The sequence below is a fragment of the Ligilactobacillus salitolerans genome (genome assembly GCF_003864415.1).
GTDB classification, from domain to species: Bacteria; Bacillota; Bacilli; order Lactobacillales; family Lactobacillaceae; genus Ligilactobacillus; species Ligilactobacillus salitolerans.
In genome coordinates this window covers 1-88,026 of the sequence record NZ_BFFP01000006.1, presented here as the reverse complement: position 1 = coordinate 88,026, position 88,026 = coordinate 1, and the positions used below count along the sequence as shown (strand labels likewise).

Sequence of the window (88,026 nt, the reverse complement as noted above, 5' to 3'; positions counted from 1 at the left end):
AATAACAAACGTCGTCAAGAAACACTAAACGGCATGACCCCAACAGAATATCGGAATAATGCCGTTCAGAAAATCGCATAGGTTTTAATTATTTGAGCTGTCTACTTGACACATAGTAGCCCCGTATGATCCTAGTGCGTATTTTTTGTTAGAGTCAAATGACAAATGGCTCACTTTACGCACAGCTGACCATCCTCTCTGGTTACAAAATGCGCAGCAGTTACAATTTGACTTTGGCAATCCGGCTGACTTGCTCCACTTGCCCCAAAAATTGACTGAATCTCTGCGGTCTGAACGAAAAGCATTTTTCTCATTACCAACTAGTGAATTATGTCTCCTCAAATTTTTGCTTGAGCTCGAAAAAAAAGGCTTAATTTGTGCTCTTAGTTTACCTTCGGCAATAGCTAAGGCACATAAAAGTTTGAGCTTTGATTTAAATTCAGATTTTTTAGCAGCACCATTGTATCTTGGTAAGAGAAATAACCTCAACCAGCTTCTATTGCCTGTTAATGACCCAGAATTTCAAAAGGCATTGGCAATTTTATATGGCAGAAATTTTTTCTTTTCACAATTTAATGGTCATCATCTCCTCAAATTATTACCAACCGTCCAGTGGATCTTACCGATCTTGACTCAAAAACTCTCGGAAACTCTGGACTGGCAAAGCTATCTCAGCCAAAAATTAGCTGCTCCGGCCTTACTCGATCAACTCTGATCAGCACATGCCCCCAGCTAAAAACAACGAGACAAATAAAGCAATCTCTTGCAAAAGATGCACCTGCACTACCAAATTTCGGGCTTGCTTCAAACAATCCATTGATCACAAAAAAGCGCGTTACCACAATATATTTGTATGATACAAGTATATTGAGATAACGCGTTTTTACTGCCTATTCGAACTCTTCGTACTCGTTGGGATCTTGTCCATCGATCCTGCCGTCAGGTCGATCAAGTTGATTAATTGCCTTGATTTCTTCTGTAGTTAGTTCAAAGTCAAAAACATCCAAATTTGCCCTTTGATGCTCCAAATTAGTTGATTTCGGCAAAGGTATGATCCCTCTTTGCAAGTGCCATCTTAAAATAATCTGACCAACATTTTTGCCGTATTTTTCAGCCAGTTTTTTAACAATGGGCTCACTCAATGCCGAATTGCCGCGTCCCAGCGGACTCCAAGCTTCGGTCACGATTCCCCGCTTAGCATCTTCTTTTACACGACTTGTGTTGATCCAATAAGGGTGGATCTCGATCTGATTAACTGCCGGTGTCACTCCAGTTGCAGTAATAATTCGATCCAAGTGCTCAGGCTCAAAGTTAGAAACACCGATCGACTTGATCAAGCCTAATTTTTGTGCTGTCACCAGTGCCTGCCAAGCTTCAACATACAGCCCTCTTTTTGGCAACGGCCAATGGATCAAATACAAATCAAAGTAATCTAAGCTCATCCGGGCCAAAGATTCTTTGATTGCACCTAAAGCATCATCATAATGATGGTACTTACCGGGAAGCTTAGACGAAATAAATAACTGGTCGCGCGGTACGTCGGAATTCCGGACAGCCTGGCCGACAATACCTTCGTTATCATAGTTAGTCGCGCTATCAATTGAACGGTAGCCATCCTTAATAGCTGAAATAATTTGATGGTAACCTTGACCTCCCCGAAGCTGGTAAGTTCCTAAGCCTACTTGAGGGATCTTATAACCGTCATTCAAAACTGTTTCTTGTGCTTGCATCCTAGCATTCCTCCTCTTACTTTTTTTAGTATAACGCAATTCTCTGTTAATTTATTGTAATTTGTTTCTTGTAACCAAAACAGCTTTGATATTATAATTTTGGTAAGTACTGCAAAGCTACACTAACTAATGTTGCAGCTAACAAACTTAAAAAAGGGAGAAACTTGTATATGACAATTTGCTATGAACTTGCTAAAAAAAAGGATTTACCCACGATCGTTGCAATTTACAACCAGACAATTTCTCTTCAGACTGTAACAGCTGACCTGCACCCCGTTACAGTAGCCGAACGCACAGCCTGGTTTGATAGTTTTACTGCTGATAAATACCCGCTCTGGGTTATTAAGTCTGACCAAGAAATCATTGGCTGGCTTGATTTATCCCCTTTTTACGGCAGAGAAGCATATCAACATACAGCAGAGATCAGCATTTACCTTGACCAAAAAGCTCGTGGTCAACATATTGGCAGTCAGGCGTTGAAATTTGCAGAAACACAACTAAAAGCGCTGGACTTAGAAAATGTTGTGGCTTTTATTTTTAAGCAAAACGAACCTAGCATCCGCCTTTTTACCAAAAGCAACTTTTCCCAATGGGGATTATTACCTCAAGTTGCAGAGATCGAGGGTAAATTACTCGATTTAGTAATCATGGGAAAACACTTCAGCTAAAAAAATGTCCTGCTAAACAAAAATTTAGCAGGACATTTTTTTAATTTACTTTAAACGAAATTTCAGCAACCTTATCCGCAATCGGATGTGCCGCAGTCAATTGTGCAACTTGGGTCCTGACCTCTGCCAATTTCTCCGGGTGGTCGTGTTCACTGATCGTCTCTACGATCAGACGAGCAACCTGACGACAGTCTTCTTCATTGAACCCGCGTGTCGTAATGGCGGCGGTTCCTAATCTGATACCTGAAGTCTTAAAAGGACTTAATTTTTCAGCTGGGATCGCCTCTTTATTTGTTGTGATCGAAACGCTATCTAAAAGCTCCTGGGCTTGTTTGCCATTTAGATCAGTTCGTGAAAGATCCAAAGTCATTAAGTGGTTGTCTGTTCCGCCTGAAACAACACGCACTTGATCATAATGCGAAAATTCGTCTGCCATTGCTTTGGCGTTAGAGATCACTTGACCTGCATATTGCTTAAACTCAGGCTGTAAATCTTCGAAAAGTGCTGCAGCCTTTCCTGCGATCACATGCTCCAAGGGACCGCCCTGTGAGCCGGGAAAAACAGCAGAATTGATCTTTTTAGCATATTCCTGTTTAGCCAAGATCAATCCTCCACGCGGTCCGCGCAAAGTTTTATGGGTCGTGGTCGTTACAACATCAGCAAATGGGACTGGACTTGGATGATACCCAGCTGCTACCAAACCGGCAATGTGTGCCATATCGACCATTAAGTATGCACCAACAGCGTCTGCGATCTCCCGGAACTTCTTCCAGTCGATGATACGACTGTAGGCTGAAGCCCCAGCAACGATCAAATTGGGTTTGACTTCTTGTGCAATTTTTAAAATTTGTTCATAGTCTAATAACTCAGTCTCTGGATTCAGCCCATAGGTAAAGGACTGGTAGAGTTTACCGCTAAAATTAACCGCAGCACCATGTGATAGGTGCCCGCCTGCATTCAAGTCCATGCCTAGGATCTTGTCACCTGGTTTTAATAGAGCAGCATAAACCTCTTGATTTGCCTGAGAACCTGAATGCGGCTGGACATTCGCATAGTCAGCTCCGAAAAGCTCCTTAGCTCTTTCTATAGCCAAATTTTCAACGATGTCGATATATTCATTACCGCCGTAGTACCTTTTGCCTGGATAACCTTCGGAATACTTGTTAGTCAAAATAGAACCTTGTGCAGCCCGAACTGCAGGAGAAACAATATTTTCAGACGCAATTAACTCAATATTATTTTCTTGCCGGGTCTGTTCATCAGAAATTGCTTGCCATAACGCTGGATCCAATTGTTGATAGTTCAACTAAACATCGCTCCCTTGAACTTACAGATTTTATTCTTATCTTACCAGAGATAGTTTGAAATTGATACTTCGACTTTAGATTTTAGCGAGAAAAAAACAGGAAGACTCTTCCTGCTTTCTCATTTTCTATCTTAAAAGAAATGGCGCATGATATCCTTGATCGGCGGCAATTTCGGCATTTTTTTATATTTAGCTAAGAACTGTGTCCCAAACTTAGTATAGCCTTTTGCTTCATCAAGCACGATTTGACCCGGCAAGGGAGCATCATCAGCAACATAAGCGTTGATCAAAACTGGCTTATCTTTACTCTGAGCGGCTTTCTTCAGTGCACTAGCCAGCTCTTGTTTATTTGTAACTGTGATCCCGATCCCGCCGGCTGCCTCGGCAAATTTGGCATAATCCATGTCTGCCAGATCGATCGCGTAATTCAACTGCCCAGCAGACTGCTGCTCGTAGCCAATAAAGGCGAGTTTTTCATTGTTGAGCACAATGTTGATCAATGGCATCCGATACTTAACCGCAGTCACAAAGTCTTCCATGACCATTGCAAAAGCACCATCGCCATTAATGGAGATCACCTGCCGCTCAGGATATACCTGGCAGGCAGCAATAGCTGCAGGCAGAGCGCAACCCATAGTTCCCAGCCAAGAAGAGATCGTGTAACTTTGCCTTGGCCCAACCGGCAAGTAACGAGCACTCCAAGATGTCGCCGTTCCAACATCTATTGCAAATACTGCATCTTTAGCGGCAATATTTTTAATTTCATTGAAAAGCACTTCCGGTGCTAAGGGTGAACCTTTCAACTCGGTCTTAGCCTTGACCCAGCCATTCCAAGTTGCCATTGCAGCCTGACTGTCCTTTAAGAATTTACCGTCCGTTGGCTGCAGGCTGCTGTTTAAAATTTCTTCAACCACAGCACCAGCATCACCTTGGATCGCAATATCAGCTGGATAACGTTTATTTAAATGGCTTGCCTCTAGATTGATCTGAATGCTTTTAACTCGACCAGGTTTTGGCAGGTAAGCTGTATATGGATAATTGGTCCCGATCAGCAGCAAGAGGTCGGCATTCTGCATAGCTCGATAAGCGGCCTTGGTCCCCAGCTTTCCAACTTGTCCCAGTGAATTTGGATGATCATCCGGAATGATCCCCTTGGCAGGTAAAGTCTGAATAAATGGCAACTTGTAATACTCAACAAACTTCTGCATAGTCTGACTTGCATGTTTGATCCCTGTACCAAACAAAACGACTGGTGCCTTGGCTCGATTTAACAAATCAACAGCTGCAGCTACTTTATCAGCGGGAACAGTTGGAATGGTCGTCTGGAATGGGACTGCACTTGGCTGAAATGCTGCAGCAACCTTTTGTTGTGGAATGTCATCAGGAATTGTCAAAACAGCAACACCGTGTTTGGAATAAGCCGTCTGAATGGCTTCATCAACGATTTCTGCCAGGTGGTCAACTGAGGTGATCGACCGGTTGTAAACAGCGACATCTTCAAAAAGGTGCGGAGTATTCACCTCTTGAAAATACCCCGTATTCAGCAGATGCGAATCGACTTGTCCTAACAAGGCTAAGACCGGTGCATGATCCATCTTAGCATCATAAAGGCCATTCAGCATATGGATCGCCCCTGGTCCGCCAATTGATAAACAAACAGCCAATTTATCCGTTAGTTTTGCTTCAGCGGCAGCAGCGAGTGCGCCAACCTCTTCATGGCGAACCTGAATAAACTTAACTTTATCCGCCTGTCTTCTGATCCCATCAACAGTAGTATCGATCGAATCGCCTGGTATCCCGTAAACATGGTCTACACCCCAGGCCGTTAACACATCTACTATTCTATCCGCACCATTCTTCATTTTCGGTCTCTCCCTTATCACCAATTCTACTTTTGACAATGTCAAAAATAACTAGCATCTTTGGACATTGAGCAAAAATTAGCTTAATTCTCTCTTTTTAGCTTTGTGAAATAAATTGTTCAAAATCAAGTGTAGCGCATTAAACTTATTTTTTCAAAGTATTATCACAATTTTTTTAAACTTTGCCTCAGAATATGGCCACAATTCTATCTTGTTCATTTTACTGTATGTGAATTCACAATCTTAGCGTATATAGGGCCAGTATAATTATTGATCAAGGTTAAGTATTCACTGCTGCGCAAAGATTGACCGACTGCAACTAAGAAATCATAGGTTACTCCTAATTCAACGATTTTAAAGCCGGCTAATTGAAAACCATTTTTGCGGTAAAAAGAGAGACGCTTTTTGCGAGCCTCAAAATCACTATATGAACGTTCTACTTCTTCAATCAGTAAACAAACCCGGTTGTTGGCATATTTTTCTTTGATCAGCTTCAGCGTTTGACTGCCGTATCCGGTTCCGCGAAACTCGGGACTGATTGCTAAGAAACCCACGTAAGTTAAATCTTTTTCAGTCATGCAATAAGTAAAACCAATCCATTTAGCTTGATCGTAAATGCTCCAAAATTTTGCATTTTTGTCATTTAAGTGAGCTCTCAAAAGCTCAGCTGGATATAATTCATCGGCTGGAAAGGCCTGCTGATATAAAGCATCAACTTGACTAAAATCTTTCTGCTTTGGATCTGTTTCAATTAATTTTAAGTCCATTTTTTTGTTCTCCTCACTTTTTTCTTTCGGGTCAAAATAAATAGCACAATGCATTTTCACATCATGCTATCAGACGTTATTGTCTAAAATACTCTACCTTGATAGGTACCTAGTGTGATATGACGAAAGTCAAACTCAGCTAATTCTGAAAGTTTAATGATCCGTGTCACACCATAGGCGATCATCAGGTTCAACGGTTTGGTATCTTCATCAGGAATCACAACAACGACCGGTTTATTCATTGTTGCCAAAGCCCCGCATTCATAAGCGATGCCATCATCGATCTGACTTGGATTATACAGCATGATCCCGATGTCAGAACTTTGAATACCAGCAATATCTGATCTAAAAGTCTGCACTTGCCACTCAATATCCCCCATTACTTCGGGGTGCTCAGTAACATTGAGATCTTTGTACTGGAAGTCTAACGGATAATGTGAAAATTTACGACTAACAGTTGGGTTGCTTTCAATTGCTTTTAAACCAGCATTCATCAGCGCAACTTGTTCGTCATTAAACCAGGAACAGCCGATATAAGCTTTAACAGGTGAAACCTCTGGATCATTATTTAGTGGTTGGGCATGATTAGAAACAGTCATTTTAATTTCCTCGCAATTATTCTATTTTTTCAGTACTTAATATCAGTTTAAAGAAAGAATCTGCAAAAATCAAATGGAGTTGATCTTTTGTATACAAATAAGACCTGTCAACTTTCGCCAACAAGTCTTATCAATTTACTATTTTTTAAACCGATCAAAAAATGAAGCATCACCGGTTGGTTTTTCACCTGACGCAGCTGCAAAGGCGTGCAAAGCTTCCTTTTGTTTCTTATTAAGCTTAGATGGTGTCACAACCTTAACGGTCACTTTCTGGTCACCATTACCTTTACCGCGCAAGCGCGGTGCACCCTTACCCCGTAGTTTAAAGGTCGTGTCAGTTTGCGTGCCCGCGGGAATAGTTAATGTCACTTTACCGTGAACTGTCTTTACTTCGATCTCATCTCCCAGTGCAGCCTGAGTAAACGAAATATTTTGATTCAAGTAAATATCGGCACCTTTACGTGTATAAATTTTGCTTGGCGCAACATAAAAGACAATATAAAGGTCGCCATAGGGGCCGCCATTTTGTCCAGCTTCACCTTGTCCTTGGAGACGCATCTGGTTGCCATCTTCGACACCTGCAGGTACTGTCACCTCAACCGCGTGTTTTTCTTCCACATGACCGCGGCCATGACAAACTGGACATTTATCTTTGATTTCTTTACCGGTACCGCCACACTGGTCACATTGCTGCTGAGTCATTACTCGACCCAATGGAGTCTGCCGTTCAACTTGAACAAAGCCGCGGCCGCCGCACTTCGAACATGTCTGCGGGCGGCTGTTGCCTTTGGCACCATCACCGCCGCAAGCCTTGCATTGTGCTTCACGCGTATAGTCGATCGTGGACTTTTTGCCAAAAATAGCTTCTTCGAAAGTCAACTGCATCTCATATTGCAAGTCACGGCCTTGAGTCGGAGCATTTGGCTGTTGCCGTGCGCGTCCACCCCCAAAGAAGGAACCAAATATATCATCAAATCCGCCGAAGTCACCGAAACCGCCTTGACCAAAGCCGCCGCCGTTGCCGCCAAAGCCGCCTTGCGGTCCAGTTGAACCATACTGATCATATTGGGCTTTCTTTTGTTCGTCACCTAGGATCTCGTAGGCTTCATTGACTTCTTTAAACTTCTGTTCTGCACCAGGATCTTTATTTAGATCAGGGTGGTATTTCTTAGATAATTTCCGGTATGCTTTCTTAATTTCATCCGCAGAAGCGTCTCTGGAAACTCCAAGCACTTCATATGGATCTCTTTGCTCAGCCATATCCGTCCTCCAAATCGATTCGTCTTACATCCTTCAAGCTTATCACATCTGTTTTTAAATAAAAAGTCAAAGTCCATCTTGGACTCTGACTTTTCAATAACGATCAACTAATTATTTTTTGTCGTCAGGATCGACTTCTTTAAAATCGCCATTGACTGTCCCATCATCATCAGAAGATGAATCCGTATTAGCTGAATCTCCGCCTTGCGCTTGCTGTGCTTCTTGCGCTTGTTGATAGAGTTTGACAGACATATCCTGAACTAACTTCGTCAAGTCGTCTTTCTTAGTCTTCATTTCTTCAACATTGTTTTCTTCTTGTGCTTTCTTCAAAGCTTCAAGAGCATCTTTGATCTTGCTTGTTTCATCTTCACTAACAGCTTGATTATCTTTGACTTCATCCAAAGTCTTTTGCGTCTGGAAGATCAACTGATCGACTTCATTCTTCAAGTCAACTTCGTCTTTGCGTTTCTTATCGTTTTCTTCGTTAGCCTTAGCTTCATTGACCATCCGATCGATTTCTTCATCTGATAGACCAGAAGAACTCTTGATCGTGATTTTTTGTTCCTTGTTAGTACCCAAGTCCTTAGCAGAAACGTTAACGATCCCGTTCTTATCGATATCAAATGAAACTTGGATCTGCGGAACACCACGAGGAGCAGCAGGAATATCTGCCAATTGGAAACGGCCTAAAGTCTTGTTGTCAGCAGCCATTGGACGTTCACCTTGCAAGACATGGATGTCTACAGCTGGCTGGTTATCAGCAGCCGTTGAGAAAACTTGTGACTTAGATGTTGGGATCGTAGTATTGCGATCGATCAATTTAGTGAAGACCCCACCCATGGTTTCAATTCCCAATGATAATGGAGTAACATCCAACAAGACAACATCCTTAACATCACCAGTGATCACACCAGCTTGGATAGCAGCACCCAAAGCAACGGCTTCATCAGGGTTAACTGATTCATTAGGCTTATGTCCAGTTTCTTTTTCAACTAACTCTTTAACTGCAGGAATCCGAGTTGAACCGCCAACTAAGATCACTTCGTCAAGGTCGCCATTAGATAAACCAGCATCGGATAAAGCATTTTGCACTGGAACACGAGTTTTTTCAACTAAGTCGGAAGTTAATTCGTTAAACTTAGCGCGTGTCAAAGTTGTTTCCAAATGCAATGGGCCAGCGTCACCGGCAGTGATAAATGGCAGTGAGATCTGTGCTGAACTAATACCAGACAAGTCTTTCTTAGCCTTTTCAGCAGCATCTTTCAAACGTTGCATAGCCATCTTGTCATTTGACAAATCAATACCATTTTCCTGTTTAAAGTTATCAACTAACCATTCGATGATTTTGTTGTCAAAATCATCACCACCCAAGTGAGTATCCCCATTGGTTGAAAGCACTTGGAAAACGCCATCGCCTAATTCGAGGATCGAAACATCGAATGTCCCGCCGCCCAAATCGTAAACCATGATTTTTTCATCTTTATCAGTTTTATCCAAGCCGTAAGCTAAAGCAGCAGCTGTCGGCTCGTTGACGATTCGTTCAACTTTCAAACCTGCGATCTTACCAGCGTCTTTAGTTGCTTGGCGCTGAGAATCATTGAAGTAAGCAGGAACAGTGATCACAGCTTGTGACACTGATTCGCCCAAGTAGGACTCTGCATATTCTTTGATGTGCTGCAAAATCATTGCAGAAATTTCTTGTGGTGTATAGCTCTTATCAGCTACTGAAACTTTATAGTTAGCTTCTCCCATGTGACTCTTGATCGAAGAGACAGTATCTGGGTTAGTAATTGCCTGACGCTTAGCAACTTCACCGACCTGAGTTTCACCGTTCTTAAAAGAAACTACGGATGGTGTAGTCCGGTTACCTTCTGGATTAGTAATAATTTTTGCATCTTTACCTTCAAGAACAGCAACTGCAGAGTTTGTTGTCCCTAAATCAATACCAATAACTTTTGACATACAATTCTACCTCTCTTAAAAATTTATTTTTAATAGTGTTTAACGTTTTTTACTGGGCAACAACGACCATTGCCGGTCTTAGAACGCGATCTTTTAACAAGTAACCTTCTTGGAAAACTTGAACGACCGTTTCCGGTTCTTGTCCTTCTTCAACGGGCACAGTCTTAATTGCCTGATGGAACTTCGGATCAAACTTCTGACCCAAAGCCTCGATCTGCGTGACATCATTACTGGAAAGAGCCTGCCGAATATCTTTGGCAACCATTTCCACGCCCTTTTTCAACTGCTTCGAGCTTTCATCAGCAACATCGATCTCTAAGGCACGAGATAAATTATCAATAGCTGGTAAGATAGCCTGAGCCAAGGATTGGCCCGCATATTTAAGCAGGCGCTCCTGCTCTTTTTTATAGCGAGTCTGCGTGTTGGCGATTTCCGCTTCGGCACGCAAGTATTTATCCTCAGTTTCATCAACCTTCTGCTCTAATTCTTCGATCTTCGCCTGTGCTTCTTTCAGTGCATCTTTTTGAGCAGCTTTTTTAGAAGATTTCTTCTGCTTATTTTCTTTTTTGTTCTCGTCTGTTTGAACAGACGCTGTCTTTGGTTCAGTCTGTTTTTCCTGCTCTTTTTTTTCTTCTGCAGCCAAATCCACACCCCTTTTCTTAATCATTGAAGTTGCGATAATAACTGCTTAACCGCCGAGATAGTTCCATACTGAAAGCATCCATTAATCCTAAGACCTTTGAATACTGCATATTCGTTGGCCCTAAGATCGCGATCAAACCTTCACCATTATTACCGTCAAAATATTTAGCTGAGATCACGCTGTAATCGCTGAGTAAATTATCGGCCAACTCGTCACCGATCAGCACTGCAATATCTTGACGTTCTTGCCCTAAAAGATCACTGAAAGCTGTTCCATGATCAACTAAGCTATAAATCGACTTGACCTGTTCGATATTATCGCCCGTTAGGTAATTGAGCAAGTTTTTCTTACCATCAACGAAAACCTGCTGGTGGACAGCACGCGACAAAACATTGTCAAAAACATCGATCAAACCAAGTGAACCGCGCAGGTAATTCAGCAGTTTAGGCGCATTGAGCCGCAGCTGAGAGTTGATCTGTGTTAACGGCATTCCTACAACTTTGTCATTGATCAAACGGACAACTGCTTCCAGCTGGTCTCCGTGGATCCCTGCTGGCAAAGTTACAATTTGACTTTCAACTGTCCCATCATTGGTCACCATAATTAACATCACTTGTGATGTACCTAGGGGCACCAATCTGAATCCTTCCAACTTGATGTCTTTTGAACCAGGTTTCAAGGAAATGGCAGTATAGTCAGTCATCTCTGACAATAACTTAGCTGACGTTGCAATGATCTCGTCGACCTTAGAAAAGTTGCTCGACAAAACCGCTCGAATATTCGCTAGTGCTTGATGTTTGAGCTTGGTCGGTTTAACAATATTATCAATGTAATACCGGTAGCCGCTTAAAGACGGAACGCGTCCAGAACTAGAATGTTCCTTCATAATATACCCGGCTTGTTCTAAAACAGCCATCTCATTACGAATCGTTGCCGAACTGACATGCATCGGCAGTTGTTCTTGTAGTTTTTTCGAACCAATTGGCTGGCCGACACTCGCATAGTCCTGGATGATCGTCTCTAAAATCAGCAATTGCCTTTGTGTGAGCATCACGATCACCTCTTTTTAGCACTTAACACCCGTGAGTGCTAAGTCAACTAATAATATACACGACATTCACACAAACGTCAAGGAAAGTCAGTGTTTTTTCAAACCGAAATTTAGATCTATTTACGCAAACTTTCGCATGGGGTGACCGCTAATAAAAGTTCCCGCGATTGCGATTCATCTTTTTTCATTTGGTCCACAAGCGCTTGGGCTCCAGTAAATTTAAATGACGGTCTTAAGTACTCAAACCACTGGACTCGCGCAACTTGTCCATATAGATCTTGATGAACGTCAAATAAATTGATCTCCACGGTTACTTCTTGTTGCGGCCCAAAGGTTTCATTATGACTAACGGATGCCATACCATCAAACCAGGCTGTCCCTATCTGAACTTTAACGGCGTAAACACCGAGCGCGGGCAATTTTTGCTGCGCATCTGTTTCTACATTGATCGTCGGGAAACCAAGTTTCCTTCCCCGTGCCTGCCCGTGCACGATCGGCCCTGTTGTCTCAAAAGGATAGCCTAATAGCAAGTTGGTCTCGCTAATTTTTCCTTGGTCCAGCAAATGCTTGATTTGGGTGGTCCCAACTTTGACGGCATCTTCTGTTAGTTCTGGAACTTCAAAAACCTCAAAACGCCCCTGTGCATAATCTGGCAGTGTCTTCATGTTAGCAATCTCCGGTTTACCATAAGTGAAATCAAAGCCGGCAACTGCTCCAATCGCGTGCAAAGCAATAATGTATTTATCGACAAATTCTTGCGGGAGCATGGGAACTAATTTTTCATTAAATTCCACGACATATGCCAAATCAGCCCCAAGCTGTTCAAATAAAGCCAGCTTACGTTTAGTTGTTGTCAGGTAGCGTATTTTCAGGGGATCTAGACCTTGGTAGGCGATTTTGGGAAAGCGATCAAAAGTCATCACTGCTAACTTAGCATTTTTTTCTTGCGCCACTTTCTTAGCTGCCCGAATAACCCGCTGATGTCCTCGGTGAACTCCATCAAAAAAGCCCAATGCCAGGATGACCGGACCTGGTTCGATCAGCTGGTGATCATATGGTTCTGATAAATTAATAACCTTCATTTCCAACCTCCTCTCAAGTTAAATCAATCATTTGCTCAGGCTGATACCTATTTTTTTCTGAATTAAAATAGTACAGACACCTTGCGCGTCCATCATAAAACAACACAAGCTTGGGTGCTGTGAGATCAGTAAGCTTCATTTCAGCCAGTTCCAAAAAACCGCCATTTTGCACTCTTTTCCACTCGGAAATAGATAATTGATAACTGGCAAATTTTTCTAAGGCATGGCTGACCGGACTCAAAGCCTGCTCCAACTGTTCTTGGTCTAAGCTGCTAAGAGTCTGCAGGTCAAGTGTATCTTCCAGACTAAACCCTCCGCTTTTTAACCTAGTCAAATCGGACATCACAGCGGGAACCCCTAACTTTTTACCCAGATCGACTGCGAGAGTGCGAACGTAAGTCCCTTTCTGACAGCCAACTTCAAAGAAGATTTTCTGTTCTTGTTTTACGGTATCATAGACTGCAGGTTTGATTTGCTTAAAGTAATCAACCGTGATTTGTCTTTTGGGCCGAACGACCGGCTCATTGTGACGGGCATAATCATACAAACGTCGCCCGTTGACCTTAATAGCAGAATACATCGGCGGGATCTGGATCAACGTACCAGTTAATTCTTGCATCGCAGAATCGATTGCTTGCGCAGAAAACGACTTTTTTAAGGGTGCTTTTTCGATAATTTCCCCCTCTAGGTCCTCTGTTTGCGTTGCGTACCCTAAAGTGATCTCGCCGCGGTAAACCTTGCCGGAATCCATCAGATAGTTGACAACTTTCGTTGCTTTTCCAATACAGATCGGTAAAACTCCATCAACGTTAGGATCAAGTGTCCCCGAATGACCAACTTTTCCGGTTTTAAAAATTTTCCGACATTTAAAGACTGCATCATTGCTAGTCATTCCCCGCTCTTTATATAACGGTAAAATCCCGTCCATCTCTATCTTCCTCCAATTTAAATTTCAACAGCCCCATGCCGTCTTGCTGCTCAAAAATTTGCCAATAATCTGAAAAAAGCCGCTACAAAACATTGTTTTGCAGCGGCTCCAGTCTTAACAACTGAACTTAAATGTTTGGCCGGCTTGGGTCATCTGATACCAGACAACCTGGATTAAGGCCATAGTTTACTGTTCTTCCTGGTGCAGCTTACGCAATAATTCGTCGATATGTTCGCCATACCGTTCAGATTTATCCTGTTCAAAATGAATTTCAGGCGTGACATAAATGCTTAACCTCTGCCCTAATTCATGTCTGATCAGTCCGGTTGCTTTTTTCAGACCTGCAGCAGTTTTTTCCTGATCTGAGGCCAGATCGGAGAGAATGCTGTAATAGATCTTTGCTTGCTGCAAATCACCAGTGACATCCACACCTGTGATCGTAACGCCCGAAACACGGGGATCACGCACACGTTTTTGTAAGATGTCATTTACTTCGCGTTGAATTTCTTGTGCCAAACGGCCAATTCGGATTTGTTGCGCCATTATTATCCTCCCTTAACTGTCTTTGCAGATCAAACTGCATTGAAAATTATTTGACCGGTACTTCCTCCATAACATACGCTTCAACTTGATCCCCGACCTTGATGTCATTATACTTCTCGATCATCAAGCCGCATTCATAACCTGACTTGACTTCCTTCACATCGTCTTTAAAGCGTTTCAAACTAGCCAGCTTACCTTCATAGATCACGATGCCATCACGGATCACTCGAACGCCGCTGTCTCTTTGAATGTAACCATTCAAGACATAACCGCCACCGATCGTACCAAGCTTAGATACTTTGTAAGTTTCACGGATCTCAACTTGCCCAGTAATTTTTTCTTCGTACTCTGGTTCAAGCATACCTTTCATGGCTGTTTCGATCTCATCGATCGCCTTGTAGATCACGTTATGCAGTCGAATATCGACCTTGTCAGTTTCTGCTTGTGCTCTCGCGCGTGGTGTCGGACGAACATTGAACCCAACGATGATCGCATTGGAAGCTTCGGCCAGGGTCACATCGCTTTCGTTGATCGCGCCAACGGCCTCGTGAATAATGTTAACACGTACGCCTTCAACATCGATCTTCTTAAAGCTTTGTGCCAAAGCTTCAACAGAACCCTGAACATCAGCTTTAATGATCACGTTAACTTCCTTAAGTTCACCGTCTTTTAAGGTATCAAACAAGTTATCAAGGGTCACATGCGTTGTCTGGTGACGTTCACGCAAGACAGCTTGTTCTGCACGTTTTTCACCTGCAGCACGTGCCGTTTTTTCGTCATCAAAGGTCACAAAACGATCGCCAGAGTCTGGAACATCACTCAGACCAGTAATTTCAACTGGAGTTGCAGGTGTTGCTTCCTTGATCCGTTTTCCGCGGGCATTAGTCATAGTCCGAACACGGCCAAAAGTATTACCCACAACGATTGGATCACCGGTATGCAAAGTCCCTTGTTGAACCAACAGTGATGCAACCGGCCCTTTGCCTTTATCCAAGCGGGCTTCAATAACAGAACCAGCACCGTGCTGGTCTGGGTTAGCTTTTAACTCCAGCATTTCAGATTCCAGTAAGATCATATCAAGCAGTTCATCGATGTTTTTGCCGAACTTAGCAGAGATTTCAACAAAAATCGTGTCGCCGCCCCAACTTTCAGGGATCAACTGATATTCTGTCAATTGTTCCATCACATGGTTCGGATTAGCACCTGGTTTATCGATTTTATTAACTGCAACAATGATCGGCACTTCGGCTGCTTTCGCATGGTTGATCGCCTCAATTGTCTGCGGCATCACACCGTCATCAGCAGCAACTACTAAAACTGTGATATCAGTAATGTCAGCACCACGCGCGCGCATGTTAGTAAAGGCAGCATGTCCTGGTGTGTCAAGGAAGGTGATCATTTTGTCACCATGCTGCAATTGATAGGCCCCGATATGCTGGGTGATACCGCCGGCTTCTCCTTCAGTAATGTGGGAGTTGCGCAGTTTATCCAACAGTGTTGTTTTACCATGATCAACGTGTCCCATGATCGTAACAACTGGTGGTCTATCAGCCAAATTATCTTGGTTTTTCTGTTCATCTTCGAAGAATTTATCGATGTCAGAAACATCAACCTCGACTTTTTCTTCAGCATTGATCCCGTAATCAGTTGCTAATAGTTCGATCGTGTCCTTATCTAGGGATTGGTTTTGGTTGACCATTACACCCATCATAAAGAGTTTTTTAATGATCTCAGCTGGTTCACGGTGGATCTTCTTAGCAATGTCAGCGACATTCATCCCAACCGTGTAAACCAAAGTTTCTGGCAACGGCTTGTTTTTCCGTTGTGAAACCGGATTATGCTTGATGTTGACGTTGCGGTTGTTGCGATTGTTTCGACGATTTTTCTTCTTAAAGTTGCGATTCCGATTATTTCCGTTATTCATAGAATTGTTTCCAAAGCTATTATTACCGCGGCCATTTTTTTTCTGGTCGAAGCGGCTGCTTGGATTATTGCTCCCGTTGTTATTCGTCTTTTGCTGTGGACGACCATTAGCAGTGGACGTATTTTTACGTGTATTGTCACGTCTTTCATTTCTTACAGGCTGTTTCTTCCCGTTGGCTGTCTGATGCTCGTTATGCTGACCAGACTTATTAGCATGTTGTTGTGCACTATTGTTGGCACTCTTTTTCTGGGAATTTGCTGGTTTGTGAGCAGCAGTTTTAGGTGCCGCTTTTTTAGGTGCTGTTTTTTTAGGCTGGTAAAATTCACGGATCTGTCGTTCTTCATTTTCACCTAAAACAGACATGTGATTGCCGACAGTAAATCCTTTGTCTTCAGCCACTTTGATCACATCTTTGCTGCTGACCTTTAGTTCTTTTGCTAACTCATAAATTCGTTTCTTGCTCATACCATCAACCTCCGATTAGATTTTACGGAGCAACCGTCCGACGCTCATGAACTAAACGGTCCCCCGTTAGATCTGCCTAAGTCGATAGCAACTCAAGCAACTTGCGTCCGAATCCCTTGTCTGTCACCGCAACGACGCTTCTTTTCTGCCCGATCGCAGAACTTAATTCAAGCGCGCTTAATTCTTGCGACAAACTTACATTGTAGCTCCGACACTTATCACTAAATTTTTTGCGAGTGTTAGCCGCGCTATCATTGGCCACAAAGACCAGCACGGCCTTTTGCGCTCGTATTTGTTTTAAAACCATATCCGACCCTGCAGTTAATTTTCGTGCTCGTTGTGCAAGTCCCAATAAATTTAAAACTTTTTGTCTATTTTCCATTGCCAAATAATTCCATCCGTGCCACTTGATGATCGACATAAGCATATAATTCATCATAAAAAGATGGTTCGATCTTAATACCAAAAGCCGAGTCAAATGTTTTTTGGTCACGGGCTGTTGAAGCAGCGTCCACGTCTAAGCGGATATAGGCGCCGCGACCTTGTTTCTTGCCAGTTGGATCAATGCTGACTTCATTTTCTTTATTCTTCACGATCCGGACTAACTCTTTTTTAGGGAACATTTCACCAGATACAATATCCTTGCGCATTGGAATCTTTCTTTTGCCCATGCTAGATCACCTCGAAATTAGTTTTCACTCTCTGTGTCTGCCTGATCGTCTGAATCAGTTGAATCTGGTTGAACATCAGCTGTTTGTGCTGGATCAGCCGGTTTGTTTTCAGGTGCCGGTTCCACTGCGGCTTGGGCATCTGCTTTTTGAATATCTGACTCAGATTTAATATCGATCTTATACCCTGTCAAGCGTGCAGCTAAGCGAACATTTTGGCCGCGTTTACCGATGGCCAATGAAAGCTGATCGTCTGGAACTACAACCGTGCAGACATGTTCATTCTCAGTTGCAAAACGAACTTCCAAAACATCTGCGGGATTCAAGGCATTAGAAATAAATTCTGCCGGGTCTTCTTCCCACTGCACGATATCCATGTTTTCGCCCTTCAGCTCGTTAACGATCGTTTGCACACGTTCGCCTCTAGGACCAACACAGGTCCCAACAGGGTCAACATTACTATCGTTCGACCGGACTGCAACTTTGGCACGATCACCCGCTTCACGGGCGATCGAGACAATTTCGACAGTTCCATCATAAATTTCAGGGATCTCTTGTTCAAACAAACGTTTTAACAAATCGGCATGCGAACGGCTCACATAAACTTGTGGTCCTTTTGAAGTATTTTCGACTTTGTAAATGTAAACTTTGATCCGGTCATGCGATTTATATTCTTCGCCGGCAATCTGATCTTGGCGTGAAAGCAAAGCCTCAACTTTACCAAGATTAACGTAGATATAGCGGTTATCCCGTCGTTCCACTTCACCCGTTACGATTTCATTTTCATACTGAATATACTGGTTATAGATAATATTATGTTCTTCTTCACGTACCCGCTGCATGATGACCTGCTTTGCAGTTTGAGCAGCGATCCGGCCAAAGTCTTTTGGTGTAACTTCAAAACGGATCGTATCACCGATCTCATAGGCTTTATTGATCTCGAGTGCATCTTTTAAACTAACTTCCAGCCGAGAATCAAAGACCTCATTGACAACTTCTTTAACAGCATAAACGTGAATACTGCCGTGAGTCTGATCAAAATCGACCTCAACGTTTTGTGCTTGACCGTAGTTGCGTTTATAGGCAGAAACAAGCGCATTTTCTAATGCATCGACAACAATTTCCTTCTTAACACCCTTTTCCCTCTCTAAAGAATCTAGGGCTTCAAGTAGTTCCTTACTCATTTTATTTTACTCCTTGTTTACAACATTATTTAAAATTCGATTGCTAAACGGGCTTGCGCGATTTTACTGCGTGGGATCGTCACCTGCTTGAGACGTGTTTTGTCCCGGTATTCCAAGGTGATCTCATCTGAAGTCAAACCAATTAAATGGCCTTCATAATCCTTACTGCCTGCCACTTTTTCATAGAGACTGATAAAAACATTAGCATTTTGCGCGACAGCATTCTCATAGTCCTGCTCTTTTTTCAGAGGTCTTTCAGCTCCAGGAGAGGAAACCTCTAAATAATAAGCCTGTTGTATCGGATCAGGGTCACAAGCATCCAACTTTTCACTTAACTCATCACTGACTAAGGCACATTCATCGATCGTAATACCGCCTGGTTTATCAATGTATGCACGCAAGTACCAACTCTTACCCTCTTTAACAAACTCAAGATCTACCAATTCAAAATGATGTTTCTGCAAGATCGGTGTTGCCAAATCTGTAACTGTTTCAACGACACTGCTCATCCTTCACCCTCCTTGCTGTTAATTTCTCTGCAAATCATCTGTCTGCACATTTCCAATAAAAAGAGTGAGCATCTCTGCCCACTCTCTGCGAGTTATCAAGTTACTAGTATCATCCTAGCATAAGCGTAATTAAAAAGCAAATCAATCAGCTTCAGCTCGCCTTTGAACAGCTGAATAGGCTGTGCTTTTTTGCTCTTTAGAATAGGTCTTCGAATAAACTCAACTGATTTTCATCAGGCAAATCATCAAGAACATGGTTTTCTGTCATATATTCGATCAAGGTATTTGAAACCTTGCCACGTTTAGACAGATCCTCTTTTGACAGAAATTCTTGTTCTTCGCGGGCCGCAACGATTTGTTTAGCAGCGTTTAGGCCGAGACCCGGAATTGCTGAAAATGGTGCCAGCAATGTATCGTTATCCACGATCAGCCAGTCCGCAGCATCCGAGCGTTGCAGATCTACCATTTTAAATTTAAATCCGCGTTCCAGCATTTCATTGGCTAATTCCAGCACAGTCAACAAATTCTTTTCCTTAGTGGAAGCATCATTGCCTTTGGAATTGATTTCTTGCATGGCTGATTTGACAGATTCTTTACCATGGACCATCGATACCAAGTCAAAATCATCCGCCCTGACCGAAAAATATGCTGCATAGTAAATTAGCGGTAAATAAACTTTGAAATACGCAATTCGCAAGGCCATCAACACATAGGCAGCCGCATGCGCTTTAGGAAACATATACTTGATTTTTAGGCAGGCACCTATATACCATTCAGGTACATCTGCTTGACGCATCTGTTCTTGCCAATCATCAGGGATCCCCCGCCCTTTACGCACATGTTCCATGATCTTAAAGGCTAAATCGGATTCAACCCCCATGTGGATCAGATCCATCATAATATCATCACGACAACCAATGACTTCTGGCATCGTTACGGTTTTATTCTGGATCAATTCCTCGGCGTTGCCTAACCAAACATCAGTCCCATGCGACAAACCTGAGATCTTCAGCAATTCCGCGAATGTCTGTGGATGTGTTTCCTCTAACATTCCCCGGACAAAGCGCGTCCCAAATTCCGGGATACCTAATGTGCCGGTTTTTGACTGGATCTGTTCATCTGTGACCCCAAGGATCTCTGTCCCGGAAAAAAGTGCCATGACCCCTGGATCGTCAGTCGGGATAGTTTTAGGTTCGATTCCCGATAGATCTTGCAGCATTCTGATCATCGTAGGATCATCATGCCCTAAAATATCGAGCTTCAAAATATTATCATGGATCGAATGAAAATCAAAATGGGTCGTTTTCCAAGTTGCAGTGACATCATCAGCTGGATACTGGATCGGCGTAAAGTCGTAAATATCCATATAATCCGGCACAACCAAGATCCCAGCAGGATGCTGCCCGGTAGTGCGCTTAACGCCCGTCGCACCTTTGGCTAAACGATCGATCTCAGCTGCCCTGATACTTTGTTCCGTGTCTCGTTCATAGGCTTTGACATAACCATAAGCCGTTTTATCGGCGACAGTCCCGATCGTTCCGGCTCGATACACATTTTTCTCACCAAACAATACCTTAGTGTAATTGTGGGCGATCGGCTGATAATCTCCCGAAAAGTTCAAATCGATATCGGGGACCTTATTTCCCTTGAACCCCAGGAAAGTTTCAAAGGGGATCTCTTGTCCGTCTTTAACTAGGGTCGTTCCGCATTCCGGACAATCTTTGTCAGGCAGATCAAAACCCGAACCATATTCACCGTTAGTAAAAAACTGATTCCATTTGCATTTAGGACACCGATAATGCGGCGGAAGCGGGTTAACCTCAGTGATCCCAGACATCGTAGCAACCAAACTGGATCCGACTGACCCACGTGAGCCAACCAGGTAGCCATCTTTATTTGATTTATATACCAGCTTTTGCGAAATAAGATAAATAACTGAAAAACCATTGCCGATAATGGACTTTAATTCCTTTTTCAAGCGTTCATCGACAACTTGCGGCAATTCAGCGCCATAAAGTTCATGCGCCTTATTCATCGTCAGATTTTCGATGTCTTCTTCTGCTCCCGGCATTTTAGGAGTATAGAGCTTGTCTTTAACTGGAGAGATTTCATCACACATCTCTACGATTTGAGCAGGAGCTTGAACCACGATCTCCTGCGCAGTTTCAGGGCCAAGAAAAGCGAACTCATTCAGCATTTCATCAGTTGTTCTAAAATGAGCATCAGGCAGTTGCCGCAAACGATTCAGCGGATTTGCTCCACCCTGAGAGTGAACCAAGATCTTGCGGTAAATCGCATCCTCTTTATTCATATAATGCACATCACCCGTTGCTGCAACAGGCAGCTGGAGCTCATGTCCTAATTGCACCATATTATGAATAATTTCTTCTAGGTTAGCGTTATCTTTGACCAGTTCTTGTTCAAGCAGCGATGAGTAAAGCGGCTTAGGCTGAACCTCTAAATAATCATAGTACCGCGCTTTTTCTTTCGCTGTCTCATAACCTTTTTGCATCATTGCAGTAAAAACTTCACCATCCGCACACGCAGAGCCTACCAGCAACCCATCTCGATATTGATTCAAGACCGAACGCGGGATCCGCGGCACCCGATAAAAGTATTCTGTCATACCTGCAGAAACCACTTTAAAGAGATTTTTCAGTCCAGCTTGAGTCTGGGCGAGGATCGTAGCATGAAATGGATGTTCATGTTTATAAGCATCATTTTCACCAATGTGCTGGTTCAATTGGTCATGGTATTCAACACCTAACTTTTCCTCGGCATCTTTAAGCATGGCAAAATAAATAAAACCAGTTGCTTCGGCGTCATAAATCGCACGGTGATGGTGTTCCAAGTTGATATTGAGCTTCTTAGCCAAAGTATTTAACTGGAACCTTTTCATCTCAGGATACAATACTCGGGCAAAGGGTAAAGTATCGATCCAAGGTTCAGTGATTTCCGGCAGATCATGGCGTGCATAACCAGTATTCATAAAGTCGACGTCAAAGGTGGCATTGTGTCCCACTATGATCGTCCCCTGACAAAACTCCTTGAACATCGCAAAAACTTCAGCTTCACTTTTTGAACCGCGCACCATATCATCCGTGATACTAGTTAAGTTGATCGTTGTCTGTGACAAAGGATGCCCTGGATCAATGAATTGCTCAAATGTGTCTAATACATTTCCATTCTGCATCTTAACCGCCGCCAACTCGATGACCTTGTCATACCGAGCTGATAGACCAGTTGTTTCTGTATCAAAAACCACATAAACAGCATCTTTCAAATTAACATGCCGGCAATTATAGGCAATTGGCGTACCATCATCAACAATGTTAGCTTCAACCCCATACAAAATCTTAATTCCATTTTTTTCGCCAGCACTATGCGCTTCCGGAAAAGCCTGGAGTGTGCCGTGATCAGTGACTGCGATTGCCTTTTGACCCCAATCAGCAGCCTGTTTGACATAACTGGAAATACTGTTAGTTGCATCCATCATACTCATATTGGTGTGCAGGTGCAGCTCGGCTCTTTTTTGGTCAGCTGGTGCCGTGTCTTGCCGGCTTTCGTGTTTGACAGAATTAATGTCATAAGCATTAACGACTAAATCATGCATATAATTATCTTCTTGCACGCTGCCGCGAACCTTGATCCAAGAGCCTTCATCCAAAGCGGCAAACATTGCTTCATCATTTTCGTCACGCGAAAATTTCTTAACCACAAATGATGAAGTGTAGTCGGTCACTTTTAAAATCAGCAGTTGGCGCTCAGAACGCAAAACCCGAATTTCCTTATCAAAAACATATCCTTGAATGACAACTGAACGCTCCTCTTCAGTAATAGCAGCCATCTGGCTGGGCTCAATATCGCTGGATATTTTTTTACCCAGCTGGACCGTACCGTCAACTTGCGGCAGCTCCTTTCTTCCCTTGCGCGCCTCTTTCTGGAGATTTTGTTTTTGAATTGCTTCTAACGCTTTTTGAGTTAGTTCAGCATCAGTTTTAGCCTTTTTTTCTTTATATTCTGCAATTTTTGCTTGTGAAGCAGATTCATCGACCAGTGTCGTGATATTCTGTTGAGGAAAACCAAGGCAACGATACGTATCTTCAATTGGACCTAGGGCTTGATTGACGAGAAAATTTTTGATGATCTCATTTTCCGCCAGTAACATTACCCGGCCATCTTGTAAGTACGGCACTTTTCCTTCGCATAAGCTTTGTGTTAGGTTAGATTTGACTCCACTATGCGCAACGACCCATTGCCAATAATCCCCCAGTTTTTGATTCGTGACTTCAGGTGCGGTCGTTTGAATATTAACCGAGATCGCAGCAATATTTTGAAAGGCATGATCCAGATGCTGCTGCAATTCTATAAACAAAGGAAAAGGCAAGATATCCGCTAAAATCAGTTTAAACTCCCAGCGTTTAGTAAGCTGGTGGACTTCAACCCGTGAAATACTGCCGTTCTCAAAATAATGAGCATCTTCTGGGCGCGGTGTCAGCTCAATTTGCTCTAAGAGTTTGGTAAACATTTCTTTTTTATTTAATCCCAAAACTGCTCTCCTTTCTGTCAAAATTGTGATCTTGACTCAACTAAAGATAGCCGAAACCAGTAACTGCGTTTCGACTAATCCATGAACTATCCGGGTAACCTATTCTTCTTTAAGCAAGATCGACAACGAATTCAGCAGTTCCCCAGTTTGAACTTCGAGTGTTTCACCGGTCTGGCGCAGTTTGATCTCAACAATTTGATCTGCGGCCTTCTTACCAACCGTGATCCGCACTGGCAATCCGATCAAGTCTGAGTCTGCAAACTTAACGCCTGCCCGTTCCTTACGATCATCAAGCAAAACTTGATATCCTGCTTTTTCCAAGGAGCTCGTGACTTCTTGTGCTAAATCTGCTTGCTCTTTATTTTTGCTATTAACTGGAACGACATGGACATCAAACGGAGCGAGCGAACGCGGCCAAATTATGCCATGTTCGTCACTATGCTGTTCAACGATTGCTGAAAGTAAACGTGAAACTCCGATCCCATAGCAGCCCATCTTAACTGTGACTTGACGACCATTCTCATCTAAAACAGTCGCGCCCATATCTTTAGAATAACGCTCGCCTAGCTTAAAGACATGACCAATTTCGATCCCGCGTTGGAATTTTAACACTCCCTGTCCGTCAGGAGAAATATCTCCTTCTTGAACCAAACGCAGATCCGCGTATTCACTCACTTTAAAGTCACGGTCCAGGTTCACATTCAGATAGTGGTAGCCATCTTCATTTGCTCCCACTCCGACGTTAGTCATTCCTTCAATATCTAAATCAGCGATGATTCTTGCATCCTTGATCCCGACCGGTCCCAAAGAACCAAAGCCGGCACCAAAATATGCGCGTGCCTCATCCTCTTCGGCAGGACGCAAAGCAGCACCGTCAAGGTAGTTTTTGAGCTTGACCTCATTGACTTGGTCATCTCCACGCATCAAAACCAAGATTGGCTGCCCATCGACATAATAAAACAAGGTCTTGATTTCGTTATTACTGTCGATCTTTAAATATTCGGCAACTTCATCGATCGACCGGGCGCCTGGAGTAGCAACTTTTGTCAGCTCCTGCGGCAGCTCGTGCGACTTCTTAGTTACGCGTAAATTTTTAGCCATTTCCAAGTTGGCGGCATAATCACTGGAATCAGAGTAAACAACTGTATCCTCGCCGATCGGTGCCATAGCCATGAATTCCTTTGAATCCTTGCCGCCCATCTGACCAGAATCAGCTAAGATCCCACGAAATTCAAGTCCTGTACGTTCAAAAATTTTATTGTATGCTCGACTCATATCTTGGAAAGTTTGGTTTAAGCTCTCATCATCTGCGTGAAATGAATAGGCATCTTTCATTAAAAATTCGCGCCCACGCAGTAATCCAAACCGTGGTCTTTTTTCGTCCCGATACTTCATCTGGATCTGGTAAAGGGTCAGCGGCAATTTTTTATAGGACTTCACGGTATCACGAATGATCGAAGTAAAGGTTTCTTCATGGGTGGGGCCTAAGATCAACTCACGTTCATGCCGGTCCTCTAACTTGTAGAGATCTGGCCCGTAAGTCTCATAACGCCCCGTCTCTTTCCATAGTTCGGCAGGCAAAACATTTGGGACCAGCATCTCAACTGCACCAATTGACTCCATTTCTTCACGAATGATCTGTTCGATATTGCGAATGACCATATGTGCCAACGGCAAGTAAGCGTACATTCCCGCAGTAATTTGTTTAATATAACCCGCACGCAACATTAACTGATGGCTCTTAGCCTCAGCGTCGCTTGGGACTTCCTTTAAAGTAGGGATCAACAACCGTGATTGTTTCATGAACTCTTTTCTCCTCTCACATCTCATTCAGCGTTGTTAAAAAAAGTAGCGCTGGATATCATTCCAGGTAACTAAAACCATCAATAACAGCATAAAGCCAAAACCGATCAAAGTAATGATTGTTTCTTTATTTGGATCAAGCGGCTTTCCTCGAATTGCTTCAATCAAATTAAGCAGCAATTTTCCGCCATCCAACGCAGGGATCGGCAATAAATTCACGATCCCTAAGTTGATAGATAAAAAGGCGAGCAAGTTGATCACACTGATCACACCGTATGAAGCGGCCTGCTGGGTAAAAGAATACATCGCAACAGGTCCACCCAGATCATTCAGGCTAAAACCATGAAACATGTTGACCAGTGCGTTCCAAACTGCCTTCATAACTGTAAAAGTCTGCGTAAAACCATAGCCGATGATCGATCCTATGGAATGATCGACTTTTTGTCCAGCCTGGATCCCAATTATACCGACTTTTTTCCCATTTGATTTCTGTGTTTTGGGGACCAAGGTCACAGACTTAGTCTGACCGTGACGGTTGATTGTCAAGCGCGTTTTCTCACCCGGACGGTCGCTAATTGCCGCTGAAAGCTGATCCCAGGTAGCTGTCTTATGCCCGGAAACCGCAACGATCCGGTCATTTTTTTGCAATCCAGCTTTTTGGGCAACGGAGTTTTTTTGAACTGCACCCACAGAATTGATCGTGGTAACGGCACCGCCCTGCAAAGCCGCGATCAGAATAAAAGCAATGATCGCTAAAATAAAATTATTCAGCGGTCCTGCCAGATTGGTCATGATCCGGCGAGGAAGGCTGGCCGACTGATATTGAACTTTTCGCGGGGCAACTTGGATCTCGGTCCCATCTTTTTCCACAACAAGTGCATTATCTTTGACTGAGAAGCGGCGTGTTTTTTCTTCATCGCCATTCTCGTAGCCGCTAACATACATCTCGTCGATCAAGTCCCAATCAGTGATCTCTAAGGGCAAACCATTTAATAAACTGACTTTATTACTAGTATTGATTTTTTCGACCTGGTCGTTTTGATCTAAAATTAAATTAACAGGCATTCCTTTTTGCAAGGTCTCTTCATCATCTTCTAAACCTGCCATACGAACATAGCCCCCTAAGGGCAAAATTCTGATCGTATAAGTCGTGCCGTTTTTATGGTAACCAAATAATTTTGGTCCCATTCCAATTGAAAATTCGCGGACCAGGATCCCCGATTTTTTGGCGACAATAAAATGCCCAAATTCATGGGAAGTAACAATGATCCCAAAAACTATAATAAAAGCAATGATCGTTAGCAGCATAGGGCTACCATCCTTCCCATTAGAACTTGTCTTAAATTAAACCAGCGAAGTGCATTAACGGCAAAACAAACATGATAGAATCAAACCGATCTAAGATCCCTCCATGACCAGGCAAGATCTTGCCTGAGTCTTTAACAGAGAAATAACGTTTATAAGCAGATTCTACCAAATCACCCAGCTGTCCAGCCACAGATAAAAGTAAAACTAATAACAGCATTAGCGGCAAGCTGTATGTAAAATGTGCTTGGAAAAAGAAAACATAAATGCCTACCAGCAGCGTGGCAGCTAACGTTCCGCCAATGGAGCCTTCCCAGGTTTTATTGGGGCTGATATGCACAGCCAGTTTATTTTTGCCTAGTTTTCTCCCAACCATGTACGCGCCACTGTCCGTGATCCACACGATCAGCAAAGCAAAAAATAGCATCCAAACGCTGTTTGCTCTAGCCGCCATCATATAATGAAAACCTGAACCCACAAAGATCGAACCAAGGACCAATGCCCCAGCATCATCAAAAGTAAAGCGATTCTTGGTGAAGACTGTCTCCAACAAGAACAGCAGGATCAAAAAATATGCCAGATCATTGCGTGAGATCCCTCGGGGTAAAAAAGTTAACCAGGCCGATGGCAGCAGAAAAACTGCTGTTAACAGATAGGATAAAATTGCCTCAGCAGATACTAATAATTTTTTCTTCATCATCAGTAACTCAGAAGTACCAACCAACCCCATCAGTACGATTAAAATGTTAAAAGATATCCCCCCTAGAAAACATAAGGGAATGAAAATCGCTAATGCAACTACAGCTGTGATCACACGTTGTTTCATTTGTTTTTATTTTCTCCTTCATTGGGTTTTATTCCACCAAACCGACGGTCCCGCTTTTGAAAGACCAAAAGATCTTGATACAAATCTTCAGGCTGGTAATCTGGCCAGTAAACGTCTGTAAAAACTAATTCACTATAAGCAATTTGCCAGAGTAAAAAATTGGAGATTCGTTGTTCTCCGCTTGTTCTGATCAAAAGATCCGGATCACCATAAGGTGCTAATGATGCGGTCATCAAATACTGACTAAACCGCTGTTCATCGATTGTTTCGGGCTCAAGCCGCCCTTTTTTAACATCTATCGCTGCAGCCTTAACTGCAGACAAGATCTCCGAACGAGAACCATAGTTTAAGGCAAAATTTAAGACCATTCCTGTACAATCCTTGGTGTCTGCGATCGCATTATTAACAGCTTCTTGCGTTTTTTCAGGCAGCTGGCTTTGGTCGCCTATCACATTCACACGCACATTATTGCGAATTAATTTTGGCACAAAGCGAGAGAAAAATTTGTTGGGAAGCCCCATCAAATAATTGACCTCTTCATTGGGGCGACGCCAATTTTCTGTTGAAAAGGCATATAAGCTTAAGACCTTGATCCCAAGATCGCTGGCTGCTTCTGTAATGGTTTCGACCACTTCCATGCCTTGTTTATGACCGGCTACTCGCGGTAAATGCTTGTTTTGTGCCCAGCGTCCGTTTCCATCCATGATGATCGCCACATGGTCTGGGATCAGCTGCGGATCTAGTTGTGCAGCTTCCACTCTATTTTTTGTATCTTTTTTTATAATATTGCTGAACAAAGGGTCCACCTCCTGAGTATCATCAAACATTGTATCAAAAAATACGCAAAAGAGGCAAAATTCCTCAGAAAATTAGAAAAAGACTAATATTCCAAAGATTTCTGCCTCTCTTTAATTTGAATTCAACTTAAAAGTTAGCCCTCAAGAATTTCTTTTTCTTTATCCGCGGTGATTTGATCAATACTCTTGATTGAAGCATCAGTCACTTTTTGAGCTTGTTCTTCCAGATCATGCAACTGGTCTTCGTTTAGTTCTCCATCTTTTTCAGACTTCTTTAACTGATCCATCATATCACGACGAATATTACGAACAGCAATTTTGCCATTTTCAGAAGTAGCCTTAACCTGCTTGGCGAGCTCTTTTCTTCGTTCCTCAGTCAATTGCGGGATCACCAAACGAATTGCGGAACCATCGTTAGCAGGTGAGATTCCTAGGTCTGAGGCCAAGATCGCGCGCTCAACATCCTTTAAGACTGATTTATCATAAGGAGTAACCAACAGGACCCGGGCCTCAGGGACTGAGATCTGCGCCATTTGATTTAAAGGCGTTTCAACCCCGTAGTATTCCACGTTGATTCGACTTAAAAGACTGGCATTGGCACGTCCTGCGCGAATATTACCTAATTCTCGCTGCAAAGCCTCTTCGGATTTAGTCATCTTTGCTTGTGCTTCTTTAAGGATCGGATTGCTGACTTTCATAATCTATTTTCCCTCCACTGTGGTCCCAATGTTATCGCCAAGGACAACTTTCTTAATATTACCGTGCTCATTCATATTAAAGACAACCAAAGGAATGTCATTGTCCATCGATAAAGATGAAGCTGTGGTATCCATGACATGTAAACCTTTATTGATCACGTCTAAATGTGTCAAGCTGGCAAACTTCTTCGCATTCGGGTCGATCTTAGGATCTGCTGAATATACTCCATCAACACCGTTTTTGGCCATCAAGATCACATCTGCGTTGATTTCTGATGCTCTTAGAGCCGCAGTAGTATCCGTTGAAAAGTACGGTGAACCTGTGCCGCCGGCAAAAATAACAACGCGGTGCTTCTCTAAGTGACGGATCGCTTTTCTGCGAATATATGGTTCAGCGATTTGGCGCATTTCAATTGAAGTCTGGACTCTGGTCGGTACTCCGATCGTCTCCAGATTATCCTGTAAAGCCAGGGCGTTCATGATCGTGCCTAACATGCCAATGTAATCTGCCTGTGCACGCTCCATTCCCATCTGTGCACCAGCCTCACCGCGCCACATATTACCGCCGCCGACAACGATCGAGATCTCAACCCCCAGATCGTAGACTTCCTTGAGTTCTTCAGCAACTTTGCGGATTTCCGGCGGGTTGATCCCGTGCCCTTCTTTTCCAGCTAAGGCTTCCCCGCTTAATTTAATGATCACACGTTTATACTTGATTGACATGCTGATCCTCCTAGTAGTTTATCTCTTTTAATATGAATCCACGTTCAGAAATAATTTTAGCACAAATTACGTTTTTAATGAAATATCAAAGTTTAAAAAGTGAGCAGATATCGATCAACACTCCCATTAAAATTGCGCAAAAAAAGTCCTTGATGAACAAGGACTTTTAACTGCATTATTTACGACGGCGTTCTGGAATACGAGCAGCCTTACCTTGCAATGCACGCAAGTAGTACAGCTTCGCACGACGAACACGTCCGTTACGAATAACTTCGATTTTATCAACACGTGGTGAATGAACAGGGAAAGTACGTTCAACCCCAACACCGCTACTGATCTTACGAACTGTATAAGTTTCGGAGATACCTTCACCGCGGCGCTTGATCACAACCCCTTCAAACATCTGAATACGTTCGCGCTTGCCTTCAACGATACGGGCATGCACACGTACTGTGTCTCCTGGGCGGAAATCTGGAATATCCTCACGCAATTGTGATTGTGTAAGTTTTTCAATTAATGGATTAACTGACATTATTTTTCTTCCTTTCACCGACATTCATGTCCAGTTGCAGCGGAATATCGTTATTGTGGCTTAAATAGCCAATCATTAGTGTAGCATAACATTTAGTTCCTGTAAATAACTTTTCTCTCTAATAAGGAGCAACTATGATCGTTTAAATTCCTCCAACCACTTTTTTTGTTCAGTGGATAGCGTCAAATCTGCCAACAGATCTGGACGGCGCTGATAAGTTTTACGCAGTGCCTCTTTTCTGCGCCATTCATCAATTTTTTGATGGTTACCCGACAACAAAACGTCAGGGACCTTGAGGCCTTCAAAGTCCGCCGGACGCGTATACTGAGGATATTCCAGCAGTCCGGATGAAAAAGAGTCGCCTGGAGCAGATGCACTGTTCCCTAAGACCTCCGGCAACAAGCGGACCGTGGCGTCGATCATGACCAGTGCGCCTAATTCTCCTCCAGTCAGCACAAAATCACCTAAAGAAAATTCATCGGTGACGCGCTGCTTGATCCGCTCATCATAGCCTTCGTAATGGCCGCAGATAAAAGTCAATTGCGGTTCGCGGGCTAGTTCTTCAGCTGCGGTTTGGTCAAATTTGCGTCCGGCAGGATCCAGCAGGATCACTCGCCCTAAATTCTGCCGTTGTTCTTTGACATGGTCGAGAGCCGCAAAAATCGGCTGTGCTTGTAAGAGCATCCCCGCCCCGCCGCCGTACGGATAATCATCGACGTGATTCTGACGGTCAGTTGTGTAATCGCGAAAGTTAGTCAATTCAATGTCTAAGATCTTCTTTTCGACTGCTTTACCCACGATCGATGACGACAAAGGACCGGCAAACATTTCAGGAAACAGCGTTAAGATATCGATTTTCATTGTTCTTCCAATCCTTCTAACCAGTCGACAATGATTTGTCCTTGAGCCAAGTCTACTTCTTTAATTACATCTTGGATCACTGGCAACAAAATTTCTTTGCCGTTTTCTCGCCGGACGACCCAGACATCATTCGCACCAGTTTGCATGACCTCGCTGATCGTACCCAAATATTCCTCTTGCAGCGAGAAAACTTTCAGCCCAATAATTTCCCGATAATAGTACGTTCCTTCTGCTAAAGGCTCTTGCTGTTCTTGGGTAATTTGAAGCTGTGCGCCCTTATATTTCTCGGCCTCGTTGATATCATTGATCTCGTCAAAAGTCAGCAGCTCCAATTGTTTATGCTGGCGGTGTGTTTTGATCGTTAACTTCACCGGCGGTTTTTGACCATCGTTAACATAAACAACTTGTCCAACCGCAAAACGTTCACTTGGAAAATCTGTGGAAGCCATAACTTTGACCTCTCCGTGGATCCCATGTGTATTTACGATTTTTCCAACGTCAAAATAAGCCATTTCATTCTGCCCTCCCTAAAAAGAAAGCCTCTCGCTTCAAACATTGCTGTTGAAACAAGAGGCTAAATTTTACTTTATTTTTTGTCCACAATATTCAGACGCACGCGCGCTGAGTCATTGAGATGGACGCTATACACAAGTGTGCGAATAGCTTGAGCCACCCGTCCGCGTTTGCCAATCACACGGCCAACATCGGCTGCAGCCACAGATAAATTAAAGTTTAAAAAATGTGCATCTCGTTGGGTCGTCAACGCAACAGCGTCAGGCTCTGCAACCAGCGGTTTAACAATCGAAAAAATTAATTGTTTCACATCTGCTTCATTCATTTAACTTACCTTATTTCTTAGCTAACTTGCTTTCGTGGAACTTCTTCATGATGCCTTCTTGCGAAAGAATGTTACGCACAGTATCTGAAGGTTGTGCTCCATTACCTAACCATTCCAAAACACGGTCTTCTTTCAAGACGATTTCTTCTGGTGAAGTCAATGGATTATATGTGCCGACCGTTTCGATTTGACGGCCATCACGCGGTGCGCGAGAGTCAGCAACAACGATACGGTAGAATGGACGTTTCTTTGAACCCATTCTCTTCATACGAATTTTAACTGCCATAGTGTGTTACACCTCCTAAAGTTTTCTCAACGCTAATAAATATACCAGTAAATCACGGACGTGTAAAGGGAAAATTCTTGACAGACTACTTTTTTTAAAATTTATTTGCAGCAACCCGCTTACGAACACCTAAAAACCCGTTATTTTCTGCGTTTTCGTAATTTTTTAATTTTCTTAGCTTTACGTTTTTTATTTTGACGTGCCATCCGGTTCATTGACATTTTAGCCATTTTACCCTGCATTCCATTGCCAAACATGTTTTCCATCCCTTGGAAATTACCATTTGACATCTTGCCCATCATGTCGCGCATTTGTTTGAATTGTTTGATCAAACGGTTAACTTCTTGGACAGATCGTCCTGAACCGGCTGCGATCCGCCGCCGCCGGCTTGGTTTCAAGATATCTGGATCCTCGCGCTCTTGCGGAGTCATTGAATAAACGATTGCCTTGGTATGTTCCATATCCTTAGGATCGACCTTCACATTCTTTAATGCAGGATTATTGGCCATACCTGGGATCATTTTCATGATATCTTCCATTGGACCCATTTTTTGCACCTGATCAAGCTGCTCAAGAAAATCATTGAAGTCAAAGCTGTTAGCCCGCATCTTATCCTGCAGATCTTGGGCTTTTTGCTCATCATAATCCTGTTGCGCCTTTTCGATCAAGGTCATCATATCGCCCATCCCGAGGATGCGTGAAGCCATCCGGTCTGGGTAGAAGGTGTCCAGCTGGTTCATTTTTTCACCTTGGCCGATAAACTTGATTGGTTTGCCAGTCACGGCACGGATCGATAAAGCTGCTCCCCCGCGGGTATCGCCGTCTAGTTTAGTTAAAACAATGCCGGTGATATTTAACTGCTCATTGAATCCTTGCGCTACCTCAGTGGCATTTTGACCAGTCATCGCATCGACGGTCAACAGAATTTCTGTCGGTTGGGCTAGTTTCTCAATATCAGCCAACTCTTGCATTAGTTTTTCGTCGATTTGCAGCCGACCAGCAGTATCGATAAAAACATAATCGTTCTTGTTTTCCTGAGCAACTTTTAACCCTTCCTCGACAATTTTGACAGGTGAAACATCTGTCCCCATGTCAAAGACTGGCAAGTCATTATCTTGTCCTAAGGTTTTTAACTGTTCGATCGCAGCCGGTCGATAAACGTCAGCTGCGATCATCAATGGCCTGGCATGCTGTTCCTTTTTTAATTTAACTGCCAACTTACTAGCGGTCGTAGTCTTCCCGGCACCTTGGAGTCCAACCATCATAATGATTGTTGGGATCTTGGGCGACTTATTTAAGGAAACGGCTTCTTCCCCCATCACTTTGACTAATTCTTCATTTACGATCTTGACGATCTGTTGGGCAGGTGTCAAGCTTTCCAAAACTTCTGCTCCGATTGCTCTTTCACGTACGGTCTTGACAAAATCTTTAACTACACCAAAGTTAACATCGGCTTCAAGAAACGCCAGCCTAATTTCACGCATGACCTCTTTAACGTCTGCTTCGCTAATTTTTCCTTTACGGCGTAATTTACCAATTGCATTTTGCAAGCGCTCGGTCAAACTCTCAAATGCCATTTTTTATCCTCGCTTTCATTCCTGGTCTTCATTCTGTTCAACGGCTGCCAGCAGCTGCAGCAGTTTTTGATCATTAGCATAATGACTGCTGACATATTGACTCAAAAACTCGATTTTTTGATCTCGAGCTACAAAATCTCTGTAAAGATGCAGCTTACTCTCATAATTTTCCAAAATTTGTTCGGTCCGCTTAATATTATCATAAACTGCCTGCCGGGAAACCTGAAAATTTTCCGCAATTTCCCCCAATGAATAATCATCCCGGTAATATAGCCCGATATACTGCATCTGCTTGGTAGTCAATAATTGTTCGTAGAAATCAAACAGAGCATTGAAACGATTGGTTTTTTCAATTTCCATTGCTGCCACCTATTTCGCTGGTTGTGCGATCAGGTCCTTGAACAGACCATAGACAAATTTTTCTGCATCAAAAGTGCGCAAATCATCCATCTGCTCGCCTAAACCAACAAGCTTGACCGGTAAATGCAATTCGTTTCTGATCGCCAAAACGATCCCGCCTCGAGCAGTACCATCAAGTTTAGTCAAAACGATCCCGCTAACTTCTGTCACGTCTTTAAACTGTTTAGCTTGGGTCAGTGCATTTTGACCCGTCGTAGCATCTAAAGCCAACAAGACTTCTTGAGGACTTTCTGGCAATTCACGCTGAATGACCCGTTTGATCTTCGCCAATTCATTCATCAGATTGACTTTATTTTGCAACCGTCCCGCTGTATCAACCAGCAAAATATCATAATTTTCAGTTTTAGCTTTTTTAACCGCGTCGAATACAACTGCAGCCGGATCACTTTGCGCTGGTTTCTTAACGATATCGACATTAACACTTTTTGCCCATTCGTTTAATTGTTCGATCGCGCCGGCCCTAAAAGTATCACATGCAGCCAGAAGAACTTTTTTGCCTTCTTGCTGGTATTTGTGAGCTAATTTACCGATCGTAGTTGTCTTGCCAACTCCATTGACCCCAACAAACAAGAAGACAGTTGGTTGTCCAGCTGTTGCAAAATGCAGACTGTTGTCTTCTTCATGTCCTTCTTCTTCATAAATATCGACTAATTTTTCCACGATCGCATCAGAAACTTCTTTTTTTGCTTTAGCGTTACGCAGCTTGACCTCATCACGCAACTCGTCACTGATTTTGACTGCGACGTCAAAACCGACGTCAGCTTCGATCAAGGTCTCTTCCAAGTCATCAAAGAAATCCTCATCAACGTGGCGAAAATTAGCTAATAATGCATTGATTTTTGCTCCAAAACCCTGTCTGGATTTTTTAAGACCTTGATCATAACGCTGCTCATCGGTAACTTCCTGCTCTTCTTTCTCAGAAACCTCAAGGTCTTGTTCTTCAAGACCATGTTCGTCATCCTCTGTTACTTCCGAATCACTTTGTTCTTCTTTAGTTTCTGCACCGCTTTGACTGACTGGAGCCTCATCTTCTGGCGCCTCTTGCACCTGCTTTGCGGTCTGCGATTCTTGTGCGTGACTTTCTTCTTTTTTCTCTTGCTCTTGTTCTGTTCGCTTTTCTTCACTCTCTTCTGGGTCAGAAACTGCAAAAGCACGTTTTAACTTATCAAAAAGTCCCATAATTATTTTCCTCCCGTGCAAGTTGTCCTCTTCATTTTAACAAAATGCTCATTAAATTACATCTGCTAAGGAAACAGAAACCATGCGTGAAACTCCGGAATCTTGCATCGTGACACCATACAAAACATCCGCCTGAACCATTGTACCCTTACGGTGGGTGATCACAATAAATTGCGTGTGATCATCCAAACGACGTAAATATTGTGAATAACGCGTCACGTTGGCATCGTCTAAAGCAGCTTCAGCCTCATCCAAAATTGCAAAAGGGACGGGAGTGACCTCCAAAATCGCGAATAAAAGCGCGATCGCAGTCAAAGTTCTTTCACCGCCAGAAAGCAGACTAAGCTGCTGCGCCTTCTTACCAGGCGGCTGGGCAGTGATCTCGATCCCCGTATGTAAAAGATCAGACGGGTCGGTCAAAGACAAGTATGCACTCCCGCCTTCAAATATTTGCGGAAAGACATGCCTAAATGCTTCTGCAACACGCTCAAATGTCTGCTTAAAACGTTGTTTAACTTCCTGATCCATTTCATACATACTAGATTCTAACTGACTCTTAGCTGTCAACAAGTCATTTTGCTGCTGAGCTAAAAACTCATAACGCTCGTTGACTCTGTCATATTCCTTAATTGCCCCAAGGTTGACCTCTCCCAGGTCATCGAGCCCCATTTTCAAAAGTTTCAGTTGACGTGCAACGACCGTTGGATCAGTTTCGAGTTCCTGTTGTTTTGCATATTCATAAGTCATTCCATATTTTTCGGAAAGATCTGTCAAGTTTCGATCCAGCAAAGTACTTAGTCTGCTTAATTGAACCTGATTTTTCTGCTGTTCATCCCGTGCTGCTTCTCTTAGACCTGTAACTCTTTGCAATTTAAGTTTTTCATCATTTAACTGAGCTTTGATCTCAGCTCGTTGTTGAGTTAAAGCTTCCAAAGCACTCGTCGCTTGCTGAATACTTTCTTCAAGTTGACTGACCTTGATTGCTAGATCATGGTCTGAACTAGCATGGACTTTAGTCTGTTCCTTCAATTCCTTGATCATTGCAGTCTGTTTTTTGATCAGGCCATCTAAATGCAGCTTTTGGTTTTGAACTTCTTTTAATTGAATCTGAAGTGAATCTAACCGTTCTCTTTCCAAGGCAGCATCCTGCTTGAGTTGGGCAGCTTTTTTCTCATACTGCTTCTGTGAATCAGCTGCAGCTGTCGTTGCTGTCTGTTTTTCGGCTAAAGCAGTCTGTAATTCGGCGAGCTTGTTTGCAGTCTCTTTTTGTTGACTTTGAATGCTTTTAATTTGTAATGCTCGTTTTTCTTTGATTTGACTTTGCTCTTGCCAAGTATGTTGAGCTTGCTCATAGCTTTCTTGTCCGTGTTCAATTTCCAATGCCAGCCCGGCTGCTTTCTCTGCCGCCTGAGCTTTTTTTTCTTGGACTTCAGCCAGCTGTTCTGCGAGGTTTTTCTGGCGAGCTTTTTTGGTCTCTAAGTCAGCGCTGGTTTGTTTGCCGGCTAATTCCACATTTTTTAACTGATCCTGCATCTTCTGAATATCGGCCGATAATTTTTCCCGCTGCTGCTTTTGTTCCAATAATCCAGTCCGTTTATGTTGACTAGTCCCGCCGGTCATCGAACCGCCGGCATTAATGATCTCACCATTCAGGGTTACGATTCGTCCTTGGTGCCTGATCATTTTAGCAATTTGGACTGCAGCATCCAAATCCTGCACAACGATCGTCGTTCCTAACAAGTACTCCAAAATAACCTGGTCTTCAGGCTGTACTTCAACCAAGTCACTAGCGATCCCCAAAAAACCGGGCATGCTTGTCAGCTGTTCGCTAAGCGAAAGAGGCAAACTTCGCGCTTTGACCGCTGTTCGCGGTAAAAAAGTAGCCCGTCCGGCACGATGCTGATTTAAATAAGCAATTGCCTTTTTGGCTGCTTGTTCATTGGTGGTGACCACGTTTTGCAGCTGGCCGCCTAAAACTGTCTCGATCGCCTTACTGTACTTGGCTTCTAATTGTAAAAGCTCAGCTACAGCACCAACGACACCTGACACGTCCGAACGTGCCTGCAAAATATTCTTCGCACCCTGGTAGTAGCCGCTGTAATTAGCAGCTACATTATCCAGTGCATTGAGCTGAGCTTTGGCTCTGTGCAAAATGTCGCTGGCCGCATACCATTGATTTTTCTTGGTTTCATACTCTTTAGTCAGCTCTGCTTCTTCTTGCTTCAAAGTTGACTGTTTTTCCTGCAGCTGGTTTAATTTTTCTACCCAAGCAGCTAAATCTTCCTTGGCCCGCTCTGAACGCGAGCGCAACTCCTCTAGTGCTTCCTTTTGGACAGACAAAGCTTTTTTATGTTGCAGACTTTGACCTTGTTCGTTCTTTTGCCCGTCGGTAAGGTACTCTAGTTTACTTTGGAGTGCCGATTGTTCTTGAGCCATGGTCAGGATCTTGGACCGCAAGTTTTCAATTGTTGCAGCTAAGTCTGCTGGTGAAGTCTGTTGCTGTTTCTCTAACTCAGTTAAAGCATTCTGATATTGAGCCAGTTGCCGCTTTTTTTCAGTGACCTGTTCTTCTAGCTGGTCAAAACGCTGCTGGGCATCCGTGAAATCAGTCTGATTCTCAGCTAACTGCCCCTCAAGCTCTTGAACCCGGGTGCGGTGAAATTCTTGTTCTTGCTGGGACATCTCTTTTTTCCCAGAGATCCGTTCCTTTTGCTTGCTAAATTCAAGTAAGTTATTCTGTAAATCAGACAACTTATTTTCAAGCTGCTCACTTTGAGCAGTCAACTTTTCCGTCACTTGCTCTTGAGCCGCTTTTTGCCGCTCGTATTTTTTGGACAAAAGTTCATTTGAATTCAATTGAGCGGTAGTGTGATCGATCTCTTCTCTGAGATTAGCCATTGTTAACACTAAATTACTCAGTTCAAAATGGTCAAACTGCTTTTTTTGTGCCAAGTAATCCCGAGCCAAGCTGGCTTGCTCCTCCAAAGGAGCTTTTTGACTTTCTAATTCGCCAATGATGTCAGCCACCCGATCCAAGTGGTCCGTTGTCTCCAATAGCTCAGTCTGTGCTTTTTGCTTTTCTTTTTTGTACTTTGAGATCCCAGCCGCTTCTTCGATCAAAGATCGGCGTTCTTCAGGCTTGCTATTGAAAACAGCCTCCACTTTTCCTTGCGAGATAATAGAAAAGGAATTGCGCGAAACGCCAGTATCCATAAATAGTTCATTGATATCACGTAAGCGCACATTTTTATTGTTGATCAAGAATTCACTTTCGCCGCTCCGGTATAATCTGCGGCAGATGACGACCTCTTCTGGCAAACCTTGCAGAGTTTGGTCACTGTTATCAAATTCCAAGGTAACCTCAGCGCGGTTTAAGGCAGCACGTGATTCTGAACCGCCAAAAATAACATCAGCCATCTTATCACCGCGGAGACTTTTAGCTGATTGTTCCCCTAGTGTCCAACGTAAAGCATCAATAATATTGCTTTTACCGCTTCCATTGGGACCGACTATTCCTGTCAGTCCCCCATTAAATTCAATTTTAGTTTGATCTGCGAAGGATTTGAAGCCATTCAGCGTTAACGCCTTTAGTTTCAATTTGAGCTCCTCCTTAATTTATTTTGTTGCAGCCTGACCGAATTTTTTCAAAGCTTGAGCGGCCGCGGCTTGTTCTCCGGCTTTTTTAGAATAACCCGTTCCTTGTCCTAACTCTTCGCCGTTAGCAAAAACAGCCATCCGGTAACGACGCTCGTTATCTGGACCTTCTTGGGCAACGAGCTTGTAGTCGATCTGACACTCGCCATCCTGTTGCAAATACTCCTGCAAAGCAGTTTTATGATCGAAGAAATGATCAAACCAGCCCAAGTCAAGTTTAGGAAAAACAACTTTACTAATAAAGCTAACAACCTCATCTTTACCTTGGTCCAAATATAATGCACCAATAAAAGATTCAAAAATATCGCATAATAACGACGGACGTTGGCGGGCATCAGACTTTTCTTCACCTTTGCCTAACCGAATGTATTCGTCGAAATGACACTCTTTGGCAAATTTACTAAAGCTGTCTTCACAGACCATCGCAGCCCGCAAACGAGACAGCTTGCCCTCCGGCATTCCTGGATAACGTTTAAACAAGTACTCCGAAACACAAAGCTGCATCACGGCATCGCCTAAAAATTCGATCCTTTCGTAATACTTCAAATTCTGCTTAGGATGTTCATTCACATATGAAGCATGGGTAAAAGCTTCGTCCAACAAAGACTGCTCATGAAAGTCGATCCCAAAATCCTGTTTTAAATGTTGTGCCAATCCAATAATCACGATTTTTACTCCTTAAATTTTGACTTCCCGCAAACCCGAATTTAGCTCATTCAAAGAACGTTTGTCTTGTCTCACTAAATCAGATAAGATCCGAATTCTGGGCGGGATTTATTATAAAAAAAACTGGCTCACTCGGCCAGTTTCGTAAAGCATATCCAGCTTAGGCATTTTGGTGTTCAGCAATATATGAAACTGCCTGACCAACGGTGGTCAACTGCTCTGCATCATCATCAGAGATCTCAGCCCCAAAAGTGTCTTCAAGCTCTAAAACAAATTCTACAATATCAATTGAATCTGCATCTAAATCATCCTGGAAATTCAATTCTTTTGTGACTTTATCCGCAGCGACACCAAAGCGTTCTTCAATGATTGCTGCAATTTTGGTGAAAACTTCTTGTTCTGTCATTTTTATCCTACCTCACTAATAAGTCAGTAACATAATTTTATCGTTTTACTGGCGGATTGTCCAGTCTCTGCCTACTTGAGCAAGCAAAAATTAACCTTCAGGCTGGTCGTCTTTTTTGGCCGCAGCTGCTTGCTGAGCGGAAAAATACTCCGTAAATTTTGGCAGCATCTGCCCATCGATCATACTCTTGATCTGTTTGACCGTATAGTAAACAGTTTCACTATCGCTAGCACCATGAGCCTTGACGACTGGAGCCTGCGCCCCCAGCAAAACAGCTCCGCCATACTGTGATTGATCCATCTTTGCTTTGATCTGATTGAGGCTGGATTTCAACAACAAGGCGCCAACTTTACCGCCGATCCCCGCATTCATGATCGAATCTTTTAACAAATGCATGACAGAAGATGCGGTACCTTCGATTGCCTTTAAAACAGCATTGCCAGTAAAACCATCAGCTACAACAACATCACAGACACCATCCAGCAGGTCACGGGATTCCACGTTGCCAACAAAGTTGATCGAATCATCCGCAGCGATCAGCTGATGAGCTTCTAAAGTTAGTTTACTTCCCTTATGCGGTTCGGTCCCATTATTCAACAGCCCAATCCGCGGATTTTCGATTCCACGGACACTCGTTGCATAATATTTGCCTAGCAAAGCGTATTGATAGAGCTGTTCAGGTTTTCCATCGGCGTTGGCACCACTATCCAGCAGATTAAACGAACCATCACCGCTAACGACCGGCAAAGTTGAAACTAAACCTGGACGAGCAATTCCTTTGATCCGTCCGACCAGCAGCAGCCCTGCCGCTAATAAAGCTCCTGTATTTCCGCACGAAAAAAGTGCATCAGCTTCACCCTTCTTAACCGCCGTCGCAGCTAAGACCATCGAAGAATTTTTCTTGCGCCGAATTGCCCGAACAGGTTCATCATTCATATCGATCACTTCGTCCGCTTGAACTAAGGTGATCCTTTCAGTCTTGTGCAGCAATGGATCGATTTGGCTGCGATCTCCATATAAAATAAATTCAGTGTCTAAAAATTCATCACGTGCTCGTTCAACTCCAGCAACGATTGCTTCTGGCGCATTATCTCCACCCATCGCATCAACAGCTATTTTCACGTCTCTTCATCCTCTCACATCGATTTGCTTTCCAAAAAATCTGCTGTTCAACTTCCTTATTCGTCTTAATCCAACCCGTTTCGATCCAATACCGACCGGCGTAAATAACTGATCAGACCGGCGTTGCTAGGATCTTGGTCAAAATTAGGAGCGCTGATCACATTATGCGCTTCTTGCTGTGCGTATTGCAAAATATTCAAGTTTTCAACCGGATCGCCGACCTTAAAATCGGGCATTCCCGCCTGTTTAGAGCCTAAGACTTCACCCGGCCCGCGTAATTCCAAATCTTTTTGTGCGATCAAAAAACCATCGTTAGTTTGCACCATGGTTTCCATCCGCGCTTTGCCGTAATCATTTTTCGGGTCAGAGACCAGAAGACAATATGATTGCCGGCTCCCGCGTCCGACTCGACCACGCAGCTGATGTAACTGCGCTAAGCCGAATCTTTCCGCGTCTAAGATCAGCATCACGGTTGCATTTGGAATATCGATCCCGACCTCAACCACTGTTGTTGCAACCAAAACAGCATATTTTTGCTGCTTAAAATCCTGCATAACTTGTTCTTTCTCGGAACTTTTGAGCTGACCGTGCAACAAGCCAACATGGTAATTCGGCTCAAACAACGCGCTCATTTTTGCAAAAACTTCGCGGGCATTCTGTGCTTCCAGCATTTCAGATTCTTCGATCAGCGGTGAGACAATAAAAGCCTGCGCACCGTTTTTAATTTGCTCGAATAAGAAGCTGACCGCAGCATTGATTTGTTTTTTTGAATACCATTTTGTTTCGATCGGCTTACGGTCCCGGGGCAGCTGGTCGATCACTGAAACATCCATCTCGCCATAAGTTGTAATCGCCAATGTTCGCGGGATCGGAGTAGCAGTCATGGCTAAAACATCTGGTTCTTTACCCTTTAACCGCAACAGCTTGCGTTGTTCGACCCCAAACCTGTGCTGCTCGTCAGTCACTACCAGCCCCAAGTTTTGGAAAACAACATCAGCTTGAATTAAAGCATGCGTGCCCACTACCAGCTGAATGTCACCAGCAGCTAAATGTTGATACAACTCCCGTTTGCCCGCTGCCTTGCTGGGATTAGAACTTGTCAGCAAGGCGACATTCACATTCCACGGTGCAAAAAGCCGACTCAGCTTATCGGCGTGCTGCTCAGCCAGGATTTCAGTCGGAGCCATTAAGGCGCATTGATAACCAGCCGTGATTGCTGCATAGATCGCAATCGCGGCGACCACAGTTTTACCCGAACCAACATCACCTTGCAGCAGGCGATTCATCTGAACTGGGTGGTGCAAGTCGCTGCAGATCTCATTAACAACCTTTTTTTGCGCTGGCGTCAATTCAAACGGCAAGGCAGCAATGAAATCTTTGAGTTGCGAATTATCATAATTGATCACCGTGCCCAACTCGTGATGCTGCTTTTTTTTCATAAACTGCAGTCCAGCTTGATAACGAAAGAACTCTTCAAAAATTGCAGATCGGCGCGCTAAGTCAGCCGCCTGCTTTGTGGCAGGAAAATGCATATCGTGGACCTGCTGTGCCAAAGGTTCTAGGCGATATTTTTGCTGGATCGGGCGCGGAACAACATCGACCAGCAATCCTTGGTATTCTTGATATGCTTCTTGAACAAATTGTTTAACTGTATTCGGCCGGATCTCTTTAGAAGCACGATAAATGCCTGCAAAATCATCCGGATCAGCAGCTGAAAAAAGCTTCATTCCAGTGATCTGCTGGCGTTTGACATCATATTTACCGTAAACACCAACTTCCAGTCCAATTTCCAAGCGGCTCGCCAAATACGGCTGGTTGAAAAAAGTGACCATTAAAACCGCCTGATCAACCAAAAGGCGAAAATTCAAGCGGCTTTTCTTGCGGCCAAAGCGTGCCACAACAGGCTGTGAAGCAACAGTTCCCTTGATAGTGGCTTTTTCTTGATCGGCAAGCTCATCTAATCGTTTAGTGCTCAGGTCATCATACCGAAAAGGATAAAAAGTCAGCAGATCTTCAATCGTGTTGACACCTAATTTGTTTAAAGCAACTACCCGTTTCGGGCCAGCTCCCTTTAAAACTGAAATAGGATCAGCAAGACTGCGCTCCTGCATGCTAACCGCCTCCTTGCCTAGAATTGAAATCAAACTTCATTTCAGGCGCTTGATTTCGCGCTTGGTTCTATTCAACCGAGATCAAATAAGGGTAAAGCGGTTGATCGCCTTCATGCAGTTCAAATTCTAATTCATCGTTTTCAGCTAGGATCTCATCTTGCACTGCTTGGGCTTGTTCCTTAGTTCCGTCTTGACCATAGATGATCGTCACGATCTCGCTGTCTTCATCCAGCATGGCTTTAATCGTCGCAACTGTTGCTTGGAAAAGTTCTCTGTCAGTCACGCTGATCTTGCCATCGACCAGACCCATATAATCGTCTTTTTTAATACTTTGTCCATCAATAGTCGTATCTCTGACTGCTTGAGTAATTTGACCAGAAACAACCGTGTCAAGATCTTCAGTCATCATCTCCTGGTTATCTGCCAAACTAGCCGCAGGATCGAAAGCCAATAAAGCGGTCATCCCTTGCGAAATTGATTTCGTCTTAACAACTGTTGCAGGAATGTCGCTGACCTCTGCAGCCTGCTGCGCAGCCATAAAAATATTTTTGTTGTTTGGCAAAATGATCACTTTTTTACTGCCGGTCTTCTTGATCGCAGCCATGATATCTTCAGTGCTGGGATTCATCGTCTGACCGCCATCTAAGACTTCGGTCACACCTAAGCCTTTGAAGATCTTCGCGAGCCCCGCACCGGAACTGATCGAAATAATTCCGTAGTCGCCAGTATCAACTGCAGGTTCATCTTCTTTTGGCTGTGTCTGTTCATCATTTTCTAGAATGGTCTCATGCTGCAGACGCATGTTATCGACCTTAACTTTGATCAAGGAACCAAATTTTTGTCCGTAAGCTAAAACGTCACCAGGATGTTCTGTATGAACATGGACTTTAACCACCTCATCATCGGCAATTACCAGCAATGAATCACCGATTTCTGCCAAGTGATTGCGGAAAGTATCATAATCAAAGATTGAATCCACTAAACGGCCGCCGCCGATCCGAACCATGATCTCAGTACAGTAGCCGTACTTAATATCTTCTGTGTTCAATTTACTTTGAACACTCTTGTGATGTTCAGCGTTGACCATCTCTTCCATTTCCTCCACCGACGGTTGATGACTGCTTTCATTTTTGATTTCTTTACCGCTAAGAGCGTCAGAAAAAGCCTCGTAAACAAAAGTCAGACCCTGTCCACCAGAATCAACAACACCAACTTCTTTTAAAACTGGCAAAAGGTCAGGTGTGGTAGCTAAGGCTTCTTTTGCAGCCTCAAAGGTTTTCTCCATGACTTCGACACAATCATCTGACTCCTTAACACACTTGCGCGCTGCTTCTGCTGCCTTACGCGCTACAGTTAAGATCGTACCTTCTGTTGGCTTCATCACAGCTTTATATGCTGTTTCTACCCCAGTTGAAATTGCGTCTGCCAGATCAACCGCCGACAAGGTTTGTTTTTTAGCTGTGCTGCGGGCAAAACCGCGAAAAACCTGGGATAATATTACCCCAGAGTTGCCGCGTGCTCCCATCAACAGTCCTTTGGCAAGGGCTGATGTCAAATCGCCGATCGCCGTGGCAGTTGATTCATTGACATATTTAGCCCCGCTGGCAAAAGATAAGCTCATATTCGTTCCTGTATCACCATCGGGTACTGGAAAAACATTCAGCGAATTAATAAATTCGGCATTACTGTTCAGTCGGTTTGTCGCCGCTGATACCATTTTGCGAAATTCTGTGTCCGTAATAGTTACAACTTTCAAATCCTGTTTCCTCCTTGGCCGTTGCTTAATCTTCAATGACTTTGACGCCTTGGACATAGACATTAACAGATTTAGCCTCTAATCCAAGCATTGACTGCAAATTATACTTAACTTTGTCTTGGACGTTACGACAAACTTCCGAGATCTTAGTTCCGTATCCGGCGATAATATAGACATCGATCGCCACACCCTCATCAGTCTGACGAACAACTACGCCCTTTGAATAATTATCTCTTTTTAGTATCTCATTTAGGTTGTCGCGGATCTGGTTCTTACTAGCCATTCCGACGATCCCGAAAATTTCTGTAGCAGCCCCGCCAACAACGGTTGCAATAACATCATTACTGATATCAATATTGCCTAATTGATTCTGAATTTTAACAGCCATGTAAACAGCCTCCTTGATATTAATAGACAATCATTTATTATTCTATCATATGACTTTATCAAAAACCAAATCGGTTGGCCAGAAATCTCTTTCATTCTTGCTTTCCACACTTTTTTTGAACCTAATTTAAGTTGACTGCTGCAAATTTAAGCTAAATTAACAAGTTTTAATGCTGCCAAGTATTTTTCCTTTACAGAAAAATGTTGCAATTACCCCGCTAGTGTGATAATTTAGTTTAGTGAGTAAAGCGACTTTAGTCGCCGTAAAGAGGATAAGGAGGAGCATCGATCATGGCAAAAGATTATATCACAGGTCGTAAAACGACTTTTGGCAAGAAGCGTTCCCATGCTTTGAACCAAACAAACCGCAGCTGGAAGCCAAACTTGCAAAAAGTTCGTATCTTGGTTGACGGTAAACCTAAAAAAGTTTGGGTTTCTGCTCGCGCATTGAAATCCGGTAAAGTTACCCGCGTTTAAGCGAAAAATGGACTGTTAAGTCCTTTTTTATTTGCGGCAAAAAACGGCAGTGTCTTCTCATCAATGAAGAAGGCACTGCCTTTTTTGTGTATTTTTTTAATCGTGACTTTGAATGACACATAATACGCCGCTTGTAAATGAAAAACTCGTAGAATTACCAACGAATTCATTACTTGATAAAGAGATCGGTTCAGTAAAATCGACGCCATCTAATTTGTATTTTGCATCATACAAATGCAGATCGGTAACGGCATTTAAACAAACAAATGCCAAATAAGCCGTGTCAGGTAATTTTTCTAATCGATGCTTCCCTGGCAGATAAAAACTAATGTGGTTCCAACGATCGATAAGTTCGATTTTTTCACAGTAAGGTTTAAACTCTGACATTAACACAAAAAACAAATTGCTTAAAAACTGGTCTAATCTAGCCCCAGTTGCCCCGTAGATCACGATCTGGTCAAATTCTAATTCTTGAAAAATACAACGCAAAGCCAGCATCGTATCTGTGATGTCTTCTTTCTTAGGGCGAATGATACTTTTAACCGCATGTTCTTTAACTAATTGAATTTCACTTGGGCTGGAAGAATCAAAATCGCCAACTGCTAAAACAGGACGGATCCCTGCCTTGACTAGACGCACCGCCCCATAATCAGCTCCGACCCACACTTCATCCGCATTTTTCTGAGCTAAACGCTGTTTTAAGTCTTGCGGCCAATCAGTTACTGGCCCCCCAACAAGCAAGTTGACTTTCATCACTATTCTTCACTTGCTTTCGTTAGAGCCGCGATCCGTTCTGCCGGGTCAGCTGCGCCAAAAATATAGGAACCGGCAACGATCACGTTCGCACCAGCTTTTACGGCCTGCCGGACAGTCTGGTCATTTAACCCGCCATCTACTTCAATATCATAATGCCACTGATTTTTCTGCTTGGCAGCAGCCAATTGTTCTACTTTATGCAAAGTCTCTGGCAGAAAACTTTGGCCGCCGAATCCTGGATCAACAGTCATGACTAAAACCTGATCAACCATGGGCAAAACTTCTTCAATTGCGCTCACTGGAGTTGCAGGGTTGATCACAACCTCTGCTTTCATACCTGCATTTTTGATCAAAGTCAAAACAGCGTGCAGATGCGGAGTAGCTTCAGCATGGATCCCCATGATGTCTGCCCCAGCTTGTGCAAAATCAGCCACATATTTACCTGGATCATCAACCATCATATGACAATCAAAAACCAAGTCGGAATGAGACCGTAAAGCTTGGACAACATTAGCACCAAAGGTCAAATTAGAAACAAAATGACCGTCCATAATATCAATATGCAAATACTGCACGCCAGCCTTTTCTACTACGGCTACATCGCGCGCCAGGTTTGCAAAATCCGCACTCAAGATCGAAGGAGCAATTTTCATTTTATCACCTCATAAAATCTAACAAACAAATTTAACAGACTGTGTCTAAAAAGACATTCTACCACTTTGGTTTACGGTTGGAGAGATCAGTTTGAAACTGAACATAATTTTCATATCGACTTGCCAAGATTTTTTGGTCCTGGTAGGCAGCTTTGACTGCGCAGTTAGGCTCCTTCAAATGCAAACAGCCTCGAAACTTGCACTGGTCTTGCAGTTCTACAAAATCTGGGTACAATGTCGGCAGTTCCTCTTTGGTCAAGTCTAGTAATTCAAAGGAAGAAAAACCAGGTGTATCTGCGATCAGATTATTCTGGATCTTGCGCAAAGTAACTTTGCGGGTGGTGTGCTTCCCACGGCTTAAAGCTTTAGAAACTTCTGCGGTCTCCAAGTTCAGCTCAGGTGCGATCAGGTTGAGCAATGTTGATTTTCCTGCCCCAGTCTGCCCCATTACTACAATGACCTTCTCTTGTATTTTGTCCAAAAGTCGAGCAGCGATCTCCTGTTGGTGCTCAATTTCACCGATCAAGCAAGGATAAAATTGCTGATAGTAAGAAACAAGCTGATTTAAATGGGCCCGCTGTTTTTCATCCAGCAGGTCTGCCTTGGAAAAATACAGCAGCGGCTGAATATGCTTGTGTTCCAACATCAACAGCTGACGGTCCAGCAGGTTCGTCGATAATTTAGGCTCCTTACTGGCGGTAACAACGATCCCGCAATCGACATTGGCAACCGGCGGGCGTACCAGACTATTTTTTCGCTGCAGCAAACGTAACAAGTAGCCTTCAGCTTGGTTATCAGCCTTAAATTCAACCCAGTCACCAACCAGCGGTGTTTGCTTAGACTTGCGGAAATTTCCCCGTCCTCTAGTGCGGTAGACCTGTTGATCTGCCAGCACGTCATAGTACCCGCTTAAAGATTGGATAATTTGACCTTTGACCACATTTTCTCCTGCCTTTCTTTGTTTGATATTTACTATTCCCTTTAGTCTCCTGTAACATCATCTTTTTCGATGATAGTAGAGCCATCACGTACTACTTTATAACGTCCCTTTTGCCCAGAAGCCAGTTCAAATGGCAAGTTGACACTTTGATCTTCAGTGATCGTCAAGGTCTGATAAACATTATTCAAATGATGACCACGATCTTCAATGTAGATTTGAACTTTGTTTGATTTATGAGCCTCATCACCAGCAAATGGGATCTTCACTTCAACGTTAAAGCGAGATTCGCTCCCAGAGTCAGAGTCTGAAGACGACGAAGAACTCGAACTTGATGAACTGCTTTCAGACGACTCTTCATCCGAGCCGGTTGAAATTTTCACACTGATCTGAGCCCCCTGCGCGAGTTCTGTCCCAGCTGCAGGTTCCTGTTCCATTACCAGCCCTTGCTCAAAGTCATCCGACTTGCCCCGAGAAACGTTCAGTACGAGGCCATGTTCGTCAGCATAGTCCTGGGCACTTTTGAGTGTGTAGTTCGTTAGGTCACGTAACTCGAAACTCCGGGGACCCTGAGAAACTTCAAAGGTCACAGATGTCTCGCCCATGATCACTTTCTTTTTAGTAGAAATACTTTGTGATTTGATCTCACCCTTGGCATATTTTTGGGAGTATACTTTCTGCTTGGAGACAGTCACGCCCTTTTTTTGCAGCATTTTTTTAACGACAGAATATTTTTGTCCAGTATAATCACCGAAGCGCTCTTTTTGAGAACCGCGGGAAAGAATAAGATCAACCTTTTGCCCTTCATTGATCTTGCTTTTGGCACTAGGTTCAGTCCGGATAATTTGGCCGCTTTCATAATCGTTGCTGTAGGCTTTCTTGCTCTTGCCAACCTTTAAATTAGCGTTGCGTAAACTATCCTCAGCTTCTGAAATACTCATTCCGCTTAATTCAGGTACGCTTGTCTGGCGCGGCATTAGAAAATAGACTGCAGTCCCGATCAAAATCGCCAGCACAAGCCAACTTGACCAAACTAAGAATTTCTTTTTCTTCGACCATTTCTTGTGCTTCTTTTTGCCGTGTCCTGCATTTGACTGGTCAGCAGGATCTTGCTGTTCTTCTTGCTGAGTCTCAGTTTCATCTGGTAAAGCAGCCGGCAAAACTTTAGTCTCATCCTCATCTGACCCTGCCGGCAGCCACCTAGCTTCATCTCTTCGTTGATAGGACAAACAAGATGCTAAATCACTAGCCATCTCCTGGACGGTACCGTAGCGATCGTTGAGGTCCTTAGCGGTAGCATGTAAAACGATGTTTTCTAAGGCTTGCGGGACCTCTGGATTTTCGTTTCTGACTGAAGGCATTGCCTCACTATAGTGTTTCATAATGATCGAAACAGCATTTTCTCCTCGAAACGGCACATGTCCTGTTAAAAGTTCAAATAAGATAATTCCCAAAGAATAGATATCTGTCTGCTTGGTTACGATACTGCCGCGAGCCTGTTCCGGCGAAATATAGTGGACAGACCCCATTACTGTGTTTGTTTTGGTCATGCTCGAACGTGACAAGGCCAGCGCGATCCCGAAGTCTGTGATTTTGACCAAACCGTTCTGATCGATCAGAATATTTTGCGGTTTTAGATCGCGGTGAATGATCCCGTGTGAATGTGCGTCGCTCACGGCCTGCAAAACTTCAGTCATGATCTGAACCACACGCTCAACTGACAGCGGATATTCCTGCTTAATATATTCTTTTAAGTTCATCCCGTTGACATATTCCATCACCAAATACTGCAGTCCGCTTTCTTCACCGACGTCATAAATCATCACAGTATGCGGATCTGTCAGCTCTGTTAAAGACATTGCTTCGCCCTGAAATCTACGCACAGCATGAGGATCATCCCGCATATCCAACCGCAATAATTTGACAGCCACATATCGTTTTAAGATCAAGTCGTAGGCTGAATAGACATTGGCCATCCCGCCTTCTCCCAGCGAAGAAACTATTTTATAACGTCCGTTCAGAATGTATCCAGCTTCCATTAACTGACCTCCTCATCCAAAGAGAGCAGCAAAGCAGTGATATTATCTGTTCCGCCGGCTTCGTTTGCTGCGGCGATCAGACGAGCACATTTCTGCTCGAGGTCTAGCCCTGGAGTCCGCAAAATCTCCTCTAATTGCTCATCGTCAACCAAATTCGATAATCCGTCACTACACAATAAAAGTTCTCCAGGTACGATTTCATAGAGTTTTTGATCTAAGCGTGATGAACCGGAAACTCCTAAGGTCCGGGTAATGATATTCTTTTGGGGATGGGTCCGAGCCTGTTCTTTGCTGATTTGGCCATTTTTGACCATTTCATTGACCAAAGAATGGTCTTCCGTCAATTGGGTCAACTTTCCATTGTTAAACAGATAACACCGGCTGTCCCCGATGTTTGCGATTACAAGGGTTTTAGGAAAAACGACCGCACACACGAGTGTCGTCCCCATTCCTAATAATTCTTCACTCTGCTCAGCGGCTTCTAAAATATGTTTGTTTTCTCTATCGGCTTGACCCTGCAGCCATGAATAAGCATCTTTTGGTTTGGTAAAAGAGGTTTTTTCAAAATCATAGCCGATCTGTGAAACCGCCATTTCTGAAGCAACCTCGCCGCCCTGGTGACCTCCCAAACCATCTGCAACGATTGCTAACAAAACTTCTGCCTGGTTTTTAAAAACACCAACGAAGTCTTCATTTTTTTCCCGTACTCGTCCAACATCACTCAAAAAAGAATATTTCATTTTCACACCTCATTTTGCCTTGGAAAGAGTTGCAATAAAAAAGCCGTCAGAGCCAAAGTCATCTGGATAAATAGTTAATGAAAGTTCATCACGGTCAGCTTTCAGTGCAAACTCAGTCTGAGTTTTTTGCTGAATAAATTGCGGAGCTGCCGCAAGAAACTGATCGATCACTCCTTGATTTTCCTGGTTCAAGATCGTACATGTGCTATAAGTCAGCGTACCGCCCTTTTTAAGCAGCGGGGCAAGAGCTAATAAGATCTCCAGTTGGATTTTTGCTAAAGCAGCACTATCCTCAGCTTTTTTTTCGTACTTAACTTCGGGTTTGCGTCTCATCAGCCCCAAGCCTGAACAGGGAGCATCCACTAAGATCTTATCAAAACTTTCCTTTTCAAAGGACTGCGCAGCCATCCGGGCATCCAAAGCCTTTGTTGTGATCAATGATTCCAAATGCATCCGTTTAGCATTGGATTGAATGACCTTTAGCTTCTTAGTATGAATATCCAAGGCGACCACTTTGCCGCCGTCTCCAAGCTTTTCAGCAATCTGCGTAGTTTTTCCACCCGGAGCAGCACATGCGTCCAAAACTTGATCTGTTTTGGAAACGTGCAAGGCTTCCACGCTTAAAGCTGCACTTTCGTCTTGGACCGTCACTTCACCTGCTTGATAGGGAGGTGTAGCTGGTACAAAACCATTCACAACTCTTAAGACTTGCGGCGACACCTTGCTTTCTTCCACTTGCAGACCAGCCGCTTTTAGTTTTTCTGCCGCTGTTTGCCGCTGCGTCAATTTTGTATTGACTCTGACGCTTTGAGCTGGCGGCTGGACTGTCGCAGCTAAGAGTGAACGAGTTTTTTCTAAACCAAGTTCCGCATTTAACTGTTGCACCAGCCACAGCGGTGTACTGGTCTGAATACTAACTCTTTCAAGCGGATCATTGATCTGGCTTAAATCGGGTCGGCCTTGGCGGGACAGGGCATGCAAAACACCCGTCACAAAACGCCTAGTCCCCTCATGCCCCATCTGCTTAGCAATTTCAATTGCCTCATTAAAGACTGCATGTTGCGGGATCCTATCCAAATAATAAAGCTGATAGACTGAAAGCCGCAAAAGCTCCTTGACCCACAGATCCAGCTTAGCCGGTTTTTTAATGAATGGTGCCAGATCAAAGTCCAGTGCCAATTTATTTTGAATTGTCCCGTAAACTAAATTGGTATACAAATTTACATCGCGCACTGCCAGCTGCTTGGCTGCCAAAGTCTGGTCAACGACCTTATTCGAATAAGATTTTTCTTTCTCGATCCGAGTCAGGTCACGGACCGCCAGGTAACGAGGATTGGCTTGCAAGTTATTTTTCATCAGCGATCAAAACCTGTCCTTCTTCTAATTCACCCTTAACACCATTTAAATAATCAGTGATCGAAAGGCGTTGTTTGCCGGCCGGTTGAAGTTGTTCGATTTGATAAACACTCCCAGAAGCGGCGGCAATTTTAAGTTGATGTTTACTCAGAGCCACGATCGTCCCGGGAAGTTGATCTGTTTTTTCTGCCAGTGGAGTGACCTGCCATATTTTAGTCCTTTTTCCAGCAAATTTCTCAAAATAAGCACCTGGTGCAGGACGAAGAGCACGTACTTTCCAATCTATCTCTTGGGCCGTTAAACTTAAAATTAATTTTTCTTCCTCAGGCTTGATAGTCGGAGCAAAAACCACTTGCGCCTCGTCTTGAGGCAAAGCAGGAAGTTTCCCAGCTAGCAGCGCCGGCAGTTTATCTAAGAGCAAATCGCGTCCTAAAAGACTCAATTTTGCAAACAAAGTGCCTGTATCATCCTCAGAGGTGATCGGCAGCTCAGCTTGACCTAGCATCGCACCAGCGTCCATTTGCTTGACCATATAGATCAAAGTCACGCCTGTCTTTTTTTCACCTTTCATTAAGGCATACTGTACTGGTGCTCCCCCGCGGTATTTTGGCAGTAAGGAACCGTGGACATTGATAGCTGCGATTTTGGCGCTTGCAAGCAGCTTATTTGGTAAAAACTGGCCATAGGCGGCAGTGACGATCAAATCTGGTGCTAAATCGATCACTTGCTGCATTTCTTGGCTACCGCTGATTTTTTCAGGCTGCAAAACTAAAAGATCATTCTTTTGCGCGAGTTCTTTGACCGGTGATGCTGTTAAACGGCGCTTGCGTCCAACCGGCCGGTCGGGTTGTGTCACTACCGCACACACATCGTAGTTCTGATCCAGCAATCCTTGCAGGATCGGGACTGCAAAACTTGGTGTTCCCATAAACGCTATGGATGTCATTTTATCACGTCCTCATTTTTTGTTTTTTCGTTAAATAAAGTCGACCGGGTCGCGATCGATCGTCAATTGCAAGTTGCGTCTCATATCCTGTTGGCTATTTTGCAACAGCTCTTTTAAGAATTGATCTAACTTAGGTTCGTTTTTATATTTAATAACTAGCTGATAATAGAAACGGTTATTGACCCGCATTATTGGTTTAGGAGTCGGGCCCAAAACTACAGCTTGTTGAGACAGGATCTGTGTCAGCTGACCATTGACCTCGAAGATCTTTTTGGCGACCTCCGCTTCATTAGTCCCATTGATCACAATTTGAATTGTAAAAAAGTATGGCGGATAACCGCCACGGTGACGCATATTCATCTCCATCCCAAAAAACTGCTCGTAGTTTTGATTTTTGGCTAGCTGAATAGCATAGTGCTCAGGATTAAAGGTCTGGATCAAGACCTCACCTGTTTTATCTGCTCGCCCAGCGCGTCCACTAACCTGGGTCAAGAGCTGAAAGGTCCTCTCAGCCGACCGGAAATTAGGCAGGCTCAGGGCAGTATCAGCATTTAAAACTCCAACTAGAGTAACATCTGGAAAATCGAGTCCTTTGGCGATCATCTGTGTCCCCAGTAAAATATTCGCTTCTTTGGCTCCAAACTTTTGCAATAAACGGCTATGTGCCCCTTTACGTTTAGTCGTGTCAACATCCATCCGCAAGATCGAGACATCTGGCAAAAGTTTTTCCAGTTCTTGCTGGACTTTTTCTGTGCCCGTGCCATAGTAGCGAATCTTTTTACTGTGACAACTCGGACAAATATTCGGGATCGGTTCTTCATGTCCACAATAATGGCATTTCATCGAATGGGAATCCATATGCATCGTTAATGAAATATCGCAGTTTGGACATTTGAGCACAAAACCGCATTCACGACACATGATAAAAGAAGAATATCCGCGCCGATTCAACATTAACACCACTTGTTCATTGCGTGCGATCCGCTCTTTGATTGCTTCAAGGAGCGGACCAGAAATGTCCACAGCCGGTGCACGCTTCAGTTCATCTTGCATGTTGACCAGCTTCACGGCCGGTAAAGGCTGCCCATTGATGCGCTCATCTAGACGCAGCCACCGGTAAACCCCCTTTTGCGCACGAGCACGTGATTCGAGCGAAGGCGTGGCACTGCCTAAAACAACCGGACAATGATGCCATTGTCCTCGTTTAATTGCAACATCGCGCGCATGGTACTCTGGCATACTTTCTTGTTTATAACTAGTTTCATGTTCTTCATCCATAATGATGACACCAATATTATCTAATGGTGCAAAAACTGCTGAGCGTGCGCCAACGACCACTGTCGCTTCTTTCCGTTCTATTCTGCGCCACTCATCATATTTCTCGCCTTCAGACAAACCACTATGCAAAACAGCGACATTGGACCCGAAACGCCCTCTAACTCGATGAACCATTTGCGGCGTTAAAGAAATTTCTGGGACCAGCATCAAAGCCGTCTTTTTTTGCGCCAGGGCGCAGGCGATCGCGTAAAGATAAACCTCAGTCTTCCCGCTTCCCGTCACTCCTTGTAACAAAAAGACCTGCTCTGATTGCTTCTTGATCTCAGTTTCAATTTCTGCCACTGCTTTAGTTTGCGCCGGTTTTAGTTTTTGTGGTTCAGTCTTACTGATTTCGGCTGTACTGTAGGGATCACGATACTCTTCGACTTGACTTTTTTTGAGCCAGCCTTTCTTTTGACCCTGAGTAAACACTGAAGCAGCCAGCCCAGTTTGAACCTCCGCGTCTTTTTGACTGAGACGAGCAGAACCAAGGTCCAGCAAAAAATCAAGCAATTGCTGTAACCGCAAGGCATTGATCCGTGTCTTCGCCTTTTCCTGTGTAATTTGTGCTGGCGTCAATAGGCCAGTGATCATTGTAATACTCTTCGACTGAGCGCGATCACGAACTTCATAAACAATTTCCGCTTTGTTTTCACGGTTCAACTTGGAAAGAGTTCGAAAAGCTCGAGCAGATAAATTTTTAGTATCAAACGGTAATTCTTGTTTCTCCCCAAATAATAACTTCACATCAGCAGAGACTTCCGTTGTAGTTAGCCTGATTTTTTTACCATAACTAGCCCGCATCGCGGCTGGAAGCATTGCTTGGAGGCAGGAGATCTTGAAAGAAAAGGTCCATTTAGCTAGCCAGTCTGATAATTGCAACAGCTCATCACTTAAAACTGGCGCTAAGTCTAACACCTCTTCTATTGGTTTAATTTCAAATGAAACATCCGGTTTATGCTCGATGACCCGCACTAAAAAGCCTAAGACCCGTCGAGTTCCAAAAGGCACGATCACACGCATTCCAGGCTGAATTTGCCCCACTAAATCTGGGGGGATCTCATACGTGTATGGCTGATCCGTTTGCTGAGTCGGAACGTCAACAATGACTTCTGCAAATTGTTGCATCACGTTTTCCCCCTATCTTCTTTAAGCTAAGTTGAGAATTTCATCGAAAATCTGATTTGCAATTTGGTCCTTACTTGATTTTGCGATCAAACGCGGTTCTCGTCTGGCACGCAAAAGTCTAACCTCATTATCTTCAGCGTTAAACCCAATATCTGTCCGCGAAACATCATTCAGGACTAACAGATCCAGATTCTTTTTTTGCAATTTCTTATTCCCGTTGGCCAGTAAATTTTCAGTTTCAGCTGCGAAGCCGACCAATATTTGTCCTTTCTTGATCTGACCTAACCCGGCTAAAATATCCGGGTTAGAAACTAGATGCAATTCCAAATCCTGGCCGTTTTTCTTGATTTTTTGCGGTGCAACTTGGTCAACATGGTAATCCGAAACTGCTGCAGCCATGATCACGATGTCACTTTTTGAGAAGTTTTTTTCCATCGTTTCTTGCAATTCTGCGGCTGCTTGGATCTGGATGAACTTCACTCCAGCAGGTTTAGTCAGGCGAGTCGGTCCACTGACCAGGGTCACTTCTGCCCCCCGCTTAGCTGCAGCGTTGGCTAAAGCATAACCCATCTTACCGCTTGAATGATTGCTCAGGTAACGTACTGGATCGATTGGTTCAACCGTCGGCCCTGCTGAGATCAATACCTTGCGCCCCGCTAGATCTTGCTTTTCTGCGCTTAAATTATTGATCCACTTGAAAATATCCAGTGGTTCCGGCATCCTGCCTTTACCAGAATATCCTTCTGCCAAAAAGCCTTCAGCCGGCTCCATCACTGCAATACCATCATTTTTAAGCGTAGCCAAATTACGTTTCGTTGCGGCATTTTGCCACATTTTCTCGTTCATTGCTGGAATCACATATTTAGGAGCCGCTGTTGCTAATAAGGCAGTTGAAACAAAGGTATCTGCAATTCCTAAAGCCATTTTCGCAATAATATTTGCTGTCGCCGGCACAACAACTGCTATATCTGTCCAATCCGCAAGTTCGATATGCGAAACAAATTCTCTTTGCTGGTTAGCGGAAAAATCCGTATAAACTGGATTTTTAGTCAAAACTGCAAAGGTTTGCGGGGAGACAAAAGTCTGAGCAGCGTCTGTCATTGCTACTTTGACTTGTGCTCCCGCTTTAACGAACTCTCGTACTAATTGGGCTGCTTTATAAACTGCAATTCCACCGGTTATATAGATCACAACATGTTTTGTGCTCACGATCTTCGTTCCCTTCACTGACTGATAAGATTACTTTCATATTGTACCAATTTTAAGTTCATTAAAAAAGTGCCCATTATCTGAAAGGCTAACGCAAATTTATGCTTTAACCTCTTCAAACAATGAGCATTTGATTATTAATGTTTATCCATTATTCTTTATGATCAGCAATCTTTAAATCGCCCGCTTCAACCTCTTCCAGCGCACGACCGACATTTTTTTGCGAGGTATAGTCGCTTAATAAAGGCATTGCACCCTCATCAAGTTCATGGGCACGCTTGGCTGCAAGCATTACTAGCGAATAACGTGAATCAACCTGTTCTAATAGCTTATCTACTGAAGGGTATAAAATCATTTTAAAGCATCTCCTAGTTGTTTTTTATAATCTGGCAAGAAGCGCTTGACCCGCCAACGCTCGGCGCGAATAATGGTCTTGATCTTCTCAGCAGCCTTGGGAACTTCGTCATTGACGACAGCGTAGTCGTAATTTTGCATCATTTCGATTTCACCGACAGCCTTTTTCATGCGCTTGTCGATCGTCTCCAAATCATCGGTTCCTCGATGAACAATTCGTTGTCTGAGTTCCATCAGATCTGGTGGAGTCAGAAAAATAAATAAACCGTCCGGCACCTTGTCTCTAACTTGCATGGCTCCTTTAACTTCAATCTCTAAAAAGACATCTTTGCCGTCATCGAGCATTTCATTCACATATTTTAAAGGCGTTCCATAGTAATTGTCAACGTATTGTGCATATTCAAGCATTCCGTCACTAGCGATCTCTTTTTCAAATTCTTCTTTCGTGACAAAATAATAATCTCTGCCATTGACCTCACCCGGCCGCATCTTCCGGGTAGTCATCGAAATGGAATAGTCAAAATTATTTCCCGGTTGTGAGAAAATCTCTTTTCTAACTGTTCCTTTGCCAACCCCCGACGGACCTGAAAGTACGATCAACATTCCTCTTTTAGCCATGCACTAAAACTCCTCAAATAAAATATTTACCTACTATAATGCACTTTTTTAACACTTTTTTCAAGTTTGAAATTGGATTAGTCCTTTAAAATCCGCTTCCTGTCAACATAACTCAACTAATTTTATTATTTTTGGCAATAATTTTGCGAAAATTTAGCAATTCAAACTTGCGTTCGGGAACTTTTGTTCTATAATAGTAAGTATACAAACAAACGTTCAGGGAACCGGCAGCAAAACTTTTAAGCCGGGGCAGAGGAGGAAACAAATAATGAAACACTATCTCACTAAACTCGCTCACGCATTAAGCATCAGCCTCACCCACATCTTAGAACGCTGGAATGCTTTTTTTGATCCACAGCAGATTGTCGAAAATCCACCAGCCGCCATGCCAGATCCTGAGATTGATCACATTGCTCAAGAAGCAATTTTAAAGCAAGTTCCAGTCCAAATTACCGTTCAACTCAACGGACACAAACAAATCTTATCAGGACGCTTATTTATAGACCGGCGACATACGGATGTTCTCTTTTTGACCAGGCTCGAAAATAGCAACCTCACTCGGATCATCTTCAAGCAGCAGATCCAAGCGATTTCGCTGCAAAACCAACCGCAAATGCAGTTGCGCAAAACATCTTGATTTTAGGCGCAAAAAACCAGCTCGCTTTTAACGCTCGAGCTGGTTTTTTTTGCTTTGATCAATATTGTTCCAAATACTGTTTAGTTTCCCACTGAGAAACATCTTGCCGGTAAGCATCCCATTCGATCCGCTTACCTTCCAAGAAACTAGCCGCCAAATGCTCACCCATTGAGCCTAACACAACATCATCTTTTCTTAAGGCTTTCAATGCATTGTGCAAGGTTGATGGCAGATCAACAATATTGTTGGCTTGACGTTCCTCTTCTGTCATCACATAGATGTTGCGGTCAACCGGCTTTGGCGGTTCGATCTTATTGCGTAAGCCGTCTAATCCTGACTCTAAGATGGCAGCAATTGCTAAGTACGGATTGGCTGTCGGGTCAACACTGCGCAGTTCCAAGCGCGTTGAATCTCCGCGAGCGATCGGGACCCGAACTAAAGGTGAACGGTTACGACCTGACCATGCAACATAAACCGGTGCTTCATAGCCTGGGACCAGCCTTTTGTATGAATTGACAATTGGATTAGTAATGGCTGTATAACTGCGAGCATGTGCTAATAAACCGCCTAAGAAATGCAAAGCATCTTCAGACAAGCCGCTGTCGGAATCTGCATCGTAGAATGCATTGCCCTTTTCGGTAAACAAAGACATGTTAGTATGCATTCCTGAGCCGTTGATACTTGCTAAAGGTTTTGGCATAAAGGTCGCATGAAGACCATGTTTACGGGCAACTGTCTTCACAACCAATTTGAAAAGCTGAATGTTATCAGCCGCATGTAAGGCATCAGCGTACTTGAAATCAACCTCATGCTGGCCAGGAGCAACTTCATGGTGAGAGGCTTCAACGTCAAAGCCTAAATGCTCAAGTTCTAACACGATCTCACGCCGACAATTTTCGCCAAGATCTACTGGGGCCAGGTCAAAGTAACTTCCTTGGTCATTTAGCTTTGCAGTCGGCTCGCCTGTCTCTGGATCCAGCTTGAACAAGAAGAATTCCGGTTCTGTACCGATGTTAAAGTCAGTAAAGCCTAGTTTTTTCATCTCATCCAGAACACGGATCAAGTTGTTCCTTGGATCGCCCAAGAATGGTGTCCGGTCGGCATTATAAACTTCACAAACAACACCAGCGATTTTACCATGTTCACTTCCCCACGGGAAAATTGTCCAGGTTGACAGATCCGGATAAAGCCACATATCACTTTCTTCGATCCGTACGAAACCATCGATCGAAGAACCATCAAACATCAATTTGTTGTCTAATAGTTTACCCAGTTGACTGACTGGAACCTCGACATTTTTAACAGTGCCGTACAAATCAGTAAACATCAAGCGTAAAAACTGAACATTTTCGTCTTTCACGATCCGACGAATATCATCTTTTGTATACGTTGCTTTTACCATGTGCATGCTCCTTTTCTTGTTCACCTACAACTTTTTCTTATGAATATCAAGGTCTTGGGACCGGTCAGTCAAACCACTCACAGCTTCGAGTTCTTCATGCAAGATCCGCCGTACATCCTTATCAGTCAAAGACTGCTGCAAGCGATTCTTTTGTGCAGTTTCCTCTTCCTTTTGCTGTGCATAGATCTGTCTGATCCCAGCCATATTGATCCCTTCACTTAAATAATCTTTGATTTCAAGTAAAGAATCAACGTTATTCAATGAGTACATCCGGCGGTTGCCCTCATTACGTTCAGGGATCACCAAGCCTTGTTGTTCATAATACCTGATCTGTCGCGCTGACAAGTCAGTTAATTTCATTACCGTTCCGATTGGTAACACTGAAAGGGAGCGCCTTAACTCTTTTTCTTTCATCAAATTCCCCCTCGAAACTACGTACCAATAATAGCAAGTAGTCCAAATCTTGTCAATATCAAATGTTACATTTTATAACATAAAGCTAAAATAATTGTTAACTGTAGCTTTTTTGCATTATTTTGGCTGTGCAAACCGACTTTTTTCACCTCAACTTAGCCTAGACCAAATTGGTTTGACACTATCTATCAGCAAACAACGGCTCTTTTAAGCTAATTGGCCAACCACTCGCCAACTCTGGTAATTATTTGGTCGATTTCTTTTGGATGCTGAACTAGATCATACCATTCGACATCCATTTTATTGTGAAACCAGGTCAACTGACGTTTTGCATAGTGGCGGGAATTTTTCTTGATCAATGAGGCACACTCCGCCAATGATGCCTTTTGTGCAAAATAAGGGAAGAGCTCTTTATAGCCAATTCCTTTCCCCGCTGGTAATTCTAAGCCGCCTTCACTGTACAATTTCTCCGCCTCAGCCAGCAGTCCTTTTGCAAGCATCTGGTCAACGCGCTGGTCGATCCGTGAATAAAGCAGCTGACGGTCTGTATTCAGCCCGATAATTAGGGGCTTTATCTCTAAAGTCGGAGTGTCTTTTTGCTCAGAAAAAAGCTGGCCTGTCTGCTCATAAACCTCCAACGCACGGATCACTCGACGCGTGTTATTAACTGGGATCTTGACAGCAGCAGCCGGGTCAATTTTCTCTAAACGATCCCAGAGTGCCTGTTTGCCCTGCTGTGCTGCGAACTGCTGCAGCTCATCCCTAATTTTTTGACCGGCTGAGTTATAAGTACTGCCTAGATTATAGCCATCAAGTAGTGCCTGCAAGTAAAAGCCTGTTCCTCCAACGATCAGGGGCAATTTTTGCCGTCTTGAGATCTCCTGGCATTTTTCCTTGCTTAATGTAACGAAATCCGCCACAGAAAATCTTTGGTCGACTGACAGAATATCCAGTAAATAATGGGGGATCCCTGCCATTTCTTCAGGTTCGATTTTGGCAGTACCAATATCCAGACCGGTATAAACTTGCATCGAGTCTCCTGAAATGATCTCACCGTTGAAGAGCTGTGCTAACTCGATCGATAAAGTCGTCTTGCCTACAGCTGTAGGTCCAACTATCAACAAAACTTTTTGCGTCAAATCTGCTTCCGCCTCCGCTCCGAATTTTGACTAGCTCGGATGAATTAGCTCAAATTGAATAATTTCTCCCTAAAAAAAGGGCAATTCACCGCATCCTTGAAAGAACACGCCTCCTTGCCCATTTTCACAAAATGAGGAGACAAGCCAACTCATTTTAGTGCTAAAAACTATTTTACTTTAGTTCCCTTCAGCTTGCCGTCCCACTTATCAAAGCCAGCTTTCAGGATATAAATCTCGCTATAGCCCTTCTTATGCAGCTTAGCTGCGGTCCGTGCTGCCATTGTTTTAGCATCGTCATACAGGTAGATCGGCATATCTTTACGCAAACTATTCTGATAAATTTTAAACTGAGAATAAGGCATATTCCGTGCTCCGAGAATATGCTTTTTCTTAAACTGCTCCGGTTCACGAACGTCGATGACCTGAGCCTTGTGCATGCCTTCTTTAAACTCATCATTTTTCAACTGAGTCGCATACCTGCGACCGAGGATATATGAATAAAACTGACCCCAAAACAGCCAAACTAAAACCAAGACCAACACAATGTTGATCCAACCCATTACTGATAATTTGCCAAGCACAAACACTGATAAAACTCCCTTCTCTTTCTCTTTACCTTGAACCGATATTTATTGTAATTTCAAAGCCAATGAAGCAGCACCAATCAAGCCGGCATCATTGCCTAGTTCTGCTAATCTAAGTGTGGTTGATTCTCTGATCGTTGGGAAAGCAAACTGCTTAAAGTTCGCAACGACCCGGTCCAACAAGAAATCGCCAGCTGCTGAAACACCGCCGCCGATCACGATATATTCCGGATTAGTTAAAGCCGCAATATTTGCGCTAGCCATTCCCAAGTAGTAGCAGACTTCATCTACGACCCGTAATGCCAATGGATCTTCTTGTTTAGCAGTGTCAAAAACATCCTTTGAACTAATGTCAGTCCCGTTATCAAGAGCTGCTTTAAGTTGTGAGCTGCCGGCATATTTTTCCGCTTGGTCACGGGCAATATGTACCACACCAGTTGCAGAAGTATAAGTTTCTAAGCAGCCATGTCCGCCGCAAGTGCATAGGTAGCCGTTCGGATGAACGTTCATATGACCGATCTCGCCAGCTGCGCCTTGACCATGCAGCAATTCACCATTGCTGATAACTCCGCCGCCAACACCGGTCCCTAAGGTAACAAAAACAACTTCGTCAGAATTGTTGCCGGCGCCCTTCCAGGCTTCGCCTAAAGCAGCCACGTTAGCGTCATTATCGACTGCAAATTTAATACCTGTTCCTTTTTCGATCTCATCTTTAATGTGCTGGGTAGTCTTCCAGTTAAGGTTGTAAGCTCCAACAACTGTTCCTTTTTCTAAATCGACGGTCCCGGGAGTTCCCATTCCGATCCCTACAAACTGTTCTTGCGGCATTTTGTACATGTCAAGGTGATGATTGATCGATTCAATGATATCCGGAACAATGTGCGAACCTTCATCTAAAATATTAGTTTCAACACTCCACTTTTGCTGGATCTCGCCATCAAGTGATAAAATACCAAATTTGATCGTTGTTCCGCCTAAATCTATCCCGAGCAGTTTCTTATCCATTTACCTGTTCCCCTTACTAACTGTTATTTTTAGCTTGTTCGCGTTTTTCTTCCAGGTGATGTTCTCGCTCCAACACCAGTTTCGCCTTGATAAAAGTATCATTGCTGATCACGCCGGAAGTCCGTAGATGATCAAGCTCTAAAGCCATCAGTTCAATGTCCCAGAGGCGTTTACCGACATAGACGAAGACACCAAACTTCTTGAGAAGCTGCTGAACATCATAGAGAGTCTTCACGAATAAACATTCCTTTCCATTATACCGAAAATCAATAGGTTTTGAAACCGGCTACAGTAAGTATCACATAAATAATTATTAAAGCTGCAAAAGCACTCAATCTTCTATGCCAGGGAACCTTTCCCAATCGTGGTGCTTCTAAAACATAGGCTGTCAAAAATCCGGCTGCAAGGCCGCCAAGATGTCCTGCAATATCGATCCCAGTAAACCCAAGTCCTAAGTTTAAGATCACTAGGATCAAAAATTGGCGTGCAGTCGCTCTGATATATGCATTTTGGCGAAAGGACTCGCCCAACATCAAAAAAGCACCAAACAGGCCAAAAATTGAAGTCGAGGCGCCGGCAGAGAGTCCTGGACTAAAAGCAAAACTGGCGATGTTTCCGCCGATCCCGCTCAATAAATATAAAGAAACAAACCGCCATTTTCCAAAGATTTCCTCGATTTGCATGCCAATGAAGTACAAAGTGACCATATTCAAAACAATATGCTGTAGTCCAATGTGCATAAACATCGGGTTGAACAGCCGCCACCATTCTCCTTGAGCGATCAATGGGCCGTACTTAGCACCAAACTTCAGCAAAACACCCGGTGCCTGGCTGCCTCCAGCAATCGTCATCAGCAAATATACTATAATGTTGATAATAATTAAGCCGATCGTTGCAGTCGGTCTCTTCCGCCCACTCATCGTTTTTCACCTCTTTGTGAATTTGTACCAAACCAGCCTGAGACCGTCAAGACGTTGGCGATCAACTGGTCAGTGTCTTCAGAGGCCCAATTTTTTTCAGCAAAGAAGCGCTTTGGCTCGGCACAGCTAACAACGATCCCACGATAATCCGCCAAAAAACGGTCATAAAAGCCGCCGCCAAAGCCGATCCTGTCACCAGCTGCGCTGAAAGCTAGGCCTGGGACGACCAGCAAATCGATTTGCTCTTTATTCACCGCGGCAATTTGTTCATCTGGTTCATAAACACCAAACTTAGTCAAAACCAGCGGCGTTTGTGGTGTCAACTGGCAAAAGTCCATTTTTCTGGCTGGTCTTGTGCGTGGAACAACGACCCTTTTCCCCACAGCATTCGCCAATCCGATCAAAGGCTGAGTATCAAACTCCCCCGGATTGCTGAGCGTCAGTCCGATCGTCTTGGCATTTTGCCAGAGGTTTGAATTGATCAATTTTTGATAGATTATTATTTCGGCTTGTTTTTGCTCCCAGCTATCTGCCAGCTCACTAAAAATCGCCGCTTGCTGCCGCCGAACTTCTTCTTTTAGGGGCATCAAAAAACTCCTTTAAGCTTTGTTTTGTATAGAAAAAAACAACAGGAACTTTTCCTGTTGTTATTTTGTTTCACGATGTAATGTAACTTTGTGGTCACGTGGGCAATATTTCTTGAGCTCCAAGCGATCAGGATTATTACGTTTGTTCTTGCTTGACAGGTATGTCCGTTCATGACATTCTGTGCATTCTAATGTAATGTGTACACGCATCTTAAGACCCTCCAAACTACCTTTTCGTATTCCAAAGGCACATGAGCGCCTTTAACGTTAATATAATATCATCTTTTATTAGTGATTACCAGTATTTTTTGCTTTTTGTTAAGTATTTTTCCTTGACAGGACCCAATAAATCAACGAGAACCTGTTTAAATTTAGTCAACTATACAAAAAGAAGTTAACCAGCACGCAGGCCATCGCGAATTGAAAACGTTTTACACAATTTACTGAGCTTAAACTTTTCTTAATATTTTTAGCGATACCGTCACATCAAAGATCAGTTTACTTTGATCTCAGAAAACCAACGTTTACGCTTGTGAAACCCTTTACATTGATATTCTATGATGTACAATGAAATTGTAAATTTAAAGAAAGAGAGTGATCAATATGAGTAAATTAAACTATCAAGCAAACTTTGGTGATTTCGATGTTTATGTTGACGAAAATAACGCCTATGCCTTGAAAAAATATCATCCTGAGGTTGCTGGTGTTAGTGAAGAATACACATTATCTGGCCAAGATATGAAGACTTTACTCTTCGAATGCCAAAAGATCAATGAAAGCACAGACTCTCAAGAAAAAGAAGAGCATAAGGAATTCATCGTACGTGAGATTTTAGCTTAGTTGTTTTGTAAGCGTTCTTGCAAACGTATTCTATTTTTAATTGAGCAGAAAGAGAAAAGATTTGCACATTTTGTGTAAGTCTTTTTTTGTGAGTTGAAGTCTAGGTCTTCCTATAAGATTGTATTTAGGTGTAACTGAAATACTGACATTCAAAAATAACTATGTTATTCTAAGTTAGTTCTTGGCTGCAAATTATTTAGCTAAAAGCCTGATTGGAAAGTAGTTTACACCAATATTTTTGTAATATGGAAGGTTTAGTCAATGAAAAATAGGATCGTTTTATACATAAATAAGCATTACCCGCTCCTTTTAAGTTTCTGGTTACCAGTCGGGTTGATGCTAAGCTACTTTATTTATCGCAAGATGTTCCCCTTCGGTTCAAACACCTTATTAACAGTGGATCTGGGGCAGCAATATGTCGACTTTTTTGCGTACTTTAGAAAAACGATCCTCAGCGACCCCAGCAGTTTTTTTTTTACCTTTAACAAAGCCATCGGCGGGGAGATGCTGGGTGAATTTGCTTATTACTTAATGAGTCCCTTCAATCTCTTGCTGCTCCCCTTTGCGGGCAAGTCGATCACTGCCGGAGTTATGCTAGTCACCCTGGCTAAATATGGCTGTGCAGGTTATACCATGGGGCGTTTATTGACTAAACAACGCTTGCAGCATGGCTTGATGGTTCCGGTCTTTGCCCTGGCATACTCAATGATGGGCTGGGCGATAGCCAATCAATTAAACCTTCTCTGGATGGACGTCTTAGTCTTTTTACCTTTGATCATCAACGGCTTGTTCGAATTGCTTAAAAACCGCCATGGTCTCGCCTACTCATTTTGGTTAGCCGTAATGCTGCTCACTAACTATTATATGGGTTACATGGTAGTGATCTTTTTAGTCCTCTTTTTCATTTGGCTGGCAACTGATAGTTTTGTTTCTTTCAAAAAGCTGGCCAAGGATTGTGGCCTTTTTATCGGTCGGTCAATTTTGGGCGGCGGCTTAGCCGCAATTTTGTTATTACCAACTCTTTTCTCGCTCCAAAGCAGCAAGGGCCAGTACACCGCCAATGTGATCCATGCCAAATTTGAATACCAGCCTCTAAAGATGTTGAGTAAACTACTGCTCGGTGCATTTAACTTTAAACAAATGCCTTCTGGTCTCCCCAATCTTTTTGTCGGCAGCTTGGTTTTAATCAGTTTCGTCTTATTCTTCTTTAATTCCAAGTTCAAGTGGACCTCTCGGCTCGTTGCCTTCTTAGTGAGTGCTTTTTTTGTCACCTCATTGTGTTTTGAACCACTTGATCTTTTCTGGCACGGCTTACAGTTTCCTGTCTGGTATCCTTACCGTTTCTCATTTGTCGTCAGCTTCTGGATGGTTTACTTAGGTGCATTAAATCTCCGGGAGTCTGTCAGAGTTTCTGCACTCAAAATTTTATTTGCTGCCATTTTATACGCAGGGATCATCGGCTACGTTGCTGTTAACATCAAGCAATTTACGTTCGCTACGAAGACCACCTTACTGGCATCCACACTTTTTGCGGCAACAACCTTACTGATATTGTTATTCCCGCAAAAACAAACCCAGCGTGTCCTCTTGGTCTGCTTGGCAGCTGCTGAAATGCTGACAAATGCGGCTTTTTCCTTGAATAATATCAGTTATGTCAGCCAAAAAGAATTTGCCGAACCCAACAGCGCGCTTAAAAATGACAGCCAAGCACTGGCTAAGCTTGATCCTGGTCTTTATCGAACTGGACAAACTTACTCACGAACCAAAAATGACGGCATGGCTCACTCACTAAATACCGGTTCATACTTTAGTTCTGCCTTAGAAAAAAGTATCCCTGATTTTTACGGCCAGATCGGTGATCCCGATGGAGACAACTATGTTGCTTATTCCAACGGGACCTTGATCAGTGATGCTTTGCTGGGAATGAAATACTTTTTGCGTCCTAAAGATGCAAGTGAGATCTCGATCCCGGCAAAGCAAAAAAAGGCGCTCTCGCCGCTAACCTTGCGCCCAGACCTACAGGACTATCGGTTAGTTAAGGATGGTGACCTGACTCAAATCTATCAAAACCCCCTGGCAACAACTATGGGTTATAGTGCTAATATTGCTTTACAACAGGTAAAACTGCCATTTAATGAGCCGATCAATTATCAGACCAAATGGTTGAATGCTGCAACTGGAACATGGCCAACGACCCGCTATTTTACCGCCAAAAACTTCAACGAAGTTGTTTTCCAGAATGCGGATAAAACGGTCAACTTGACCGGCTCGCTCTTAAAAAAGAAAAATAAAAAAGCACCAGCTCAAGTAGTGTTCAAATTCACACCTCAAACCAATGATCCGTATTATTTGACCTTTGGGCCAGGTCTTGAGGAAACCAATGTCGAAACCTATACTGGCAGCCGCCCGCTGTATCATTATGGCACCTTCCGCCATAACGTGATCCTAAATGTTGCTGACCATTCTAAGGGCAATGAAGTAACGATCACTGCCAGGTTTAAAAAGAATTCACTCTTCTTAGATAATTTTGTTTTATATCAACTAGATCGGCAGTCTGTCACGGAAAAATTACGTCAACTCAAGCGGCATTCATGGCATGTTAAAAAAGTTAACAACCGCCATTTGACTGGCAAAATTTCAATTAAAGACAACCAGCAGATTTTTGCGACTACGATCCCATATTCGCAGGGTTGGCAGGTTAAAATTGACGGAAACCGTGTCCCAACCTTTAAATTACAAAACACTTTTATTGGCGCCAAAATCTCCAAGGGTACGCATACTGTAACCATGACCTACACCCCGCCATATCTTTACCTGGGAGCAGCTCTGTCAGCGATTTGCTTGATCCTGGTGCTGAGTTGGGAATTTATACCTGCTAAAGTTAAAAAATATCGTAAAACCAAAAATTAGCAATATCAAAGAAACCGAGTTCCCTGCCAAAATCAAGGACTCGGTTTCTTTATTGTTGCAATTAAAGTTCGATGACTTCACTTTTCTCCACCAGATAAATAAATTTTCTGATCTTAGTATCTTCACCGATGATACTTTGTAAGGCCAGACTGTATAGGTTCAACTGCCCGCGATATTTGTCCGCTGCCTGCTGAGCGGTGCCAGTTGCAGGCACGTGATCAGTTTTATAATCGAAGAGAAATGTGTTGCCCGCTTGGTCGGTAAAATATCCATCTACGATCCCATGGATCAAAACAGGCGGGTTAGGTTCAAGCTGGCGCGTTTTTGCAAACAGCTTTTCAGCTGGATAAAGCATAGCGATCGGTGCTTCACGCTCTAATGTTTCCTGGTGAGCAATAATCGCTTGCCCCAAAGGCGTCTTGAATAGACCAACAATTCCAGGAACGTTGATTTTTTTTGCTAAAGGTGTCGTTAAAAGCTCTTGTTCACATAGTTGTCCAATCAACTGTGTCACGCCCTTTATTGTCACCGTTTGACTCAGATCCAACTTTTGAAAAACTAAATGCGTTGCCGTCCCAATTTGGGCTGGCGTAACATTATTCTCTTCAGTCATAAACAAGGGCCGTTTAAATCCATGTTGCAGATACTGGGCCGGCTGCTCTTCAAATTGACCGGCACTTTGTTCCAAGTTTGCGACACCCATTGTTTCATTGTCCGGATCTTCAAAAAGACGTTTAATATCAGTAACAGACTGGTAGGCAGCAGTTAAAGTCAACTGCTCTTCCGGATATTTAAAGTTTAATTTTTGGGCAAACATTGGCGGCAATTGTCCAGACTGACTTTGACGCTTCAGCCATTCTTGAGCGGATTCATGACTTTCTGCTTCATTTTGACCCAAATCATAACGGACCCTATTTTGATCCCAGAATTCGACCCTAAACTGCGCCGGACTATTTTTGATCTCGGCTGGTGCATTCGCTTGTAAAGCCTGAATGTTTTCTTCCAGGGCGACTCTTTGTTCTTGGTCTTCAAGGATCTTTACCCCATTCTCTGTGCTTGGAGCTCCAGTCTGATCCAAAGTGTACCGTGCAACATTGTCAGCCGAAAATTCCCGGGAACGCAATAAAGCCGCCCCGATCCAGTCAAGGTAGTTGGCCCCGTGCCTTTGTCTTTCAGCATCTGCCAAAGTCAAGTTTTCCGGCTCGATTGCTTTGAGCCAGCAGTTTAATGCAGACTCTGCATCTTTGCTTTCTCCGACAATAAAGATTTTTTGTTCAGCCCGTGTTAAAGCTACGTATAACTTACGCATCTCTTCGGCGATCGCCTTTTGCGTGGCGCGTTCTTTGATCACTGTTTTAACAGGAGTTTGGAACTTAACCTGTACTTGTCGTTCATCTTCTGTCAACGTTTTTACGTAATCGATCCCCATTCCGAGTTGATTGTCTAAGACATAAGGCTCAGCTGAAATAGCACGTAAATTAAAACGTTTATGGGCATTGATCAAAAATACGACTGGGAATTCAAGTCCTTTACTTTTATGAATTGTCATGAACGAGATCGCATTGCCTCCGTCCTGAATACTCATTTCCGCCAGATCATGTTCTTTTTCCTGCATTTTTTTAATAAAGCGCACGAATTGGAAGATACCTTTATAACTCATCTTCTCATAATCAGCCGCTCGTTCATAAAGTGCATGCAGATTTGCCTGACGCTGTTTGCCGCCTGGCATCCCGCCCGCGAAATCTAAGAAACCGGTCCGTGAATAAATTGCCCAGATCAGCGTGGAGAGATCATTGCGCCGTCCACGAACACGAAAACTAGTTAAGTCATCCAAAAAGCGCACGACTTTTTGGTACAAAGCTTCCCCTTGCTCATTCTGGTCAGCTTCACGTTCTCCTTGTTCATACTGGTAGCGATAATCAGTTAAGGTCTGGTAAAAATCGCCATGTTTGAGCTGAATTCTTAGATACGCCAAGTCATTTTCGTCAAACTGATAAAGCGGTGAACGCAAAACTGCCACCAGCGGAATATCTTGGTGCGGATTATCGATGACCTGCAGTAAGGACATCATGATCTGGACCTCGATCGTCTTGAAATAGTTATTTGTATTGTCCACCTGGACAGGCAAACCGAGATTCTTAAATTCTTCAGCTATTAAAAGCGAGTCTCCGTGAGTCGACGCCAAAATTGCAATATCACGGTATTCTAAATCCCGCATTTCTCCTTTATCCCGGTCAAAAATTTGCAGATGTTGAGCAAAAAGTTTTTTGATTTTCGTCGCAACTAAGTAAATCTGCCCCTGTTCTTTGCTGTCGATTTCAAATGTCTCAGCAGCTGGGGCTTGCTCAGTGTCCTCGTTGTCATTTTGGGCCTCGCCTGATTCGTAAACAAGTAATTCAGCTTCTACATGCTGGGTTGTTGGCGGATACTGCTGATTGGCCGCCTTTAATTCCGCATTCGAATCATAGCTGATCTCGCCGACTTTTTCATCCATTAACTGTTTAAAAATCAAGTTCGTCAGGTCGGCGACGTTGTGCACCGAGCGAAAATTTTCAGCCAAGATAATTTTTTCCCCGGGTTTATCCGCTGAAAGTTCGCCTGAAGTACTCTCGCTAAAAATGTGATATTTATGGTTAAATAATGCCGGATCAGCTTGTCGAAAACGATAGATCGACTGTTTGACATCACCAACCATAAACAGGTTACCTGTCTCCGGATTTTTGATCTGAGTCAGCAATGCTTCTTGAACGCCGTTCGTATCTTGGTATTCATCGACCATAATTTCATAATAACGTTCTTGCAGCATCGCCTTGATCCGCTGACTTTCTTCAGTCGGCGAAGAAACGATCGCCAAGGCGTAGTGCTCTAAATCATTAAAATCTAGCAAGTGTCGCCGTTTCTTTTCCTTTTGATAGGCGGCACGAAATGCGAGTACAATTTCGCCAAATTTCACTAGTAATTTTTCCGATCCCAGCATTAAAGCCAATATCTCTTCACCGCTCAAGGCAAAGTAATCCAGCAGCAGCTGGTCAAACTGCTTATTGGCAGAGGCATGCAGCTGTTTCATTTGGTCATTTAATCCTACAGCTTGTTCATTTAAATCATTTGGACTAGTTGGTGATTTGTACTTCATTAGGGCTGGTTTTGCGCTCAGCCGGCAGTCTTGCGCCAAAGCTCTCAATTCGTCATATGGACGACTCTCTAGAATTGCTGCCTTAAATTCCTGCAGAGTCTCTAACTCTCTTAGTTGATGCTGTCCTTTCTCAGCATACTTTTCAAGACGCTTTTGCTTCTTTTTAGCATAATCCCGTAATTCCGGGTCAACCTCATGTTCCCAATAATCTTCCATTGTCGGTAAAAGCTGACTGGAATATAGTTCATTTCTTTTTTTAACCAAGTCAATGATCGACGTCAGAGATTGAAGCACCATAGTTTGAATCATTTCTTGCCAGATCTTGCTCTGAGTAAAATCTGCCTCTGCATCGACCGTATAAGTTTGACTCAAGTTATTGAGCCAGCGCTCAGGCTCGCTTGTCGCGCTGGCAAACTCATCGGCTCGCATCACGACATCAGAAAACGGCTCATCGTCCCGATCTTTAGCAAACACTTGGAGTAATTTCCCAAATAACTGTGCGTTTTCTTTTTCCTGCTCACTCATTCGGTTATCAGCTTGCTCAGCATCTTCCAGCTGTTGGTAAAAACGTTCGCGCACTTTTTGCCAGACATCATCACGGATCAAGGTTCTTTCGGTGTCGTCGGAAATCAGCCGAAAATCAGGTTCGATATCGACAATGTAATAATATTTTTGAATCAAATGAAGGCAAAAAGCATGTAAGGTACTGATATCTGCAACGTTGACAGCAACCAGCTGCTGGCGCAGCCAGCTGATCAACTCGTTTGACCGGCTGTCAGAAGCCTGGGCTTGTTGTTGCATTAAATTTTTCTGGAGTTGTTTAGTCAGGCGCTCACGCATTTCTTTAGCAGCCGCGTCGGTAAAGGTCACGATCAACATTCGCGACAGATCAACGTGCGACTCAACGACCTGTTTGATCACACGCTCGATCAGCACTTTTGTTTTTCCTGAGCCGGCTGACGCAGCAACTAAGATATCATGATCACGATGGTCAATGGCTTTAGCCTGGCCGGGCGTGGGCTCAAAGCCCTTTTTTTGTTCAGTATTCATCGTAGGCTGCCCCTTTCCTTTAATTCACGCTGGATTTCTTGCCAGATTTGATCCTCAGAAAGTTTATCGATCTTATGGTAATTATTTTGCTCTAATAAAGGATCGAACATCATGATCTCCTGGTAGTCGGAATAATCCAAACCACTGCTATTATCCAATCTATAGGGAGCTAAATCGATCATTCCAGCAAAAATTTTTGACCGAGCTTCTTCGATTTTAAGGTCATTGAACTCCAACAATTGTCGGATCTGTTCCCACGTCAGCAACAAACTCTTGCTGCTGCTGGATTTAAATTCTTTTTTGCCTTTGACATATTTCACGGGATAATTACGCGAAGAACCGCTCTGACCGCCGGCGATGGCAGACCCTATCTCTTGGTCTAATGCCAGCAGGAAGCCGTTTTGCTTTTCTGAGTTGTCCTCTCCGCGACGAAAGATCCCCTTATACATAAAGCTTTTATCTAACTTTTCGGCCCGTTTTTTTTCAGTTGCTTTAATAACTGGGTCAAACAAGTGCAAGTAAGAGGCACTGCCCAACTCGAGCGCATAATTAGCCGGTAAGTTTAAATCTCCTAGTTGTTTTTCTTGCAGCAAATGCTTTAATTGCCCATTTTCTGCAGCTTGCTGTAATGCTCGTAAGTAAGTCAATAATTGTAATGAAAGACCATTAAAGCTGCGCAGCAGAAAATGATCCATTTTCCGCTCAGGGTCGCCAGATTTATAATCGACAACATTAAAATAAATTTTGCCATCTTGACCGATCACTAAATCGATGCGATCGATCCGACCACGCAAGACCATCTGATGCTCAGTGGTCTGTAAATTATCGGCATAAATCAAAGGAGGCAGTCCCTGCTGCTCCCCAAAATTGGTTTCGGTCTTAACTGTGTAGATCTGCTGCTGTTTGCGCTGGCGCATGATCGCAGCAGCTACTTGCCGTGAGGTCTGATTTAATTGCCGCTTAATATACCGGTACCGCGCAGTACTAGAGAGTACTTTCCCACCAAGCTGGGTCTCAACTTGCTGAAAGCTTAAGCTTAATAATGCATCAAACTCTGCCGGTTTAAGATTGGCTAATCCAACCCCTTTAGCCATTACATTACTAAAAAAGTACTCCATCACTTGATGGAAATATTCCCCAGTATCTGCCGGCTGCAGTGTATATTCTTGGCGCGGTCGTAACTTCAATCCATACTGCAAAAAGTATTGATATGGATCCGCAAAAAATGTTTCTAATTTGGAGATCGAAGTATTGATCTTAGCACCATATAACTGTTCCACAATGGCAGGATCAAGATATTTATGGCCATCTTCTGAGGTTTTGTACCCAGGTAAGATCTCATTAGCAAACCCTAGACTAGAGAGCAGTCGAGCAGTCTGCTGGGGCAATTTATTTTTCAAGAAGCTGTATAGACCACGCCAGACAGAGTTTAGTTCTTGACCGTCATGAAAAGCATCACGACTCACCGTCACCAATTCTCCTAAAGCTGTCCGTGCAGTCCCCAACAACGATTCGATTTCTTCTGTCTTTGGGTCAAGCAAAGTATCTGCTCGTTTGATTTGCAGGTTAAATGCTTTCTTGATCCTGTCAATATAAGGCGAAAGTTTGAGGGTCTGGCCATCGTTGTCAGTCACCGGATAGGTAAAGAAGATCCGTTCACTGATAGACATAAAGGATAAATAATTAGCAAAGGGTTCTTCAGCCATCTGCATTGCGGCGGTTTCGGGCAGATACTTATCTTCTCCATCGATCTTAGACAATCGTTCAAATTCATCGCGGTCAAAATCTGATAATAAAGCATTATTTTCATAAGAACGCGGCATGACCGTATCATTGACACCCATGAAGAATAGAACTCGTCGATTCTCCATTTGAACCACGCCGCTCTCAGAAAAAATAACCTGATCTAAAGTCGATGGGACCTGACTATACTTGGCATTTTCAAAACCCGTTTGAATTAAGGAGATAAATTCGGCAATATCGACTTGCTCATCCCCAAGCGCAGTCACATATTCATCTAACAAAGAGCACAGAGTATTCCAGACTTCCTCATGGCGGCTGACATCTGAGATAGAACCGGTCAGCCTCTCTGGATCATTTGCCAAATCTTTGGCAGCACTGGCTTGCCACCCTTGAAGTCTTTGCGGCACCCCGATTTTATCCAAAAAGTTGATCAAAGCCGCGGCAAATTCACGCCCAGTTTTAACACGTGCAATTTTTTGGTAAAAATCCTCTAGCTGCTCATAAACCAAAGCCCGCAAGTGGTTAACATAGCGATTGTTGGCCAGTCTTTGTTCTCTGCGTGTGTGTTCTTCGGGGGTTTCGTTAGGTTGCATTCCACAAGTTTCTACCGTCCACAGCTGATCACTAGCCCAATCTTTGCTTGAAAAATAGCCATTTTGTAGTATACAATTTTCCAATAGATCCAAGGTGTTCCGAAATGTTCCCAGACTCCAGTGTTCTTCTTCCACGTTTGGAACAAAAAGCTCAGTTTTTAAGAGCCGCATCACTGAACGGTAGGAAAAGTTTTGTTCCTTCACATCAAACAAAGCTAAAACAAATTCAACCAAGGGATGATTAGCCATCGTTTTATTCAAATCAGTAAATACCGGGATCTCATACTCGCTGAAAAGGTTCTCCAGCAAATTTGCATACTTATCTTGTTGCGGAGTCAAAATTAAAATATCCCGATAGCGATATTCTCCTGAAAAAACCAGTTGTCTTATTTTAGCGGCGACATACCGTACCTCCCGGACTCTGTCACTGGTTTGAGCCAAAGAGATCTTTTCTTTGTCGGTTAATTTATATTTGCCCATGGGCGCCAGAGTCTGTGAATCGATCCAGTACTGTTCTAGAGACAGCAGCTCAGGCGACACCCGTGGCGTATAGGCGATCTGGTCAACTTGAAGCGGGATCTGCTCAGCATGAGCAAGTTGTGTAAATTGATAGTAAATTTTACCGCTCTGATAAAACAATTCGTCTGCAGTTGGAGGCTGATCCACATATTTGTGATCCAAAACTAAGCTGATCTGTACTGCTTTCGCTCTTCTAATCAAAACAGCAATGATTTCTTTTTCCTTAGCATTAAAATTCTCAAAGCCCTCGATCATAAAGCAAGAATGGCTCAAATCGACTTGTTCTAAATAATTGATCAGTGCATCTAGACTGTCAGCTGTATCTAAGTATTTGCCGCTGATATACTGTTCAAATTTAGTGTAGACAATAGCTAAGTCATGCAAACGCCGGCCCAGATCTTCTGCTTCTCCCACGGGAGCTTCTGTTAGTTGATCTGCATATCCTTGTATGTCAGTTGGAACAAAGCCCCCTAATTTCAATTCTAAAAGCTGTTCTGCTAATTTCTTGCTAAAGCCTGGACTATTCCTTTCCCGCGTAAAAACATACAGGTCATCGGCTTCAAGCTCATGCAAAATATGACTCACTACCATTGTCAACCCCGTCGTTGTCAACCGTGTCTTGGTCAATGCAGGCTTTTCTTTTAAGAAATACCACATCAAACGACTGAAAGAAAATGTTTGCACTGTCGCAGAAGCAAACATCTTCTCATTTGACCCCTGAGCCTGACGCAAAGAATCTAGGACTTGTACTTCCGACTCAAATTTAATATGATCCGGCACGATCTCAAAAATTTCAACGACATCTTTATCTGCCTGCCAGCGTTCCAACTGGCGGAAAATCAGACTTTTTCGATCCGAGCCTGCCTTGCCATAAATAAAACCTAAACTCAATTCATGACCCCCTTCATATAAGTACTAGTCACACTAATCATCAAAGTATCTCCTAATAAAAAGGACCCGGTTGTCACTTAGACAAACGGATCCCAACCGGCATACTTAATATTTCATCAAACTTAATACGTTATAATCTTTGATTTTATCTCTGCCGTGCAGCTCGCTTAATTCGATCATGAAAGCACACCCGACCACTTCACCGCCAAGCTGGTGAACCAAATCGATCGTTGCGCCGATCGTACCGCCAGTTGCTAACAAATCATCCACAACCAATACTCTTTGACCTGGCATAACAGCATCTTTATGCATGTACAACGAAGATGTTCCATATTCCAAATCATATGAGGCTTCAACTGTCTGGCGCGGCAGCTTACCCTTCTTACGTGCTGGCGCAAATCCAACTCCCAATTCATAGGCAACTGGGCAGCCGACAATGAAACCGCGCGCTTCTGGACCAACGATCATCTCAACGCCCTTATCTTTAGCAAATTGGACGATTTGATCGGTTGCTTGGTGGTAAGCTTCGCCATCAGCCATCAATGGTGAAATATCACGAAATACGATCCCCTTTTCCGGATAATCCGGAATACTTGCAATATAGTTATTTAAGTCTAATGCCATTAAACCTTCTCCTTTAAACCGTGCTGAACTTAACCAGTCTGTTTTTGAACCCATTTGACTAAATCAGCACTCTTACTGTGCAGTAGGATCTCTTGGGTCCTAACTTGCAATTTGCGGGAGTGATAACTGGAGGTCTCCTTTAAATCAACCCGGTGAGCGGCGGGGACGCCTGTAATCAATCCATTCTCTATTTTAACAAATCCCACTTCAAAAAACACCTGAAACATAAAAATCATTAGTTCTTTTGATAATTTCAAGTATTTGGCCATTGCATCCAAGTTGCTTTTAAAATCCAATCCCTTGTGTGCAATAACAAATCGATACAAAGCTGCGAATTCTGCTCTTTTTGGCATGCCAATTTCTGCAAGATCATATTGATGATAAAACAACATATGGATCCTCTTAGCCTGCACGTGACCAAGTGATTTTTGCAGGTCACGCAGATCCTTGGGACAGTCCACCAAAAAGAGATCATTTGTCTGTACACCCTTAGTCTCAGGCAAGATGATGGCTTTTGCCTCACTTGGCAAGTAGCGTTTAACTTGTGCCATGATTTTTTTCTCAAAGAAAGCATAGGTCCCTGGCTGCTGGAAAAGATCAACAGTTAATTTTTTGATCCGCTGATCAATTACCTGAAGCGTAGGCTGCGACTGCGTTAACTTGAGATCAACGATCCGGATCTGCACCGAAGAGCGGCCCTGCCAGACATTTTCTGTTGGGTAGCCTACAAATTCCAAGTCGTTTGGAGATTGCAGGATCTCAGAGAGCTTTTCTGCTCCAATTCCAAAGAAAACCGCCGCAATCTGCTGACCGGCAGATGATCTCAGCAGCAAACGCAAATGATTGTTTTCTTTTCCCATCGGCTTAGCCGTATCGATCTGATACTTGGTGAATTTGAAAACAGGTCGTTTATTACCTTCACCAAAAGGTTCAAGTGCACTCAATATTTTCAAATCATCCAGGCTCAGCCGGCCAAGCTCCACTTTGCCAGCAATATCCAAACTCGGCAATGGCGCATTCTCAACGTTTTGCTGCCCGGCTTCCTGATCTAAAATTTTTTGGACCGTGGAACGATTTTCCTGCTTGATAGTTAATCCGCAGGCCATATGGTGTCCGCCAAAAGAAATCAGCTGGTCACGATGTCCATCTAAAGCTTTAAACAGATCAAACGCTTCGATCGACCGGCCTGACCCTTTGGCCAAACCAGTTTTCGGGTCCACACTTAATATCAGGGTCGGCTTACCAGTCGCATCAACGATCCGGCTCGCAACGATCCCCAAGACACCTTCATGCCAACCCTCACCTACGATCAAATTAACTAAGTGACTATCTTGCTCTTCATGCAGCTGCTCTAAAGCTTCTAGTGTAATTTGACCGACAAGCTCTTGCCGCTGAATATTTAATTGCTGGACCTGTTCAGCAAGTTCGCCGGCTCGCGATTCATCAAAGGTCGTTAATAATTCTACCCCTGGCGCTCCTTTTTTTAATCTGCCTAACGCATTTAAACGCGGAGCGAGGGCAAAGCCAATTGTTTCTGCACTGATCGTCTTCTGGTCGACGCCGGCTTTTTTATAGAGATCCAACAACCCGATTCTTTCAGTCTGCTGCAAGACCTGAAGACCCAAGCTAACCAGCACACGATTTTCTCCTGTCAGAGAAACAACATCGGCAACTGTGCCGATCGCTGCTAAATCAAGCATTTCTTGCGGAACTTCCTCCAGTAACGCAGTGGCAGTTTTAAAGGCGACTCCAGCACCTGATAGATCTGGGAATGGATATTTTTGTTCAGGGTGGCGCGGATGCACGATCGCATATGCCCGCGGCAATTCCTGCGGGAGTTCATGGTGATCAGTGATCACCACGTCCACCCCATGGTCTTGAGCATAGTTGACAGCCTCAGTCCCAGACACCCCATTGTCGACAGTCACGATCAAACCTGCGCCATCTTCGATCAACTTTTGGTAAACCGTCTGATTCGGCCCGTAACCGTCCGTAAAACGGTCTGGAATATAGTATTTCACATCGCCGCCCAGCTGCAGTAACGCCTCATACATGATCGAGGTACTGGTTAAGCCGTCCGCATCATAGTCACCATAAACTACGATCTTTTCGCCTAACATGATGGCTTTTTTGATCCGTTCACAAGCTTTTTCCATATCATGCAAAAGAAATGGATCATTTAACATTTCCAACTGCGGATGGAGAAATTGCTTGATTTTTTCTGGAGTATCATAGCCGCGCGCCGCCAAAATAGCGACTGCTAATTGAGGTTCATTGGTCTGCTCGACGAGTTGTTTAACCTTGGCTGGTTCGGCATTTTTGACAAAATTCCACTGTTTCTGAGATTCAAACACACGATCACTCCTCATTTTTTAACAGTTTGGGCTGGTCCTTTTTGTTGCTGATCATTTTTTTCACTGTTTTTTTCAGAGTAACGCCTGCTGTTGTGTTGAGCAGCAACCTGAGTCTTTAAATTTTTAATTTCTTTTCTCTGCCGCAAATTAGATGAAGTTGAGATCAAGACAGCGATCAAAGCCCCTAACAAAAGCGAGATCACCAAGATCACAACTAGCGGCATAGTAACTTTTGTGAAACCAAAATTAACTGTAACTGCTTGCGCATTTAACCACGAAAAAATCACGACGATCAATAAAAGTACGATTGCACCGATCATTGTCCATTGCTTTTTCATAAGTAGTTCCCTCCCCTGATCTTGTCAGTTGCCTTTGATAAATCTTACCTGCGTTTTAAAGATAAACACCGCTCGTTGTTGTGCGCTTATTTCTTGTTAAACATTGTGCTCGCCAAAAAATCGCCGGCTCTTGGAAATACGCGGTATGCGTGAGCCGCAGCTTCCATCAGCAGCGGCCGATTGATCTCTCGTTTACTAGTCCCGATCGTACTGACAATTTTTGCGGCTAATTTTTCCGGTTCCAAGACTAACCCCGAAATACTATCCAGATAGTGCCCGCTTTTATCCGCGTAATCAAAGAAATGAGTCCTAATTGGACCTGGATTGACCGTTAAAACTGAGATCCCTAAGGGTTTTAATTCCAAGCGGATCGCATTTGAATATGCCAATACAGCTGCCTTGCTGGCGGCATATACCGCAGATTTAGGCGTCTGGATCTTAGCTGCGATCGAGGCGATGTTAATGATCGCACCTCTATGACGTTCGGCCATCTGCAGGGCAGTATATTTAGTCATATACATTGCCCCTAAGACATTGACCCGAAACATTTTTTCTGCAATATCCATAGAGAAATCTAACATGTTTTCCATCAATCCAAAACCTGCATTATTAACTAAAACATCGATTGGCCCAATTGTTGTCTCAACGTCAGCGACGACTTCTTCGATCTGGGTTGGATCACTAACATCTAGTTCATAGGCAAATGCCAGCCTGCCGGAAATTTTGCGGCAGACTTCTGCTACCTTTTCCAACTTGTCTTTGCGACGAGCACAGACTACTACGATTGCCTTTTTCATCGCCGCTTGATAGGCGATTTTTTCGCCTAAACCAGAAGATGCACCCGTTATTACAACGATCCGGTTACGTAAGCTTTTAAGTTCTTGATATCCGTTCATCTAACTTCACTCCTATTTTGCTTGAAAAGGAACTGAAATCACGTCAAAATCTTTAACTACTTTCGTATTCTTAAACACTGTCTGGGCATCATGTTGTAAAGCTTTAACCATCGGTCCGACATAACGCGCTGAAATATGTGTCAGCAGCAAATGCTTAACACCGGCAGAGCGGGCAGCCTCTGCGGCCTGAAGACACGTCGAATGGTAATAAGCATGCGCAAGTTTAGCATCATCTTTACCATAGGTACTTTCATGGACCAAAACATCGGCATTTTGCGCTAATTTTACAATGTTAGGTGTGACACGAGTATCGCCCAGGATCGTGACCACGCGCCCGCGTTTTGGTGTCCCGATAAAATCAACTCCGCGGATCTGCCGACCATCAGGCAAGGCGACTGTTTCGCCCGCTTTTAAGCGCCCATAAATTGGTCCTGCGGGAACATTTTGTGCACGTAATTTATCAACTTGCAATTCTCCAGGATAATCTTTTTCTTCGATCCGATAGCCAACGCAATCGATCCTATGATCCAACTTCTTGAAAGAAACCTTGAAGCGATCATTTTCAAAAATTTGACCTTCTGAACCTAGTTCCACGAACTTTAAACGGTAGCCAAGCTTCGTATTTGAGACACGCAGACTTGTCCTGACAAAGTTTTCCAGGCCGGCTGGTCCATAAATCGTCAACGGTGTCGGGACCTCTCCATTTTGAAAGGAGCGGCTGCTCAAAAAGCCCGGTAAGCCAAAAATATGATCACCATGCAAATGCGTGATAAAAATCTTCGTGATCTTGCGTGGACGGATCGTTGTCCGGAGGATCTGATGCTGAGTAGCTTCACCACAATCAAACAGCCAGACTTCATTGATCTCTGGCAGTAATTTTAAAGCTGTTGCAGTGACATTGCGAAATTTACCGGGCGAACCTGCCCCAGTTCCTAAAAATTCGATTTCCATAAACTAAATATCCTATTCTAACTGTGATTTTATTGTGTCCGCAACTGCTAACGCATTCCAAAAAGTGCTGGCGGAGTTATTTTTTTAAAGTAAAAATCTTACTAACCGTTTACCATTTTATCATTCTTTACGCTAAATTTAAAAACAAATAATTCTTCTTGCAGGTAAAAGCCTATCTTAGCGGAATTTAGAATTGATCAGCAGAGTTCAAAGTCGATCTGCTCCTACTTAAAGATACGCAAAAAAAGCAAAAAAATTGCAAAAAAATTTTAAAATCACCAAATTTTTTCTACCGACCCTAAATTGTCCTAAAATTACAGTCTTAACTGCAAGCAAGTTTAGGCAATGGAGGTACTTATTTAGCTGAACCACTTTTGGTATAATCAAGACGAATGGAGGAAACCTGCAATGCAAGTCAATGATTTTATCAGCAGTACAGCTAACTTAGAACCTGAGCTGGAGTTATTCTTGGAGGTTGGCTCAACTCCAAAGGCTCTGAGCACGATTGAACGCTACGAGGACTGTGTGATCCTGGTCACTGGTAGGACAGCTCTTCGGCTCAAAGAGATACATTCTTCTTTAAGCTCAGTCCCGCTGACTGCAAAAATCCGGCTCAAGGATGAGACTGATGTTGCACCCTTATTTGGCTTTCGCCGAGTAGATAACCAGCTTTATTGTAAATAAAAACAAACACGCTGATAATTGCTGTCCTCTGCTCTCTTGAGTTTTAGACTACAAATCAGCGTGTTTTTTTATTTGAGCATCTCATGGGTCACAAAATTGACAAAATACGGCAGACCATCCACATTGGGGTGCACCCGATCAGAATAGAACCACTCTGGGTGATTTTGACTATAGCTATGCCAGTCGATCACATGTAAGTTTGAATATTTCTTTTTGGCTGAAACTAACGCTTGGTTCACTTGGTCCTGCCATCTTTTTGTCGGCACTTGAACGTTGATCCAATAGACTTGACGTTTAGGCCCCAGCAGATGCATGATCTGCTCCATGTCATTATCAGTAAAAGGACCGTTCGTACCCAAACTTAAGAGGACCGTGTCAGAAAGTTTTCCTTTACGTATCAAATCTTGTAAGATCGGGATCGCTTCTCTGACCTGACGTCCAACTTTGGCATCCACATACATCTGTGGAAAGAGCCCCTGCATCGTTTGCGAGGCGTCTGCTAAAACAGAATCACCCACAGCAGTGACCGGCAGTTGTTGTGCCTGTTTACGTTCAGCATCAGTCAAGACATACTTACCATTCTTATCAACAGACTCAGCTTTAGCTTGCGTCTTCTTTTGACTTTGTTCCTGCTTTTGCGAGCTAGCTGCAGAATTGCTTTTTGCTTGGGCCTTTTTTTGACTGGAAACGACCTTGTTTTTTTGCTTTGCTTCCTGACTATTATGATCGATCACATTTTGCAAAGTCGTTGAATCTCCGTTAGAGACACTAGCGCGTGGCTCATCAATTGCTCCCCAAGCAGCAACAGCAACTATCAAGGTCGCAGCCACTGCCCAGATTCTTTTCCAACCATACGGGGAATCTTTGACACAAACTTCTTTTAAAACTTTGAAAGTTCTCGAGTAGTCGAAATGCTGCAGCGGCCGTTCTAAGAAACGGTATGATAAATCGCTGATCACCAGGATCAAAGCAATTTCGATCACCGCGTTTAAAATCGGGTGGTCTGCAAGGTTGGAAGATTTTTGTTCATAAAAAATCATGATTGGATACTGGTATAAGTATATTCCATAACTGCGTTTCCCGATCCAGCTAAAGACCCGATTGCTCATCAACCTGTCGATATCCGCTCCCGGATGAGCAATCGTAGCCACCAAAAGCATTGCCAACAGTGAAAAGAAGAACATGCCGCCCAGATACAGCAAGTCATTTTCGCCATCCATCGTGAAAAACATCCAGACGATCAGCAGTAATGAGCCCAGACCGAGACCATCCAAGAACAAGCGCGGCCCGCTTTGCAAGTTTTTCTTTAATTTGGTGCTGGGCCATAAGAATGCTAAAGCTGCTCCCAGCAAAATCGAAAAAATGCGGGTGTCCGTGCCATAATAGATCCGCGAAGGATCTTGGTTAGGACTAAACAAAATAATCATCCAAATTGCTGACACAAAGGCACTGATCAAAACGATATCAAAATTTGTCTGCCGTGAATGGACAAACTTTAGCAGCAAAATGACAATGATCGGCCAAAATAAGTAAAACTGTCCTTCGATTGAAAGCGACCACAAATGTGTAAACGGAGACTGGTTGCCAAATTTATCAAAATATGATTCGTGGTTGGCAACTTGAAACCAGTTGTAGACGTAAAAAACATTGTTGATGATCACGTCACGCAATTTTCCTAAAGATGCACGCGCAAAAATCGTGATGAATGCCGCCGTGGTCAGGACCATGGTCAATAATGCCGGATACAGTCGTTTCATCCGGCGAGCATAAAATGCACGGATATCAATTGTTCCGTTCTGTTCATATTCCTGCAGCAGTAGATCTGTGATCAAATACCCCGAAACAACGAAGAAGATTGGTACCCCTAAAAAACCGCCTTTCATGTTATACGGAAATAGGTGGTATAAGATGACCCCGACCACCGCTAAAGTTCTGACCCCATCAAACCCCGAGATGTACCTGCTCTTCTGTAATCTTTTTTTCATCAAAATCCCGTCCGTTAAAATTATTGCTTCTTTCAGACTAAAATCGCCTGAGGAACTACGCAATGTTCACTACTCCATAAATTCAAAACTGAATTTGCCAATACGAACCGTATCGCCGCTTTTAGCTCCGCGGGCACGCAACTCATCATCCACGCCCATCGCCCGCATTTGTCGAGCAAAGCGCATGACACTTTCATCATGTTCTAGGTTAGTCATCTTAAATAGATTTTCAAGTTTTTCGCCGCCCAGGACCCAATTTGCCTCAGGGTCACGCGTCAAGGTAAACGGCTTTTCATCTTCAGCAGTGAATTTATAAGTTACATCATCCTGATCTTGCTCAGGCTGCTCGGTGATAAATGCTGGTGTCCGATCCAACAGATCTGCCGCTGCCGCAGTCAATTTTTGCAAGTTGTTATGAGTGATCGAGGAAATCCCGATCACTTGCGGTGTCTGGCTCAAGGTCTCATCTTCTTGCAGCTTCTCTTTAAACTGAGCTAGGTTTTTTTCGGAATCAGGCAGATCCATCTTGCTGGCAGCAATGATCTGCGGTCGATCCAGCAATTGGGGATCATACTTAGCCAATTCACGGTTGATCTTTTCAAAGTCATCAAAAGGATCACGGCCTTCAAGGCCAGACATATCAACAACGTGAACAATAACACGTGTGCGTTCAACGTGGCGCAAAAACTGGATCCCCAAACCAACTCCAGTGGAGGCGCCTTCGATCAAGCCAGGCAGATCTGCCATTACAAAGTCTCTTCCATCATCCAATTGGACCATCCCAAGATTAGGGACCAGCGTTGTAAAATGATACTCTGCAATTTTAGGCTTTGCACTAGTTACAACTGATAAAAGGGTCGACTTCCCAACTGAAGGAAAACCTACCAAGCCAACATCTGCAAGCACTTTTAACTCAAGACGCAAATTTCGCTCTACGCCAGGTGCACCATTCTCAGCAATTTCAGGCGCGGGATTTTTAGGGGAAGCAAATTTGATATTTCCGCGTCCGCCGCGTCCCCCTGCCGCTACGACAAGCTCTTGGCCATTTTCGACTAAATCGCCTAAAACTTCACCTGTGTCAGCATCATGAACCGTTGTTCCTTCAGGGACTGCGACGTAGAGATCATCTGCCTTACGCCCATACATTCCCTTGATCATCCCGTTCTGGCCGGCTTTAGCCTTAAAGATCCGGTGATAGCGAAAATCCATCAAGGTCCGCAAACCTTCGTCAACACGTAAGATGATGCTGCCGCCATGACCGCCATCGCCGCCGGCTGGTCCGCCGTTGGGTACATATTTTTCGCGCCGAAAAGCCACCATTCCGTCGCCGCCTTTTCCGGCCTTCACTGATATCTTAACTTGATCTACAAACATTTAATAATCACCTTTCTCAGCAACACTGAGTTATTTACGGATGTCACTTGATCTCACAGTCAAAGCCGGACTTCCTGCCCCACTATATCAGCTTTGACCGTTAAAATCAAAAGCAACTCTAATAAAAGTACTATTTTAAGCTTAATTTAATCGTTTGTGCAACCTTTTTTGAGATTCCGATCTCTTCCAAGTCTTCCAGCGAAGCTGCACTAATTTTCTTGATCGATTTGAAATTCTTCAGTAATTTGGTACGAGTCTTCGGTCCGACCCCTTGAATCTGCTCTAAGCGTGAAGACAAGGAGTTTTTAGAATGCACTTGCCGGTGAAATGTGATCGCAAAACGATGAACTTCATCTTGGATCCGCTGCAACAGATAGAAACCTTCGCTTTTTGGATCTAACCCGATTTTTTGATCATCTTCAGTCATTAAATCAGCTGTTTTATGGTGCGTGTTTTTGACCATTCCAGCCACCGGCAAGTCGAGCCCAAGCTGGTTACGCAGGGTTTCTTTGGCCGCGTTGACTTGAACCACGCCGCCATCCATTAAAATTAAATCAGGCAAAGCAGCATGTTCCTTTAAAAGCCTGCTATACCTGCGATAAATAACTTCCTGGGTACTAGCAAATTCATCGGCATTTTCAACGGTCTTTAACTTATACTTGCGATACTCGTTTTTATCCGGCCGCCCGTCTAAAAAACTAACCATCGCTGACACAGGATCTTGACCTTGGATGTGCGAATGGTCGAAAGCCTCGATCCGATGTCCATTCGGTAATCCCAAAGCATCTGTGATCTCATTCATCGCTCCCACAGTTTTACGGTCATCTAATTCCAATAAGCGGAATTTTTCTTCCAGGAGCAAACGAGCATTTTTTTGCGCCATGTCCATTAAATCTCGTTTTTGCCCGCGTTGTGGAGTCCGCACAGGAACGCCCAAAATCTGGGATAAAATATCATGTTCCATTTCTTTGGGAACCAAGATCTCCTTAGGGAGGATCCGATTTTTTTGGTTATAAAACTGCAAAATAAAGGAAGCTGCTTCATTAACAGGCGTATCTATACACGGGAACAGCCGCTTTTCCCGCTTCATCAAACGTGCCTGGCGGATAAAGAAGATCTGAATTGACAACCAGCCCTTATCCATATAAAAAGCAAACAAATCACGCGGCGTATTGTCGTTAGAGATGATCTTTTGCCGCTCAACCGTCATTTCTACATAGTGGATCTGATCGCGTAATTCAGCGGCACGTTCATATTCCATGTTTTCAGCTGCTTTTTGCATTTGATTGGTCAATTTGCGTTTGATCCCCGCCACGTTACCATGCAAGAATGATTTGATCTTCTTGATCTGTGCAGCGTATTCACTCTGGGGGACCTCTCTGAAACATGCACCTAAACATTGACCCATATGATAATAAAGACACGGTCGTTTCTGATAGCCATGGCACCTGCGCAAGGGGTAAACCTTCTGCAAGAGCTGCATTGTTTCAGTTGCCGCATAAACATTAGGATACGGGCCAAAGTAAGAACCGCCATCGTGCTTGACTTGACTTGCGATCTCTAAAGTTGGATCTTTTTCATTGGTGATCTTAATGTAAGGATAACCTGTTCCGCGTTTGAGCTTAATATTATAATAAGGTTTATGCTTTTGGATCAGAGTGATTTCCAATAAAAAAGCTTCCTTGTCAGTCGAGGTCACGATCGTTTCAAAATCGCGGATCTCAGAGACTAACTTGGCAGTTTTTCCTTCATGCGAACTTTTAAAATATGAACGGACCCTATTCTTAAGATTCTTAGCTTTACCAACATAAATGATCTGACTATTGATGTCTTTCATCAGATAGCAGCCTGGCATGTCCGGCAGCAACTTCAATTTATTCTCGATGTGTTGAGTTGCCATTTCACTTTTCCCTTCTCTTCTGTCTAAATAAGCAGGTTAATTATACCGCGTTCTAGGGCTGATTCACAATCATTTGCGCCAGTTTTTACAGGTAACATCCTGGCTGCTAATCGGGTAGGAGATAGTTCACACTATCGACCTCCCACACCACCGTACGTACTGAACCGTATACGGCGGTTCAACAACTTAAGCTTTTGCTTGAATTGACTGATACAACTGGGACATGTTTAATAGTCCTCGCTGTGTCAGTCTTTTGTTTGTTATGGATATACACAGTGTTTTACTATGCGCATTGCGCCAGTACCCTTTCCGTGTATTCACGTAGATTTTAGCTTCTTTACGGCTCATACCTAATCTGACCAGTGCTTTGAAACGG

76 protein-coding genes and 1 pseudogene are annotated in these 88,026 nt (G+C 43.5%); 7 read left to right on the top strand and 70 right to left on the bottom strand.

Annotated features, from left to right (window positions below):
- Positions 1 to 145 precede the first annotated feature (145 nt).
- Positions 146 to 715, top strand: coding sequence for a hypothetical protein (locus LFYK43_RS03090; RefSeq protein ID WP_124975329.1), 570 nt, complete (start codon positions 146 to 148; stop codon positions 713 to 715).
- A gap of 175 nt (positions 716 to 890) precedes the next feature.
- Here LFYK43_RS03090 and LFYK43_RS03085 read toward each other — a convergent pair whose 3' ends face one another.
- A complete protein-coding gene (locus LFYK43_RS03085; RefSeq protein ID WP_124975327.1) occupies positions 891 to 1,730 on the bottom strand; it encodes an aldo/keto reductase in 840 nt (279 codons plus the stop codon).
- Positions 1,731 to 1,900: 170 nt separating this feature from the next.
- On the opposite strand from LFYK43_RS03085, the gene LFYK43_RS03080 reads away from it, so the two are divergent.
- Entirely contained in the window at positions 1,901 to 2,398 is a 498-nt protein-coding gene (locus LFYK43_RS03080; protein ID WP_124975326.1) for a GNAT family N-acetyltransferase, read from the top strand.
- 40 nt (positions 2,399 to 2,438) lie between these two features.
- On the opposite strand, the gene glyA is transcribed toward LFYK43_RS03080, so the two are convergent.
- The 38 genes from glyA to LFYK43_RS02890 all read right to left on the bottom strand — a co-directional run bounded on the left by glyA (position 2,439) and on the right by LFYK43_RS02890 (position 45,648).
- On the bottom strand, positions 2,439 to 3,704 hold the full coding sequence (gene glyA / locus LFYK43_RS03075) for a serine hydroxymethyltransferase (RefSeq protein ID WP_124975324.1): 1,266 nt from the start codon (positions 3,702 to 3,704) through the stop codon (positions 2,439 to 2,441).
- A 131-nt stretch (positions 3,705 to 3,835) separates the two neighbouring features.
- Positions 3,836 to 5,566: a pyruvate oxidase gene (locus LFYK43_RS03070; RefSeq protein ID WP_124975322.1), complete on the bottom strand. Its 1,731-nt coding sequence runs from the start codon at positions 5,564 to 5,566 to the stop codon at positions 3,836 to 3,838.
- A 215-nt stretch (positions 5,567 to 5,781) separates the two neighbouring features.
- Positions 5,782 to 6,333: a GNAT family N-acetyltransferase gene (locus LFYK43_RS03065; RefSeq protein ID WP_124975320.1), complete on the bottom strand. Its 552-nt coding sequence runs from the start codon at positions 6,331 to 6,333 to the stop codon at positions 5,782 to 5,784.
- A gap of 83 nt (positions 6,334 to 6,416) precedes the next feature.
- Positions 6,417 to 6,932 (bottom strand): nucleoside 2-deoxyribosyltransferase, encoded by a 516-nt coding sequence (locus LFYK43_RS03060; protein ID WP_124975318.1) that lies wholly within the window; start codon positions 6,930 to 6,932, stop codon positions 6,417 to 6,419.
- Between the two features lie 138 nt (positions 6,933 to 7,070).
- A complete protein-coding gene (dnaJ, locus tag LFYK43_RS03055) occupies positions 7,071 to 8,192 on the bottom strand; it encodes a molecular chaperone DnaJ (RefSeq protein ID WP_124975316.1) in 1,122 nt (373 codons plus the stop codon).
- Between the two features lie 111 nt (positions 8,193 to 8,303).
- A complete protein-coding gene (gene dnaK, locus LFYK43_RS03050; RefSeq protein WP_124975314.1) occupies positions 8,304 to 10,154 on the bottom strand; it encodes a molecular chaperone DnaK in 1,851 nt (616 codons plus the stop codon).
- A 49-nt stretch (positions 10,155 to 10,203) separates the two neighbouring features.
- The gene (gene grpE / locus LFYK43_RS03045) at positions 10,204 to 10,821 is read right to left on the bottom strand and encodes a nucleotide exchange factor GrpE (protein ID WP_124975312.1); all 618 of its coding nucleotides are present in this window, start codon (positions 10,819 to 10,821) and stop codon (positions 10,204 to 10,206) included.
- Positions 10,814 to 11,848 carry a heat-inducible transcriptional repressor HrcA gene (gene hrcA / locus LFYK43_RS03040; protein WP_124975310.1) on the bottom strand — a complete coding sequence of 345 codons (1,035 nt, stop codon included), beginning with the start codon at positions 11,846 to 11,848 and terminating at the stop codon, positions 10,814 to 10,816. The genes grpE and hrcA overlap by 8 nt, the downstream gene beginning before the upstream one ends.
- A 116-nt stretch (positions 11,849 to 11,964) precedes the next feature.
- On the bottom strand, positions 11,965 to 12,930 hold the full coding sequence (ribF, locus tag LFYK43_RS03035; protein WP_124975308.1) for a riboflavin biosynthesis protein RibF: 966 nt from the start codon (positions 12,928 to 12,930) through the stop codon (positions 11,965 to 11,967).
- 13 nt (positions 12,931 to 12,943) lie between these two features.
- Positions 12,944 to 13,858, bottom strand: coding sequence for a tRNA pseudouridine(55) synthase TruB (gene truB, locus LFYK43_RS03030; protein WP_124975306.1), 915 nt, complete (start codon positions 13,856 to 13,858; stop codon positions 12,944 to 12,946).
- A gap of 186 nt (positions 13,859 to 14,044) precedes the next feature.
- Positions 14,045 to 14,401, bottom strand: a complete 357-nt coding sequence (rbfA, locus tag LFYK43_RS03025) for a 30S ribosome-binding factor RbfA (protein WP_124975304.1) — start codon at positions 14,399 to 14,401, stop codon at positions 14,045 to 14,047.
- Between the two features lie 46 nt (positions 14,402 to 14,447).
- Positions 14,448 to 16,790 (bottom strand): translation initiation factor IF-2, encoded by a 2,343-nt coding sequence (infB, locus tag LFYK43_RS03020; RefSeq protein WP_124975302.1) that lies wholly within the window; start codon positions 16,788 to 16,790, stop codon positions 14,448 to 14,450.
- 76 nt (positions 16,791 to 16,866) lie between these two features.
- Positions 16,867 to 17,172 (bottom strand): YlxQ-related RNA-binding protein, encoded by a 306-nt coding sequence (locus tag LFYK43_RS03015; protein ID WP_124975300.1) that lies wholly within the window; start codon positions 17,170 to 17,172, stop codon positions 16,867 to 16,869.
- Positions 17,162 to 17,461: an RNase P modulator RnpM gene (gene rnpM / locus LFYK43_RS03010; protein ID WP_124975298.1), complete on the bottom strand. Its 300-nt coding sequence runs from the start codon at positions 17,459 to 17,461 to the stop codon at positions 17,162 to 17,164. Before rnpM ends, LFYK43_RS03015 begins: the two co-directional genes overlap by 11 nt.
- A gap of 17 nt (positions 17,462 to 17,478) precedes the next feature.
- Entirely contained in the window at positions 17,479 to 18,642 is a 1,164-nt protein-coding gene (gene nusA, locus LFYK43_RS03005) for a transcription termination factor NusA (RefSeq protein ID WP_124975296.1), read from the bottom strand.
- A gap of 29 nt (positions 18,643 to 18,671) precedes the next feature.
- On the bottom strand, positions 18,672 to 19,151 hold the full coding sequence (rimP, locus tag LFYK43_RS03000) for a ribosome maturation factor RimP (RefSeq protein ID WP_124975294.1): 480 nt from the start codon (positions 19,149 to 19,151) through the stop codon (positions 18,672 to 18,674).
- Between the two features lie 196 nt (positions 19,152 to 19,347).
- A complete protein-coding gene (locus LFYK43_RS02995) occupies positions 19,348 to 23,679 on the bottom strand; it encodes a PolC-type DNA polymerase III (RefSeq protein ID WP_124975333.1) in 4,332 nt (1,443 codons plus the stop codon).
- Positions 23,680 to 23,799: 120 nt separating this feature from the next.
- Positions 23,800 to 25,503 carry a proline--tRNA ligase gene (locus tag LFYK43_RS02990; RefSeq protein WP_124975292.1) on the bottom strand — a complete coding sequence of 568 codons (1,704 nt, stop codon included), beginning with the start codon at positions 25,501 to 25,503 and terminating at the stop codon, positions 23,800 to 23,802.
- A gap of 36 nt (positions 25,504 to 25,539) precedes the next feature.
- Positions 25,540 to 26,811, bottom strand: coding sequence for an RIP metalloprotease RseP (gene rseP / locus LFYK43_RS02985; RefSeq protein WP_124975290.1), 1,272 nt, complete (start codon positions 26,809 to 26,811; stop codon positions 25,540 to 25,542).
- A gap of 31 nt (positions 26,812 to 26,842) precedes the next feature.
- Entirely contained in the window at positions 26,843 to 27,634 is a 792-nt protein-coding gene (locus LFYK43_RS02980) for a phosphatidate cytidylyltransferase (RefSeq protein ID WP_124975288.1), read from the bottom strand.
- Complete coding sequence (gene uppS / locus LFYK43_RS02975) at positions 27,631 to 28,431, bottom strand: undecaprenyl pyrophosphate synthase (protein ID WP_229717910.1); 801 nt, start codon at positions 28,429 to 28,431, stop codon at positions 27,631 to 27,633. Before uppS ends, LFYK43_RS02980 begins: the two co-directional genes overlap by 4 nt.
- Positions 28,432 to 28,565: 134 nt before the next feature.
- Positions 28,566 to 29,129, bottom strand: a complete 564-nt coding sequence (frr, locus tag LFYK43_RS02970) for a ribosome recycling factor (protein ID WP_124975284.1) — start codon at positions 29,127 to 29,129, stop codon at positions 28,566 to 28,568.
- Positions 29,130 to 29,132: 3 nt separating this feature from the next.
- Positions 29,133 to 29,852 (bottom strand): UMP kinase, encoded by a 720-nt coding sequence (gene pyrH / locus LFYK43_RS02965; RefSeq protein ID WP_124975282.1) that lies wholly within the window; start codon positions 29,850 to 29,852, stop codon positions 29,133 to 29,135.
- Positions 29,853 to 30,027: 175 nt separating this feature from the next.
- Positions 30,028 to 30,384 (bottom strand): 50S ribosomal protein L19, encoded by a 357-nt coding sequence (rplS, locus tag LFYK43_RS02960; protein WP_124975280.1) that lies wholly within the window; start codon positions 30,382 to 30,384, stop codon positions 30,028 to 30,030.
- Positions 30,385 to 30,516: 132 nt separating this feature from the next.
- Positions 30,517 to 31,245, bottom strand: a complete 729-nt coding sequence (gene trmD / locus LFYK43_RS02955; RefSeq protein WP_124975278.1) for a tRNA (guanosine(37)-N1)-methyltransferase TrmD — start codon at positions 31,243 to 31,245, stop codon at positions 30,517 to 30,519.
- Positions 31,242 to 31,757, bottom strand: coding sequence for a ribosome maturation factor RimM (gene rimM / locus LFYK43_RS02950; RefSeq protein WP_124975276.1), 516 nt, complete (start codon positions 31,755 to 31,757; stop codon positions 31,242 to 31,244). The genes trmD and rimM overlap by 4 nt, the downstream gene beginning before the upstream one ends.
- A gap of 74 nt (positions 31,758 to 31,831) precedes the next feature.
- The gene (locus tag LFYK43_RS02945; RefSeq protein WP_124975274.1) at positions 31,832 to 32,083 is read right to left on the bottom strand and encodes a KH domain-containing protein; all 252 of its coding nucleotides are present in this window, start codon (positions 32,081 to 32,083) and stop codon (positions 31,832 to 31,834) included.
- Positions 32,084 to 32,093: 10 nt separating this feature from the next.
- Positions 32,094 to 32,369: a 30S ribosomal protein S16 gene (gene rpsP / locus LFYK43_RS02940; protein WP_124975272.1), complete on the bottom strand. Its 276-nt coding sequence runs from the start codon at positions 32,367 to 32,369 to the stop codon at positions 32,094 to 32,096.
- Between the two features lie 140 nt (positions 32,370 to 32,509).
- Positions 32,510 to 33,946, bottom strand: coding sequence for a signal recognition particle protein (gene ffh, locus LFYK43_RS02935; protein WP_124975270.1), 1,437 nt, complete (start codon positions 33,944 to 33,946; stop codon positions 32,510 to 32,512).
- Between the two features lie 15 nt (positions 33,947 to 33,961).
- Positions 33,962 to 34,306 carry a putative DNA-binding protein gene (locus LFYK43_RS02930; protein ID WP_124975268.1) on the bottom strand — a complete coding sequence of 115 codons (345 nt, stop codon included), beginning with the start codon at positions 34,304 to 34,306 and terminating at the stop codon, positions 33,962 to 33,964.
- 9 nt (positions 34,307 to 34,315) lie between these two features.
- Positions 34,316 to 35,545, bottom strand: coding sequence for a signal recognition particle-docking protein FtsY (gene ftsY, locus LFYK43_RS02925; RefSeq protein WP_124975266.1), 1,230 nt, complete (start codon positions 35,543 to 35,545; stop codon positions 34,316 to 34,318).
- 51 nt (positions 35,546 to 35,596) lie between these two features.
- Positions 35,597 to 39,142, bottom strand: coding sequence for a chromosome segregation protein SMC (smc, locus tag LFYK43_RS02920; protein ID WP_158609176.1), 3,546 nt, complete (start codon positions 39,140 to 39,142; stop codon positions 35,597 to 35,599).
- Between the two features lie 18 nt (positions 39,143 to 39,160).
- The gene (rnc, locus tag LFYK43_RS02915) at positions 39,161 to 39,865 is read right to left on the bottom strand and encodes a ribonuclease III (protein ID WP_124975262.1); all 705 of its coding nucleotides are present in this window, start codon (positions 39,863 to 39,865) and stop codon (positions 39,161 to 39,163) included.
- Between the two features lie 160 nt (positions 39,866 to 40,025).
- On the bottom strand, positions 40,026 to 40,271 hold the full coding sequence (gene acpP, locus LFYK43_RS02910) for an acyl carrier protein (RefSeq protein ID WP_124975260.1): 246 nt from the start codon (positions 40,269 to 40,271) through the stop codon (positions 40,026 to 40,028).
- A gap of 90 nt (positions 40,272 to 40,361) precedes the next feature.
- Positions 40,362 to 41,393 carry a phosphate acyltransferase PlsX gene (gene plsX / locus LFYK43_RS02905; protein ID WP_124975258.1) on the bottom strand — a complete coding sequence of 344 codons (1,032 nt, stop codon included), beginning with the start codon at positions 41,391 to 41,393 and terminating at the stop codon, positions 40,362 to 40,364.
- A gap of 65 nt (positions 41,394 to 41,458) precedes the next feature.
- Positions 41,459 to 43,504: an ATP-dependent DNA helicase RecG gene (gene recG / locus LFYK43_RS02900; RefSeq protein ID WP_124975256.1), complete on the bottom strand. Its 2,046-nt coding sequence runs from the start codon at positions 43,502 to 43,504 to the stop codon at positions 41,459 to 41,461.
- Between the two features lie 67 nt (positions 43,505 to 43,571).
- The gene (locus LFYK43_RS02895; protein ID WP_124975254.1) at positions 43,572 to 45,260 is read right to left on the bottom strand and encodes a DAK2 domain-containing protein; all 1,689 of its coding nucleotides are present in this window, start codon (positions 45,258 to 45,260) and stop codon (positions 43,572 to 43,574) included.
- A gap of 25 nt (positions 45,261 to 45,285) precedes the next feature.
- Positions 45,286 to 45,648 carry an Asp23/Gls24 family envelope stress response protein gene (locus LFYK43_RS02890; RefSeq protein WP_124975252.1) on the bottom strand — a complete coding sequence of 121 codons (363 nt, stop codon included), beginning with the start codon at positions 45,646 to 45,648 and terminating at the stop codon, positions 45,286 to 45,288.
- Between the two features lie 290 nt (positions 45,649 to 45,938).
- On the opposite strand from LFYK43_RS02890, the gene rpmB reads away from it, so the two are divergent.
- Complete coding sequence (rpmB, locus tag LFYK43_RS02885) at positions 45,939 to 46,124, top strand: 50S ribosomal protein L28 (RefSeq protein WP_124975250.1); 186 nt, start codon at positions 45,939 to 45,941, stop codon at positions 46,122 to 46,124.
- 96 nt (positions 46,125 to 46,220) lie between these two features.
- Here the strand turns inward: rpmB and LFYK43_RS02880 are convergent, their stop codons facing one another.
- The 11 genes from LFYK43_RS02880 to gmk form a co-directional block, all read right to left on the bottom strand.
- On the bottom strand, positions 46,221 to 46,877 hold the full coding sequence (locus tag LFYK43_RS02880; protein WP_124975248.1) for a thiamine diphosphokinase: 657 nt from the start codon (positions 46,875 to 46,877) through the stop codon (positions 46,221 to 46,223).
- Between the two features lie 2 nt (positions 46,878 to 46,879).
- Entirely contained in the window at positions 46,880 to 47,533 is a 654-nt protein-coding gene (rpe, locus tag LFYK43_RS02875; protein ID WP_124975246.1) for a ribulose-phosphate 3-epimerase, read from the bottom strand.
- Between the two features lie 58 nt (positions 47,534 to 47,591).
- A complete protein-coding gene (gene rsgA, locus LFYK43_RS02870; RefSeq protein ID WP_124975244.1) occupies positions 47,592 to 48,473 on the bottom strand; it encodes a ribosome small subunit-dependent GTPase A in 882 nt (293 codons plus the stop codon).
- Between the two features lie 41 nt (positions 48,474 to 48,514).
- Entirely contained in the window at positions 48,515 to 50,509 is a 1,995-nt protein-coding gene (pknB, locus tag LFYK43_RS02865; protein WP_124975242.1) for a Stk1 family PASTA domain-containing Ser/Thr kinase, read from the bottom strand.
- On the bottom strand, positions 50,509 to 51,249 hold the full coding sequence (locus LFYK43_RS02860) for a Stp1/IreP family PP2C-type Ser/Thr phosphatase (RefSeq protein ID WP_124975240.1): 741 nt from the start codon (positions 51,247 to 51,249) through the stop codon (positions 50,509 to 50,511). Before LFYK43_RS02860 ends, pknB begins: the two co-directional genes overlap by 1 nt.
- Positions 51,250 to 51,258: 9 nt before the next feature.
- The gene (rsmB, locus tag LFYK43_RS02855; protein WP_124975238.1) at positions 51,259 to 52,605 is read right to left on the bottom strand and encodes a 16S rRNA (cytosine(967)-C(5))-methyltransferase RsmB; all 1,347 of its coding nucleotides are present in this window, start codon (positions 52,603 to 52,605) and stop codon (positions 51,259 to 51,261) included.
- The gene (gene fmt / locus LFYK43_RS02850) at positions 52,595 to 53,551 is read right to left on the bottom strand and encodes a methionyl-tRNA formyltransferase (protein ID WP_124975236.1); all 957 of its coding nucleotides are present in this window, start codon (positions 53,549 to 53,551) and stop codon (positions 52,595 to 52,597) included. Before fmt ends, rsmB begins: the two co-directional genes overlap by 11 nt.
- A gap of 30 nt (positions 53,552 to 53,581) precedes the next feature.
- Entirely contained in the window at positions 53,582 to 55,996 is a 2,415-nt protein-coding gene (gene priA, locus LFYK43_RS02845; RefSeq protein ID WP_124975234.1) for a primosomal protein N', read from the bottom strand.
- Between the two features lie 21 nt (positions 55,997 to 56,017).
- Positions 56,018 to 57,205 carry a bifunctional phosphopantothenoylcysteine decarboxylase/phosphopantothenate--cysteine ligase CoaBC gene (gene coaBC / locus LFYK43_RS02840; protein WP_124975232.1) on the bottom strand — a complete coding sequence of 396 codons (1,188 nt, stop codon included), beginning with the start codon at positions 57,203 to 57,205 and terminating at the stop codon, positions 56,018 to 56,020.
- A gap of 151 nt (positions 57,206 to 57,356) precedes the next feature.
- Positions 57,357 to 57,560 (bottom strand): DNA-directed RNA polymerase subunit omega, encoded by a 204-nt coding sequence (gene rpoZ / locus LFYK43_RS02835; protein ID WP_124975230.1) that lies wholly within the window; start codon positions 57,558 to 57,560, stop codon positions 57,357 to 57,359.
- Positions 57,557 to 58,177, bottom strand: a complete 621-nt coding sequence (gmk, locus tag LFYK43_RS02830) for a guanylate kinase (RefSeq protein WP_124975228.1) — start codon at positions 58,175 to 58,177, stop codon at positions 57,557 to 57,559. Before gmk ends, rpoZ begins: the two co-directional genes overlap by 4 nt.
- Before the next feature lie 268 nt (positions 58,178 to 58,445).
- Here gmk and LFYK43_RS02825 point away from each other — a divergent pair, with 268 nt between their 5' ends.
- Entirely contained in the window at positions 58,446 to 58,814 is a 369-nt protein-coding gene (locus tag LFYK43_RS02825) for a hypothetical protein (protein WP_124975226.1), read from the top strand.
- A 58-nt stretch (positions 58,815 to 58,872) separates the two neighbouring features.
- Here the strand turns inward: LFYK43_RS02825 and glnA are convergent, their stop codons facing one another.
- The 9 genes from glnA to rpmG form a co-directional block, all read right to left on the bottom strand.
- On the bottom strand, positions 58,873 to 60,216 hold the full coding sequence (gene glnA, locus LFYK43_RS02820; RefSeq protein WP_124975224.1) for a type I glutamate--ammonia ligase: 1,344 nt from the start codon (positions 60,214 to 60,216) through the stop codon (positions 58,873 to 58,875).
- A 24-nt stretch (positions 60,217 to 60,240) separates the two neighbouring features.
- Complete coding sequence (locus LFYK43_RS02815; protein ID WP_124975222.1) at positions 60,241 to 60,630, bottom strand: MerR family transcriptional regulator; 390 nt, start codon at positions 60,628 to 60,630, stop codon at positions 60,241 to 60,243.
- A 212-nt stretch (positions 60,631 to 60,842) separates the two neighbouring features.
- Positions 60,843 to 61,769 (bottom strand): tRNA (adenosine(37)-N6)-dimethylallyltransferase MiaA, encoded by a 927-nt coding sequence (miaA, locus tag LFYK43_RS02810; protein ID WP_124975220.1) that lies wholly within the window; start codon positions 61,767 to 61,769, stop codon positions 60,843 to 60,845.
- A 167-nt stretch (positions 61,770 to 61,936) separates the two neighbouring features.
- Complete coding sequence (locus LFYK43_RS02805) at positions 61,937 to 62,329, bottom strand: rhodanese-like domain-containing protein (protein WP_124975331.1); 393 nt, start codon at positions 62,327 to 62,329, stop codon at positions 61,937 to 61,939.
- 69 nt (positions 62,330 to 62,398) lie between these two features.
- Entirely contained in the window at positions 62,399 to 63,358 is a 960-nt protein-coding gene (locus tag LFYK43_RS02800; RefSeq protein WP_124975218.1) for an ROK family glucokinase, read from the bottom strand.
- Positions 63,359 to 63,374: 16 nt separating this feature from the next.
- Positions 63,375 to 63,593: a YqgQ family protein gene (locus LFYK43_RS02795; protein WP_124975216.1), complete on the bottom strand. Its 219-nt coding sequence runs from the start codon at positions 63,591 to 63,593 to the stop codon at positions 63,375 to 63,377.
- Positions 63,594 to 63,624: 31 nt separating this feature from the next.
- Positions 63,625 to 64,278, bottom strand: a complete 654-nt coding sequence (locus tag LFYK43_RS02790; protein WP_124975214.1) for a rhomboid family intramembrane serine protease — start codon at positions 64,276 to 64,278, stop codon at positions 63,625 to 63,627.
- Positions 64,275 to 64,865, bottom strand: a complete 591-nt coding sequence (locus tag LFYK43_RS02785) for a 5-formyltetrahydrofolate cyclo-ligase (protein WP_124975212.1) — start codon at positions 64,863 to 64,865, stop codon at positions 64,275 to 64,277. Before LFYK43_RS02785 ends, LFYK43_RS02790 begins: the two co-directional genes overlap by 4 nt.
- Before the next feature lie 60 nt (positions 64,866 to 64,925).
- Positions 64,926 to 65,075: a 50S ribosomal protein L33 gene (rpmG, locus tag LFYK43_RS02780; protein ID WP_010496280.1), complete on the bottom strand. Its 150-nt coding sequence runs from the start codon at positions 65,073 to 65,075 to the stop codon at positions 64,926 to 64,928.
- A 393-nt stretch (positions 65,076 to 65,468) separates the two neighbouring features.
- Between rpmG and LFYK43_RS02775 the strand changes: the two genes are divergently transcribed.
- Positions 65,469 to 65,705: a hypothetical protein gene (locus LFYK43_RS02775; protein ID WP_124975210.1), complete on the top strand. Its 237-nt coding sequence runs from the start codon at positions 65,469 to 65,471 to the stop codon at positions 65,703 to 65,705.
- Positions 65,706 to 65,966: 261 nt separating this feature from the next.
- Complete coding sequence (locus tag LFYK43_RS02770; RefSeq protein ID WP_124975208.1) at positions 65,967 to 68,615, top strand: YfhO family protein; 2,649 nt, start codon at positions 65,967 to 65,969, stop codon at positions 68,613 to 68,615.
- A gap of 61 nt (positions 68,616 to 68,676) precedes the next feature.
- Here LFYK43_RS02770 and addA read toward each other — a convergent pair whose 3' ends face one another.
- The 7 genes from addA to rnz all read right to left on the bottom strand — a co-directional run bounded on the left by addA (position 68,677) and on the right by rnz (position 81,707).
- A complete protein-coding gene (gene addA, locus LFYK43_RS02765) occupies positions 68,677 to 72,798 on the bottom strand; it encodes a helicase-exonuclease AddAB subunit AddA (protein ID WP_124975207.1) in 4,122 nt (1,373 codons plus the stop codon).
- Entirely contained in the window at positions 72,795 to 76,544 is a 3,750-nt protein-coding gene (locus tag LFYK43_RS02760) for a PD-(D/E)XK nuclease family protein (protein ID WP_124975205.1), read from the bottom strand. The genes addA and LFYK43_RS02760 overlap by 4 nt, the downstream gene beginning before the upstream one ends.
- 105 nt (positions 76,545 to 76,649) lie before the next feature.
- Positions 76,650 to 77,168 carry an adenine phosphoribosyltransferase gene (locus LFYK43_RS02755; protein WP_124975203.1) on the bottom strand — a complete coding sequence of 173 codons (519 nt, stop codon included), beginning with the start codon at positions 77,166 to 77,168 and terminating at the stop codon, positions 76,650 to 76,652.
- 29 nt (positions 77,169 to 77,197) lie between these two features.
- Positions 77,198 to 79,522, bottom strand: a complete 2,325-nt coding sequence (gene recJ, locus LFYK43_RS02750) for a single-stranded-DNA-specific exonuclease RecJ (protein WP_124975201.1) — start codon at positions 79,520 to 79,522, stop codon at positions 77,198 to 77,200.
- Positions 79,523 to 79,533: 11 nt separating this feature from the next.
- Positions 79,534 to 79,860 carry a LapA family protein gene (locus LFYK43_RS02745; protein WP_124975199.1) on the bottom strand — a complete coding sequence of 109 codons (327 nt, stop codon included), beginning with the start codon at positions 79,858 to 79,860 and terminating at the stop codon, positions 79,534 to 79,536.
- Between the two features lie 86 nt (positions 79,861 to 79,946).
- On the bottom strand, positions 79,947 to 80,756 hold the full coding sequence (locus LFYK43_RS02740) for an SDR family NAD(P)-dependent oxidoreductase (protein WP_124975197.1): 810 nt from the start codon (positions 80,754 to 80,756) through the stop codon (positions 79,947 to 79,949).
- A 12-nt stretch (positions 80,757 to 80,768) separates the two neighbouring features.
- Entirely contained in the window at positions 80,769 to 81,707 is a 939-nt protein-coding gene (rnz, locus tag LFYK43_RS02735) for a ribonuclease Z (protein ID WP_124975195.1), read from the bottom strand.
- Between the two features lie 408 nt (positions 81,708 to 82,115).
- Between rnz and LFYK43_RS02730 the strand changes: the two genes are divergently transcribed.
- Positions 82,116 to 82,391: a hypothetical protein gene (locus LFYK43_RS02730; protein ID WP_124975193.1), complete on the top strand. Its 276-nt coding sequence runs from the start codon at positions 82,116 to 82,118 to the stop codon at positions 82,389 to 82,391.
- A 68-nt stretch (positions 82,392 to 82,459) separates the two neighbouring features.
- Here the strand turns inward: LFYK43_RS02730 and LFYK43_RS02725 are convergent, their stop codons facing one another.
- The 4 genes and pseudogenes from LFYK43_RS02725 to LFYK43_RS12800 form a co-directional block, all read right to left on the bottom strand.
- A complete protein-coding gene (locus tag LFYK43_RS02725) occupies positions 82,460 to 84,376 on the bottom strand; it encodes an acyltransferase family protein (protein WP_124975191.1) in 1,917 nt (638 codons plus the stop codon).
- Positions 84,377 to 84,445: 69 nt separating this feature from the next.
- On the bottom strand, positions 84,446 to 85,750 hold the full coding sequence (gene obgE / locus LFYK43_RS02720) for a GTPase ObgE (protein ID WP_124975189.1): 1,305 nt from the start codon (positions 85,748 to 85,750) through the stop codon (positions 84,446 to 84,448).
- A 130-nt stretch (positions 85,751 to 85,880) separates the two neighbouring features.
- Complete coding sequence (gene uvrC, locus LFYK43_RS02715) at positions 85,881 to 87,650, bottom strand: excinuclease ABC subunit UvrC (RefSeq protein WP_124975187.1); 1,770 nt, start codon at positions 87,648 to 87,650, stop codon at positions 85,881 to 85,883.
- A 186-nt stretch (positions 87,651 to 87,836) separates the two neighbouring features.
- A pseudogene (locus LFYK43_RS12800) lies at positions 87,837 to 88,026 on the bottom strand (group II intron reverse transcriptase/maturase); the annotation flags it as partial.

Excerpts from the sequence above, each read along its gene's own strand:
- LFYK43_RS03060 (WP_124975318.1), bottom strand. The coding sequence starts at position 6,932 with ATGACTGTTTCTAATCATGCCCAACCACTAAATAATGATCCAGAGGTT.
- LFYK43_RS02790 (WP_124975214.1), bottom strand. The coding sequence starts at position 64,278 with ATGAGTGGGCGGAAGAGACCGACTGCAACGATCGGCTTAATTATTATC.
- LFYK43_RS03085 (WP_124975327.1), bottom strand. The coding sequence starts at position 1,730 with ATGCAAGCACAAGAAACAGTTTTGAATGACGGTTATAAGATCCCTCAA.
- rpmB (WP_124975250.1), top strand. The coding sequence starts at position 45,939 with ATGGCAAAAGATTATATCACAGGTCGTAAAACGACTTTTGGCAAGAAG.
- trmD (WP_124975278.1), bottom strand. The coding sequence starts at position 31,245 with ATGAAAATCGATATCTTAACGCTGTTTCCTGAAATGTTTGCCGGTCCT.
- rseP (WP_124975290.1), bottom strand. The coding sequence starts at position 26,811 with ATGCTGCTAACGATCATTGCTTTTATTATAGTTTTTGGGATCATTGTT.
- acpP (WP_124975260.1), bottom strand. The coding sequence starts at position 40,271 with ATGACAGAACAAGAAGTTTTCACCAAAATTGCAGCAATCATTGAAGAA.
- nusA (WP_124975296.1), bottom strand. The coding sequence starts at position 18,642 with ATGAGTAAGGAACTACTTGAAGCCCTAGATTCTTTAGAGAGGGAAAAG.
- LFYK43_RS02755 (WP_124975203.1), bottom strand. The coding sequence starts at position 77,168 with ATGGCATTAGACTTAAATAACTATATTGCAAGTATTCCGGATTATCCG.
- LFYK43_RS02815 (WP_124975222.1), bottom strand. The coding sequence starts at position 60,630 with ATGAAAGAAAAAGAGTTAAGGCGCTCCCTTTCAGTGTTACCAATCGGA.
- LFYK43_RS02995 (WP_124975333.1), bottom strand. The coding sequence starts at position 23,679 with ATGTTTACCAAACTCTTAGAGCAAATTGAGCTGACACCGCGCCCAGAA.
- hrcA (WP_124975310.1), bottom strand. The coding sequence starts at position 11,848 with ATGCTCACACAAAGGCAATTGCTGATTTTAGAGACGATCATCCAGGAC.
- LFYK43_RS03015 (WP_124975300.1), bottom strand. The coding sequence starts at position 17,172 with ATGGAAAATAGACAAAAAGTTTTAAATTTATTGGGACTTGCACAACGA.
- infB (WP_124975302.1), bottom strand. The coding sequence starts at position 16,790 with ATGAGCAAGAAACGAATTTATGAGTTAGCAAAAGAACTAAAGGTCAGC.
- ftsY (WP_124975266.1), bottom strand. The coding sequence starts at position 35,545 with ATGGGACTTTTTGATAAGTTAAAACGTGCTTTTGCAGTTTCTGACCCA.
- addA (WP_124975207.1), bottom strand. The coding sequence starts at position 72,798 with ATGAATACTGAACAAAAAAAGGGCTTTGAGCCCACGCCCGGCCAGGCT.
- priA (WP_124975234.1), bottom strand. The coding sequence starts at position 55,996 with ATGCAACAATTTGCAGAAGTCATTGTTGACGTTCCGACTCAGCAAACG.
- rpsP (WP_124975272.1), bottom strand. The coding sequence starts at position 32,369 with ATGGCAGTTAAAATTCGTATGAAGAGAATGGGTTCAAAGAAACGTCCA.
- LFYK43_RS03070 (WP_124975322.1), bottom strand. The coding sequence starts at position 5,566 with ATGAAGAATGGTGCGGATAGAATAGTAGATGTGTTAACGGCCTGGGGT.
- LFYK43_RS02980 (WP_124975288.1), bottom strand. The coding sequence starts at position 27,634 with ATGAAACAACGTGTGATCACAGCTGTAGTTGCATTAGCGATTTTCATT.
- LFYK43_RS02945 (WP_124975274.1), bottom strand. The coding sequence starts at position 32,083 with ATGAATGAAGCAGATGTGAAACAATTAATTTTTTCGATTGTTAAACCG.
- LFYK43_RS02860 (WP_124975240.1), bottom strand. The coding sequence starts at position 51,249 with ATGAAATATTCTTTTTTGAGTGATGTTGGACGAGTACGGGAAAAAAAT.
- dnaK (WP_124975314.1), bottom strand. The coding sequence starts at position 10,154 with ATGTCAAAAGTTATTGGTATTGATTTAGGGACAACAAACTCTGCAGTT.
- rplS (WP_124975280.1), bottom strand. The coding sequence starts at position 30,384 with ATGTCAGTTAATCCATTAATTGAAAAACTTACACAATCACAATTGCGT.
- LFYK43_RS02740 (WP_124975197.1), bottom strand. The coding sequence starts at position 80,756 with ATGAACGGATATCAAGAACTTAAAAGCTTACGTAACCGGATCGTTGTA.
- glnA (WP_124975224.1), bottom strand. The coding sequence starts at position 60,216 with ATGGTAAAAGCAACGTATACAAAAGATGATATTCGTCGGATCGTGAAA.
- rpmG (WP_010496280.1), bottom strand. The coding sequence starts at position 65,075 with ATGCGTGTACACATTACATTAGAATGCACAGAATGTCATGAACGGACA.
- pyrH (WP_124975282.1), bottom strand. The coding sequence starts at position 29,852 with ATGTCAATCAAGTATAAACGTGTGATCATTAAATTAAGCGGGGAAGCC.
- truB (WP_124975306.1), bottom strand. The coding sequence starts at position 13,858 with ATGGACGGGATTTTACCGTTATATAAAGAGCGGGGAATGACTAGCAAT.
- LFYK43_RS02730 (WP_124975193.1), top strand. The coding sequence starts at position 82,116 with ATGCAAGTCAATGATTTTATCAGCAGTACAGCTAACTTAGAACCTGAG.
- LFYK43_RS02930 (WP_124975268.1), bottom strand. The coding sequence starts at position 34,306 with ATGGAAATTGAAAAAACCAATCGTTTCAATGCTCTGTTTGATTTCTAC.
- ribF (WP_124975308.1), bottom strand. The coding sequence starts at position 12,930 with ATGAAGGTTATTAATTTATCAGAACCATATGATCACCAGCTGATCGAA.
- LFYK43_RS02890 (WP_124975252.1), bottom strand. The coding sequence starts at position 45,648 with ATGGCTGTTAAAATTCAGAATCAATTAGGCAATATTGATATCAGTAAT.
- fmt (WP_124975236.1), bottom strand. The coding sequence starts at position 53,551 with ATGACATCCATAGCGTTTATGGGAACACCAAGTTTTGCAGTCCCGATC.
- LFYK43_RS02805 (WP_124975331.1), bottom strand. The coding sequence starts at position 62,329 with ATGGGTTGGATCAACATTGTGTTGGTCTTGGTTTTAGTTTGGCTGTTT.
- LFYK43_RS02785 (WP_124975212.1), bottom strand. The coding sequence starts at position 64,865 with ATGCCCCTAAAAGAAGAAGTTCGGCGGCAGCAAGCGGCGATTTTTAGT.
- rsmB (WP_124975238.1), bottom strand. The coding sequence starts at position 52,605 with ATGAAAAATAACTTGCAAGCCAATCCTCGTTACCTGGCGGTCCGTGAC.
- obgE (WP_124975189.1), bottom strand. The coding sequence starts at position 85,750 with ATGTTTGTAGATCAAGTTAAGATATCAGTGAAGGCCGGAAAAGGCGGC.
- LFYK43_RS03080 (WP_124975326.1), top strand. The coding sequence starts at position 1,901 with ATGACAATTTGCTATGAACTTGCTAAAAAAAAGGATTTACCCACGATC.
- uvrC (WP_124975187.1), bottom strand. The coding sequence starts at position 87,650 with ATGGCAACTCAACACATCGAGAATAAATTGAAGTTGCTGCCGGACATG.
- LFYK43_RS02725 (WP_124975191.1), bottom strand. The coding sequence starts at position 84,376 with ATGAAAAAAAGATTACAGAAGAGCAGGTACATCTCGGGGTTTGATGGG.
- rpe (WP_124975246.1), bottom strand. The coding sequence starts at position 47,533 with ATGAAAATTGCTCCTTCGATCTTGAGTGCGGATTTTGCAAACCTGGCG.
- recG (WP_124975256.1), bottom strand. The coding sequence starts at position 43,504 with ATGCAGGAGCGCAGTCTTGCTGATCCTATTTCAGTTTTAAAGGGAGCT.
- rnz (WP_124975195.1), bottom strand. The coding sequence starts at position 81,707 with ATGGAAATCGAATTTTTAGGAACTGGGGCAGGTTCGCCCGGTAAATTT.
- LFYK43_RS02775 (WP_124975210.1), top strand. The coding sequence starts at position 65,469 with ATGAGTAAATTAAACTATCAAGCAAACTTTGGTGATTTCGATGTTTAT.
- rpoZ (WP_124975230.1), bottom strand. The coding sequence starts at position 57,560 with ATGATTTTATACCCTTCAGTAGATAAGCTATTAGAACAGGTTGATTCA.
- rimP (WP_124975294.1), bottom strand. The coding sequence starts at position 19,151 with ATGAGCAGTGTCGTTGAAACAGTTACAGATTTGGCAACACCGATCTTG.
- LFYK43_RS02990 (WP_124975292.1), bottom strand. The coding sequence starts at position 25,503 with ATGAAACAATCACGGTTGTTGATCCCTACTTTAAAGGAAGTCCCAAGC.
- LFYK43_RS02770 (WP_124975208.1), top strand. The coding sequence starts at position 65,967 with ATGAAAAATAGGATCGTTTTATACATAAATAAGCATTACCCGCTCCTT.
- pknB (WP_124975242.1), bottom strand. The coding sequence starts at position 50,509 with ATGGAAGCTGGATACATTCTGAACGGACGTTATAAAATAGTTTCTTCG.
- rnpM (WP_124975298.1), bottom strand. The coding sequence starts at position 17,461 with ATGGGCAAAAGAAAGATTCCAATGCGCAAGGATATTGTATCTGGTGAA.
- frr (WP_124975284.1), bottom strand. The coding sequence starts at position 29,129 with ATGAAAGTCAGCAATCCGATCCTTAAAGAAGCACAAGCAAAGATGACT.
- gmk (WP_124975228.1), bottom strand. The coding sequence starts at position 58,177 with ATGGCTAAAAGAGGAATGTTGATCGTACTTTCAGGTCCGTCGGGGGTT.
- ffh (WP_124975270.1), bottom strand. The coding sequence starts at position 33,946 with ATGGCATTTGAGAGTTTGACCGAGCGCTTGCAAAATGCAATTGGTAAA.
- rimM (WP_124975276.1), bottom strand. The coding sequence starts at position 31,757 with ATGGCTTATTTTGACGTTGGAAAAATCGTAAATACACATGGGATCCAC.
- dnaJ (WP_124975316.1), bottom strand. The coding sequence starts at position 8,192 with ATGGCTGAGCAAAGAGATCCATATGAAGTGCTTGGAGTTTCCAGAGAC.
- grpE (WP_124975312.1), bottom strand. The coding sequence starts at position 10,821 with ATGATTAAGAAAAGGGGTGTGGATTTGGCTGCAGAAGAAAAAAAAGAG.
- LFYK43_RS02880 (WP_124975248.1), bottom strand. The coding sequence starts at position 46,877 with ATGAAAGTCAACTTGCTTGTTGGGGGGCCAGTAACTGATTGGCCGCAA.
- LFYK43_RS02800 (WP_124975218.1), bottom strand. The coding sequence starts at position 63,358 with ATGGATAAGAAACTGCTCGGGATAGATTTAGGCGGAACAACGATCAAA.
- LFYK43_RS03065 (WP_124975320.1), bottom strand. The coding sequence starts at position 6,333 with ATGGACTTAAAATTAATTGAAACAGATCCAAAGCAGAAAGATTTTAGT.
- LFYK43_RS02825 (WP_124975226.1), top strand. The coding sequence starts at position 58,446 with ATGAAACACTATCTCACTAAACTCGCTCACGCATTAAGCATCAGCCTC.
- rbfA (WP_124975304.1), bottom strand. The coding sequence starts at position 14,401 with ATGGCGCAACAAATCCGAATTGGCCGTTTGGCACAAGAAATTCAACGC.
- LFYK43_RS02745 (WP_124975199.1), bottom strand. The coding sequence starts at position 79,860 with ATGAAAAAGCAATGGACAATGATCGGTGCAATCGTACTTTTATTGATC.